This is a genomic window from Bradyrhizobium sp. 215_C5_N1_1 (assembly GCF_052075935.1).
GTDB lineage: Bacteria > Pseudomonadota > Alphaproteobacteria > Rhizobiales > Xanthobacteraceae > Bradyrhizobium > Bradyrhizobium barranii.
This window is the reverse complement of record NZ_CP197228.1, coordinates 7667068-7778944: the sequence shown is the minus strand read 5'-3', so window position 1 is coordinate 7778944 and position 111877 is coordinate 7667068. Positions and strand designations below refer to the sequence as shown.

The window sequence follows — 111877 nt, the reverse complement described above, 5'->3', positions numbered from 1 at the left end:
GGCCGCGCCCTGGTCGATGCGGACCTGGTGCAGCGCGTCCGGACTTGACGCAAGGCGGATGAAGCTCAGCACGGGACCAAATTTCTGTGCAAAGCCGGTGAAATCCAGCACGGAGACGCCACGCCGCTCCAGATGCGCGGCCATGCCGATCAGCGCGCCGACCGTGATCACGCCGGTGCCGCCGACGCCGGTCACGAGCAAATCGTAGGGACGATCGAGCGTGGCGGGAGCGGGCAGGGGAAGCGTAGCCGCGCGACCGACTACGTCGATCTCGCTCGCACTCTTCTTCCGGCGCGTCGCGCCTTCGACGGTGACGAAGCTCGGGCAGAAGCCGTTGAGGCAGGAAAAATCCTTGTTGCAGGACGAGAGATTGATCTGGCGCTTGCGACCGAACGGCGTCTCCCTCGGCTCGACACTGAGGCAGTTGGATTCGACCGAGCAGTCGCCGCAGCCTTCGCAGACGAGATCGTTGATATAGGCAAAGCGCCTTGGGTCGGCCATCTGTCCGCGTTTGCGCCGGCGACGCTTCTCGGTGGCGCAGGTCTGTTGATAGATCAGGACAGAGACGCCGGAAATGTCTCGCAGCTCGCGCTGCACGGCGTCCATTTCCTCGCGAGGATGGATGGTCACGCCGATCGGCAGGTCTGCCGGCAAGAACTGCGCGGGATCGTCCGACACCAGCGCGATGCGCCCCACGCCTTCGGCGCGAACGCTGTGGGCGATAGCATGCACGCTGATGGGACCGTCGACCGGCTGGCCGCCGGTCATCGCCACGGCATCGTTGAACAGGATCTTGTAGGTGATGTTGGCCCTGGCGGCGATCGCCTGCCGGATCGCCATCGAGCCGGAGTGGTAGTAGGTGCCTTCGCCGAGATTCTGGAACACGTGCTTGTGGTCGGTGAAGCGAGACGACGCCGCCCAGTTGACGCCTTCGCCGCCCATCTGGATCAGCGAGGAGGTCTCGCGGTCCATCCAGCTCGCCATGAAATGGCAGCCGATGCCGGCCAGTGCCTTTGAGCCTTCCGGCACCTTCGTCGACGTGTTGTGCGGACATCCGGAGCAGAAATACGGCGTGCGCGTCGCACCGCTGACGTTGATCGCGCGCGCGGCCTCGGGCATCAAGCCGGCCGCGCGTGCGGCGAGATTGAGGCCTGGGAACATCGGATCGAGCCGGCGTGCGAGCACGCCAGCAAGCGCACGCGGCGACAATTCGCCGATCCAGGAGATCAGCCGCGCCCCTCGCTCGTCGTGCTTGCCGACCATGCGCTCGGGCTTTGAGCCTGGATAGTCGTAAAAATATTCCTTGAACTGGCTCTCGATGATGCCGCGCTTTTCCTCGACCACGAGGATCTCGCGCTTGCCCTTCACGAAGTCCATCGCGTCATGCAGCGCCAGCGGCCAGACCATGCCGACCTTGTAGACGTCGATCCCGATGTTGCGGCAGGCCGCTTCATCGAGGCCCATCAGCCGCAGGGCCTCCATCAGGTCGAGATGCGCCTTGCCCGTCGTGACGATGCCGTATGTGGCGTTGGGAATATCGTAGATGTGGCGATCGATCGGATTGGCTTTTGCAAAGGCGTAAACCGCGTGCTTCTTCGCCTCCAGCCGCTCCTCGATCTGGGGGCCCGGCAGGTCGGGCCAGCGATAGTGCAGGCCACCCGGCGGCGGAGTGAAATCGGGCGTGTTGAAGACGCGTGGCGGGCGCAGCGCGACGGATGCGCCTGACTCCACGATTTCCGAAATCGCCTTGAAGCCGACCCACATGCCGGAGAAGCGGCTCAGCGCGTAACCATATTCGCCGAATTCGAGATATTCGCTGACGCTTGCGGGGTGCAGCGTCGGCATGAACCAGCTCATGAAGGCGACATCGGACTGGTGCGGCATCGAGGAGGAGACGCAGCCATGGTCGTCGCCGGCGACGACCAGCACGCCGCCACGCGGCGAGGAGCCATAGGCGTTGCCGTGCTTGAGGGCGTCGCCGGAGCGATCGACGCCGGGGCCCTTGCCGTACCAGAGCCCGAACACGCCATCGACTTCGCGATCTGCCTGCGTCTCGACCTGCTGCGAGCCGAGCACTGCCGTTGCCGCGAGGTCCTCGTTCACCGCAGGGAGAAATTCGATGCGATCCCGCTTGAGCCGCTCCTGGATGCGCCAGAGCTCGAGATCGACGCCGCCGAGCGGCGAGCCGCGATAGCCGGAGATGAAGCCGGCGGTGTTCAGCCCGGCGGCGCGGTCGCGCCGCGCCTGGTCGAGCGTGATGCGGACGATGGCCTGCGTGCCCGTGAGGAAGACGCGGCCCTCCTCGCGGTCGTAGCGGTCTGAGAGCTCGTAGCTGTCGAGTGATGGAACGGCGTCCATGGCGGACCTCGTGCGGCATCCTGCCTGATGACGGTAGGGTATGCCGGGGAGGCTGGTAGGTCTTGCCTATTCACCCTGTCTTGATCGATAATTCGGTAAAATTTTGCGGAAAATGGCATGATTCGGTAGAAGTTACCGAATCGGGGGCTTCCATGATTGAAGAGCAGGACGCGCGGATTCTCGCCCATCTCCAGACGGACGGCCGCGCCACTAACCAGCAGCTCGCCGACGAGGTCGGCATGTCCACCTCGGCGTGCTGGCGCCGGGTGCGTGCGCTGGAGGAGGCCGGCGTCATCCAGGGCTATGCCGCGCTGATCGCGCGCGAGCAGGCGGGCTTTGCGATGTCAGCCATCCTGCATGTCTCGCTGGAGCGGCACGATGCCAAATTCGTCGACGAGTTCGTCGCGCGGGTGACCACGCGGCGCGAAGTGCTGGAGTGTTTCGCGACCACGGGCGACGCCGACTATCATTTGCGCGTCGTCGTGCAGGACATGGCGGCCTACAACAGGTTCCTCGACGAGTTCATGTTCCGCATTCCCGGCATCCGCTACGTGCGCAGCAACGTGGTGCTGAAGGAGATCAAGACGAGTGTGGCGCTGCCGTTTTGATTGCGCGGGAAGTGCCGTAGGGTAGGCAAAGGCGCATAGCGCCGTGCCCACCATCTCGCCTCGATTTGCGAAGGTGGTGGGCACGCTTCGCTTTGCCCACCCTACGGCACCGTTGATCTCGCGGCGTATACAACTCTATCTCCTCACCCTGAGGAGGCCGCGCAGCGGCCGTCTCGAAGGGCGAGGCCGAGAGCCGGGCCTTCATCCTTCGAGACGCTTGCTTCGCAAGCTCCTCAGGATGAGGACTACCGTTGCTCCCGCACAAACCTGTTCCGCAACGTCCCCACGCCCGTGATGTCGATCTCCACCACGTCGCCGTGCCCGATGTCAGGCGAGGCGCCGTCCGTGCCCATCCAGATCACGTCGCCGGGCCACAGCGTGAAGTACTTGGTCAGCTCGACCAGGAACGGCACGGCGCCGAAGATCATGTCGTTGGTGTAGAAGCGGTTGGTCTCCTTGCCGTTGACCCGGACGACGGTTTCCATTTTCGCCAGATTGGCCTCGGTTTCGATCCACGGGCCCATCGGCTTGAACGTGTCGGCATTCTTCGAGCGCCACAGGCTGCGGTCGGCCTTCTGCCAGCTGCGTTCGCTGACGTCGTTGCCGATGGTGTAGCCGAACACGCAATCCATCGCATTCTGCTTGGTGAGATGCTTCACCTTCTTGCCGATCACGACGACGAGCTCGCCTTCATAGTGGATCTTGTCCGTCGCAAAGGACGGGATCACGACGTCCTCGTCATGCGCGATCAGCGCGTTCTGGGCGCGGTAGCCGATCTCGGGTCTATCAGGGACGGCCGGCACCTCGCCGCGCTTGTCGGCGGCTTCCTTCAGGTGCTTCAGATAGTTCAAGCCCACGCAATAGAAGGTGCGCGGGATCAGCGGCAGCTCGATCCGAACCTGCGCCAGCGGATGCGTGCGCGAGGTGCGCTGCCATTCGCCAAAGGGATCGCCGTCGACCGCGATCACCTGGTCGCCCTCGGCAATTCCCCAGGAGGTCTTGTCCGAGGCAGTGAATTTCAGCCAGCGCATGTCGGATCCTCCAGTTATTCCGCGGCATCGCGCGGCTGTACCTTCCAGGCGCCGGCCACGGGCCGCTTCAGCCCGAGATTTTCCCGCAGCGTTTTGCCGCGATAGTCCTTCTGGAACAGGCCGCGGCGCTGCAATTCCGGTACGATATGTTGCACGAAATCGGCGTAGGAACCGGGCACATAGGTCGCGGCGATGACGAACCCATCACAGCCACGCTCGACGAACATCTCTTCCAGCCTGTCTGCGATCTCCTTGGGACCGCCGACCATGGCGTCGTGGACCTGGCCGCGGCCGGAGAAGGTGACGAAGTCGCGCGCGCTCGGATTGCTCTTGCCGGAATTCTTCAGCACACCGTCGCGGAGGCCCAGAATGCCCTGCATGCTCTTCAGATCGTCCGTCGTCAAAGGCTCGTCGAGGTCCTTGGAGGCGAAATCGTAGTTGAGCGCTTCGGCCAGCAGCGACAGCGCGTCGATCTCGAGCGGCAGTTTGTTGATCAGCGCCATCTTGTCCTCAGCCTCGGCCCTGGTCGCGGCGCAGACCGGCGTCGTCAAATTGCAAAGGCGCATCTGATCGGGATCGCGGCCAGCCTTGGCTGCCTCGTTTCGAACGGCGGCATAACCTTCCTTGGCACCAGCGAGATTGCGCGCAGCCGTGAAGATCACCTCACCCCAATGGCCGGCAAAGCGTTGGCCGCGGCCGGATGCGCCGGCCTGGATGATGACGGGATGGCCCTGGTCCGAGCGCGGCACGGTGAAGGGTCCGCGGGACTTGAAGGCCGCCCCCTTGTGATCGAGCCGCTTCACCTTGGCCGGATCGGCAAAACGGCCGCTCTTTTTGTCCATGATGAGCGCGCCGTCTTCCCAAGTGTCCCAATGCCCGAGCACGACTTCCATGAATTCGTCGGCGCGGTCGTAGCGCGAATCATGTTCGGGATGGGAATCGCGACCCATGTTGAGGGCCTCGCCGTCATTGAGCGAGGTGACGACGTTCCAGCCCGCGCGCCCGCCGGACATCAAATCGAGGGTCGCGAAGCGGCGGGCGACGTCGAAGGGCTCGTAATAGGTGGTCGAGCAAGTGGCGCCGAGGCCGAGCTTGTCGGTGACCATGCCCATCGTGGTCAGCACGATCAGCGGATCCATCTTCACGCAGCGGATGCCGTATTCGACGGTGTGGGCATGATCGTTGCCGTAGCGGTCCGGCATCGCCAGCCGATCGTCGAAGAACGCCATGTGGAACTTGCCGGCTTCGAGGATTTTCGCGATCTCTTGATAATAGTCCGCCGACATCGAATCGTCGCGCGAGTCCGGATGCCGCCACGAGCTCGGCAAATTCGTGCAGTTCTGCGCCTGGAGGAAGCCGACCAGTACCATCTGCCGCGTCATGCTGTTCTCCCAAATTCCGTCAGGCCAGATCAAGGACGGTGTCGAGCCGGTACTCGCCCGCCAGCGCGCGCAGCTTTTCCCAGGTCGCATCCTCGATCTCGATGCCGTCGCGCAGGCGTTGCTGCTCGCGCAACCCCTCGATCTCGCCGGGATAGTACACGCCCTTGCTCCCTTCGGAGGGTGGCGTCGATTTCAGATAGCGCGCGAATTCGGCGACCTCGCGCTTGAAATCCTTCAGCGGACGGAACGCGGCGACGTTGAACACGGCCATGAAGCAGCCGTCATTGTGACGTCCGGTCGGTTCGACGCCGAAGCCGAGGCCGGTGAGCAGGCCGCACAGCACCTCGACCATCGCGGCGAGACCGCTGCCCTTGTAGCCCTCGGTGCCGCCGAGCGGCAGCAGCGCGCCGCCCTTGCGATATTGCGTGGGGTCGGTGGTGTGCCGTCCCTCGGCATCGATGATCCAGCCCGTCGGAATCTCCTCGCCGCGGGCGACCGCGAGCTGGATCTTGCCGGCCGCAACCGCCGAGGTTGCCATGTCGAGATAGAACGGCGCGTCGAGATCGGACGGCACCGCGATCGAGATCGGGTTGGTGCCGAGCCGCGCCTCCTTGCCGCCGAACGGCGCCACGTGCTTCGGCGAGCGGCCGGAATCCGCCGTCGCAATCCCGATCATGCCTTCGCGCATCGCCATCAACGGATAGGCGGCGAGGCGGCCGACATGGCTTTGCCGGAACACGGTGCAGGCGGCGACGTTCGCCGTCTTCGCCTTCTCGATCGTCAGCGCCATCGCCTTGGCGTTGACGTGGAAGCCGAACCCCCACTGGCCGTCGATCACGGTCGTGGTCGGCGATTCCTGGACGATGGTCCATTTGGCGCCGGGCACGATGTGGCCGGCCTTGATGCGATCGATGTAGGTCGGAACCGCGATCACGCCGTGAGAGTCGTGACCGGCGAGGTTGGCGTTGACGCAGCCTGTGGCCACCGCATCGGCCTCTTCGTCGGAAGCTCCGGCGGCGCGGAGCAGCGCGGCGCTGATGAGCGTGAGGCGGTCGGTCTTGACGACGGGCATGGCGTTCCCTCGGCATTGTGCCCTTAACGGGCTGCTTGTTGGGAGCCATCGTCTCAAAGCGTGGGAGCGATATCAATCTCCCGTAAACCAATACAGGGCTGCAAAATCGTAAAGAGAGCGCGCCTTTCGTCGAAGAATCCTCCCGTGCGGCGGCATTCCCGACAGTTTGGCGCCGGCCGTTCGCAGCTCGTTCACTTTGATCGAGGGTTTGCAGCGCGCAATAACGACCACTTAGGCCGTCGCCGTTCATAAAGCACCCGGGAGAATTAGGCAGAAATGCCCGGGAGCTGAGACCGTGCAGACGACCCTCGCGCGCACCTTTGCAGCGTTGAGCGCCATCAACGAAGCGATCCTTTACGCGAAATCGCCGGACGAGCTGTACCAGAAGGTCTGCGACGCCGGGTTTTCGAGCGGAAACTTTTTGGCCGTTGCGGTTTTCCTGGTGGGGCCGGATGGCCGGCGGCTGTGCTTTGCGGCCGGTTGCGGCGATGACGTTGCGCGGCTGCGTTCGCTCGAGATCACGACCGACTCCGTCACGCCCGAGGGAGCGGGTGTCGGCGGCGAAGCCTTTCGCAATCAGAAGCTGAGCATCAGCAACGATTACCTGAATGATCCTCGCTCGCTGGCGTGGCGCGAGGGCGCAGCCAAGGCCCACATCGGCGCGGCGGCTGCGCTGCCGCTGCTCTGCAGCGGTAAGAGCGTCGGCGTGCTGTATGTGACCCGCAGGGAAGCCGGCTCGCTGAACGAGCAGATGGTGTCGCTGTTCGAGCGGATGTCGGCCAACATCTCCTATGCGCTCGACAATTTCGCGCGCGAGACCGCGCGGCAGACCAGCGAGCTCGCGACGCGGCGGCTCAACCGCATGTTTGGCGCGCTCAGCGCTACCAACGAAGCCATCCTGCGTGCGAAGACCGAGCGGGAATTGTATCAGCTCGTGTGCGACGCCTCGGTGCACGGCGGCAAGTCGCTGGCGACCTTCGTTCTGCTGAAGGAGCAGGACTCGCATTGGCTGAAGCCTGTCGCCGGCACCGGCGAGAATCTGGAGATCGTGGCCCGGACCCACTACTCCGTCGACCCCGAGAATCCCTATGGTCGCGGCATTTCCGGCGAGGTGTTTCGAACCCAGAAGCCCCATGTCGAACGCGATCTCGCGCGTCGCACCAGGGGAACGCCGTGGGAGCAGGCCAATCTCAACACGGGTGTTGCCGCCTGCATCGCGGCCCCCCTGATCCGGAACGGCGAGAGCATCGGCGTCATCCTGTCCTTCCTCAGCAAGTCCTGGGCGAAGGACGAGGGGGTCGTCGCACTCATGCTGCGCATCGCCGAGAACGTCTGCTTCGCGATCGACAATTTCGACCGTGAGGCCGAGAAGGCGCGGATCGCCGAGGAGGAAGACCGCCTGGCGCGCATGTACGCGGCGCTGAGCGCGACCAATGAGGCGATCCTGCGCGCACGCTCGCGGGCCGAGCTGTTCGACCTCGTTTGCGAAGCGACGGCGAAAGGCGCCAAGTTCACCTCGGCCAACATCGCGCTCGTCGATCACGATGCCGAGCTGCTTCGCGTCGTTGCTTGCTACGGGCCGAACGCGGATATGGTCCGAAATTTCAAATTCTCCACGTCCGACCAGGTGCCTGAAGGCCGAGGGCTGACGGGAACCGCTTTCCGCACGCGCCAGCCTTGCATCAGCAATGATGTGCAGTCCGACGACCGGATCGCGCCCTGGGCGGCCAACGCTCGTCGGAACGGCATCGGCTCCTCCGCGGCGCTGCCGCTGTTCAATGGCGACAGCGTCGAAGGCGTCTTCCTCTTCAACTCGCCGGAACGCGGCACGTTCACGCCCGAATTCGTCGAGCTGCTGCAACGGCTCCAGGCCAATGTCGCCTTCGCGCTCGAGAACTTCGATCGCGCCGACGAGAAGGCGAAGGCCGAAATGCAGCGCAACCGTCTTCGGGGCATGTTGGAGGCGCTGAGCGCGACCAACGAAGCGATCATGCGCGTGAAGTCCCGCGCCGAGTTGTTCGAAGCCGTGTGCGAGGCCGCCGTGCTCGGCGGCACGTTCACGTCTGCCACCATCGCCATGGTCGATCCGACGGGGCGCTATCTCGACATCGTCGTCACCAAGGGCGAGTGTCGCAGTCACGTCGAGAACTGGCGTTTCGGAACGTCTGCCGACGAGCCCGAAGGACGCGGGCTCGCCGGCACCGCATTTCGCACCAAGGCCCCTTGCGTCGCGAACGAGCTCCTCACGGACGTTCGTGCGACGCACTGGCGTCGCATCGCGCGGGATCAAGGGACGAAATCCGGCGGCTGCTTCCCGCTGCTGAAGAACGGCACCGATGCCGTCGGCGTCCTTCTGTTCCTTTCGCCGGACGAAGGCACATTCACGCCCGACCTCATCCAGTTGCTGGGGCGCCTCGCGGAGAACGTCTCTTTTGCGCTCGACAATTTCGCCCGGGCCGAGGAGCGGTCACGGGCCGAGGCGCAGAAGGAGCGCCTGACGCGCATGTTCGCCGCGCTGAGCGCCACCAATGAGGCGATCGTGCGGGCCAAGTCGCGCACCGAGCTGTTCGAGCTGGTGTGTCAGGCCGCGTCCACCGGCGGCAAGTTCACCTCGACGACCATTGCGCTCGCCAAGGCCGACAGCGACCAGCTCGCGATCGTCGCGGCCGCAGGGCCGTCCGCCGAGACCACGAGGAACGTTCGTCTCTCCATCGACGCCGACCGGCCCGAGGGGCGCGGCATGAGCGGCACCGCGTTCCGCACCCGGCAGCCCTGTGTCAGCAACGACTATGTCAACGACAGCCGTGTGAGCGCCTTCCACGCCGTCCTGCAAGGCGACGGCGCGCGCTCCGGCGCGGCGTTCCCGTTGATCACGCACGATCAGCCCGTCGGCGTCATGATCTACATGTCGACCGAGCAGGAGACTTTCACGGCCGAGTTCGTCGAGCTGTTGCAGCGCCTCGCCGACAACGTCTCCTTCGCGATGGAGAATTTCGATCGCGCCGACGAGAAGAACGAGGCCGACGAGCGGATCGAATACCTCGCCTCGCATGACAGCCTGACCGACCTGCCGAACCGCGAGACCTTCAACGGGCTGTTGCGGGAGGCGATCGACGAAGCTCAGCGCCACGATCACCGCTTCGCGGTGTTGTTCATCGATCTCGACCGCTTCAAGGTCATCAACGATTCGCTCGGCCATGAGGCCGGCGATCTGCTCCTGCTCGAAGTGGGGAGCCGGCTGCGCGGCGCGCTGCGGGAAACCGACGTTGTCGCACGCCTCGGCGGCGACGAGTTCGTGGTGATCCTCGACCAGTGCGGTGAGATCGACGACGTCCAGCGCATCGCGACCGGACTGCTCGTGGCGCTCGCCGAGCCCATGGAGCTGGCCGGCCACGAGTGCCACACCACGGCCTCGATCGGCATCGCGATGTATCCGGCCAACGGCTCCGACGTTCAGACGCTGACCAAGAACGCCGACATGGCGATGTATCTCGCCAAGGAAGACGGCAAGAACGGCTATCGCTTCTTCTCCAAGGAGGTGAAGACGCAGTCGATCGAGCGGCTGTCGCTCGAGAGCGCGTTGCGCCGGGCGCTGGAGCGCGAGCAGTTCTCGCTGAACTACCAGCCCAAGGTGGACATGGAGACCGGCCAGATCACCGGCGTGGAAGCGCTGCTGCGCTGGACGCACCCGGATCTCGGCAGCATCTCGCCGGCGCAATTCATTCCGCTTGCGGAAGAGACCGGGTTGATCGTTCCGATCGGCCGCTGGGTCGTGAAAGAGGCTTGCGCGCAGGCCATGGCCTGGCAGCGCCGCGGTCTGTTGCCGGTGTCGATGGCGGTCAACCTGTCGCCGCGACAGTTTGTCGACGAACATCTGTTGCAGGACGTCGACGAGGCGCTGGCGGCCTCCGGCATGTCGCCGGTGCTGCTCCAGCTCGAGGTCACCGAGAGCATGATGATGCGCAATGTCGGTCGCGCGCTGAAGGTGCTCGACGCCATCCAGAGCCGCGGCATCCGCCTCGCCATCGACGATTTCGGCACCGGCTATTCGTCGATGTCGCTGATGAAGCATTTTCCGATCGACACCATCAAGATCGACCGCTCCTTCGTGCGCGACCTGCCGCAGGATTCGGAGGACCAGGCGATCGCGCAGGCGATCATCAGCATGGGCAAGGCGCTCGGCATGACCGTGGTCGCCGAAGGTGTCGAGAACGCCGAGCAGGAGGCGTTCCTGCGCGCCCATGGCTGCGACGAGATGCAGGGCTTCCTCATCTCCAAACCGGTGCCGGCGCGGCAGATGGCCGAGCTGCTGCGGCCGATGGAGCTGCCTGTCGCGCCGCCGCTCCAGCCGGAGCCTGACCTCGCTGCGACCGAAGCCGCGGCGTTACGGCTGAAACGCGCTGTCATCTGACGGCTGCGGGTGCAGCTCGCGGACGTTGTCTTGCTTGATGTCCGCTTTGCGCGGAAAATCATCCGGCCAGGGCTGCGAGGTTTGCTCGGCGAACAGCTCGAGGAGGGCATGCGCACCTTCGGCAAAGCTCGAGCCGTCGCCGAGGCCCAGCTCACAACACCACACCTGTCGCATCGGCTCGTGCGCGTCGACCACCGCCATCGCCGGTCCCCACCACCAGGCCGGTGCGGGCGAGCGTTCGTCCTCCGGCACGGCGTGCCATAGGACGAGCTCGTCCATCACGCGCTCGAATTGCAGGCTTGCGGCCTGATGCATTCGCTCCGTGCTCCCTGGGCCGCGCCTGAAAGCAGGCCGATGCCCGGACTCGATCGTGGCCTTCGCTGTGAAGAACAGGCTCGCGCTATTGGCGGAGCCTCACATGCCGCTTCCATTGGCGGCCATAAGAGCAACATGCGGCGGTCGGGACATGCGCCGCCGCCGGCTGTGATCATCTCTTTAGCCGCTCGGGGGCCCGACCGGCAAGCCGTAATACGGGTGTCTAGCGCGTCCTGAGCGGATGCGCTGTCTGGTGCCAGGCCCAGGCAGTCCGGATCACCGTCTTTAGATCGGAATGGCGCGGCACGAAGTTCAGCACTTTTCGCGCGGCGGAGGCATCGGCGACCAGATAAGTGGGATCGCCGGCGCGACGCGGCTTCATGGTGTGCGGCACCTCGCGGCCGGTCTCCTGCCTGATGGCGTTCAGGATCTCGCGGACCGAAAAGCCGGAACCGGTGCCGAGATTGAAGCTGCCGCCGGCATGTCCCGTTTCCAGGAGCTTCAGTGCTGCGACATGCGCCGCAGCGAGGTCGGTGACGTGGATGTAGTCGCGGATCGCGGTGCCGTCGGGCGTGTCGTAATCGTCGCCGAACACGGCGAAGTCGACATGGCCCTGGAGCGCCATCATGGCGCGCGGAATGAGATGCGTTTCGTTGTCACGCAACTCGCCGATGCCGCCGGCCTGGTCGGCGCCGCTGGCGTTGAAATAGCGCAGGCAGAACGCGCCGAAGCCATAGGCTGCGCGATAATCGGCGAGCATGCGCTCGATCATCCATTTCGACGCGCCGTAGGGATTGATCGGTGCGCAGGGGAAGTCCTCCGGCAGCTCCTTGGAATCGGCGTTGCCGTAGACGGCGCCGGTCGAGGAGAACACGATGCGCTGGCAGCCTGCGTTGCGCATCGCCTGCAGCAGCGACAGCGTGCCCTGGACGTTGTTGATGTAGTATTTCTGCGGGTCGGTCATGGACTCGCCGACGAGGCTTGCCGCCGCGAAATGCATCACCGCCGTGACCTTGTGGTCGGCGAAGGCGCGCGCCAGCGCGGCGCCGTCGAGCAGGTCGCCCGTCACCAGCGGACCCGCGACGAAGCTGCGATGACCTGTCGAGAGATTGTCATAAACGACGGGCTGATAGCCGGCGGCAGACAGTGCGCGGCAGGCATGCGAGCCAATATAGCCCGCGCCCCCGGTGACGAGGACGGTCGGTCGGTCGGTCATGTCGTCTTCTACTCTTCTCTCAGCGATTGGAAGGCCGTTTGCGGCTGAAGAGAAGATAGAGCGCGCGAGGGTTGGTGGTCAAATAGCGCCAGAGCAGGCGGCGTGGCTCGAGCATTGTGCGCCAGGCCCATTCGAGCCCGATCTTCTGCATCCATTGCGGCGCGCGGGACCGGCTGCCCGATAAAAAGTTGAACAAGCCGCCGGATGTCTTGATAACGCCAACATTGGTCAGCAGCGGCGTGTATTGCTCGACGAATGCCTGCTCGTTGGGCACGCCGAGCGCGACCCAGAGGTAATCCGGCGCGAGCGCGTTGATCTCCTCGACTTTCGCGCGCAGGGCGTCGCCGCGCAGATAGCCGTGGCTGTACCCGACGATCTTGAGGTTTGGATACAGCTGCTGGACATTCGCGACCGCCGCGGCGTTCTCTTCCTCGCTGGCACCGAACATGTAGAAAGTGCGGCCGACGGCTTCGGCCTTGCGCGCGACCACGTGGAACAAATCGGTGGTGGCGACGCGCTCCGGCAGCGGAAACCAGGATTGCAGCTTTGACGCCGCGACCAGGGGCTGGCCATCGGCGTTGATGAGGTCGGCGCCGCGGAACAGGCGTTCGGTCTCCGGTTCGGTCGAGCAGCGCGCCAACACCTCGCCATTGGCCGAGGTCAGGTGCAGCGGACGGCCGATGCGATTGTCAGGATCGGTCGCCTCGATCATGAAATCGGCAGTTGCTTCCAGGTCGAGCGCGGCCATGCGAAGGCCGCCGATAGTGATCCGCGGCACGTCGGCGGTTGCGGCCCGGCCGTCCAGATTGACGCGGCGCTCAAGCATATTGTCTGCCTCGCTGGCGCGCTTGAGTTGCGGGGGTGAGCTCGTCGAGCACGACGCCGACGAGCTTGCGCTCGGCGCGGCCGAGCGTGTTCAGGATTTCTTCCAGGCCGTCGTTGATGTCGAGGCTGGTCGGCAGCACCGCCACCAGCGCGTCGGCGTCGTCGAGCAGCTTGCGGCTGGCCGCACCAAGCGGCGTCACGGGGCCGTCGAGGATCACGAGATCGTAGCCGCCGGCGGCGCGCGCCTGCTCGATGGCCTTGCGCATGGCTTCAGTCGCCTTGCCGGCATCGCCGTCGGCGGCCGGCAGCACCGAGATGCCGTTGACCGTCTTGATCTCGCGCGAGGCCTTGCTGCCGATCGAGAGCCAGCCGAGTCGGCTCGGCTCGCTCTTGCCGGGGCGGCTCACCTTGTTGGAGAGCGAGTGTGCCTGATGGTCGGCATCGATCATCAGCACGCGGGCGCCGTCGCGCGCGGCCGCGAGTGCGAAATTCAGCGCGGTCACGCTGCGCCCGGTGGTCTCGCCCGCGCCGACGAGCGCGATGACCGGCATGGCCTTGCCGCCGGCACGCCGGGCCACAGCAGTGCGCATGTCGCGCCAGGCGTTGAGCAGCGTCGTCAGCGGAAAGCCGGGGCGCAGCGTCGGCCAGCCAAGTCGGGTCAGATCGACACCGCCGCCGGTGGCGAGGATGGCGCCGAGCGTGTGAATGACGTCGGCCTCCTGGAGGCGCGCGATCAGCGGCTTTCCGATCAGCGTATTTTCGTCCATCTCCGGCTGCAGCGATGGCGCGGCGAGCTCCGGTAGAGATTGCGCAATTTCCGGAGCTCGCGGAGCCGGCTGCGGCTGGGCTACCTCCGGTGTCCGTGAAACCTCCGGCGCGCGCGGAGGCCGCGGTGCCGGCGTGCGCTCACGACGGGCCGGTGTGGGCGCTGCCGGCGCGGTCGCACCGGCGGACAGCAGCTCGGCCGCGACGAACCAGCTTGCAGCAGCGAGCGCGCCGAAGATGAAGCCGATCATGGCGAACATGCTCATCGCCGGCGGGAACGAGCGCCGCTGCGGCACGGTGGCTTCGCCGATGACGCGGGCCGCCGAGGTGTTCAGGGTCTCCTGCTCCTCGGTCTCGCGCGAGCGCTTGAGGAAGGATTGATAGACGTCGCGGCTGGCATCGGCCTCGCGTTCGAGCTCGCGCAGGCGCACGGCGGCCTGGCTCAGCTGGACGCTCTGCCGCTTCTGCGCTTCCAGCGCCCGGTTGAGCGAGGCTTCAAAGTCGCGGGCGCGCGTCAGATCGTTCTTGGCGGACTGCGCGAAGCGATCGATCTCTTCGTTGATGGTGCGCTTGAGATCCTCGACCTGCTTCTCGGTCTGGCGCAGCGCCGGATGCCGCGGGCCGAGCTCGCCGGCCTGCTCCGCATACTTCTTGCGCGCGTCGGCATATTGCGCGCGCAGGTTCGCGATGGTCGGCGATTGCAGCGCTTCCGAATTCGCGCCGGCATCGGCAGCGGTGCGCCGGCTCGCCTCGATCTGGTCGAGCCGCGCCTGTGCGTCCATCGTCGCCGCGCGGGCCGCGGAAAGCCGCTGGTTGCTGGCGGAGAGCTGCTGGTCGCTGATCAGCGCGTCCTGGGTGCCGACGAAATTGTTCTGGGCCTTGTAGGTGGCGAGCGCGGTCTCGGCACTGCGCAGCCGCTCGCGCAACTCCTTGAGGCGGCCGGAGAGATCGTTGGTGGCGCGCCGCGCGGCCGAAGCCTGCGAGTTGCGGGATTCGGCGAGGTAGGCATTTGTCAGCGTGTTGGCGAGCATCGCCGCTTTCGCCGGATCGGTCGACCAGACCTCGATGTCGACGATGAAGCTCTTCTCGGTCTTGCGGACCGTGATGTGCCTGTTCAGCGCGTCGAGCGCCGCGAGCTGCACTTCCTTCGTCTCCGCGGCGGAGGGCGCGCGGGGCTGAAGGCCGATCAGGCCGAGCAGCGACGACAGCAGGCTCCTGGCATCACCGCCGCCGCCGAATTCGGGATCCTTGTCCAGATTGGCCTGCTGGATCACCTGGAGCAGCACGCTGTTCGAGGTAATCAGGCGCGCCTGGCTCTCCACCACCATGGCCATGCCGGAGACGTCCTGGGCACGCGGCGTGAGCTCGCGATCGACGAGCTGAAGCTCGCGCGGGTCGACATAGAGCTGGGCGGTGGCGGTGTAGCGGGGCGTCACGCTCTTGCCCGCGGTGACGGCAAGCGTCGCGCCGAGGAGCGCGGCAGCGGCAATCGCGATCTTCCGCCGCCAGAGCAGATTGACGAGCTCCAGCACGTTGAAGCCGGCTTGAGACCTCTGCTGCGGGGCCTCCGGTCCGGCCCGATCTATCGGCTGGTTGTAGTCAAGCATAGTCCCCAGCTTTCATTCCAACGACCGCGGGCTGAGGGGTTACTCTTCGCTTTACGCCACGCACCCGGGATATAGGTGCCCAATCAACGCAACAGGGAAAATTAACCATACTCATTGAGGGACTATTCACCGAAATGGCAAACAAAGCGTTTAAGCGCATGCCACTCTTCGACGCGTCGCGGTGACGCTGAGGTCCCCAAGGAATTAACGGTTCGTTACCGCGCGCAGCGAGGCCGCCAGGCTTCGCTCGTCCTGCGATGGACCGCGCGCGTGTCATGATTGTCAGCGCTTCCGTAGGATGACGTGGTAATCGCCGCGGCGAACGTCGATCCTGTCCGGCAGCACGGCGTTCATCACGGCGGCGCCGGCATCGACCAGAGCGGCGAACAGCGGCTTGCGCCGGCGCATCTCGGGATAGCGCGGACTCTCGACCTCGCGGCGGTAGATCGTCTCGAGGCCGTTGGCCGCGGCGAATGCTTCGAGCCGCGGCAGCGTCACCAGCGGATGGAAGAAGGTCGGGAACGGCGGCTCGCCGGGCAGGCCGGCATCCTTGATGCCGCGGATATTCCGGTAGAACCAGACATGAAACCAGTGCGGCGAGTATTTGGTGACGACGCCCGACAGCGAGCGCGGATTGGGTGCGCCGATCAGGATCATTCCGCCGGGCTTGAGCGCGTCGCGGAAATTCAGGAGCGCGGCATCGACATGGGGCAGATGCTCGATCACGTTGTAGCAGATCACCAGATCGAAGGTTTCGCGTCCAAAGCTGTAAGTCTGCACGTCGCCGAGGATCGCCTCGTCCGCGTAGGTGTTGTTGCGGACCTGGTCCTCGTCGATGTCGACGACGGTGACCTTGCTGCGGTTGAGCAGTTCCGGTGGCAGGACGCTGCACGAGCCGCCGCCGGCCTCGTAGGTGGCGAGCTGGCCCTGCGGCAGCTCGCGGCGTAGCACGTCGTGGACGGCGAGCAGGCTGTCGCGGGCTTCGCCGGGGACCAGATCGTGCAGCGCCTGGGTGCGTGCACCGGCCGCTGGGATTTGAATCGCCGTGGCTGTCGCGAAATCGATCGAGGCTGGCTTGTTCATTTTTTCTGACCGCGCTTGTTCGACTCAAATTTACAGGAAAAATCTCGCATGCCCGAAGAGCAAATCCGATGCCGCGCCGCTTCACCGGTCGCGGTGCTTACGGTCGGGTTAATGCGGGCAGGCGTTAACTACGGCATTGTCCATGTTGCGCTGTCGTGCGCGTGATGGACTGCGAATTGCACTATCACGTATGCGGGGACTTGCAGGAGAAACGCGCAAAAGCGGTTAAGCGTATGAAGGGCGGGAGATCCGCGGCGTTGCGCCGTCGCGAGCCTCGGGCCCGCCGTTCATTTTGGGACTGATCTGTCCCGCGGCGATGTGCCGTCGCAGGACAGCGCCGATTACTGCGTGATTGACGCAGGGCTTTTTCAATACATATCGGACATCTAGGATGCCATGACGCTGATCCCGACAGACCTTTCCGCCAGCCGGATCTCGGATGCCGTGCGCGATCCCAACCGGGAGATCGCGGCGAGCTCCCGCGTCATCGACCTGTCGGTCGGCATCGTCGTCTGCATTCCCTGCTTCCGCCGCCCGCACCATCTGCGGCTGACACTGGACTCGCTCGTGAGCCAGCGCACCCCGCGCTCCTTCGCGGTGGTCATGGTCGAGAACGACGCGGCGGGGCGCGAAAGCGCGCCGGTTGCCGCGGAGTATCTGGCCGACGGCCGGCTCCAGGGCGTTTGCCTGGTCGAGAAGCGGCAGGGCAATTGCCAGGCGATCAACGCCGCCTTCGAGACGGCGCAGGCGCTGTTTCCCGCCGCGACCCGCTTCCTGATGATCGACGACGACGAGATCGCTTCGCCCGACTGGCTCGAGCTGATGGTTCGCACCGCGGAGGCGACCGGCGCCGACGTGGTCGGCGGGCCGGTGCTGCCGGTCTTCGACGACGACAGCAAGCCCTGGCTCGCACATCATCCCGCCTTCTGCCCCGCCTATGATTACAGCGGCGCGGTGCCGCTGATCTATGGCTGTGGCAACTGCCTGATCACGCGTGCGGCGTTCGAGCGGTTCGATCGTCCCGCGTTCGACCTGCGCTTCAATTTCCTCGGCGGCGGCGATTGCGATTTCTTCGTGCGGTGCCGCGATGCCGGCATGATCTTCCACTGGACGGCTGAGGCGGTCATCACCGAGACCGTGCCGCAAAGCCGCACCAGCCTCGGCTGGATCGCCAAGCGCGGCCTGCGTATTGGCGCTATCAATTATCGCGTGCAGTACAAGGCCGCACAGGGCGCGGGCGCGCGGGCGCGAGTGTTCGCGCAGATGCTCGGACGGCTGCCGCTGTCGCTGGCGCGTTCCGCTCGTCTTCTCGCGACATCGAAGGCCGTCGTCGCCATGCATCCCGCGCTGGTCGCGCTTGGCTCCATGCTCGCAGCATTCGGCTTCGCACCGAAGCCCTACGAAGCGTCGAAAATCGTATCTTGACGCGGGTTAGATGCCCAAACGGGCGAGGGCGACCCTGACCGCGGCGCGGGGCAGCGATTTGAGCGAGCGCCGGCCGACCATCCCGAGATAAGCCAAGGCGTCGCGATATCTGCCGAAGCGGACGGCCTGCATCGCCGAATAGGTGACGAGATGGACCTCGGCGGCCTGGCGCAGCCCGGCCGCCGTACCCTCGGGCAGTCTCGCCAGGATCAGCCCATCGTCGAACACCCGCGCGATCGCAGGGAAGAAGTCCTTCGGCGTCCGCACGGCCGCATTCATGGTGTTGGCGGTGTGCAGGCGATAGTCGAGCAGAAGCTTTGGTGCGAACTCGAACTCGCCGATGGCGGCGAGGCGGCACCAGCAATGCCAGTCCTCGCAATATCTGAGGGAAGGGTCGAAGCCGCCGATGGCGCGGAAGGCCTCCGCACGTGCGAGCGCGATGCCGCCATTGACGATGAAATTGCCGGCCGCGAGCCGCGCCAGCACGTCGCCGGACGGCTTGCGGCGTCCCTTCAGCAGGCCCCGCCGGCCGATCTGCCGTCCCTCGCTGTCGATCGTGTTGTAGTCGCCGTAGACGAGAACCGCGCGCGGAGCATTGCGGGCCGCCGCCAGCAGCGCCGCGACCGCACCGGGGCGCAGGCGGTCGTCGGCATCGAGGAAGAGCAGCCATTCGCCGCTCGCATATCGTGCGCCGAGATTGCGCGCGGCGGATACGCCGGCGGATTCGTTGGTCATCAGGCGCAGCCGCGGGTCACGAATGGCGCGGACGATGGCCGTGGTGGTGTCGCTCGAGCCGTCGTCGACGACGATCACTTCGGTGATCTCGCCTTGCGCCAGCGCGCTGGTGAGGGTTTCGCCGATATAGGCCGCAACGTTCTTGGCGGGAATGACGACGGACACCGATGTGGTTGAGCCGGCCGGCAGCGGGAGACGCGGCGCCGGAACGACGCGCGAGGTAGCCGGTAAATCGAGAACATCTTCGGCGGTGATCAGAGCCACGGCTCGCCTTTAGGGGTCTGTTAACCAGGGCGCATCTGCCGACTGGCATTGCGATCAATCGCAACATTGGCCCGCCGCGAATGATACTCGCATTACGGCCAAATCGTTGTCGCGAAGGCCTGCGTGTTTCTGGTTTCGTAGATTAGCGTTAAGCCGCGGGCATTAAGCCTGTCGCAAATTTGGAAGAGTGCGACAGCCGGTCCCATGCGAGAATGCCGACCTGTTTGCCGCGGATGGATCTAGTGCCCGCAAAGACGTTCGAACACGACCCCGATGCCATCGTCCTCAACCTCTTCTACGAGGACAAGGACGATCGCTGGTTTCCCGGCGACCGGCATCTGCGGCGCATGGCGCGCCGGATGCTGCTCGGTGAGCCGCGCATGAGCGGGCAGCTTCGCGTGTTCCTCAATCTCTGCGCAGGGCTCGACCGGCTCGGTATCCGCTACCGCGTCAACGATTACGGTTACATCGCGCAGCATCCCGACGAACTCGCCTGCATCATCGGCCGCACCTTCCTGCTCGACAAGTTCGCGTGGAAGAATCCGATCCTGCTCGGCGTTGCCGCCCACAATCATCCGCTGGACGATCCTGATCTGTTCAAGCGGCTGCCGGTGAAGAAGGTCGTGGTGCCCGGCCCTTGGTACGTCGACATGTACCGGCCGTACTGGCCCGACACGGAGGCCTGGCCGATCGGCATCGACACGGATCTCTGGGCGCCATCGGCGCCGTCGCAAAAGACCGTCGACGTCCTGATCTACGACAAGGTCCATTGGGACCGCGAGCGCTACGCGCCGGAGCTGATCGAGCCCGTCCGCGCCCGCCTCCTCAAGGAGGGCCGCTCGTTCACGGAATTGCGCTACGGCAGCTACAAGGAAGAAGACTATCAGGCCGCGCTGGCGCGCTCGCGCGCGATGATCTTCCTGTGCCAGAACGAGAGCCAGGGCATCGCCTATCAGCAGGCTCTGTCCTGCGGCGTGCCGGTGTTCGCCTGGGACCCCGGCGGCCCGTGGCGCGACCCGGATTATTATCCGCACCGCGTCCAGTTCGCGCCGGTGTCGTCGGTGCCGTATTGGGATGACCGCTGCGGCGCCAAGTTCATCGACATCGCGGGGTTCGAGGCGGGCTGGGATTGTTTCTGGGCCGGGTGCACCGCTGATGCGTTCGATCCGCGCGGCTTCGTGCTCGACAATCTCACGCTGGAGCAGCGGGCGCTGCAATATTACGAGATCGCGCGCAGCATCGTGGGGCCGCAGACGGCGTCGCGGGCCTCGGGCGTGCTGGTTGACGGATGCTTAACAGGGACGGGCTAACACTTCGAGTTTCCCCGGCTTCACCATTTGCCTCGAGCCATGGATCGCAGCGTCGCTGACATGACCGACGTGGAGACCCGAACGCTGGGCCACGTCCTGCACGATGGGCTCGCGGGGCTGAATGCCGCGCAGGCGGCGCGCTGTCTCGTCGCGGTTGCGGCGCTGCTGCTGGTGCTGATCACGCTCGATCCGTTTCCTGACCTTCGCAACGAGGATGTGACCACGGTCGTCGGCGGGCGCATGGCGCTCACCTATATCTCCTGGGGTCTGCTGGCTGCGGTCGCGATGCTGTTCGTCGCCGGCACCGATGCGCCTGCGCTGAAGAGCCTGGTGACGCCACTGCATCTTTGCCTGGTCGGCTGGCTGTTGATCAACATCGTCTTCTCCGAGAGTCGCGGCGTTTCGATCCAGCGCTTCGTGCTGGCGGTCAGCGTGACGTCGCTCGCCATGCTGTTGCCATTGCTGCCGCCGACACAGCGGACTTTCAACCTGTGCCTAGGCGGCGCCGCGCTCGTGCTGCTGGTGCTGTGCTATCTCGGCGTCTTCCTCGCGCCGCAATATTCGATGCACACCGCGCTCGATCTCACCGAGCCGCAGCTTGCCGGCGACTGGCGCGGCAGCTTCGGCCACAAGAACATCGCTTCGCCGGTGATGACCATCCTGGTCTATGTCGGTATTTATCTCTGCGGCGTCGGCTCGTTCGTGATGGGGCCCGCGATCGCCGCGCTTGCCGGCATCTTCCTGATCTTCACCGGCGGCAAGACATCGACGGTGCTGTGCCTTGCGATCTACGCGCTCGCCTCGCTGGTCTATGTCACGCCAGGCCTGTGGCTGAAGCGGCTCATCTGCTTCGTGCCGCTGATCGTGATGAACCTGCTGACGGTCGGCAGCGTCTTGAGCCCGGCACTCGGGGCGCTGACGCGGCTGCTTCCGCTCGATCCCACCTTCACCGGCCGTTCCGCGATCTGGGAATTCGCGCTCGCGGCCGTCGCCGAGAAGCCGATCATCGGTCACGGCTATGCGGCGTTCTGGGACGACGTGACCGCGCGGCAGACTGCCCAGGGGTCCGAATGGGCGACGTCCGCCGCGCACAGCCACAACAGCTATCTCGACCTCGCGGTCACCATCGGCTTGCCGGGGCTGTTGCTGGTGATTCTCGTCTTCGTGCTCGCACCGCTCGGCAATTTCCAGTCGGCCCAGGCTCACAACCATAGTCGCGCGCTGGCAAAATTGTTCCTCACCGTATGGCTGTTTGGCCTGTATTACGGCGCCACCGAGACCTTCCTGCTCGAACGGCAGAATCCGATCTGGTTCATGTTCGCGCTTGCAGTGGCTGGCCTGCATTTCCTCGCCAGGTTCCAATGCGTTGAACAGACGGAACCGGAGCGCTGACAGCTTGTCGCAGCCGAAGCGATAGTGATGTTGGCTTAACGATAAGCCGTTACGTCACTTGTGGTCTGCGACAAACATAATCTATCTGGAAACATTCAGTAATCGCATGTCCCGCGGATGACGTTTCTCAGCGTCGAGCAATCAGATGGTCTTGCGTCCAGCACGTCGGGAATCGCTGTCGATTTCGTGCGTGACTGGCGGCAGGCCGCATCGCGCCTGAGCGCGGGGCAGCGCACCGCATTCCAGCACGGTTACTGGCTCGGCGCATGGTACGAGGCGTTTCACGACTTTGCACCGCTGATCGCATTGATCTCCGATGCCGCGACCGGCAAGGACATCGCGGTGGTGCCGATGATCAGCCACATCAGGCGCGGCATCCGCATCGTCGAATTCGCCGATCTCGGCGTCTCCGACAACAACGCGCCGATCCTGGCGCTCGATGCCGCGTTGGACGCTGCGGCGACGGATGCGATCGGCAAGGCGCTGATCGACGCGGTGCGCGCCTTGCCCGACCGCTTCGATCTGCTGCGGCTGAAGAAGATGCCGGCCCATGTCGGTGGCAAGCCGAACCCACTGGTGTCGCTCGGACGGATCGGATCCTGCTCGCTCAACGGCAATCTCGTGCTGACGGGCGACGACTATGAGGCCTACCGGGCCTCGATCAAGCGCATGCAGATGCCGCGCTGCTGGCGGGTCTTCAGCCGTCATGCCGGCGCGCGGCTCGAGATCGCGGCGGATGTCGCGCGTGCGCGCGAGCTGCTGGACGTGATGGATGTCCAGCAGCAGGCCCGCATGCGAAAGCTCGGCTCGCGCTTCGTCCTCAACGACGACGCTCATGCCCGATTCTATCGCGAGGTCGCCCGTCAGGGTATCGCGGAGGGCTATGCCGTCATCTCGGCGCTGGTCTGCGACGAGGCCGTCGTCGCCACCACGTTCGGCGTCAGGTCTGGTGCGAGCTATTTCCTCCTGCGCATCAGCCACGCCGGCGATTCATGGTCGAACTGCTCGCCGGGGCTGCTCGTCACCGAACGGACCATGGCGGCGCTGCATGCAGAGGGCGTGCGCCGTTTCGATCTCAGCATCGGCAACCAGGACTACAAGCGCCGCTTCGGCGCCGCGAAGGTCGCATTGACCGATGTCAGCATCGCACTGTCCTGGCGCGGCGCTCCCTATGCATGGCGCGACCATACCGCGCAGAACCTGCGTCGCTATCCCAGGCTCGCCGCCTTCGCCAGCCGGGCGATACGCAAGATGCGGTGACGGAGGCCGCCCGCACCCGCGTCATCTCGAAAGGCCGGCACTGAAGGCGTCCAGCAGCGCGCGACCCTGCGGCCAGTCGCCGAGCCCGCTCGACGCATTGATGTGGCCAAGGGCGCCCAGCACGATCAGACCGGACTTCCAGGCACGCGCCCGCTGCTGCGTCTTATCGAGCCTGCCAAAGGGATCGTCGGTGCTGGCGATGATGAGCGAGGGGAAGCGCAGCGTACGGTCCGGTACCGGCTTGAACGCAGCCGCCTCCGCGGGAAAATTGGCGCCATCGGGATCGGGCACCGCGACCAGAAAAGCACCCGCGATCGTGGATGGGAAGCGCGTGGCCCAGTGCGCCACCAGCAGGCAAGCGAGGCTGTGTGCGACCAGCACCGGCGGCTTCGCGCAGCGCCCGACCACCTGTTCCAGGGATTGCTCCCAATCGGCGAGCTCCGGCCGGTCCCAGCTCGCCGGCTGAAACCGCGTGAAACGTGTATCGTTGCGCTCCCGGAGTGTCTGCCAATGAGTCTCTGCGGAGCCGCCGAGGCCGGGCAAGGTGATGATGTCGTGCATGATCGTCCCGTGATATCTGAGATGCACGTGCAGTGTGGCCGGTCTTGGTGCTGCGTCACATGGCAAGTCATCGGCGAAGGAGATCATCTGCCGATGATCTCAAGGTGGAATGGAGAATTGTCTTGGATCGCTTCGGAAGCATTGACACCAAGGATCTGAAGATCCTGGAGGCATTGCAGGCCAATGCGCGCGTGCCGCTGTCCGAGCTCGGCCGTTCCGTCGGGCTGTCTCAGCCGGCCATCTCCGAGCGCGTGAAGCGGCTCGAGGAAGCCGGGATTATCGAAGGCTACGGCGCCCGCATCAATCCGCGCGCGCTAGGGCTCGGCCTGATGGCGCTGGTCCGCCTGCGCACCTCGCATGAGCACATCAAGACCTGCCTCAAACGGTTCAGCGAGATTCCGCACATCGTCGAAGTCCATCGCGTGACCGGCGATGATTGCTTCGTGCTCAAGGTGCTGGTTCCGGCGCCGGAAGATCTGGAGACGATCGTGGATCGTATCGCCGGCTTCGGCGCTGTGACGACCTCGCTCGTGCTGCGGAGCGAGCCGGCGCGACCGATCGGTAAAGACCTCATCAGGAAGAAGACCGAACGCGGTTGAGGCGTGGCCCGCGCGATCGACATGTCACCGGGCTGTCACAAAGCCTTCGATTGCGCCGAGCTTCGATGATCGCGCGCTTTGTGCTATCGTCGCCTCCGCTTTCCGGAGGCGACATGGAAGATCGTTCGGCAAAATATCGCGCATTCTATGCGCAGTTGATCTGCGCCGCAGCCAAGACGACGGATCCCCGTATCGAACAGGCCTTTCGCACGGTCAGGCGCGAACCCTTCGTTGGGCCCGGACCGTGGTCGATCTCCGTCGGTGGTCATCCCTATGTCGTGACGCCCGACGATGACCCCGCCTTCCTCTATCAAAACACGCTTCTGGCGCTGGATCCGGCGCGCGGCCTCAATATCGGGATGCCGGGCGCGCACGCCTATTGGCTCAGCGGCTGCGGCGTGCGGGAAGGCGAGACGGTGATCCAGATCGGTGCCGGCAGCGGCTACTACACGGCCATTCTGGCCGAGCTCACGGGACCTTCGGGCCGTGTCCATGCCTATGAGATCGACGAACGCCTGGCGGCACTCGCGCGCGAAAATCTGAAGCACATCCCGCATGTCGAGCTGGAAGATCGCTCGGGCATCGCGTCCGATTTACCGGGAGCGGATGTGATCTACGTCTGTGCGGGCGCGGCGCAGCCGGCCACGGAATGGCTCGATGCGCTGCGGCCCGGCGGCCGGCTGGTGTTTCCGTTGGCGCCGGAGGGCATGCTCGGTGGCATGTTGATGATCACGCGCCCGGACGAGGGCGCGGTCTGGCCGGCGAAATTCCTGAGTCGAGCCCAGTTCATCGGCTGCGCGGGACTGCAGGACGCAGATGCCGGCCGGCGATTGGCCGAGGCGTTCGCCAAAGGATGGGAGAGCGTGCAGTCGCTGCGCAGAGAGGGCGCTCCGGACGAGATGTGCTGGTTTGCCGGTGAGGGCTGGTGGCTTTCGACGGCTGCGGCACCCGTCCAGACGAATTCAATCAAGCCGCACGCCGACCTCACGCAGGCGTGACTGATCGCTCGCGCCTTACGATTTCGCGCACCCGGCGCAATGCAGCCGGCCGCGCGAGGCGCGGAACAGGCTGCGGCAATACCAGCGCCGCGCCAATGCTTGCGCAGGCCTGCGGATCATCTGCGCGATCAACAAGAGTTCGAAAGCCATTCGTATCGCTTTTGGTCAAATATCCCGACCACGTAGATGGGGCGGCATTCCCGAATGAGAACGCCGCCCCCGTCGCATCAGCCATGCGGTCGTTCGCCAAGCCTAACTGCGAGGCTCAGCCGTGAAGTTTCCTGGCGGTCTCCGCGATCTGGCGGCCCTGATAGCGCGCGCCGGCGAGCTCGTTGGCGCTGGGCTGGCGGCTGCCGTCGCCGCCGGTGATCGTGGTGGCGCCGTAGGGGGCGCCACCGGTGACCTCGTCGAGCTTCATCTGGCCGGCGAAGCCGTAGTTCAGACCGACCACGACCATGCCGAAATGCAGCAAATTGGTGATGATCGAGAACAGCGTCGTCTCCTGGCCGCCATGCTGGGTCGCGCTCGCGGTGAAGGCGCCGCCGACCTTGCCGTGCAGCGCGCCCTTGGCCCAGAGCCCGCCGGCCTGGTCCAAAAAGTTCGCCATCTGCGAGGCCATGCGGCCGAAGCGGGTGCCGGTGCCGACGATGATTGCGTCGTAATTGACGAGGTCCTCAATCTTGGCGACGGGTGCTGCCTGATCGACCTTGTAATAGGACGCCTTGGCGACTTCGGCCGGCACCAGCTCGGGCACGCGCTTGATGTCGACGGTGGCGCCGGCCTCGCGCGCGCCTTCGGCAACAGCGTTGGCCATCGCTTCGATGTGGCCATAGGCGGAATAATAGAGGACGAGAACTTTGGTCATGGTGGTCTCCGTTGGGATCGATGTTGACTGTTTGTGGGGGACGTCATGCCCGGGCAGAAGCGCGAAGCGCGTCTTCGCGCTAGATGTCCCGGGCATCCACGTTCTTGTGCGCCCATGGTGGGGCGTGGATGGCCGGGACAAGCCCGGCCATGACGAAGCGCGTTGTTAAGCCGCGTCGACGAGCACGAGCTCGGAGTCTTCGAGCGCCGTGATCTTCAGCTTGTCCTCGTCGCGGATCGCGGCGCCGTCGCGGGCGTTGACGCGCACGCCGTTGATTTCGACCGCGCCTGCCGCCGGCACGAGATAGAGATGCCGCGACCTCTCGGGCTCATACTCCGCGCTCTCGCCGGCCTTCAGCGTGGTGGCGAGCACCCGTGCATCGGCGCGGATCGGCAGCGCATCGGTGTCACCTTCGATCCCGCTGGCGATGGTGACGAGCTTGCCGGTGCGGTCCGCCTTCGGAAACGGCTTCGAGCCCCAGGTCGGCTGGCCGCCACGCGCGGTCGGTTCGATCCAGATCTGGAAGATCCGGGTCTTGGTCGGCTCGAGATTGTATTCGGAGTGGCGAACACCGCTGCCGGCGCTCATCACCTGCACGTCGCCCGCTTCGGTGCGGCCCTCGTTGCCGAGGCTGTCCTGATGGGTGATCGCGCCCTCGCGCACATAGGTGATGATTTCCATGTTGGCGTGAGGATGGGCGGGAAAGCCGGTGTTCGGCGCGATCTCGTCGTCGTTCCACACCCGCAAGGCGCCGTGGCCCATGTTGTTCGGATCGTAGTGGCTGGCGAAGGAGAAATGGTGCTTGGCCTTGAGCCAGCCGTGATCGGCGCCGCCGAGCTTTGCGAAAGGTCTGAGTTCGATCATCTGCGTAATTCCTTTGTGTGATCCTTTGGGTTGAACGGCTGCCGCCTTGATCAGGCGCCGAACCCGCCGTCGACGTTGAGCACCGTGCCGGTGACGAAGGAGGCTTCCGGGCTTGCGAGGAACACGACGCCGGCGGCGACTTCCTCGGGGCGGCCGAAGCGCTGCAGCGCGTGCTGCTTGCGCTGCGTCTCGGCGAACTCGCCGCCGTCCTTCGGGTTCATGTCGGTGTCGATCGAGCCGGGCTGCACCACGTTGACGGTGATGCCGCGCGGGCCGAGGTCGCGTGCCGCGCCCTTGGTGTAGCCGACGACGGCCGCCTTGGTGGCGACGTAGTCGGCAAGCCCCGGGAACGAGGCGCGGTCGGCGAGCATGGAGCCGACGGTGACGATGCGGCCGCCTTCGCCCATCAATTGCGAAGCAGCGCGGATCGCCGCGATCACGCCGTGTACGTTGATGGAATCCTGCCGTTCAAGCGCGGCCGTGTCAGCCTTCGCATCGTCGATCGCGCCGCCGGCGGCAACGCCGGCATTGTTGACGAGGATGTCGAGATGGCCGAATTCCCTGGCGACGTCATTGACGAGCTGCGTCACGTCCTTGGCCGAGGCCTGATCGGCCTTGAAAGCGCGGGCCTTGACGCCGCGGGCCTTGAGCTCGGTAACGACCGCCTCGGCCTTTTCGGGCGAGGCGACATAGCTGATGGCGACATCCGCACCTTCATCGGCGAGAGCGCGGGCCGAGGCCGCGCCGATGCCGCGCGAGCCGCCGGTGACGAGGGCAACCTTGCCTGAGAGCTTCTTGGTCATTGGATTTCTCCATTTCCTGAATGTCTGATGCCCCTTGGATAAGCCTCCGCCTGTGGTATAGAAATAGAAACTGTTGAAACGCATTGTTTCCCAGAATACCCCAATTGGACCGGCGCACATGGCAAAACTTCCCGATTTCGAGGCGCTCGCGATTTTCGCAAAAGTCGTGGAATTACGGTCGTTTGCAGGGGCCGCGAGCGAGCTCGCGATGTCCAAGGCAACGGTGTCCAAGGCGGTCACGCGACTGGAGGAACGGCTCGGTGCCCGGCTGTTCAACCGCACCTCGCGGCGGCTGGCGCTGACCGATGCCGGGCACAAGCTCGCCGAACGCGCCACGCGTCTGCTCGTCGACGGCGAGGCGGCCGAGAACGAGGCGCTGGCGCAATCGGTGGCGCCGCGCGGCCTGGTCCGGCTCGCCGTGCCCATGACGTTCGGGATCAAGGCGGTGGCGCCGCTGCTGCCGGAGTTCTTCGAAACCTATCCGGAGGTCTCGGTCGATCTGCATCTGAGCGATGCGACCATCGATCTGATCGGCGAGGGTTTTGACATGGCGGTGCGGATCGCGCGGCTGCCGGACTCCTCGCTGATCGCGCGGCGGCTTTTCACCATGCCGCGCTTCACGGTGGCCGCGCCGTCCTATCTGAAGCGCCATGGACGGCCCACGCATCCGATGCATCTCGCCGAACACAAATGCTTCAGCTACGCCTATCTCTCGACGCCCAATGTCTGGAACTACACCAATTCGGCAGGCGAGCAGGCGAGCGTCCGTCCGGGCGGACAGCTTCGCGTCAACAACGGTGAAGCCGTGATGCCGGCGCTGATCGCCGGTCTCGGCATCGCCGAGCTGCCCGAGTTCATCGTCGGCGAGGCGATTTCGTCCGGCGAGGTTGAGGTGATCCTGAAAGACTGGAAGCAGGCCGAAGGCGCCGTGCATCTGGTGACGCCACCCGGCGGCCCGCGCCCCGCACGCGTCGAGGCGCTCGGCGATTTTCTCGCGGCGAAGCTGCCAGGCACGTGCAAGCGGCGGCCGAAGAAGGGTGTCAACAAAGCGGGGTAGATCCCTTGGTGGGCACGGCGCGTTGCGCCTTTGCCCACCCTACGTGATCTCGCTAGTCTATCCTGCAAACGGCTATCGTAGGGTGGGCAAAGCGAAGCGTGCCCACGCCTTTGCCTGATGGGATCGCAGATGTCTCGATATCGGCGCACACAAGGCAGCACATTCTTCTTTACGGTCGTGCTCGCCGATCGTTCAAGCACTCTGCTCGCGGATCATGTTGATCGCCTAAGACGAATTTACCAAACCGTTCAGCAGCGCCGACCGTTCGAGACCGTCGCGATCTGTATCCTGCCCGACCATCTCCATGCCATTTGGTCGCTCCCGGAGAATGATTCCGACTTTTCGTCGCGTTGGAATTTGATCAAGGGCGGTTTCTCGCGAGGATTGGAAGCGCAGGAGCGCTCGGCAAGCAAGTCACTCAAGCGCGAGAAGGGAATTTGGCAGCGCCGCTACTGGGAGCACGCGATTCGAGACGACGCGGACTTGGAGCGCCACGTCGATTACATCCACTTCAATCCAGTGAAGCATGGCCTCGTCACGCGTGTGCGCGATTGGTCGCTCAGCAGCTTCCATCGCTACGTCGACCAAGGCACTCTCCCCGTGGATTGGGGAGGGGATATGCGGGATATCGCGGGGCAGTTCGGAGAATGATGGTGGGCACGGCGCGCGAAGAGCGCGCCTTTGCCCACCCTACGAGATCTCGCTCGTCGATCCTCCGCACAACTATCGTAGGGTGGGCAAAGCGAAGCGTGCCCACCATTTCAGATTACGACTTCCGATCACGACACCTTCACGCCGTCGATTGCGACAATGCGCAAGGCTGGCTTCAGCGTCCCTTCCAGCTGCGTCTTCAATTCGTGCACACGTGGGTCGTTCGAGCGTGCCGCGCAGGCGGCGTATTGATGGACCGATTGCGCCAGCGCGCGCCGCGCTTCCGGCGTTCGCGTCAATTCGGGCTTTGAAAGCCGCAAGACGATCGCTGCGAGATTCACCAGCATCTCGTCCAGGGCGACGTCGATGGTCGCAAGATTCCGCATCACCCACTCCCTCAAGAGGGCAACAGCGGGTTCAGGGAAGCGTTCCGGGCCGGGCCGAACATGGTCAATACTTCGTAAACGCCTTGTTCTTGCCGCTCGGCCGGTTAGGCTGCCAGCGAAACAAAGAAAATCGGGGGCGAGGGGACTATGATGGATCGACGCGATCTCTTGCGCGCGGCTGCGGCATTGCCGTTGTTGCGGGCTGCTTTACCTGACAAGGCCTTCGCGCAAGCCTATCCGGTGCGCAACATCATCATGATCGTGCCGTTTCCGGCGGGCGGTCAGGCCGATCTTGCCGCGCGTCCGGTCGCGATGGCGCTGGAGCGGGTCCTCGGCAAGCCCGTCATTGTCGACAACCGCGCCGGTGGCGGCGGCGGATCGGTCGGCAATGCTGCGGCGGCGCGCGCGGAGCCCGACGGCTACACGCTGCTGATGACGCTGTCCTCGCTCGCGGTGCTCCCCGAGGCCGATCGCCTGTTCGACCGACCCGTTGCGTACGAAGTCTCGCAGTTCATGCCGATCGCGCGCGTCCTCGCCGATCCCACGCTGCTCGCGGTGCCGGCCTCGGCGCCGTGGAAGACGGCGCAGGATTTTGTCGAGGATGCGAAGAAGCGGCCGGGCCAAATCACTTACGGCTCGTCCGGTCCTTACGGGACGCTGCATGTCGCGATGGAGATGTTCGCGAGCAGCGCCGAGATCAAGTTGCTGCATGTTCCGTTCCGCGGCGCGGGCCCGGCGCTGACCGCGCTGCTCAGCGGCACCGTGCAGGCGATAGCAGCCGCGCCCGGCACCCTGAAGCCGCAGGTCGACGACGGCAAGCTGCGCGTGCTCGGCAATTGCGGCGCACAGCGCATCGCGAGCTTCCCCGACGTTCCGACCTTTCAGGAGCTCGGCTACAAGGACGTCGAGATGTACATCTGGGCCGGGCTCTTTGCACAGAGCGCTCTTCCTGCGCCGGTCGCGAGCCGCCTGCGCGAAGCGATGGCGAAGGTGATGACGAGTCCGGATGTGCTCAGGAGCTTCGAGGCCTCGGGCAGTCTGGCCGCCTATCAGGACGCGCCGGCATTCTCGCAATTCGTGGCGACGGACAGCGCGCGGCTGATCGCGGCGGTGAAGAAGATCGGCAAGGTGGAATAGGTTCCCGCCGCATTTTCACATTTTTTTGTTGGTTCAGAACCTGACCGCGTCTCATTGATTGAAGACAAATCAAGGAAAGCGAGAAGGATCGGGACATGCGAACAGAGCGAATTGCGATGGGTCTGGCGCTTGCAGTCAGCGGCATCGTCGCGCAGGGCGCGGCATCAGCCCAGGACTATCGCGGCACAATGGAACAGCAGATGGCGTGCACGCCGGATGTCTGGCGCCTGTGCAGCGACCAGATTCCGGACACGAACCGCATTGTGACCTGCCTGCAGCAGAACACGCCGCAGCTTTCGAGCGCATGCCGGGCGGTGTTCCAGTCGAACAACCAGGCCCAGCCGCAGCAGCCGGTCCCGCGCGGCCGGGCTGTGCCGCCGCCGCGCTACAACAATGCGCCGCCGCCTGTCGCCGCGCCACCACGTCCCTATGATGATGACAACGACTAGAGCATGATCCGGAAAAGTGTGATGCGATTTTCCGAAAAGGTCATGCTCAAGTCATGACCTGAAGCGACCGCCTCACTCCCGACTCGTTTAGCGATCCCGCTTGCTGTTCGGCTCGGGTCGCTGCCGGAGTGCTGTCCGCAAGAGGGCACCGAAGAGCAATGCTGCGACCGGCCAATGGAACCAGATCTTGTGCATGCCGGTGAAAACGTTGATCAGAATCAGAAAGCCCGAAACCGTGAGGGCCACTGCAACCGGGCGGGGCAGCTTCGCCAGCCAATCCGAGACGAAGCCCATCCAGGTGGATGGCTCGTGCCTGCTGTCAATCCATCGCGCGCCAGTTTCCGAATCTGCAACAGCCCGCCCCTGGGGAGGGAGGCTTTCGTCAACCGGGAAGCTCCGTCGCCCAGCGCTTTGGCCGCTCATGGCCACGCGATAGCTGGTCATGGGAGCAACGTTCTTCATTGGTCGCTGGCCGAGACAGTCGAAGCCAACGGACAATTTGTTGTGCACCTGATCGTAGACGGAGCTTGAGATCACAACGCCGCCGGGTTCGGCGAGCTCTTGCAGCCGCGACGCGATATTGACTCCGTCGCCATAGATGTCGGACCCGTCCACCATCACATCGCCGAGGTTAATGCCGATGCGAAACCGCATCGGGTTCGCGTGAGGTGGGTCCGAATCCTGGTTGGAAATTTCCTGCTGAATTTCGACCGCACATTGCACGGCCTCGACGACGCTGGCGAACTCGGCGATCACAGCATCGCCCCAGGTATTCACGATCCGGCCGTCATGACGCTCCACCAGTCCCGCAAAGGCAGTGCGGTAGCGGCGCAGCGTCTCCAACGTTCCGGTCTCGTCTGCCTCCATGAGGCGAGAATAGCCCTGCACGTCAGCGCACAGGACGGTGGTCAATCGTCGTTTCACCTTGTCGTCGGTCATGGTCCATATGGTAGCCTCCCTGACCGGCAATTGCATCAGGCATCGCATCTGGCCCCATCGCGGCTCAACGACCGGTCGTCCAGTCCCGAAACCGTCATACTCGTGCAACGAATGCAGCCAGCCAGGTGCCAAAACCGACCTGGCGTGAGGTCGCCCTCCGCGCCGTGGTTCACGAGGACAGGCCGGAGCCGCCTTAAGGCCTGTGCTCGCAGACGTCGACCCATTCGGCCGCGGTGAGCTCCGCCATCCGCTCGGGCGTGATGCGCACGGCGCTGTGGGTCGAGCCTGCGGCCGGCACCACCACGTCGAACGCCTTCAGCGACACATCGCAATAAATCGGCAGCGGTGACTTCAGTCCGAACGGGCAGACGCCGCCGACCTCGTGGCCGGTGATCTCGGCAACCTCCTCCAGCCCCAGCATCTTCGGCTTGCCGCCGAACGCAGCCTTGACCTTCTTGTTGTCCATGCGCGAGGTGCCGGCGGCAACGATCAGGATCACACGCTCGCCGATGCGCAACGACAGGGTCTTGGCGATCCGGCCGGGCTCGACGCCATAGGCTTCGGCGGCCAGCGGCACCGTGGCCGAGCTGATCGGGGATTCGATGACGGAGATGTCGGGGGCTTTCTCGGCGAAGAAGGCGCGAACGGATTGAAGGCTCATTCCAAACAGCTCATTCCAGACTCATGGGCGGGCGGCGATGCTTAGGCGACCGTTGGCAGTTCCGAGAGCGCGCGGACACGATGATCCGGCGCGAACCCTAGCTCGTCCATCTGGGTCCGGATCGCCTTATACATCGTCAGCGGTGCCACGAGTTCGTTCTCGACGCAAGCCAGCGCCATCGCCTCGGGCGTCACACGTTCGATCCAGGCGACGTTCAGTCCGAACGACTTCGCGCCCGCGACATCCCAGGGATTGGACGAGACGAACAGAACCTCATCCGGCCTGGTGCCGAACACCTCGCCGATCAGCGTGTAGGCCTCTGGAGACGGCTTGAAGACCTTCTTCGCATCCACGCTGATGGTGGCATCGAGCAGACGGTCGAGCCCGGAATTGCGCACGAGCGCATTCAGCATGTCCGGACTGCCATTCGAGAGGATGGCGAGTTTTCGCGGCTTCAGCGCCGCAAGCGCGGCGGCTGCATCCGGATAGAGATCGAGATCCAGATATTTCTCGATCACCCGCTCGAACGCTTCGCCTTCATAGGCGAGGCCGAGCAGGCGCAGCGTATAGGCGAGCGAGTCGCGCGTGACGGCGGCAAAATCCTGGTAGCGCCGCATCAGCGAGCGCAACCAGGTGTATTCGAGCTGCTTGATCCGCCAGACCTGCGTGATGATCTCGCCATAGCCCGGAAAAGCATCCTCGGTGATCTCTGCGACGGACTGGATGTCGTAGAGCGTTCCGTAAGCGTCGAAGACGACGGCCTTGATGCTCATGGCTCGCTCCTTTGGGACTTTGCGGTGGCGCACGGACAATACCGAAACGGCCCGGTACTCGACAAGGTCGGAACCTTCTTCAAACAATCGTCACCCCGTCGACCTCGCGCAGCAGATTGACACTGCCGCCGGCAGGCGTTTAATTCAGGGTACGGGGATTTGCGATCTCCCCGCGAGGCGACATGCCCAAGTATCGCGTCCTGGTCACCAAGGACGCCGCATGTCTTCTTTCATCTCGATCTCATCAGAGAAATTGTCCCGTCAATTGGTGCCGCCAGCGCGCCGACCCTCGTCGATGTCCGTATCGACAAGGACCGCGCGGTCTATTTGCGCACTCGACAAGACGGCGAGCACCAAGAGCTAGCGAGCACACGGGGCAAGTCGGGGACGACGATGACGTGGAGGGCTCCATGACGACGAATACCGACCGCCGAGACTTCATCAGGTGCGTGGGGGCCGCCGCGGCATCGACCGCAATACTCGCGGGGACGCAAGCCCTTGCGCAAGCCAATCAGCCAACAGGAGCCAGGCCAATGACATACCAGCCCAAGCCGATGCCGTTCGATCCGAAATCCATTGCCGGCATCTCGGAGAAGGTGCTCGTCAGCCACTACGAGAACAACTATGTCGGTGCCGTAAAGCGACTCAACGCGATCGGAACGCAACTCGCCGAGCTCGACTTCGCGAAAGCTCCGAACTTCGTCATCAACGGCCTGAAGCGCGAGGAACTCGTCGCGTCAAACTCGATGATCCTCCACGAAATCTATTTCGACGGGCTCGGCGGTGCCGGCAAGCCGAGCACACCACTTGCCGACGCGATCGCGCGCGATTTCGGCAGCATGGAGCGGTGGCGCGCGGAGTTCTCCGCCATGGGCAAGGCCGAAGGCGGCGGCTCCGGCTGGGTGATTCTTTCTTACTCGCCGCGCGACAAGCGGCTGGTCAATCAGTGGGCCGCCGACCACACGACGACGCTGGCCGGCGGACGCCCAGTACTGGTGCTCGACATGTATGAGCACGCTTATCACATGGATTATGGCGCGGCGGCCGCGAAGTATGTCGACATCTACATGGAAGCGATCAAATGGGACAACGCTGCAACACTGTACGATCAATACAGGCGGGAAGCTTAGACGTCGTGCAAAAAACGAGCGTAGCGCTCTTAGGGGCGGCGTTGTTCCTATTGTTGGTTGAAGGAAACGCGATGGCAGAAACTGTAAATTTTGACAACGCAGCAACCGGCGCAGCGCCCGAAGGCTGGACGCTGACGATGACGGGTCGTGGCCAGCCCAAATGGACGGTCGAGGTGGAGTCGACGGCGCCAAGCAAGCCGAACGTCCTGAAACAATCCGGTCAGGCGACGTTTCCAGTGGCGCTCAGGAGCGGCACCAGCATCCTGGACGGGTTCGTCGAGGTCAAGTTCAAGGCGATCGCAGGCTCCGAGGATCGTGCGGCCGGTATTGTCTGGCGCGCAAAGGATGCCGACAATTACTATGTCGTGCGGGCCAACGCGCTTGAAGACAATGTTGTGCTCTACAAGACGATCAAGGGTGTTCGCAGCGCGCTCGATATTGTCGGCCGGAAAGGCGGCTATGGCGTCAAGGTATCGGTGCCGTCAGGTCAATGGCATTCCCTACGTTGCGAATTCGCGGGAAAGCTATTCAAGGTGACGTATGACGGCAAGCCGATGTTCGAGGTCGAGGACGAATCGATCAGGGACGCCGGCATGATCGGCTTGTGGACCAAGGCCGACAGTGTCACCGTATTCGACGACCTGACATACGGTGCGCTGAACTAGGTTAACATCGGCGTCGACCCTCTCACGTCGGAGAAACCATGCTCGCTCGAACCCTGCTTGCGGCCACCGTCCTGTTGATGCTCGCGCACCCGGCAATGGCGCAGGAGCCGCTCGCGACCTACAAATCCCTGAGTCCCGAGCTGGCGCTTGATCTGGCCCGGGCATCGCTTGGTGATTGCCGATCACGCGGGTACCAGGTCGCCGTCGCGGTCGTCGATCGCTTCGGGGGGACACAGGTGATCCTTCGTGACAGGTTCGCAGGTGCTCACACCGTTTCAACGGCCTCGGGCAAGGCGTGGACCGCAGCAACATTCCGTACCAGCACCACCGAACTGAATGCCGTCAGCCAACCTGGCATGCTGCAGGCCGGTATCCGCAATCTCCCCGGCACGGTCATTATAGGTGGCGGATTGATTGTCGAAGCGGGCGGTTCACTGGTCGGAGCCGTCGGTGTGTCTGGGGCGCCCGGCGGTGATGCTGACGAAGCCTGCGCCAGGGCCGGAATCGACGCTATACGCGACAAGCTGGAGTTTTAGGGCCGCCTTGCCCGCCTCAGCGAGGCCTTGAGCGCCTGAGCGTGAGGGCTTCGGCAACCGGTCGAAGCCCTCAATGCGCCGTGGCGATGAGTACGCGGCTAGATCCCCAGCAGCCTGCGCGCGTTGGCCTTCAGTACCTTCGGCCGGATCTCGTCGCGGATCTCGATCTTGGCGAAGTCCGACAGCCAGCGGTCCGGCGTGATCACCGGCCAGTCCGAGCCGAACAGCATCTTGTCCTGAAGGATCGAGTTGATGTAGCGCACCAGGATCGGCGGGAAATACTTTGGCGACCAGCCCGAGAGGTCGATGTAGACGTTCGGCTTGTGGGTCGCGACCGACAGCGCTTCCTCCTGCCAGGGGAAGGAGGGATGGGCGAGGATGATCTTGAGGTCGGGGAAATCTGCCGCGACGTCGTCCATGTACATCGGGTTCGAATATTTCAGCCGCATGCCCATCCCGCCGGGCATGCCCGAGCCGACGCCGGTCTGGCCGGTGTGGAATAGCGCGATCGCGCCGCCATTGTTGATCTCTTCGTAGAGCGGATAGGCCATGCGGTCGTTGGCGTAGAAGCCCTGCATGGTCGGATGGAATTTGAAGCCGCGCACGCCGTATTCCTCGATCAGCTTGCGCGCCTCGCGCACACCGAGCTTGCCCTTGTGCGGGTCGATCGAGACGAAGGGAATGAGGACGTCGAGATGGTCGGAGGCGATCTCCAGCATCTCCTCATTTTTGTAGCGGCGGAAGCCGGTCTCGCGCTCGGCATCGACCGGAAAGATCACCGCGGCGATGTTCTTGGAGCGGTAGTAGGCCGCGGTCTCCGGCACGGTCGGCGGATGCTTGTGCGGCGACTTGAAGTAGTCCGCCATCTGCGCCTGGAAATCGTCATAGCCGTCGTCGGGATGGGTGCCGCAGGGCTCCTCGGCGTGGGTGTGGATGTCGATGGCGACGACATCGTCGATGTTGGGCAGCTTCAGCTTCGGCATTGGTTTCCTCCCGACGGGTTGACGAATTGATTATATGATATAACGAATTTGGCAAGGCACGTCGTCGAAGCGAAGCCCCAAGTCGACAAATGCGTAGATCGGGCCGATCCGGCCGTTTCTACTTTGCTTTCTACTTTGCATGGGGTTGTTTTCCAGAATTTGCTGGCCCGGAACCGGGCAGTTAACATTGACATCCGGTCCTCCCATGCCTTAAGAACCGCCCCGTCCCGGGCGGTCGGTCCGCCAGCGGGAAAGATCTCATTTTGCCACATTCGCGCGTGCCGAAACGGTAGTGCCGAACACGGCCTTTCGAACGTTCAGGATTCTGCCATGAAGGTCCGTAACTCGCTGAAATCGCTGCGCGGTCGCCATCGCGCCAACCGCCTGGTCCGCCGCAAGGGCCGAGTCTATGTGATCAACAAGGTGCAGCGCCGCTTCAAGGCTCGCCAGGGCTGATATTGCCCTCGCGGTCGCCTCCGCGCGCCCCGCAAGACCACGGCTCACACGAGTTTGACGCCGCCTTTGCTTTGCAAGGGCGGCTTTGCGCGTTTAGACTTTGCGCATGGCAGTGAGATTCCTGGCAGTGAGCTTCCCTTTCGCACGCACCCTGTGTCTGGCCCTTGTGCTGGGCGCCACTGGCCTTACGCCAGCCCTGGCGCAGAAAGAGCTGCCTGCCCCTCCCGGCAAGGAACAGAAGAAGCTGCCGGAGGCGCCGGCCAAGCTGCCCAAGGTCGACCGCAGCAAGAATCTCGATTTCCTGTTCGGCGCGCTCAAGGCCGCGCCCGACGAGGCCAGCGCCAAGCATGTCGAGGCGCGGATCTGGGCGATCTGGATCCAGACCCCGAGCGACACCGCATCGCTGTTGATGGCGCGGGCCAAGACCGCGGTCGACGCGCAGAAGATCGACATCGCGATCAAGCTGCTGGATTCGGTCATCAAGCTCAGGCCCGACTACATCGAGGCCTGGAACCGGCGCGCCACGCTCTACTACATGCAGAATGACTACGGCCGCTCGCTTGCCGACATCCGCGAGGTGTTGATCCGGGAGCCTCGCCATTTCGGCGCACTCGCAGGCCTCGGCATGATCATGCAGGAGGTCGGTGACGAGAAACGTGCGCTCGAGGCCTACCGCAAGGCGCTGGCCGTCAATCCGCACCTCGAGAAGATCCCCGAGCAGGTCAAGGCGCTGACCGAGAAGGTCGAAGGCCGCGACATCTAGCGGACAAGTTGATCATTTCCCGAGTGATTGCAGCGTGCGCGGATTAACCACGATCACACGTGCGGCGTTCTCAGGGGTATTGTTGAAGCGCGCGCAGGCCTACCTGCATGGCAGGAGCACGGCCATGAAGCGTTTGATCTTTGCAGGTGTATTGCTGCTCGCGTCGGGCTCGGTGAGCCTCGCCGACGGCTTGTTCTGGGTGGTCGGCAATCGCGCCACCGGCAAATGCAACATCGTAACCAGCAATCCCGTGATCATCGGCGACATCTGGTTCGGCGACGGTCCCTACAAATCCAGGGCCGATGCCAAGCTTGCCCGTTCGACGATCCGCGCCTGCCCTGCGGTCACACCCGACGAGGAAAAGGACGAGGACGGAACGAACTAGCCTGCACTTAGTGCAGGACGCTACCGGCGCGCTCGACAAGGCCGTGATCGGCGGCCGCGGCGTAAGCCTTTGCAAGCTCCGTCTCGAGATGCTCGTTGATCAGAAGCAGTGCCCGCACTGCACCGCGCAGGTCACCGTTGCAGCTCGCCACGATCTCGTCGATCGCAGTGTCTTTGGATCTGAAGCTCATCGACATTCTCCGGTTCAAATCAGGACAAATCCTGCCGGCCTTTCCCGCATCCCCTTGGAGTTTGCGAGGAGGATCGGCGCCCACCCGCGCCTAGATGGCGGAACCGACCGTGGCGATTATATGGAAGCCGCGATGACGACTGCATGAAGCTGGCCCGAGGCTTGCGCGCTGCGAGGAATTCCATTGATTTTATTGCGTTTTTTCCTGCTGGAATTATGCACATATCCACAGCCCCGGCATTTCAAGTGGAGCGCGGGATCTCACGGCGCGAAACTGCCGCCCGCTAGTCTCGTAACTGCCAGGTGCCCTGGATCGCCCGGATTCTCCCCATGATTGTGATGTCAGTCGTGACCGCGCTGGTTCTGCTGGCGCTGGCCACGCAGGCCGGCGTCCTCGCCGTGCAACGCGCCTTTCCGCCCCAGGGCCGGATGGTCGAGGTCGACGGCGCTGTGCTTCACGTCGTCGATATCGGTCCGCGCGGTTCAGGCATGCCGATCGTGATGCTGCACGGCGCGAGCTCCAATCTCGAAGCGATGCGGCGTCCGCTCGGCGACCTCCTTGCCAAAGACCATCGCGTCATCCTGATCGACCGTCCCGGTCACGGCTGGAGCACGCGGATGCGGCGGCAGGATTCGACGCCAGAGATCCAGGCCCGGATGATTGACGAGGCGCTTCGTAAGCTCGGGATCGATCGCGCGGTCTTCGTCGTGCATTCCTGGAGCGGTGCGCTCGGCGCGCGGATCGCGCTCGATCATCCCGGCCGCGTCGCCGGTCTCGTCATGCTGGCGCCGGTGACCCATCCCTGGCGCGGCGGCGTCGGCCGCTACAACGAGATCATCGCAACGCCGGTGATCGGCCGGCTGCTCGCCTATACCATCACGCTGCCGATGGGGTATTTCGTTGCCGAGGCCGGCGCGCGCAGCGTCTTCCTGCCGCAGACCATGCCGGATGGTTTCGTGCAGGACTCCGCGACGCCGCTGCTGCTGCGCCCGCGCGAGTTCATCGCCAATGCCTATGATTTGGTGACGCTGAAGGAAGCGGTGACGGCGCAGGCTGCGCGTTATGGCGAGATCAAGGCGCCGGTCACGATCATCGCCGGCGAGCCCGACAAGACGGTGAAGACCGCCATCCACGCGCGTCCCTTCGCCGCGATGGTGCCGGGTGCAAAGCTGATCGTGCTGCCCGATCTCGGCCACATGGTGCAGAACGCTGTGCCGGATCTGGTGAAGACGGAAATCGAGACGATGATCGGGAAAATCGTCCCTGCGCAGGCGGCCGCCGATTAAGGCGTTTTCGAGCGAAGTGGATACCGGTTCGCGTGAAGAAAACGCGTCGAAACAAGAAGCCCGAGCTTCGGTTCTGACTCAATCAGAACCGAAGCTCGGGCGGCCGCCGTTCACGCGCTTACTGCTTGATTTTCCCGTCCTTGTCGAACTGCGCGACGAAGGCCCAGAGATTGTTGATCTCGTTCTCGTTCTTGATGCCCGCGAACGCCATCTTGGTGCCGGGGATCTTGGCCTTGGGGTCCTTGATGTATTCCTTGAACGTGGCTTCATCCCAGGTGATGCCGGAATTCTTGTTCGCATCCGAATAATTGTAGTCCGGTGCGGTGCCTGACTTGCGGCCGTTGAGGCCGTTGAGCTCGGGGCCGACCTTGTTCTTGGCGCCTTCGCCGATGGCGTGGCAGGCCAGGCATTTGTTGAACGACGATTTGCCGGCCGCAACATCCTGCGCCATCGCGGCGGGTGCGGTGGCAGTCACGGTGAGGATCATCAGTGCGCCAAAAGTCAGTTTTGTCATCGGGTGCTCTTCGTCTCTTCCCTGGTGGGTCTAGGCTGGTCGGTCTTGCCTGGTCGGCAAACGACGGACCCGCCGGTTTTGGCAGGCCCGCCCGGCTTGGACAAGCCGCGAAACCATGACAGGTTTCATGCTGCCCTACTTGTCCCAGAGCGAACTCGCCGAAGATGGCCGCTCCGACTTTCGGATGGCCTACCCAAACAGGCGCGGACGTGGTTGATTTGCCGCGATAATTTGATCGTGGGCTACGAGTCGGAAGGATATGTTATGGCCATCATGATGCCCGCGAGCGACCAGGCCGTGCTGGCGCGCCGCGCTGAGATCGTGGCTGCATTGCGCGCAATCGTGCCCGGCGAGGGCGTGATCGACAGCGCCTCCGAGATGCGGGCCTACGAATCCGACGGGCTGACGGCCTATCGGCAGCCGCCGATGGTCGTGGTGCTGCCCGACACCACCGAGCAGGTCTCGCTCGTCCTGAAATATTGTGCCGGGCAGGGGATCAAGGTGGTTCCGCGCGGCTCCGGCACTTCGCTGTCCGGGGGCGCGCTGCCGCTGGAAGATGGCGTGCTGCTCGGGCTCGGCAAGTTCAAGCGGATCCGCGAGATCGATTTCGACAACCGCGTCGTCGTCACCGAGCCCGGCGTCACCAATCTCGCCATCAGCCAGGCGGTCGCGCATGCCGGCTTCTACTACGCCCCCGATCCGTCCTCGCAGATCGCCTGCTCGATCGGCGGCAATGTCGCGGAGAATTCCGGCGGCGTGCACTGCCTGAAATACGGCATGACCACCAACAACGTGCTCGGTTGCGAGATTGTCCTGATGAGCGGCGAGATCCTGCGCATCGGCGGCAAGTCGGCGGAGAACACCGGCTACGACCTGATGGGCGTCATCACCGGCTCGGAAGGTCTGCTCGGGGTCATCACCGAGATCACGGTGCGCATCCTGCAAAAGCCGGAGACGGCGCGGGCGCTGATGGTCGGCTTCGCGCAGGTTGAGGCGGCCGGCGAATGCGTGGCGCGCATCATCGGCGCCGGCATCATTCCCGGCGGCATGGAGATGATGGACAAGCCGGCGATCCACGCCGCCGAGGCCTTCGTTCATGCCGGCTATCCGCTCGACGTCGAAGCGCTGCTCATCATCGAGCTCGACGGTCCCAAGATCGAGGTCGACGAGCTGATCACGCGCGTCGAGACCATTGCGAATGCTTGCGGCTCGACCACCTGCCAGATCTCGACCTCCGAGGCCGAGCGCAATTTGTTCTGGGCCGGCCGCAAAGCGGCGTTTCCGGCCGTTGGCCGCATCTCGCCCGATTATCTCTGCATGGACGGCACGATCCCGCGCGGCGCGCTGCCGAAGGCGCTCGCCCGCATCCGCGAACTGTCGGAAAAGTACCAGCTCGGCTGCGCCAATGTGTTCCACGCCGGCGACGGCAATCTGCATCCGCTGATCCTCTACGATGCCAACAAGCCCGGCGAGATCGAGCGCGCCGAGGCCTTCGGCGCCGACATCCTGCGCGCCTGCGTCGAGTTCGGCGGCGTGCTCACCGGCGAGCACGGCGTCGGCATCGAGAAGCGCGACCTGATGCCGGAGATGTTCACCGAGATCGACCTCAACCAGCAGCAGCGCCTGAAATGCGCTTTTGACGCGCAGGGCCTGCTCAATCCCGGAAAGGTGTTTCCGACCCTGCATCGCTGCGCCGAGCTCGGCCGCATGCATGTGCACGCCGGGAAGGTGGCGTTTCCGGACATTCCGCGGTTCTGACGGTCGATACCCGGCATGGCGGCGACATGGCGGACGTTCGGATCAGTGTGACGAAAGAAGCGCCGGGCAGGCCGCTGGCGAAGTCGCGCCTGCTGTTCATCGACAACATCCGCTGGTCGATGATCATTCTCGTGCTGAGCATGCACGCAGCCGACACCTACAGTCCGTTCGGCAATTGGTACTATGTCGACCGGCGGGAGACCGGCTTCGGCACGGCCCTCTTCTTCGGCATCTATCAGAGCTTCCTCCAGGCCTTCTTCATGGCCGCGCTGTTCTTCATCGCCGGCTATTTCGCCGTCGGCGCCTTCGATCGGAAAGGACTTTCGAAATTTGCGCGTGATCGGCTGATCAGGCTCGGCTTGCCGACTTTGCTCTACATGTTGGTGATCGGCCCGCTGACGCAGTATTTTCTGTCATGGACTTGGGGCAAGGGCGGTTTCGGCCATCAATGGCTGACCCATCTGATGGACGGCGAATGGCTTTCCGAGACGGGACCGATGTGGTTTTGCGCGGTGCTGCTGCTGGTCTCGCTCCTCTATGGCCTGATCCGCCAGACCGGATGGCGGGAGCCCGAGGTTGCGCTGTGCGGCACGGGGATTGTTCTGTTCGTTGCGGCCATGGCGGCGTTCACCTTCGCCGTTCGCATCGCCATCCACGCCGATACCTCCGTGCTCAACGTTCACCCCGGCGATCTCCCGCAATACGCTCTCATGTTCGCAGCCGGCGCCGTCGGCTATCGCAGCAATTGGATGGTTGGGCTTGCCGAGCGCTCCTGTATCCGCTGGGGACTGCTCGCGCTGTCGCTCTCTGTGCCGCTGTTTGCAGCGCTCGTGCTGTTCGGGGGAGGCCTGCAGGGGGACACCGCGCTCTATGCAGGCGGCTTCAACGTCGTCAGTGCCGGGAAGTGCCTGTGGGAGGCGCTGGTCTGCGTCGGCATGGGTCTCTTGATGCTGGCCGTCTACCGCCGCTATTTCGACGCGCAAGGGCCGGTCGCCAAATGGCTCTCGGACAACGCCTTCGGCGTCTACCTGATCCATCCGCCGATCCTGGTCGGCTTTGCCCTGCTTCTGCACGCACTGCCGCTCTTCGCACTCACGAAGGCGCTCCTGCTGACCATGTTGGCCGCGATCGGCAGCTTGGCCGTCTCGGCACTGATCCTGCGCAGATCGCCGCTGCGCGCGATCATATAGTCGTATGCCGCGGTCCAGATCGAACCGCGGCATACGAGCTGGTGTTTACATGAGTGCGTATTGAGCCCGTTCGCGCTTCGCCAGCAGCGGCAGGGCTTCGCCGGCGATGCAGGTCTTGAAATGCGCGCTCTCCTGGTGCGCTTTGAACGCGGCCTCGTCGCGGAACAGCTCGTAGAACAGGAACTGGGCCGGATTGTCCCTGGCGCGCGAGATCAGGAACAGCTTGACGCCCTCCTCGCGCTGCGCCTCCGGCAGGAAGCGGTCGAGGATCGCGGCGACCTTGTCGGCCTCGCCGGGCTTGGCCTCCCATTGCGCGACGACGAGCAGGCCGCCGCCGTCGACGGCGTCGCTGAGGGATTTCTGCGTGGCATAGTGGTTCATGGTCCTTGCTCCTTGCTGCTGGGCTTGAGATGACGCCGCCGCCCATGGCGAGAGATAGATCGCCAGGACGGCTCCGAAGGCCCGGATCACCGACCTGCGGCTGAACGCTTCGTGGACGCGCGGCACCAGCCGCTGATGTGTCGATCGCATGCTTGTCTCCATCGGTTGGCCTCGATCGCGATCGGCGCAAGCTTGTAGCGAGGGCCTGCCGGCTTTGGTTCGCCGCTGGTCGAAGTGTCGATGTCGTGAACGCTTCGATCATGATCGAAGCGTCGTGGTCGCCCGTGCCGGATCCCCGACTGCACCGGCGCTGATCGCCGGCGTCACGCCGCATTTGATTTTGGCGGCGAATTTCGCTACCGCCTTTTCCCGTGGATACGCTCAGGGTCAGAGACGCCAAAGACGTCGAAGAGGTGGTGCGCGCGGCGATTGCCAACGAGCAGCCGCTCGAGATCATCGGTCATGGCAGCAAGCGCAGCATTGGCCACACAATGGCGACCAACGCCGTGCTCGACCTCTCCGCGCTGAATGCCGTCACCTCCTACGAACCCAACGAGCTGATCGTCACGCTCCAGGCCGGCGCCCCGCTGGCCGACGTGCTGTCGCTGATCGACGCCAAGAACCAGCAATTCGCCTTCGAGCCGATGAACACCGCGCCGCTGCTCGGCACGCCCGCGTTGGGTACCATCGGCGGCATGATCGCGGCCGGTCTCGCCGGTCCGCGGCGGATCAAGGCGGGCGGGGCGCGCGATCACCTGCTCGGGGCGCACGCCGTCTCCGGTTTCGGCGACAGCTTCAAGACCGGCGGCAAGGTGGTGAAGAACGTCACCGGCTACGACCTCTGCAAGCTGCTGGCGGGGTCCTGGGGCACGCTGTCGGTAATGACCGAGGTGACGCTCAAGGTGATGCCGAAGCCCGAAGCGGAGCGGACGCTGCTGCTGCGCGGGCTCGACGATGCCGTCGCCAACAAGGCGATGACCGCGGCGCTCGGCTCGCCCTTCGACGTCTCCGCCGCCGCGCATCTGCCGAAATCGGCCTTCCGGGCGAAGACCGACGGGCTGGGCGACATCGCCAGCCAGGGCGAAGCGCTAACCGTGCTGCGGCTCGAGGGCATCACGGCGTCCGCCGCGCACCGCGCCGGCTCGCTGCGCGAATTGCTGGCGCCGTTCGGAACCGCGACGCTGGTCGAGGATGTGGCCTCCGCCGCATTGTGGGCCACGATCCGCGACGTCCTGCCGTTCGCGGCCGGCGGTGCAGTTGGGGCCTGGCCGGTGTGGCGGATCGTTTGTCCGCCGGCTTCCGGCGCGGTGCTCGGGACCCAGCTGGCGCGCGAGACCGGCGGCGACATCATCTACGATTGGGGCGGCGGCCTGATCTGGGCCGCGCTGCCGCCGAAGGCTGACGCGCATGCCCCGGCCGTGCGCCAGCGTGCGGATGCTGTGGGCGGGCACGCCACGCTGATCCGGGCGGCCGAGGACGTCAGGCGCGGTGTCGACGTATTCCATCCGCAGGCGCCCGGCATTGCCGCGCTGAGCGATCGGGTCCGCGCCAGTTTCGATCCGAAAACCATTCTCAACCGGGGGCGGCTGACGCGGGGCGCTGCGGCATGAAGACCGAATTCTCACTGGCGCAGCTCGCCGACCCCGACATCGCGGAAGCCGACAAGATCCTGCGCGCCTGCGTCCATTGCGGCTTCTGCACTGCAACCTGTCCGACCTATGTGCTGCTCGGCGACGAGCTCGATAGCCCGCGCGGCCGCATCTACCTGATCAAGGAGATGCTGGAGAAGGACCAGACCCCGACGGCCGAGGTGGTCAAGCATGTCGACCGCTGCCTGTCGTGTCTGTCCTGCATGACGACCTGCCCCTCGGGGGTGAACTACATGCACCTCGTCGACCAGGCCCGGGTCAGGATCGAGCAGCGCTATCAGCGGCCGCTGACCGAGCGGCTGTTGCGCCAGGTGCTGGCCTTTGTCCTGCCGAATCCGCAGCTCTTCCGCACCAGCATGTGGCTGGCGCGCCTCGCCCGTCCGCTTGCCGTATTCCTGCCGACGCCGCGGCCGTCGGCGACGCCCGGCCTGATCCAGCGCCTCAAGGCGATGCTGGCGCTGGCGCCGAACCGTCTGCCGTCGCCCGGCCCGCTCCCCGGCAGCGTATTCGCGGCACTCGGCAAGAAGCGCGGCCGGGTCGCGCTGCTGCAAGGCTGTGCCCAGCAGGTGCTGGCGCCGCGCATCAACCAGGCCGCCATCAGCCTCCTCACCCGCCACGGCATCGAGGTTGTCCTGGTCCGGGACGAGCAGTGCTGCGGCGCGCTGACCCACCATCTGGGCAACGACCAGGATGCGTTGGCGCGGGCCCGCGCCAACGTCGCGGCGTGGCGAAAGGAAGCGGCCGGCGAGGGGCTCGACGCCATCCTGGTGACGGCCTCCGGCTGCGGCACGGTGATCAAGGACTACGGCTATCTCCTGCGCGAGGACACGGCGTTTGCCGCCGATGCAGCGCAGGTGTCCACGCTCGCCAAGGACATCACCGAATTCGTTGCCGGCCTCGAGCTCGCGACCACTACGCGACAGGACAATATCGTCGTCGCCTATCACTCCGCGTGTTCGTTGCAGCACGGGCAGAAAATCACGGGCCTTCCGAAAGAATTGCTTTCCAAGAATGGATTCGTGGTGAAAGATGTGCCGGAGAGCCATTTGTGTTGCGGCTCGGCGGGGACCTACAACATTCTCCAGCCCGAGCTTGCGGGCCGGTTGCGCGACCGCAAGGTCGCCAACATCGCAAGCGTCAAGCCGGACATGATTGCCGCGGGCAATATCGGCTGCATGGTGCAGATTGCCAGTGGCACGTCAGTTCCGGTCGTACACACGATTGAGCTTCTCGATTGGGCTACGGGCGGGTCGCGGCCGGCATTGAATGCCTCGAGCTAGCCTTCGTCCGGAGGTGACGGCTGAAGACGCCCGATCGACCATTGTTCGGCGGCAACAGGAGGACCACGATGGCGAAAGCGAAGAAGAAAAAAAGCAAGAAGGCCAAAAAGGCCAAGAAGGCCAAGAAGGCTGTAGCGGCGAAGAAGACCGCGAAGAGGGCAGCCAAGAAGTCCGCGAAAAAGTCTGCCAAGAAGTCTGCGAAGAAATCTGCCAGGAAGGCCGCCCCGAAGAAGGCCGCCAAGAAGGCTGCGAAGAAGTCGGCCAAGAAGGCTGCCAAGCCGGCTGCACCGAAGAAGGCCGCAAAGAAAGCGGCGCCGAAGAAGGCGAAGGCAGCTCCTGCGCCGAAGCCCTCAGCGCCGGTGGCGGCTCCGGCTCCGGAGCCCGCCGCCGAGACAAGCTGGGCGATGCCTTCGTCTTCTGCGGAGCCGACGCCGGCCGAAGGGCAGGGTTAGGCCCCGAGGGGCTCCCACGGTTAGGGTCCAAGTCAGGTCCAAGGTGAGGGCCAAGGCTGGGTCCATCCCGACGACAACGACCGACAACAGGAAGGCCGCGGCGGTGATGCTGCGGCCTTTTTGCATCGGCACAATGGTCGCCGCCCGGTTGTCGTTTCTCGCGTCAGTCCGATTCGTGGCACAGGCACCACTGCACCGGCGGCTCCCGTATTAATCCGGGCGGCTCTGTGCACTTTGGAATGAAAATAATGTGATCGAGAAGCAACACAGGCGGACAACCTTCTGTAGAATCGTCAGAACGCCTAAAAAGTCGGCAGATGCTCGTGATTTTTGCTTCACGGTTCGCATCCTCCCATCCAGATTGTCGCGGTAACGAAATTTTGCAGACACGTCGTACGCCCGGGGGGCTTCCGGGAAACCGACTGGGTAGAACTGGTGATGGGGATCGAAATGAAAAAAGTGGCTTTGTTGGCAACGGCGCTGGCAATGGTGACGGGTTCGGCTTTCGCGGCAGACATGCCGGTCAAGGCTCTGAAGGCCCCGCCGCCGCCCGCCTTTGACCCCTGGGATGTCGCCTTCGGCGCCGGCATCATGAGCGATTACATCTTCCGCGGCGTTACTCAGTCGAACCACAACCCGTCGGTCGCCGCCTATTTCGAGCCGCGCTACAACGTCAACAAGGACCTCCAGCTCTACGTCGGTGCGTCCGCGGAGAGCATCTCGTTCCCGAACCGCGCCGCGGCTGAAGTCGACATCTACGGCGGTATCCGCCCGACCTTCGGCATGTTCGCCTTCGACTTCGGTATCTGGGGCTACCTCTATCCGGGCGGAAGCTGCTTCGGTTCGCAGGGCACCCTCGCCCAGGGCAATTGCGGCACCGGCCTCGACAATTCGCAGGGCGCGATCGGCCTTCCGATCAACGGCAACTTCGCCAAGAAGGACGCAAGCTTCTACGAAGTCTATGCCAAGCTGAATCTCAACATCAACGACCAGTGGGTCGTTGGCTTCAACGAGTACTATTCGCCGAACTTCCTGAACCTCGGCGCCTGGGGTAACTACGCCTCGATCACCGCCAAGTGGACCGCGCCGAGCACCACGTTCGGTGCCAGCGGCGTCGGCATGTATGTGTCGGGTGAATTCGGCCGTCAGTGGCTCGGCACCTCCGACATCTTCTACGGCATTGCCGGCGACCCGCTGTACTCCAACGGCATCAAGGAGCCGAGCTACAACACCTGGAACGTCGGCGTCGGCTTCACCTACAAGGTGTTCACGCTCGATCTGCGCTACTACGACACCGACCTCTCGAAGGGTAACTGCAACGCCTTCACCAGCGACTTCTCGGCCACCAACTCCAGCCCCGGTTTCGTGACGCCGATCAATGGCGGCGCGAACGCGGCCACGGCGTTCGGCTCCAACTGGTGCAGCGCGGCCGGCGTCGCCAAGCTCTCGGTCGACCTGACGGCGATGACCAACCTGAAGTAAGTTTCTTCCCGAGACGACCTAACGAGGGCGGCAGAGCAATCTGCCGCCCTTTTGCTTTGGGCTTGGGCTCGTCTGTGAGAGCGCTCGGCCTGCATGGTTCGACACGCGCCGCCAGGCGGCGCTCCTCGCCATGAGGGTCGAGGATCTTGCCGCGATTACAGACCTCATCCTGAAGAGCCCGCCGGAGGCGGCGTCTCGAAGGGTGGCTGCAACGAAGGTCCTACCGAGGCTAGCCTCAGGCTTGGTTGTGTCACCTCAGCTCGCCGCGGTCGGCTCCGCCTGGGCCGGCTCGCCGTCCTTGCCGAGAACGTGGATCTCGCCGTCCTTCACCAACGCCACCTTGCGGGTGTGGAAGGCGTCGAGCGTCGAGCGGTGGCCGATCGAGACGATGGTGGCCTGCGGCAGCTTCTCCGCCAGCAGCCGGTACAGCCGGGCTTCCGATGGTTCGTCCAGCGACGCCGTGGCCTCGTCGAGGAACAGATAATCCGGTACGTGCAGGAGGGCGCGCGCGAGCCCCAGGCGCTGCTGCTCGCCGAGCGAGAGCGTCCTGTTCCAATGACCGTCCTCGTCGAGTCGCTCGGCCAGCTTCGGCATGCCGACCGCAATGAGTGCGTCCCGGATTTTCTCCGGTGCGACGGCGCCATGTTCTGCCGGGTAGATGACCGCGTCGCCTAGCGGGCCGATCGGGAAGTAGGGGCGCTGCGGTAGCATCATCAGCTTCGATTTCCCGGGTATGGCGATGGTGCCGGTGCCGAACGGCCAGACGCCGGCGATGGCCCGGAAAAGCGTCGACTTGCCGGAGCCCGACGGCCCGGTCACCAAGACCCGCTCCGCCGGTTGGATCGTGAAGGCATCGGCTGCGACCAGAGGCGCACCGTTCGGTAGCTTCACGAGCAGCTGCTTGAGCGCGATCGCCGTCGTGCTGCCGGATGGTGCAAGGCCGATGGTCGGCTCATGCGTCGGCGGGTGTGCGGCCGAGGCCACCGACATCTCGAAGCCGTCGAGACGGGCGACGATCGCGCGCCATTCCGCCAGCGCCCGGTAGGCCACCACGAAGAACGACAGCGCACCCTGGACGCTCGAGAAGGCCGATGCCGTCTGCATCATGTCGCCGAGCTGGATCTTCTTGGCGAAGAAGGCTGGCGCCACCAGCACGTAGGGAAAGATCACGGCAGCCTGCTGATAGCTCGCCGTGAACGCGGTGAGGCGCTTGGTCCGGCTCATGATGGCGTACCAGTTGCCGATCACGAAGCCGAAGCGACGGAAGAGACCGCCGCGTTCGGCGCCCTCGCCCTTGAGCAGCGCGATCTGCTCGGAATTCTCGCGGACGCGGACGAGGTTGAAGCGAAAGTCGGCCTCATAGCGCTGTTGCTCGAAATTGAGATTGACCAGCGGCGCTCCGATCCAGTGCGTCAGCGCGGTGCCGAAGATCGCGTAGATCAACGCGCCCCAGCACAAATAGCCGGGGATCATGAGATCGGTGCCGAACAGGTGCAGCGGCGCGGCGTTGGACAGGCCCCAGAGGATGATCACGAAGGAGAACAGCGTCACGATCGCCGAGAGCAGGCCCAGTCCGATCGTCAGGGTCTGCTCGACGAAGTTCTTGACGTCGTCGGTGATGCGCTGGTCAGGGTTGTCGGCCGCATCGCCCTTGAGCTGCATGCGGTAATGCGTGGAGCCGTCGAGCCATTCGCGGAGATAGTGTTGGGTGAGCCACTGCCGCCAGCGGATCTGGAGCCACTGGTTCAGGTACAGCTTGTAGACCGCCAGCGCGATCGCGGTGAAGGCGAGGCCGATGAAGATCCAGATCTGCGTGACGAAGGCGTCCCAGTCGCTGTTCTGGAGCGCGCTGTAGAACCGGTTCTGCCACTGGTTCACCAGCACGTCGATCGCGACCAGCGCCAGCTCGATTGCGATCACGGCGGCGAGCAGGCCGCAGCCTGCCCACTTGTCCTCCGAGCGGAAATAGGGGACGGCGATTCGCCAGACGATCGCGAGCGTGGCGCTGATGTTCTTCACAGAGCTCTGTCTCCTGAGGGGATGTGCACAACGGCCATAGGCCAAATGGCTGTGGCAACGGCAGAAAGCGCTTAGACTAAAGTCGCAAGTTCATCAATTTGCGTTGGCTTGTCGCAGCTTGCAACCCTAGCATGGGTACAACGGCGCGGGGTGGGGGCCTCCGGGACTTCGCGGGCTTGTGAGCGGACGGGAACCGCCGCACTCGCGAGGAATTCGCGTCCAGCTCGGGGGTTATCGCTTCCAGCGTCAAGCAGGTTCGGCTGTCCACGCGGGCCGCCTGCCGCAACAGGCGTGGGGGAGGAAGACCATGTGGAATCAAGTCTATGACCCGCTGCACAGCCCGGTGCTGTCGACGATCGCGGCGGCAATACCCGTCGTCACGCTGCTGATCCTGATCGCGAGCGGTCGCGTCCAGGCCCATATTGCTGCAATCATCGCCGTGATCGTGGCCAACCTGATCACGATCTTCGTGTTCACCATGCCGGCGAACATGTCGATCCGCGCCTCGATCCTCGGCATCGTGACCGGCTTCTTCCCGATCGGCTGGATCGTTCTCAACGTCATCTTCCTCTACCAGGTGACGGTCACCACCGGGCGCTTCGAGCTGCTCAAGCGCGCGGTCGGCGGCGTCACCGAGGACCGGCGGCTGCAATTGCTGCTGATCGCGTTCTCCTTCGGCGCGTTCTTCGAGGGAGCCTCGGGCTTCGGCACGCCGGTCGCCATCACGGGCGCCGTGCTGATCGGGCTCGGCTTCTCGCCGCTCGCGGCCTCCGGCCTGTCGCTGATCGCCAATACCGCGCCGGTCGCTTTTGGCGCGCTGGGCACGCCGATCCAGGGTCTTGCCTCGGTCACCGGGCTTGATCCCTACATCCTCGGCGCGATGGTCGGACGGCAGTTGCCGATCTTCTCTCTGATCGTGCCGTTCTGGGTGGTGTGGGCGTTTGCGGGTTGGAAGGGCATGAAGGACGTCTGGCCGGCGATCCTCGTCACCGGCGTGTCGTTCGCGGTCCCGCAATTCGTGATCTCGAACTTCATCAATCCCTGGATCGTCGACATCGGGGCGTCGCTGATCTCGATGGGCGCGCTGATCCTGTTCCTGAAGGTGTGGCAACCCAGGCAGCTCTGGTTGTCGCCGGCGCTGCGCGGGAACGATGAATCGGCCTCCACCATGGCTGCGGCCAAGCCGCTCGACAAGACGCCGCTGACGCAGAGCGAGCTGTTCAGCGCGCTGCTGCCGTGGATCATCGTCTGCATCGTGATGCTGGTCTGGGGCAATGGCGGCTTCAAGACCTGGGCGAACTCGATCTTCACCTGGAACTATCCCGTTCCCGAGCTGCATCAGATGATCAACAAGATGCCGCCGGTCGCGCCAGGGCCGACCAAAGAGAGCGCGGTGTTCGGCTTCACCTACCTGTCCTTCACCGGCACGGGCATGCTGATTGCCGCGATCATCTCCGGCTTCCTGATGGGTGTCGGTCCCGGCAGGCTGCTGATCCAATACGGCCGCACCATCCGGCTCTGCGCGATCTCGCTGATCACGATCTCGGCGATGCTCGCGATCGGTACGCTCACGCGGCTCTCCGGCGTCGACGCAACGCTCGGCCTCGCCTTTGCCGCAACCGGCGTGCTCTATCCCTTCTTCGGCACGCTGCTCGGCTGGTTGGGCGTGGCGCTGACGGGATCGGACACCGCTTCCAACGTGCTGTTCGGCAATCTGCAGAAGATTACGTCCGAGCAGCTCGGCCTGTCGCCGATCCTGATGGCTGCGGCGAACTCGTCCGGCGGCGTGATGGGCAAGATGATCGACGCGCAATCGATCGTCGTCGCCTCCACTGCCACCAACTGGTACGGCCATGAGGGCACGATCCTGCGCTTCGTGTTCTGGCACTCGATCGTGCTGGCCTCCCTGGTCGGCCTGTTCGTGACGTTGCAGGCCTATGTCTGGCCGTTCACGGCGATGGTGCTGAAGTAGCAGGTCACGCCTCGCTTCAACGCAAATCCCCGCAGGGCTTCGCTGCCTTGCGGGGATTTTTGCATCTAAAGCATGATCCGGAAAAGTGCGAAGCGGTTTTCCGAAAAGATCACGCTCAAACAACAACCTGAAGCGCGATGACGATTCGTCCCAATCTCATCGCGCTTTAGCCTCCGCGAACCTTCTCAACAGCGCCGCCGTCTTATAGAACGTGCCGCAAATCAGGTCGGTCGAGAGGTCTCATGGTTTCGCTCAAGCAGATGGCGTGTTTGGCGGTTGCAATGCTCGCGATGTCCACGCTCGCGCGTGCCGAGGACGGTTTTCCGTTCGGTACCGAGATGACGCTGGAGGCCCTGCCGCAGCCGGGCTCGAAGCGGATTCCGAACATCGAGATCGGCGACAATGGCGAAGTCGTGCTGGAGCTCTGGTGCAAGGGTGGCAAGGGCCAGTTCTCGGTCGCCGGCAACACGGTGATCTTCGTCCCCGGCCAGATCCAGGACCGTTCCTGTCCGCCGGCCAGGGCGCAGGCCGACGACGAACTCGTCGCGTCGCTCAGCAGCGTCGAGACCTGGAAGCGTCAGGGCGACGTACTGACACTGATCGGTCCCAAGCCGCTGCGCTTTCGCACGACGGGGAATTGAGGCGCGATCGCTGTCGTGCCCCGGCTTGACCGGGGCACCCAGTACGCCGCGGCCTCTCGATTCAACCACAACTGTCTCGGAGTACTGGATCGCCCGGTCAAGCCGGGCGATGACGGCGAGAGTGGGTGTCTACGCCTACTTCCACACCGACTTGTCGGCGTCCCAGCGCTGGCCTTTCAGCTCTTTCGCGAGCGCTTCGATCGAGCCGTTGTCGTCGGGCTGATCGCCTTCCTCGTCGGCCGAAGCGTCGTCCGAGAGATTGAGCTTGGCGCCGCTGCTCTCATCGGCGGTCGTGGTCGAGGGGCTGCCGATCCAAAGCATCAGTTTGTCGGTCGTGCCGGGCTTGTCGGGCGAGATGAGGCCTGCAACCTCGATCGTGTCGGTGAGCTCGAGTGCCGGAAAATCCTGGTTCGGCCGCTTGAAGACGAGCTTGAGCTTGCCGGTGGCCGGGTTGAAGCTGTGCGAGACCTGCTTTGCCGCAAGCGTCCGGCTCATCACGCCGGCGACGGCTGAGGCGAGCTTGTCCCGGCTGATCTTGTCGCCGTCGCGCCAGTCGGCCGCGGGAAAGCGGATGGTGCGGTCCATCTCGGTCATGCCCGCGGTCCAGCCCGCCGCGGTGACGCCGGGCATCGCCTTGAACTTCGCCAGCAGCGCGCCGGCGCGTTCCGGATCGACCGACATGTTGATGGTCTGCTCGCCGGCACGCAGCGCGTCGCAGCCGACGGTCAGGCTCGCCAGCGTCACCTCGACGTCCTGGCCCTTCAGGCTCTTCAGGAACTCGGTCGCCGCATCCAGCTTGACCTTGACCGCGATCGCTTCCGGAGAGACGTCGGTGAAATCCTTCGGCTGCGGCGTGATGCCGTCGTCGGAGGTCTGGTTGTCCTGAAATTCCTTCTCGCTGAGATCGGAATTGTCGGGCGAGGTGACCTCGGTCACGGCCTGGCCGATCGCGATCTGGCCGCGGAACTCGAACGTGTCGCCGGACTGTTTGCGCAGCAGCTTGACGGTGACGGGCGCCTTCTCGCCGAGGCTCTGGGTCGTGCCCGTCAGGTTCTGGCCCGCGACCTGGAGATTGACGACGAAGCGGTCCTTGCGGTCGGAATTCTTTGCGACGGGATAGCAGACGTCGAGCACGGCCGCCGTCACCGTCTTGCCCTGCCGCGTCTCCTTCAGGATCACGTCGGCATTGCCGTCCATCAGGCCGTCAATCGAGGTGAAATAGCGGGTCTCCGTCCCGCCCGGCGCCGTGGCCTTCGGCGACAGCTTCATCTGGGCCGATGCGACATCGGGCGAGACGGCAAGCAGGGCCGCCAAAAGGGCTGTCGAACAAACCAGAAGCGCACGCATCGATGAATCCTCGCGCAATCGAATCGGCGCGCCACCGTAGTGGGTTTTGGCCGCCGGTTGAATTGGAAAGCAGAAGGGGCAGGGTCGGCAAAAAAGAAGGCCGCCCGGAGGCGGCCTTCGCAACATTGTAACGGAACGGAGGCTTAGAAGCCGCCCATGCCGCCGCCGCCCGGCATGGCGGGCGGAGCTTCCTTCTTCGGCGTTTCGGCGACCATGGCCTCGGTGGTCACCAGCAGGCCGGCCACGGACGAGGCGTCCTGCAGCGCGGTGCGGACCACCTTGGCGGGATCGATGATGCCCTTCTCGACCATGTCGACATAGTCCTCGTTCTGGGCGTCGAAGCCGAAGGTCTCGGACTTGTTCTCCAGGATCTTGCCGACCACGATCGAGCCTTCCACGCCCGCGTTCTCGGAGATCTGGCGGATCGGGGCTTCCAGCGCCTTCAGCACGATGTTGATGCCGGCCTGGACGTCGGCATTGGCGTTGGTGAGACGGCCCACCGCCTTCTTGGCCCGCAGCAGCGCGACGCCGCCGCCGGGGACGATGCCTTCCTGCACCGCGGCGCGGGTGGCGTTGAGCGCGTCCTCGACGCGGTCCTTCTTCTCCTTGACCTCGATCTCGGTCGCGCCGCCGACGCGGATCACCGCGACGCCGCCGGCGAGCTTGGCGAGACGCTCCTGGAGCTTCTCACGGTCGTAGTCCGAGGTGGTCTCCTCGATCTGGGCCTTGATCTGGCCGACGCGGGCCTCGATCTCCGGCTTCTTGCCGGCGCCCTTGACGATCGTGGTGTTCTCCTTGTCGATCACGACCTTGCCGGCACGACCGAGCATCTTCACCGTGACGTTCTCGAGCTTCATGCCGAGGTCCTCGGAGATGAGCTGGCCGCCGGTGAGGATCGCGAGGTCCTCGAGCATGGCCTTGCGGCGGTCGCCGAAGCCCGGCGCCTTGACGGCGGCGACCTTGAGGCCGCCACGGAGGCGGTTGACGACCAGGGTGGCCAGCGCCTCGCCCTCGACGTCCTCGGCGATGATGACGAGCGGCTTGCCCGACTGCACCACGGCTTCCAGCACCGGCAGCATGGCCTGCAGGCCGGACAGCTTCTTCTCGTGCAGGAGGATGTAGGCGTCCTCGAACTCGGCGGTCATCTTCTCGGGGTTGGTGACGAAGTAGGGCGACAGATAGCCGCGGTCGAACTTCATGCCCTCGACGATGTCGACCTCGGTGTCGAGCGACTTGTTCTCCTCGACGGTGATGACGCCCTCGTTGCCGACCTTCTGCATCGCCTGGGCGATCATCTTGCCGATGGCGGCATCGCCGTTGGCCGAGATGGTGCCGACCTGGGCGACCTCGGAGGAGGCGGCGACCGGCTTGGCGCGCTTCTCGATGTCCTTGATGACAGCCGTAACCGCGGTGTCGATGCCGCGCTTGAGGTCCATCGGGTTCATGCCGGCGGCAACAGCCTTGGCGCCTTCGCGCACGATGGCCTGGGCCAGCACGGTCGCGGTGGTGGTGCCGTCACCCGCGGTGTCGTTGGTTTTGGAGGCGACTTCGCGCAGCATCTGCGCGCCCATGTTCTCGAACTTGTCCTCGAGCTCGATCTCCTTGGCGACGGTGACGCCGTCCTTGGTGATGCGGGGTGCGCCGAAGCTCTTCTCGATGACGACGTTGCGGCCCTTCGGACCGAGCGTCACCTTGACGGCGTTGGCGAGAATGTCGACGCCGCGCAGCATGCGTTCGCGCGCGTCTCCGGAAAACTTGACGTCTTTGGCAGCCATTTCTTCAATCCCTCGTGTTTCGTGATGTGTCTGCCGCTTGCGGAATGACCGAATGCCCGGATCGCGCGATCCGGGCATGACATTCAGCGGCTGTTCAGGCTGGCGGCTTTAGGCCATGACGCCCATGATGTCCGACTCCTTCATGATCAGGAGCTCTTCGTTGTCGATCTTGACCTCGGTGCCCGACCACTTGCCGAACAGCACGCGGTCGCCGACCTTGAGGTCGATCGGGATCAGCTTGCCGGCCTCGTCGCGGCCGCCGGGGCCGACGGCGACGACCTCGCCCTGGGACGGCTTTTCCTTGGCGGTGTCCGGAATGATGATGCCGCCCTTGGTCTTTTCCTCGGCGTCGATACGTTTGACCACGACACGGTCATGCAGCGGACGAAATTTGGATTTAGCCATGACGTTTCCCTTTGGAGGCTCGCTTCGGAAGGAATGGAAGTGGGTAGGGGCGGCGTCCGTCCACCCTCTTGCCGAGGATCGAACGGCGCGCTTAGCAATCGGGCTTTCCGAGTGCTAATAGTGCGCCCGGAAATATGGCTTGGCCGCGATCCTGTCAAGCAAGGGTGGTTAAGCGATTGGTGAGGCGGATATAGGATCGTGTCTATAGAAACATATTGGTCGCGCTGGCGTATAAAGGACGTCATTGCTCCGACAGCGGTTTTGCGCTTGGCTGCAGGAGGGATGCGGTCGGGGTCTCATTTGGGGGACGGTTTGCTCGGGGGAATGTCATGATCAGGTCAGCTCACGCACGCACGGTTGCCAATCTGGCGGCCGCCTCCTGCCTGGCGCTGCTGCTTGGCGCCTGTGGCGGCGGTATGAGCCTGCCGTCGTTCTCGTCGTCTTCGCCGCCGCCCGAGGCCGAGCCCGGCACCGGCCCGGAAATGCCGGCGAGCATCCGCGCCGACGAGATCGTCGGCCGCTGGGGTCTCGCCTCGTTCCAGAACCCGGCCGACCGTGCCCGCACCGAGGCCGCGGCCCGGGCGCAGTGCAAGAATCCCTACGTGATCACCGCCGGTTCCTCCGGCGGCGTGATCATGCATCTCGCCGACCAGGCGACGCCGCAGGAGCTGCGGCTGAAGGGCTCGCCCAGCGGCAAGAACTACATCGGCCCGGCGGGGCCCACCCCCGGCGAGCAGGACCGCGAGATCGTCTCCTTCGACGGCCGCGTCCTGATCACCCGCTTCATCGACAAGGACGCCGCCACCCGCTACGGCAACATGGTCTACGTCCGCTGCGCGCCAAGGGCGTAGTCTCTCTACTTCGTCATGCCCCGCGAAGGCGGGGCATCCAGTACGCCGCGGCTTTTCGGTTCTAGCCTCGCAGTTTCTGGAATACTGGATCGCCCGGTCATGTCCCGGGCTGAACATCAAGCCGGGCGATGACAGTGGAGGGGATGCTCCAAAAACAAAAAACGCCGGCTCTCGCCGGCGTTTTGTTTTTCCGTAATGCCGCGCCCGATCAGTCGAACAGCGCGTCGATGTCGTCCTGCGAGGCGTGGCCGACGTCGCCGGCGAGCTTGGGGCCGTTGAGGAGCTTTTCGTCCTCGCTGCGGGTGTCGGCCGGCGCGGGCACATGGGCCTTGATCGCGTCGACGCCGCCCCAGATCTCCATCATCGCATTGATGTGCTGCTCGATGAACTTCATCGTGGTCATGACCTTGCTGATGCGCTGGCCGGTCAGGTCCTGGAAGTTGCAGGCTTCGAAGATCGAGATGACGCGTTCCTGGATGTCGTCGGCGAGCCGCTTCTGCTGATCGGCCGATTGCACCTTGGACATCGCGCTGGCCGCCTGGTCGATCGATTCGGCGGCTTCGAGGATCTGCTGGGTCGCCTGCTCGGTGCCGCCGACGACCGCGCCGAGCTCGCCATTGACCTTGGCCATTTCGCCGCCGTCGAAGCTCTTGCCGTGCAGCGTCGCGATCTCGCGCTTGGTGCGATCGATGGCGTCGTGGATGAGGTCGAGCTCGACCTTCAGCTTCTCGCACTGCTCGATCTGCGCCCGGTAGGTATCGAGCATGGTACGAGCTTCAGAGAGCTCGTGGGCGGTGGAGGCGTCGATCGCCGCCATGGCCGCGCTGCCGGACAAGGGCACGGTGCCCTTCGCCATCTGTGCGCGGATCGCACGCAGCTCCGCCATGATCTCGTTATGCATCGGCGCAGCCTCCTCAATCATTTCGGGGCTGGGCATCTCGCCGACAATAGCCTCCTCGACACGAAAACGTTTGCGGTGAATAGCCATCAGGAACTCCCCCCACCTCACTCACGCGTCTTTGTAGACAGAAGCAATTTAACACGAGGTTCACAGCGGGAACTGTTGCGCGGCCGCACGCGACGGCGCGAAAGGAAGCGATTAACCATGGGCCTGCGGCGTTCATCGAAAATAAACGCTGATCGCCAAATTGCACCCTCGCTCGCGACGTGGTGAATCGAAACGGCTGATACGTTTACCAAACAAAACGGCTTTTGCTCTTTATTGACCACGTCGCGGTCGCCGGTCAGCCATCGGCTCTGCACGACGCATGGGATCTAGACGAAACAGTACAGAGTACGTCGATGTTCAAGAAAATGTCTGTCGCGCTGCTCGGCAGCGCTTGCACCTTCATTGCCGGCGCGAACAGCGCCAGCGCCTTCGACAATAGTGTGCCGAACGATCCGCCCGCGGTGCTCTACCAGCCGCAGGTGCAGCCGGCGCCGGTGCGTGTCGCCTCCAATGCGAATATGGGCGGCGGCTTCATCGAGTTCCTGTTCGGTGACGGTCCCGGCCGCGGCCCGGCCTACGCGCCGCAACAGCCGGTCTATCAGCAGCAGCCCGGCTATTACGACCAGCGCCGCCTGCCACCGATGGGCGAGCCGCAGATGCAGGGTGGATATCAGCAAGGCGCAGGTCTCCAGCAGGAGGCGGTCGATCCGCGCCAGCGTCCGTTCGATCCGAGATTCGAGAAGCAATCCGTCGACTATAGCGGCAAGGAAACTGCCGGCACCATCGTGGTCGATACGCCGAACAAGTTCCTCTATCTGGTCGAGGGCAACGGCCGGGCGATGCGCTACGGAATCGGCGTCGGCCGTCCCGGCTTCACCTGGTCCGGCGTGAAGTCGATCACGGCCAAGCGCGAATGGCCGGACTGGACGCCGCCGGCGGAAATGATCGCGCGCCGGCCCGACCTGCCGCGGCACATGGAAGGCGGCCCGGAAAATCCGCTCGGCGCGCGCGCGATGTATCTGGGCTCGACGCTCTATCGTATCCACGGCTCCAACGAGCCCTGGACCATCGGCACCAACGTCTCCTCAGGCTGCATCCGCATGCGTAACGAGGACGTCATCGACCTCTACGGCCGCGTCAATGTCGGCACCAAGGTCGTGGTGATGTGAGCGTCTGACGCTCGACATGAAAACGGCCGCCTCCCGGGCGGCCGTTTTTGTTTGTCGCGCTGATCGGGCAGCCTCACGCGTAGTCGCTGCCGCCATCGTCTCCGCCGCCGAAATCGCTGTCGTCGTCGGCTATGTCCATATTGCCGTTGTCGTGGTCGTTGTCGTCGTAGTTCTGATCGTTGTTGTTGTCCCGGTCGTTCGACGCCTGGTCGGTGAGGCCCTGGCGGGAACCGTCGTCGCGGTCGCGGTTGGAGCCAATGTCGTTGAGACCGGCATCGCGCGAGAGCGAGCCGCCGGACTGGTCGCTGCCGCCCCAGGGACTTCCACCAGCGCTGCGGTCGCCGAGCGCGTTGGTGTCGCCGAAGGCCTGCTGGTGCGATCCGCCCATCATGCCGCGGATGCTGGAGAGCAGCAGCGAACCGCCGACGACGCCGGCCGCGGCCGCCGCCGCCGTGCCGAGGAACGAGCCGCCGCCACCGCCCATCGGCGGAGCGCCATAGCCCTGACCCGGAGCTTGACCTGGACCTTGGCCGTAGGCCTGTCCATAAGGAGGCGGCGCGCCGTAACCGGGCTGTGCCTGCGGCATCGCCTGACCGGTGTTCCAGACCGGCCGCGCGTCACGCGGCGGCACGTTCGGAACCGAGCCGCGCGAGGGGCCTCCGCCGAACAGCGAGTCGCGCATGGTATCGAGGAAGCCGCCGGACTGCGCCTGCTCGGGCGCATGGGCCGCTTCCAGCTCCTGGATGCGGTTATGAGCACGCTTCAGCGCTTCGTCCTGCAATAGCGTGGTCTGCACCAGTGCGTAGACCGCGCCGGGGGCCTTGCGCAGCCCGTCGGAGATCGCGGCGATCGCGTCGGGATCCCGCGGTGCATTTTCCAGTTTCGAAAGCCGGTCGAAAAGCTCGTCGACGAGCTGGCGTTCCTGCGGCGTCATGATCAGTCTCCCTCGCTCAAACCAAGCGCGAGGCAGATGTAGGGTTCCATTGTGGCCCCAACAGTGCCGGCCGGATTAAATTTCGGTATGCGACAAGCTGCCCAGCGGCTTGCTTTCCGCCGGTTTCACCCCAGCGTGACGCCGCTGTCGGCCAGCAGGCGCGCAAACCCATCGCCTGAAAGATAAGCATGCTCGCGTTCGCGGACGTCGGTCATCGGATCGAGGCCGGTGAGGACATCGTCGACGAAGCCGGGGTGGCACATCACGAGGCCGCCATCGGGGAGGCCTTCCAGAAACTGCCGCATCAGCGCGCCGAAATCGGCCTCGCGCGCAAAATCATAGGCGCCGGCAAAGCCGGGATTGAAGCTGAGGCCGGCGCTGGCGGCGCGGCGGCGGAATTGCGCGCTCAGGATATCGAGCACCATGGCTTTTGGTGAGGCCAGCCGCTGCACGAGCGGCAGGTCGCGCCCGCCCTGGCGGACCCAGGCTTTCGGCGCGGCTTCGCTGACCGCATCGACAAAGCCGTCGCGCACCTGCGGATAGAGCTGCACATGCTGATGGCCGTCGACGAAGTCAGGCGCGCGCCCGAACGCTTCCGCGAACGCCGCCAGCTGCGCCCTGACCTCATTGCGAAAGAATTCGCGGTCGAGCCGGCGTGCAAGGCCGGCGCGCAGCAGTTTCGGGAACGGCATGAACATGTCGCCGTCCAGCGGTCGGAAATGCATGGTGAGCGGCCGGAACGGCGCCGACAAGGTCACGTGCAAGCCGATCGCGCAGCGCGGGCTCGCTTTCGCCGCCGTCTGGAGCGCCTCGATCTCGCCGCGCTCGATCGCCGGTCCCACCATCATCACCGAGGTGGCATTGAGACGGCCGCGTTCGATCAGGTCGCGGATGGCGCGATTGACGCCCGGGCTGATGCCGTAATCGTCGGCGCAGAGCCAGATCCGCCGCAGGCCCGCGGCCGCGCTCATTCGGCGGCCGTCCTCTTCGAGGCGTCGTCGGCCTTCCCGGTCTCGAAATGCTTTTCGCTGTGCTCGGCGACGAAGTAGATCGGGCGCGCCTTCAGCTCGGACAGGATCTTGCCGATATATTCGCCGACGATGCCGATCATGATGAGCTGCACGCCGCCGATGGTCATCAGGCCGATCACGAGCGAGGGATAGCCGGGCACCTGCTTGCCCGTGGTCCAGACTTCCCAGAGGATCGAGAGGCCGAACAGGAAGGCGCCGCCGGCGAGGATGACGCCGAGCAGGCTGGCGAAGCGCAGCGGTGCCACCGAGAACGAGGTCACCCCTTCGATCGAAAGACCGAGCAGGCGCGCGGCGCTGAAGGTCGTCACACCATGGGTGCGCGGCGCGGGCTCGTAATCGACGCGGATTTGGCGGAAGCCGATCCAGCTCGCGAGGCCTTTGAAGAAGCGGTTACGCTCCGGCAGCTGCCTGAGCGCTGCGACCGCGCGCGGCGACAGCAGGCGGAAGTCGCCGGCGTCTTCAGGAATCTTTTGGCGCGCGCCCCAATTGATCAGCGAATAGAACCCGCGCACGGCGACGCGGCGCAGGAAGGGCTCGTTGTCGCGATGCGCCTTGGCGGTATAGACGACGTCATAGCCGTCCTCGATCCAGTGCCGCACCAGCTGCTCGACCAGGGCCGGCGGATGCTGGCCGTCGCCGTCCATGAACATCACGGCGCCGAGCCGGGCATGGTCGAGGCCGGCCATCAGCGCGGCTTCCTTGCCGAAATTGCGCGACAGCGACACCACCTGAACGTCGACCGCGTCGGCCGGCAGCGACCGGGCGATCGAGAGCGTCGCGTCCGCGCTGCCGTCGTCGACATAGACGACTTCGCAACGCAAGCGATAGCGCTGCTGCAAGGTCTTGGCGAGATCGCAGATGCGCTGGTGCAGGGCGGCGAGGCCCGCCGCCTCGTTGTAGACGGGGACGACAATCGACAACCCCTTCGCGGCGGCACTGGCCGCGGTGGTCGTCATGCCGGAAACGTCAGAGCCCAGCGTCATTGATCAAGGTTCCAGAGGCGTCCATGGTTCTCAACAGCATATGGTAGCTGCCGTTTGCTGTCGCTACGCTGAACGGACCTGAGGCTCACTGCCGCAGGAATGCCTCGAGCTTGGCGAACAGCGGGTTCTCCCGGTCGAACACATAGTCGAGCGAAACCACCGAGACGGTCTCGGCGCCATGCTCGCGCAGGAAGCTCGCCAGCGCATAGAGCTGACCCGGCGGACAGTGCAGCGTCAGCATGCCCGACGAGGTCGGCCCTCCGAACGGGGCCTCGACGCCGAAGCGCTCGTGGGCTTCGCCGAGCAGGGCGGCGTCGCATTGCTGGAAGCGGGTGCGGACCTCGCGGTATTTGTTGGCCCGCGCCCTTGCTGCGATGTGATCGAGGATGACGCGCGCGGTCTCCCGCGCCTGCGGCGACCAGTCGGCATCCCTAGAGGCGACCAGATTGGCCTGGCTGCGCAGGATCACGCCGTCGTCGAGCACCCGCAAGCCGTTGGCGGCGAGCGTCGCACCGGTCGTGGTGATGTCGACGATCAGCTCGGCGCTGCCGGCCGCGGGCGCGCCTTCGGTCGCGCCCGCGCTTTCGACGATGCGGTAGTCGGTGATGCCGTGGCTCTGGAAGAAGGTGCGGGTGAGGTTGATGAACTTGGTCGCGACCCGCATCCGCATGTGATGCTGCTCGCGGAAGCCGGTGGTGACGTCGTCGAGGTCGGCCATGGTGCGGACGTCGATCCACGCCTGCGGCACCGCGACGACGACGTCGGCATAGCCGAAGCCGAGCCCGTCGATCAGGGACACGCGCTTGTCGGCATCCGCGATGTTCTCGCGCACCAGGTCTTCGCCGGTGACGCCGAGATGCGCAAAGCCGCGCGACAGTTGCGAAGCAATCTCGCTCGCCGAGAGATAGGCGACCTCGACATTGTCGAGGCCTGCGAGCGTGCCGCGATAGTCGCGCGCACCGCCGGCCTTCGACAGCTTGAGCCCGGCGCGGGCGAAGAACGCCTCGGTGTTTTCCTGCAGGCGGCCCTTGGAGGGAACGGCCAGGACGAATGGCGCGCTCATGACTTAAGCTCCCACCTTGCGGCCGATCCGGGTCAGCGCGTCGACCCAGACCGAGAAGCCGACCGCGGGGATCGGCTCGGCCGATCCGAGCTGGGTCATCAGCCCGTCATAGCGGCCGCCGGCCACCAGCGGCTCGGCGCCGTTGCCCCTGTGATGCAGCTCGAATTCGAAGCCGGTGTAATAGTCGAGGCCGCGTCCGAACGCGGTCGAAAAGCGCGTCTGCTTCACGTCGATGCCGCGCGCGGCCATGAAGCCGACCCGGCTTTCGAACTGGTCGACGGCAGCGCTGAGGTCGAGCTTCGCGTCCGTGGTGAGCGCGCGGAGTTCGGCGACGGCATCGTCGGGATTGCCCGCGATCGACAGGAAGCGCTTGAGCACGGCGATCGCCTCGCGCGGCAGCGCGCCGCCCTTCAGCGTCGACTGCTCCAGGAAACGGTCGGCGATCTCGGCCGTGGTGCGGCCCCCGACATTGGTGGTGCCGGCGATCGACATCAGATCGGTGACGAAGGCGAGCGCAGCCTTGCGGTCGGAGCCGGCGAGCGCGGCCAGCACACCCTCATATTCGCTGCGGGTCGCGGTGGTCGCGGCCGCCAGCTTCTCCAGATCTTTTTCCAGGCTGATCTTGCGGTTGAAATCCTTGACCAGGCGGCGGCGCCACACCGGATAGAGGTCGAGCGCATCGAGCAGGGCGTTGAACAGCGCCACGTCGCCGGTGCGAATCTCGACATCGCGGACACCGAAGGCCGCGGTCGCTTCCAGCGCCAGCGCCAGCATCTCGGCATCGGCCGCAGCGCGGTCCTGGCGGCCGAACGATTCGATGCCGGCCTGAAGAAACTCGCTGGCCTGGCCGCTGCGGTAGCGGAACACCGGGCCGAGATAGCTGAACCCGGCCGGCTGGCCGGCGCGGCTCGAGGTGAGGTAGTCGCGGGCGACGGGAATGGTCAGGTCCGGGCGCAGGCAAAGCTCCTCGCCGGACAGGTCCGTCGTCAGGTACAGGCTCTTGCGGATGTCCTCGCCGGAGAGGTCCAGGAACGGCTCGGCCGGTTGCAGAATCGCGGGCTCGGCCCTGACATAGCCGGCCTGCGCGAACGACAAGAGCAGCGTATCCGCCCAGGCGGCGGAGCCGGCAGCATTTGAGGTGGCAGTCGCGGTCATAACAGGGGTCCATCGTCCCGGTGGAACCGGGCAGGGCGAAAGAAGGGAGGCGAATTGGCGCAGGCCTTAGCATGGCGCGAAAGCGGTTTCGACCTCCAAAGGATCAATCGCTTAACGGCTTTGGAGGCGGGACGCAGCGATCTGTCAGAAGGTATTTTGGGTATTTTAATACCTAGGGCGGGAAGGGCTTGGTTTTCACTCAGTCTGGCCAGGGAGATCTCTGGGCGCATCGCCAAGCGATGCATCGGTCGAGGCGAAGGCAAGCCCTGCGGTTTCGGACGCGGCGTGATCTGCGAGCTCCTCGGCAAGCTCGAGAATTCTCTGCCTCCTGCTCGGGTCCCTTATGCCGAGAAATGCCTTGATGAGCCCGAGCTCCTCGCGTCGCCGCCTGTCCGATGCAACATCGTCGTCCATGGCCATGTCGTCCTGCGCGACAGCCTCATTGCCCGTCGCTGATTTTTGTCCGCGCATGCGACTCAATGCAGCAACCGCAAGCTCAACGTCACATTGAGAAATTGAGGAGGACAGGCAAGTCGTCGCATACTCATATTGGGTATGGCGGATGACCCGTTCGCTGCTGCCTTCGCTTACAATGTGAATGTTGGTTTCGATTCATGCGCAATGCATCAGACGCTATCCGGACGGTCTCGCGGCACACGCTGGCCTATATGCTGTTTTCGATCAGCGAGCTGTTCCGGCACTACGACGAATTCGATCCGCTGGACCTACTGATCGTTCATGCGATTCTCAACGCGAACGTCATCAATGTGATGAACGATCCGTCGCTGGACGAGAGATTCTCCAGCATTCACGCGGTCGAGCCGGATGCGATCAAGCAAGGGGTGTCCCGCGCGGCGCTCTCTCGCTTCCTCAGCCTGCCGCTCGAGACGGTTCGCCGTCGCGTGACGGGACTTAAGAGACGAAAGATTCTCGCCGAAACCAAGGCCGGGCTCATCGTGACCGAGCAGAACGCATTCAGGTTTGGAAACAATCACGAACTGCAGAAGACTAATATGCTGCTGCTCACAAAACTGCTTCGCGATCTCAAGCGCGCCGGCATCAACGGGCCGGATGATCTGCGTGCCCCCAAGGGCGCTGCATCGACAAGGAAGGCGAAGTAAGCGGCAGGATATGGATCAAAGCCTTCTCGATACTGCTCGCGATGGAACGCAAAGAACAGCATTAGACGGCTTGCTGTCGTTCCAGGGTCTCAAGCCATCCGCGGCTCTCGAGCTCCGATCGTACGACATCGATCATTTCGGAGAGAGTGAGAGATATGTCGGCGCATCCAGCATGCCGCTGTCGGCCGGGGCGACTGCAATCAAGCGTGCCCAGCTCAGCCTGCCGGTCCTGACGCTGTCTCTGGTGAAGACCTTCCCGCGGATCATCCGCGGTTATGATCTGGCGCACGCCATCGCGGTGGCGGTGCCGATGGACCATGTGACCTCCACCCGCATCAACGGGCAATCAATTGGCAGCTCCATACTCGTTCTCAAGGGGAGATCCGATTGCCTGGTCTATGAGCCGGCGGGGCGTTTGTGGGCTGTCGCCTATTTCAGCTCGCCCGAGCGCGAGCCCTGGTCTCAGCTGGATGACGGCTATCATTTGCTGAGTCCGGCATCGGAAGTACTTGCCTCCCTGCATGGCTCGATTTCCACGACGCTTGAAACCGCGGCACATGATCCAGACTTCCTGAACGAGCCGACGTCGCGAACGGCGGTCGAACAATCCCTGTTCGCCGCAATGGATGCTGCCATTCGGTCCAACGTGAAGCGCGGGCCCATGCACTCCACGACGGACAGCTATCAGCGGATCGTCGCAGAGATGGAACGATTGATCCGCCACGATCTCGCGATCTGGCACAAAACGACCGAACTGGCAGAGCGGGTGGGCGTGTCCGTTCGGACCCTCCAGAGTGCGACGCAGGCCATCTGCGGCATGAGCCCTCATCGCTACAGCCGGGTCTTGCGCCTCTGGTCGGTACGAAAGCAGCTGCGCACCGGCCCGGCTCGTCGCAGTGTGAAGGCCTGCGCAATCGGCCATGGCTTCTGGCATCTGAGCGAGTTCGCAGCGAGCTACAGGGCGGCTTTCGGAGAGCTGCCGTCCGAGACCCTGCATCGGTCGAAGCGAGAGGTCATCTGAAGCGCGAACCTGTAGAGCCGCCGCGCGCGAATCGACGTTAGGTTCGCTTGGTTAGGTGCCGTCCCAATCGCCCAGCACTGCCTGCACCAGCGCCAGCGCCGCCACCGCGGCCGTGTCGGCCCGCATGATCCGGGGTCCCAGCGCCAGCCGCAGGATTTTCGGCTGCCGCAGCAGCAGGGCGCGCTCTTCTTCGGCAAAGCCGCCTTCGGGGCCGATCAGCGCGTCGATGCCAATTCTGCCTTGGTCATGTCCGGCTTCGCGCGCGTCTTGCAGGCTCTGAATGGGGTTTTGGACCTCCGCCGCCTCATCGCAGAAGATGAGCAGCCGGTCGGCAGGGCGCTGACTGAGATACCGGTCCAGCGGCACCGGCTCGGCGACCGTGGCGATGCTGAGGATGCCGCATTGCTCGGCGGCCTCGACGACATTGGCGCGCATCCGCTCGGTGTTGACCCGCGAGGCCTGGGTGAAGCGGGTCAGGACCGGCTGAAGCGTGGCAGCGCCCATTTCGACGGCCTTCTGGACCATGTAGTCCAGCCGGGCATGCTTGAGCGGGGCAAAGACGTAGGTGAGGTCGGCGAGCCGGTCCTGCGGCCGGGCCTGCTGGAGGATGACGAGGCCGTCCGGCCGCTTGCGGCCTTCGATCGCGGCCTGCCACTCGCCGTCGCGGCCATTGAACGCCAAAACCTCGGCCCCGGCGGCCAGCCGCAGCACATTGCCGAGATAATTGCTCTGGTCGCGGTCGAGCGGAACCCTGGCGTCCTGGGCAAGGGGGACATCGACAAACAGGCGGGGGGCGCGAAAATCGTGGGAGGGCATCGTTCAAAGGTCCAATTTGCCGCCGTTATTAACCGAAAGCCGCCATTTCGGGGGTAAATATTGCCGAATCGGTGCGTCGGCGCGCCGCGCTCTTGCCCTATTCGACGGGTTGTTAAGGGCCGGCGGGAATCGTAAAATCGCGAGCACGCTGGTTGCGCTTCAATTGGGAAGACGCCAAGCCCCGTAAGCTCCTGCCGGAGAGACTGCCTTGATGATCCGTCATTTGATGGTTCCGATCACTGCCGCCATGGTCACCTTGGGCGCCGCGGGTGCCCACGCGCAGGGCTTCCCTGCGCCGCTGCCTGGCCAAGCCCCAACCAGTTCCGCGTTTCCGCCCGTGAACGGCTCGGCGCCGAGCGCTTCGGTCGGTGCAGCGCCCCAAGGATCGTTTCCCGTCAACGGCGCCGCGCCCGTCGGTGGCGCAGGTGCCTTCAGCGCCGCCCCGCCGACGCAAGGCGGTCCCGGCGAGGACTGCATGAAAACCTTCATGCCGCTGCGCGAGGAAGCCGAGAAGCGCGGCAAGCTGATCAAGGCCGCGAGTGATCGTCACGCCGCGCCGGAAGAAGCCTGCAAGCTGATCCGCAATTTCAGCCAGGCTGAGACCAAGATGATCAAGTACATCGAGGCCAACGCCTCGAAGTGCGGGATTCCGGCGCAGGTCAGCGCGCAGATGAAGGACGGCCACAAGAACACCGAGGCCATGGCGACGAAGGTCTGCAACGTCGCGCAGCAGATGCAGAACCAGCCGCGCGGTCCGGCCGGTCCGTCGCTGAGCGAGGTGTTGGGTTCTGGCTCGGCGCCTGAGGCCAATGCCGGCAAGAAGGGTGGCAGCACCTTCGACACGCTCAACGGCAACGTCCTCACCCGATGAGTGACACATCCGCCCGCGTTGCCGATTCCACCGGCAACTGGGTCGATACGCTCGCGCCGCAATGGGCGCGGCCTTATTTGCGCCTGTCGCGCTTCGATCGTCCGATCGGCTCCTGGCTCCTGTTGATGCCGTGCTGGTGGTCGGCGGCGCTCGCGGCGGGCATGGCGCATGATGTCCGCGGCCTGCCGCTCACCATCGTGCTGTTCTTCATCGGCGCCTTCGTCATGCGCGGAGCAGGCTGCACCTGGAACGACATCACCGACCGCGATCTCGACGACAAGGTCGAGCGCACCCGCTCGCGGCCGCTGCCGTCGGGCCAGGTGACCACGAAGCAGGCGCTGGCCTTCATGGTCGCGCAGGCACTGACCGGTCTCGTGGTGCTGCTGCAATTCAACCGCTTCGCGGTCCTAACCGGCATTGCCTCGCTTTTGATCGTCGCGATCTATCCCTTCATGAAGCGCATCACCTGGTGGCCGCAGATCGTGCTCGGCCTCGCCTTCTCCTGGGGCGCGCTGATGGGATTTGCCGTCACCTTTGGTCGCATCGAATTGACCGCGCTGGTGCTCTATGCGGGATCGATTTCGTGGGTGATCGGCTATGACACGATCTATGCGCACCAGGACGCCGAGGACGACGCGCTGATCGGCATCAAGTCCACCGCGCGGCTGTTCGGCGCGCACACGCACCAGGCGCTGATCCTGTTCTACGGGCTTGCGGTGATGCTGATCGGCGTCGCGCTGGCCTCAGGCGATGCGCGCTGGCCGGCCTGGCTCGGGCTTGCGGCGTTCGCCGTGCATCTGGCCTCGCAGATCGTGCGGCTGGATATCAGCGACCCCTTGCTCTGCAAGCGCCTGTTCTTCTCGAACAAGTATGCGGGCTTCCTGCTGTTTGCGGGATTGCTGGTCGACGCGGTGATGCGGGCGGCGTAGCCCGTAGGGTGGACAAAGGCGCTCTTGCGCCGTGCCCGCCATCTTCCCGGGATTGAGATAAAAAAGGTGGGCACGCTTTCGCTTTGCCCACCCTACGGCACTGTGCGTGCCGTTCAATTCCTTGCGATGATCTCGCGTTCGCCCTGATGAACCGACAGCTCGCGCGTCATGGCGGTGCGCCGGCGCATCAAAAATTTCGGACGGCGGGCGCGGATCGCGTTGGCGCGGCGACGGCGCGGCGTGGGCTTGCGGGCACCTTCGTCGAGCTGCGGAAGCGCGAATAGCTCGCTCCAGATCGCCCAGGCCTCGGCGAGTTCGTCGCCATCGGTGCTGACCAGCAGCGGAACGGACAGCGAGGGATCGCGATGCACGAGGACGAGGGTCTGCGCCTCGTCATTGCCGCGCAACGCAACGCCGATGAAGTCGCTGACGCGGACGTTGATCGCCATCTGCATGCCGCGGACGGCACGGCGCAGCACGACACGCTCGCGATGAAGCTCGATCTGTCTGGTGTATCCGTCGGCGCGCGGATCGTGCGCATCGAAGCGGACCGGAAGGGAAAGAGGGTCGAGCCGCAAGCTGCGGCCCGACCCGGCGGGAGCGATCCCGCTTGTTGCTGTTTGACGCCTCACGGCTTTAGTTCTCCCCGCCGGGATTATGTTCCCGGTCGATGCGAGGACCTTAGCGCGCGCCGTTCCGAAACCACTTAAAAAGGCTGGTTAATCCAGCGTCACCGCCGCTCATGATTGACAAGACCTTGGCACGCATGATTGACGAGACGTTGCGCCGGACTTGCGAATCTGAGCTTTTTGCGGGCTGAAAACGCTTGAAGTCCGTACCAATTGGGCACATCTGGTGTTCAGGGCCGGTATCGCCCCGAAACCTCCCGCCGCAACAGGATTTCGTTTGTGAACCCTTCACCAAGCTCGACGCTTTCGCCCCAGGATTCGTCCAAAGCCAATCGCGACCTGTTCGATCAGACCGCGCTCTCCGATCTCGCGCAGCGGCTAGTCGAGGCGGCCAAGCGCGCCGGTGCGGATGCGGCCGATGCGGTCGCCGTGCGCGGCGTCTCGCAGGGCGTCGAGGTGCGTGACGGGCGCGTCGAGGAATCGGAACGCTCCGAGGGTGACGATGTCGGCCTGCGCGTGCTGGTCGGCCAGCGCCAGGCGGTGGTCTCGACCAACGACGTCAGCGGCGATGCCGTGACCAAGCTTGCCGAGCGCGCGGTGGCGATGGCGCGCGTCGCGCCCGACGACAAATATGTCGGCCTCGCCGATCCGGCGCTGCTCGCGCGCGACTTCCCCGATCTCGATCTGCTCGATCCCGACGTGCCCGCGACCTCCGAGCTCGAGCGCCGCGCGCTCGAAGCCGAGGCTGCCGCGCTCGCCGTGAAGGGGGTGACCAAGTCCGGCGGCGCCTCCGCCTCCGCCGGCATGGGCGGCATGGTGCTCGTCACCAGCACCGGCTTCCATGGTTCTTATTTGCGTTCCAGCCAGGGCATTTCGGCGACCGCGATATCGGGCGAAGGCACCGGCATGGAGCGTGACTACGACTTCACCTCGGCGCCGCACGGCGCCGATCTCCTGTCGCCGGAAGTCGTCGGCCGTTCCGCCGGCGAGCGTACCGTGGCGCGTTCCAATCCGCGCAAGGTCGAGACCTGCAAGGTGCCGGTCGTGTTCGATCCGCGCGTTGCGGGCTCGCTGGTCGGCCACGTCGTCGGTGCCATCAACGGCGCCTCGATCGCACGGAAGACCAGCTTCCTGAAGGACAAGCTCGGCCAGCAGCTGTTCGCAAAAAACATCCGCATCATCGACGATCCCCTGCGCAAGCGCGGCCTGCGCTCGCAGACGTTTGACGCCGAAGGCGTCGCGGTGAAGAAGATCGCGCTGATCGACGAGGGCGTGCTGACGACCTGGCTGCTCGACTGCGCGACCGCGCGCGAGCTCGGCCTCACTACCACCGGCCACGCCCATCGCGGCGTCTCGTCCTCGCCGTCGCCGGGACCGTACAATCTGCATCTCGAACCGGGCACGCCGACGCCGGCCGAACTGATCGCCGACATCAAGCAGGGCTTCTACGTCACCGACCTGATCGGCTCCGGCGTCAACGGCGTCACCGGCGATTACAGCCGCGGCGCCTCCGGCTTCTGGATCGAGAATGGCGAGCTGACCTATCCCGTCAGCGAGGTGACGATCGCGGGCCATCTGTTCGAGATCTTCAAATCGATGCAGCCGGCGAACAATCTCGAGTTCCGCTACGGCATCAATGCGCCGACGGTGCGCATCGAGGGTTTGACGCTTGGCGGACGCTGACGCGCATGCAACGGACGAAACCATCCTGACGCGCGACGCGGCGCTGCTGCAGGACGCGGTGCGGGAGGCAGGCAGCCTCGCGCAGTCGATGTTCCGCACCGAATTGAGGAAGTGGACCAAGGGCGCGTCCTCGCCGGTGTCGGAAGCCGACATTGCCGTCAACGATTTGCTCGAAGCGCGCCTGCGCTCGGCGACGCCCGATTATGGCTGGCTGTCCGAGGAGAGCGCCGACGACGAGGTGCGGCTGTCGCGGCGGCGGACCTGGGTGGTCGATCCCATCGACGGCACCCGCAATTATCTCGGCGGCCATGAAGAATGGTGCGTCAGCGTCGCGCTGGTCGAGGATGCCTCGCCGGTGCTGGCTGCGGTGTTCGCGCCCGCGACCGACGAGTTCTTCTTCGCGGCCCGCGGGCAGGGCACGACGCTCAACGGCAAAGCCGTGCGGGCGGCGTCCGGATCCGCGCTCGACTTCTCCCGCGTCGCCGGGCCGAAGCCGATGGTCGAGCGGCTCAATACGGCCGGCGGCGACATCAAGCTGCATCCGCGAATCGGTTCGCTCGCGCTGCGCCTGTGCCGGGTCGCCGATGGCGTGCTGGATGCGGCTTTTGCCGGGGGCAACAGCCATGATTGGGACCTTGCGGCGGCCGATTTGATCGTGCAGGAAGCGGATGGTAGGATGAGCGACCTCTCCGGAGATCCCATCCTCTATAACCGCCGGGAAGTCACGCACGGGGTGCTGGTGGCAGCGGGTCGCGATCGTCATGCGGGCATCGTCGCGCATTTTCGAAATCGGCCCTTGCCCTGAGTGCGTCCGCCGTGCTTCTCGAACACTGCTTTGCCGGGCAGCCCGTTAGGAACAGAACCCATGCCAGATAGTGCCCCGCAACAATTGCTGCATCTCGTCATCGGCGGCGAATTGCTCGATCTCGAGCACAACACCTTCAAGAACCTCGACGACGTCGAGATCGTCGGCCTCTATCCGAACTACGCGTCCGCTCACGTCGCCTGGCGCGCCAAGGCGCAGAGCACGGTCGACAACGCGCAGATGCGCTACTTCATCGTCCATCTCCATCGGCTGCTCGACCCGAATCAAGAACCGGCACGTTGAAAAAACTGCTTCGCAATACGCTGCGAAGCAGCTGGCTTCAGCGTGCCGTCGGGGTTCTGGCGGCCGAATATCTGCGTCTGGTCTGGCGGACCAACAAATTCACGTTCGATCCGCCTGACGTCTATGACATCGTCGAGCCGCAGATCCCCGCGATCTTCGCCTTCTGGCACGGCCAGCATTTCCTCACGCCCTTCATCAGGAATAAGGACTCCTACCGGGCCAAGGTCCTGATCTCGCGGCATCGCGACGGCGAGTTCAACGCGATCGCCGTCGAGCGGCTCGGCATCGGCCTCATCCGTGGTTCCGGTGACCACGGCGGCGCCTTCCACCGCAAGGGCGGGGTGGGCGCGTTCAGGGAAATGGTGCACACGCTCCAGGACGGTTGTAATGTCGCGCTGACCGCCGATGTCCCCAAACGCTCGCGCGTGGCCGGGCTCGGCATCATCATGCTGGCACGGGAATCGGGGCGGCCGATCATGCCTTTCGCGATGGCGACCAGCCGCTTCATCCGGCTCAAGAACTGGGACCGCACCACCATCAACCTGCCGTTCGGGCGGGGCGCATTGGTCGGGATCAAGGAAATCCACGTGCCGCCGGATGCCGACGCCGCCACCATGGAAGCGCTGCGGCTGGAGCTGGAAGAGACCTTGAACGAGGCGACCCGCCGCGCCTATGCGCAACTCGGCCGTCCGGGGCCCCAAGATGGCTAATTCGCTGCCGATAACGCTGCGGATGTACCGGCGCCTGGCCTCGGGCCTGGTGCCGCTTGCGCCGGCGCTGATCAAGCGGCGGCTGAAGCAGGGCAAGGAGGATCCCGCGCGCGTCGGCGAGCGGCGGGGCCTGTCCCGGGACGTGCGTCCGCACGGCCCCCTGGTCTGGATTCACGGCGCCAGCGTCGGCGAGGTGCTCGCCGCAGCCGCGCTGATCGAGCGCCTGCGCGACCTCAATCTTCGCATCCTGCTCACCTCGGGCACCGTCACCTCCGCCGCCGTCGTCGCAAAGCGGTTTCCGCCCGACGTCATCCATCAATACGTGCCGTATGATTCCCCGCGCTATGTCGCGCGCTTCCTCGATCACTGGAAGCCCTCGCTGGCGCTGTTCATCGAATCCGATTTGTGGCCGAACCTGATCCTGGCGGGCGCCGCACGCCGCCTGCCGATGGTGCTGATCAACGGGCGGATGTCGCCGCGCTCCTTCCCGCGCTGGCGGCGGATGTACGGCACCATCTCGGCGCTGCTGTCGCGGTTCGACATTTGCCTGGCGCAATCGAAGACCGATGCGGAGCGCTTCTCCGCGCTCGGCGGCCGCGACGTGGTCACCACGGGCAATCTCAAGCTCGACGTGGCCGCGCCGCCGGCCGATCCCGCCAAGCTCGAGCGGCTGATGGCGATGACGCGCGGCCGCCCGATCATCGTCGCGGCCTCGACCCATCCGGGCGAGGACGAGATGCTGGTCGCGGCGCATCGCAGCCTCGTCGGTTTCTTCCCGCAGCTTCTGACCGTGATCGTGCCACGGCATCCGGATCGCGGCACCTCGATTGCCGGCTTGATCACGGCGTCGGGCCTGAAGCCGGCGTTGCGCTCGCGCGAGGAATTGCCGACGGCCGCGACCGACGTCTATGTCGCCGACACCATGGGCGAGCTCGGCCTGTTCTACCGCCTCTCGCCGGTCGTGTTCATGGGCGGATCGCTGATCCGCCATGGCGGCCAGAATCCGATCGAGGCGATCAAGCTCGGCGCTGCGATCGTCCATGGTCCGCACGTCTTCAACTTCGCCGATGTCTACGAGGCGCTTGATAGCAGCGGCGGCGCGCGCCAGGCCGACACGCAGGAGACGCTGGTCAAGCAGCTCGGCCAGCTGCTGGCCGATCCCACGGTGCGCGACGGGATGCAGCGCGCAGGCTCAGGCGTGGTCGAGGATCTCGGCGGCGCGCTCAATCGCACGATGACGGCGCTCGAGCCTTATCTCCTGCAGCTCACCATCGAGATGGGGGCCGCCAATGCGTGAGCCGGCCTTCTGGTACCGGCCGCGTTCCTTCAAGTCTCATGCGTTACGGCCGTTGGGCTTGCTCTATGGCGCGATCACCGAACGGCGCATGCTGCGCCAGGGCTTTGACGCCGGCATCCCCGTGATCTGCGTCGGCAACTACCATGTCGGCGGCGCCGGCAAGACGCCGACCGTGCTCGCATTGACGAAGCTGTTGCGCGAGCTCGGCGAGACGCCGGTGGTGCTCAGCCGCGGTTATGGCGGGCGCCTCAAGGGTCCGGTCATGGTCGACCGCGAGCGCCACACCGCTTCCGACATCGGCGACGAGCCGTTGATGATGGTGCGCGACGTTCCTGTCGTGGTCGCGCACGACCGTCTCGAAGGCGTTGCGCTCGCGAAGTCGCGGGGCGCGACCGTGATCCTGATGGACGACGGTTTCCAGAACCCGCGCCTGCTGAAGGACGCCTCCCTGATCGTGATCGACAGCGAGCGCGGCCTCGGCAACGGCAAGGTGTTTCCGGCCGGTCCCTTGCGCGCGCCGCTGAAGGCGCAGCTCGCGCGCACCGATGCGCTGGTGCTGATCGGCAATGGCCATGCCGCCAACGATGTCGCGGCGGAGCTTGCGAAGCGCAACAAGCCGGAGCTGCGCGCGCGCCTGAAGCCGGATGCGGCCTCGGTCGCGCAACTCCTCGGCAAACGAGTCTTTGCGTTCGCCGGCATCGGCGATCCCGCGCGTTTCTTCCGCAGCTTGCGCGCCTGCGGCATCGAGGTCGCGCGCACGCGCCCCTTCGCCGATCACCACATGTTTTCGCAGAACGAGATCGCGGCGCTCGCAGCGGAGGCGCAGCGCGAGCAACTCACGCTGGTGACGACGGAAAAGGATCTTGCGCGCCTCCGCGGCCGCGAAGGCGTCCCCGACGGCATCGTGCCGTTCGCGGTGCAGCTCGAATTCGATGATCCGGCAGCGCTCCGGCAATTGATCAGCGATCATCTCTACAAGGCGCGCGAGCGGCGGTTCGGCAGGCGATGATTTCTTGATGATTTCTTGATGATTTCTTGGCGTGGGCAAAGCGCTCCGCCGTAGCCCAACACCGCGCGCCTTGCGATATGCGACATGTCGCGGCGGATGAATTGTCTTCCGCACGTTCGGGAGTTGATGTAGCCTCGCATGAGAGCCGTCACCGGGACGTGCCGAACTCCCGGCAATCATCGGCGGCGTTTATGCCCACGGCGGGCAACGTACCATCATCATTTCAGATGCGAGACCGTTACGATCAGTTCGGAACGGCCGGAGAGTTATTGCCAAAAGCTCAGAGGAGAACATGCCATGCATTTTTGCCTCACTGGACAATATACACCACGCGCTCTCAACGCCATTTTGGAAAACCCCACGATCAATCGCCAGGAGGCGGCGACAAAACTCATTGAAGCGGCCGGCGGCAAGCTGATTTCGATGTACAGCGTTGCTGCCGACGGTCCGGGCGTTTTGGTGATTTTCGATGTGCCTGATCCGAGCACGGCTCCGGCCATCTCCGGTCTGACCGTCACGGTGGGCACCCTGCAGAACGTGAAATTGACCCGGCTGTTCACGCAGGACGAGATCAAGCAGGTCCGCCAGAACGCGGCGAAGCTGCGTTCTTCGTATAGTCCGCCCGGAGGCTGACATCCGGATCTCAAGCGATGCCGCCGCAATCGTATCAGGCGGCGGCAACGCTTACCTCACAGCAAAAAGCAGGTCTGCGCGCTGAGGCGAGGCGAAGGCCTTCCGGCGTCCATCGACGGACGATGCGGGAGGGCGCGTGCTGTGTCCGGCGCCACAGGTCCGACTGAACGTGCTTGCCAGCGGACCCGTTCAGGGCGTGCAATCCCGGCTCAGCCCTCAGTCCCCTCACCAGGCTCCAACAGCCATCATTCCGATGATGGTCAGGCACGAGACGCAGGCCACCATGACAGTATAGCATTCGGGTGTATTCATCGCTTGCTCCCAAACTGCCGCCAATTGCTTGGTCACTGCTACGCGGGAGAGTTCGCCGGTCTCGGGCCGCTTCAATGCGGCACGCCGCGACCGGTCTTGCGTTGTGCGTCCGTCCTCTCATCGTCACCCTGATCCGCAAGATGATGATGCGCTTCGGAAGCTTCAGAGCGTTGAGCTATGATCAGAAGCTGTTTCCGCATTTCAGCGAGGCGGGCGCGGCAATATTCACGATAGAGCATGTCTAGTATGGTGGGCATGATCACCCCCATCGTTGACTTTCGATTTACAAAGTATCCACCGCGAATTTTCGAGGTGATCGTAGCCCGTCAGATGGCTCTTCCGATGTGAGCCCGTTCACAGACTGCGCCAATTCCAAAGCTCAATGGTCGTTTGGTTGACTTGATGGTCTGTGCGACAAAGCAGCAGGGCTAATTACCTAACACGCACTCTAGCAGCGCTCTGTTTCACCAGAACTTCGTCAAACAACTTAAGGGCGCCGAACCGCAGCGAAAAATCCAACCACAGCGCGAAGTGACTTACCACGGAGTGCAAGCGCAATTCGTTGCAACGCGGATCGGCGCGACGGAGATCATTTCGGCGGCGAGGCGCGCAGTTCAGGTGCGCGCGAACATCGTCTCCATCCTCCTGCTGCGCGATAAGCTGTGCCGCTCATGCGGCGCCGGCAGGACAGCTACCCTTTGCTCACCCTGTAGCGGCCCGCCATTCAGGCGACATTCTTCGCCAGACGCCTATCGGTTCCAGACGATCAGGAGAATCCGATGAAACTGCCATCTGCAGCCGTCGCTGCCAGTCTTCTGTGTCTGATCATGGCGCCCGTGTTTGCGCAGACGCCGCCGACGACGGCTCCCGCTGCTCCAACCAGCACGGTGCCAGTCCCCGCGACCAAGCGCGTCACGTGCCTTGCGACGACGCAAAGCCTGAAGGGCCAGGACAAGCGCGATCAGATGCAGCTCTGCATGGCGCAGGCACGGGTCGATTGTCTGAAGCAGGCGATCGATCAGAAAGTGGTCGGTGAGACCAGGAAGACTTTCATCAAGACCTGTGTGGGCGCGGATGGTCCCGAGCCGCAATAGCCGCGCGATGCCACGAACTCGGTATCGTTGGGTGGGCAAGGCGAATTGTCCGCCGAAGCTGAGCGAGCGAAGGCGGAAGCGTGCCTACATTGTTCGTTGCGGTCGTGAAGAGATGGCGGGCACGGCGCGAGGCGCCTTTGCCCACCCTACGGCTGCGGCTTCAGCGCGCCGGGGAAATGCCGCTGCAGCACGGCGGCGGGCGTGGCGTAGGCCTCTTGCAGATCCACGCTCCAGTACTTCAATTCGTCGAGCGGAATCCGCGTGTCGGTGATCGCGCAACGGACGAAGGTCCCCGGCGAGATCACGCGGAAATCGCCGTCGAGATATTGCACCTGCGCTTCGCCATGGCCCGAGGGGCCGAACTTGTTCAGCACGGTCGAAAGTCTCCGTGGAAGGCCTCTCCGTGGAAAACCCTGGAGGGCACGATGTGTTGCACCGAATTTAGCATAGATAGGGTGGCTTGTCCGCCCGGTAAACCCACCGGTTTGTGATGTTTTGCCGCCGTTTCCGCATGATAGTGCTTCGCGCGAGGGATGGCCGGTTCCGGCATCTTCCACGGCAGAATCCGATGCGCCTTCGACTGACCGCCCTGTTCATGATGCTGCTGATGTCGGCCGCGCACGCCGCGCCGGCGCCGCAGCAGGTCGACATTCCGCTGTCGTCCGGAATCCTGCATGGGCAGCTCTACAAGCCCGATGGCGAGGGGCCGTTTCCGACCGTGATCGCGCTGCATGGCTGCGGCGGCCTCGGCAATCATTCAGAATCGGTGCTGCCGCGCTATCGCGACTGGGCGCTGCAACTGCTGAAGGCCGGCAACGCCGTTCTGCTGCCCGACAGCTACGGCTCGCGCGAGCTCGGGCCGCAATGCCGCGTCAAGGAGATGCACGTCAAGGCGCGGCGCGAGCGCGTCGCCGACATCGCGGCCTCGCGCGCCTGGCTGGTGAAGCAGAGTTGGGTCGCGCGCGACCGCGTCAGCCTGATCGGCTGGGCCAATGGTGCCAGCGCGCTGCTCTGGGCCGTGCGTCCGCAGAGCGCCGCGCGCGAAGCCGGGCCGGATTTTCGCGCGGCGATCGCGTTCTATCCGGATTGCCGGATCTCCGCCGGCCTCGGCTGGAGCGCGCGGGTGCCGACCCTGGTGCTGATCGGCGCCAATGACGACGTCTCGTCGCCGCCGGCCTGCCGCCAGATGGTCGACGGCGCGCGCGGCCGCAGCGCGCTCACGCGCATCGTGGTCTATCCCGGCGCCTATCACGATTTCGACCGCGCCAATACGCCGCTGCACGCAGCTGCCGGCACCACCGACGCCGCCGCGCCCGAGCACGGCCATCTCGGCACGGACGCAGAGGCGCGCGCGGAGTCGCAGAAGGAAGTCGCGGAGTGGCTGGCGCGGTGAGGGCGGTCCTGTAGCCCGGATGGAGCGGGCTTGTCCCGCCGTAGCTCGATAGAGCGAAGGCGGAAGCGGGGCCGCCCGAGGAACAACGTTAGGCGGACAGCCCCGCATCGACCACCGCCCTGCACGGAGTATGGCCGACCGTGAATCTACGTATCGCGTGTCGCGGCGGTTTCAGCAGGTGACGGCGCCTTAGTTCGACCACGATGTCGATTAAACGCAGTCCTCATGCGCAACCGCTTCGTCCTGTTCTCATCCGCACTGATCGTCTTCACCGTCGCGATCTTCCTGTTCGAAGCCCACGCCGGCGCGCCGATGATCGCGCCGGAACATTGCGGCTTCTGGACCACGATCGACGCGGGATTGTCCTGCCGGTAGGCGGGCTGCGCTCGCAATGACGAGGTTGTGGCGACACGCGTCCCACACTGGCTGTCATCGCCCGGCTTGACCGGGCGATCCAGTACTCCGAGACGTTAGTGATTGAGCCGAGAAGCCGCGGCGTACTGGATTCCCCGCATTCGCGGGGAATGACACTGAGGGCGGAACGCCGCCGTAGCGCTCAGAACAACGTGCCCTGATCCACCGGCTTGCCCGCGCGCTTCGGCGCAGGTTTTGCGTCTTGCGCGGCCGGCTTTGCTTGCGCCGGCGCACGCTTTGCCGTCGGCGCCGGGCGATCCGCATCCGCCGTCGCGCCGACACGGCCGTCCGCAAACTCGATCTCGAGGCGTGCGCCGGGACCAATCGCGTCGGCCGAATGCAAGGGATGGCCGGCCTCGTCCCGTACCAGAGCAAAGCCGCGCGCGAGCACGCCGCGATACGACAAGGCCGAGAGCAGCTTGCCGCTGTTCTCGATGCGGGCATCCAGCCGCTGTAACAGCGTGACAAGCGCGCGGTTGGCGCGCTCGGCCAGACGATGCGTGCGCTCGCGCTGGCGGGCAATTGCGTTGCGCTGCGCCTGCGCATTCGAAAGTTTCGAGGCGCGCAAGCGCACCTCCAGCCCGGCAAAACGGTCGCGCCGTTGCCGCAGCAGCGAGCGCGCGGACAGGCCGAGCCGCTCGCCGCACACGGTGAGGCGGTGATCGGCCTGCGAAATCTGCCCGTGCAGCACCCGCAGCGTCAGCTTTGCGCTCGCCGCGGTAAACCGGCGGAAATGCGCGTGCGTGTTGGCCTTGAGGCCGCGGGGTAGCGACGCGCCCGCTGAATCCAGCCGTTGCCGCGGGATCGCGAGCAGATCGCCCGCCGCGGGCAGGGCGCGCGCGGCGGCGCGCAGCTCGCTGCGGCGGCTCTCATGGGCACGCTGCCAATAGGCGCGGGTGCGCCGCGCGAGATCGGCGACCTCGACGAACAGATCGCTGCGCACCGGCACCGCCATCTCGGCCGCTGCCGTCGGCGTCGGCGCGCGCTTGTCGGCGACGAAGTCGATCAGCGTGATGTCGGTCTCGTGCCCGACCGCCGAGATCAGCGGGATCATGCTCTCGGCTGCCGCCCGCACCACGATCTCCTCGTTGAACGACCAGAGGTCCTCCAGCGAGCCGCCGCCGCGTGCCACGATCAGCACATCGGGCCGCGGAATCTTGCCGCCCTCGGGCAGCGCGTTGAAGCCGCGGATCGCGGCTGCGACCTGCTCGGCCGAGCCTTCACCCTGCACCTTGACCGGCCACACCAGTACGTGGCGGGGAAAGCGGTCCTCGAGCCGATGCAGGATGTCACGGATGACGGCGCCGGTCGGCGAGGTCACCACGCCGATCACCTCCGGCAGCCAGGGCAGCAACTGCTTGCGCGCCTCGTCGAACAGGCCCTCGGCGGCGAGCTTCTTCTTGCGCTCCTCCATCAGCGCCATCAGCGCGCCGATGCCGGCCGGCTCCAGCGCCTCGATCACGATCTGGTACTTCGAGGAGCCCGGATAAGTGGTGAGCTTGCCGGTGGCGATGACCTCGAGCCCTTCCTGGGGCTTGAAGCGCATCCGGCCGTGCACGCCCTTCCAGATCACCGCCTCGATCTTGGCGCTCTCGTCCTTGAGCGCGAAATAGCAGTGGCCGGAGGAGTGGGCGCCGCGGAAGCCGGAGATCTCGCCACGGACCCGGACATGGCCAAAGGCGTCCTCGACCGTCCGCTTCAGGGACTGCGAGAGCTCGGAGACGGTGAATTCGGGGGCGTTGAGCAGTGGTTCCGCAGGCGGCATCGGCAAACGATTCGGCATTTTGGGGTCAGACCCGACGTTAAGGATTTTCGCCGCGCGGCGCCAATCCTGGGATTGATATGGAGAGTACTCTGTAATATAGAGTTCTCTATAAATGATCAGTTCGAGGGAGTTTGCGATGGCGATGCGGCTGCTGCGGGGTTCTCTAAGCCTGTTGAAATGGGGCCTGTGCGCGGTTGGCGCAGTCGCGCTGCTGCTCACCGCCCTGATCGCGACGCCGCTGGAGCGGCCTGCGGAGATGCGCTCGGTCTCGGACTCCGCCAAGGGGATCGACTGGTCTACGCTGCCACCGCTCGAGCGCTTTCAGGCCCGCGATGGCACCTGGCTTGGCTTCCGGCACTACGCGCCGAAGGGGACGGCCACCGACCGCGGCGCCATCTTCATCCATGGATCGTCCGGTTCCTCCGGCACCGTGAACCATGCCCTGACGGCAGCATTCGCCGCGCACGGCGTCGAGACCTGGGCACTCGATACGCGCGGCCACGGCGCCTCCGGCACGCGCGGTGATATCGGCTATGTCGGCCAGCTCGAGGACGATCTGGTCGACTTCGTCGCCCATGTCCGCAAGAGCGCGCCCGATTTGCCACTGACCTTGATCGGTCATTCCGCCGGCGCCGGCTTCTCGTTGCGTGTTGCCGCGACGCCGATCATGCAGGACCTGTTCGTCCGCACTGTCCTGATCGCGCCCTATCTCGGCTACGACGCGCCGACCAACAAACCGCACGCCGGCGGTTGGGCCAATGCTGACCTTCCGCGCTACTTCGGGCTGGCGGCGCTGCGCAAGCTCGGCATCGACTGTTGTTCGCAGCTTCCAGTGCTGGCCTTCGCCGTGCCGGCGAATTCGGCCAAGTACCTCACCTCTACCTATTCCGACCGCCTGATGCGCAACTTTGCGACACGCGGTTATCGCCTCGATCTGCCCGGGGTGACACACCCGATGACGATTTTCGGCGGCGCCGACGATGAGATGATGATCTCGGACAAATATGCCGAGACCGTGCGGGCGGTGAAGCCGTCGATCGACGTCAAGATGATCGACGGCGTCAATCACATGGGCATGGTCACCAACCCGAAGGCGGTCAATGCAATCGCCGAGGACGTGGCAACGCGCGGAGCAGGCCAGTCATGATCGACAGCAAGGAGGCGTCTGCAGCGCTGGCCGACATCGACGACATCGTCCAGCGCGTGAAGCAATCGCAGCTCTACGAGCTCGCAAGCCTCGCCGCAGTCTGGTGGGGAGTCCTGGTATTCGCAGGCAATCTCGTGACCTGGCTCTGGCCGGTCTACGCGGTCCACGCCTGGGTTGCCGTGGACGTTCTGGGCGTCGGTGGTCTGGTCGGAATCCGGTTGCTCAATCCATCGCCCCGTCCGCATGGTGCCGCCTTCGATGTCAGGCTCGTTCTGGTCTTCGTGCTGTTCTTCGCCTTCGGCTATCTCTGCACCAACGTCGTCGGCCATTTCGGCCCACGCCAGCTCGGCGCGTTCTGGCCGCTCTACTTCATGCTGTTCTATACGCTGGCGGGTCTCTGGTTCGGCTACGCCTTCGTCGCGATCGGTCTTGGCATCGCTGCACTGACGTTGTTCGGCTTCTTCTACATCGGCGAGGCGTTCCCGCTCTGGATGGCCTTTGTCAACGGTGGCGGACTGATCCTCGGCGGCCTCTGGATGCGGCGGATCTAGCCAATGGCCGAGCTCGACGACATCATCCATCAGCCGTTGCGCCTCAAGATCATGGCGGCGCTGAACGCGCTGCCGGTCTCCGCTGGCCTGGAGTTCTCGCGATTGAAAAAGCTCACCGGCGCCACCGACGGCAATCTCGGCGCACATATCGAGACGCTGGCGAAGGCGGGCTACGTCTCGGTAGACAAGGCCTTCGTCGGCAAGAAGCCGCAGACCACAGTAACCGCCACCGCCGTCGGCCGCGGCGCCTTCGCGCGGCATGTGGCGACGTTGCAGGAGATCATTGCGGGGAGGCAGGTTTAGCGGCGATTGTCGTCCTCGGGCGTTCCCCTCTCTCCGCCGTCATTCCGGGGCGCGCCCCCTTGGGCGCGAGCCCGGAATCCATACTCACGATGGTGGTTATGGATTCCGGGCTCGCGGCTTCGCCACGCCCCCGGAATGACGGGGAGTGTGGGCGTTTCCCCTTGAGACCCGCCGCGATTCGTGCGACCTCCGCCCCAGCAAAACCCCTCATTTCGAGCCTTCGATGCACATTCTCCTGCTCGGTTCCGGCGGCCGCGAACATGCCCTGGCGTGGAAAATCGCAGCCTCCCCCCTGGTGACCAAATTCTGGTGCGCGCCCGGCAATGCCGGCATCGCGCGGGAGGCGGAATGCGTGGCGCTCGATGTCGCCGACCATGCCGCGGTGATCGATTTCTGCAAGACGAATGCGGTCGAGCTCGTGGTGGTCGGCCCGGAGACGCCGCTGGCCGCCGGCATCGTCGACGACCTCACCGCCGCCGGCATCAAGGCGTTCGGGCCGAGCGGGGTGGCGGCGCAGCTCGAGAGCTCCAAGGGCTTCACCAAGGCGCTGTGCACCGAATTCGGCATTCCGACCGGCGCCTACAAGCGCTTCACCAACGCCAATGATGCGCGTGCTTACGTCCAGAGCCAGGGTGCGCCGATCGTGGTCAAGGCCGACGGCCTTGCCGCCGGCAAGGGCGTCGTGGTCGCCAAGACCGTGCGCGAGGCCGAGGACGCCATCGCCATGATGTTCGAGGGCGCCTTTGGCGATGCCGGCGCCGAGGTCGTGATCGAGGAATTTCTGCCGGGCCGCGAGATCAGCTTCTTCGCGCTGTGCGACGGCGAGACCGCCATCCCTCTCGCTTCCGCGCAGGACCACAAGCGGGTGTTCGACCACGATCTCGGCCCGAACACCGGCGGCATGGGCGCCTATTCGCCGACGCCTTTGGTCACGCCCGCGATCCACGACGCGATCATGGCCAAGATCATCCTGCCGACGGTTGCCGGCATGAAGCAGCGCGGCACGCCGTTCCGCGGCATCCTCTATGCCGGGATCATGCTGACGACGCAGGGCCCAAAGCTGTTCGAGTTCAACGTCCGCTTCGGCGATCCCGAGTGCCAGGTGCTGATGCTGCGCATGATGTCCGACATCGTGCCGGCGTTCATCGCCGCCTGCGACGGGGAGCTTAAGCACTTCGATCTGCGCTGGTATCCGGAATCCGCGCTCACGGTGGTGATGGCGGCCAAGGGCTATCCCGGCGACTACCAGAAGGGCACGCGCATCGAGGGGCTCGATGACGCAGCCAAGGTCGACACCGCCGAGATCTTCCATGCGGGCACGGTCGAGAAGGACGGCGCGATCCTCGCCAATGGCGGCCGCGTGCTCAATGTCTGCGCGCTCGGCAAGACCGTGACGGAAGCGCAGGCGCGTGCCTATCAGGCCGTCGACCGCATCAACTGGCCGGAAGGCTTCTGCCGCCGCGACATCGGCTGGCAGGCGGTGGAAGCCGAGAAGGCCCGGGGCTGACAGGCTTTTTTCCGGACTGCGCGCACGCCGGCATCAAGATTGCCGCGTGCCACCGCTCCGCCACATCGACATTCCAAAATTGCGCAATCGCCTGTTGGGGTTAGCAACCCTCACAGGTGACCATCGTGCTACTGTGCATGGGGTTGTTTTCGACATTTTTGTTCGAGGCGGCCCGGGACTGACCAGACAGGACTGACCCGATAAGGATGCCGAAGATGTCCGATCTCGCCGACCTCTACCCCGGCTTCGCCTCCGAATGGATCAACACCTCCTTGGGCCGCATCTTCGCCCGCGTCGGCGGCAAGGGGCCGCCGCTGCTGTTGCTGCACGGCTTCTCCGAGACCAACGTGATGTGGCACCGCGTGGCGCCGCAGCTCGCCGACAAGTTCACGCTGATCATCGCCGATCTGCCGGGCTATGGCTGGTCCGACATGCCCGAGAGCGATGCACAGCACATCCCCTACAGCAAGCGCGCGATGGCCAAGGCGATGGTGGAAGCGATGGAGCAGCTCGGCCACGTCCACTTCGCGCTCGCCGGCCACGACCGCGGCGGCCGGGTGTCGTATCGGCTTGCGCTCGACCATCCCGGCCGGCTGTCGAAGCTCGCCGTGCTCGATATCCTGCCGACCTATAATTACTGGGAGCGGATGAACCGCGCCTACGCGCTGAAGATCTATCACTGGACCTTCCTCGCCCAGCCGGCGCCGCTGCCGGAGACGCTGATCTCGGGCAATGGCGAGTTCTTCCTGCGCTTCAAGATGGCGAGCCAGACCAAGTCGAAGACGCTGGACGCCATCGACGAGCGTGCACTCGAACATTACATCGCCCCGTTCCGCGATCCCGCCCGCGTGCATGCGATGTGCGAGGACTACCGCGCCGGCGCCTATTTCGATTACGACCTCGACAAGGCCGATTTCGAAGCCGGCAAGAAGATCACGATTCCCATGCTGGCCTTGTGGGGTGGCGCAGGCATCGCCCAGGCCGCCGCCACGCCGCTCGATACGTGGAAGCAATGGGCGACCAACGTCGACGGCATGCCGGTGGACTCCGGCCATTTCCTCACCGAGGAGAACCCGGACGTCACCGCAAAGGCGCTGCGCGAGTTCTTCGCAGGCTGAACTAAGCTGTCGCGACACACACAACTGTCATCGCCCGGCTTGACCGGGCGATCCAGTACTCCGAGACGGTGGTGGTTGATCGATAGGCCGCGGCGTACTGGATGCCCCGCCTTCGTGTTTAGCCCGGACAGATCACTGACGGGTGTTCGGAGACATAGCTGACACATCAACATTGGCTGGATTGGTCCGATTCGGGAGGCCGTCCATGCCTTGGAGCGAGGTGTCAGTGATGGATCAGCGCCACGAGTTTGTGCGGCTGGCTTTGCAGGAGGGCGCCAACCGGCGCGAACTGTGCCGTCGGTTCAACATCAGTCCTGACGTCGGCTACAAGTGGCTGGCGCGCTGGCAGGCCGGCGATCGGGAGCTGGCCGACTGTTCCCGGCGCCCGCATGCGATGCCCAAGCGGAGTGAGGCTGCGGTCGAGGCAGAAGTCCTGGCTGTACGCGACAAGCATCCGGCTTGGGGAGCACGGAAGATTGCCCATTGCCTGAAGCGGGGCGGGCAGACGGTGCCTGTGCCATCAACGGTGCACCAGATCCTGTGTCGGAACGACCGGATCAAACCGAGTGAGAATGCGCCGCCCAATCCGGGCCACCGGTTCGAGAAGGAAGCTCCCAACCTGCTGTGGCAGATGGACTTCAAGGGTCACCTGCCGCTCGCCAATGGGACGCGGTGCCATCCGCTAACGATCGTCGACGATCACTCGCGCTACGTGCTGTGCCTGAAGGCATGTGCCGACGAGCAGCGCCTCACCGTGCAGAATCACCTGTCGACGACGTTCCGCTGCTATGGCCTGCCGGAGGCCTTCTACACCGACAATGGCTCACCCTGGGGCGATACGTCCGGCATTCGTTGGACCGGACTGAAGGTGTGGCTGCTCAAGCTTGGCGTCAGGGTGGTGCACGCAAGGCCATGCCACCCACAGGCCCGCGGCAAGAACGAACGCTTCCATCGCACCCTGAAGGCCGAGGTGTTTGCAATGCGCCGCTTCCGAACTCTCCCGGAAGTCCAGCGCGCCTTCGACGCCTGGCGGCCGGTCTACAATCTGGAGCGGCCTCACCAAGGCCTCGATATGCAGGTCCCTGCCGATCGCTTCCGGCCAAGTGCTCGCCCCATGCCGGCCCGCGTTCCGAACGTCGAATACGACAGCGGCGAGATCGTGCGCAGGGTCTCATCGACAAGACCCTACATCTCCTTCAAGGGACACTTCTGGAAAGTTCCCCAGGCCTTCGCCCGCGAACGCCTTGCCATCCGGCCGCTGGATCGTGACGGCCACTACGGAATCTTCTTCGCCAGCTGGCAGGTCGCATCGATCGACTTGACCAATGGCCAACCTGTCAGTGATGTGTCCGAACAGGTGTCAGCCATGTCTCCGGGCTAAACACTTCGCGGGGCATGACGGCGGAATATGTGAATCTACCGCCGCTCGCGAAAAAAGTCCTTGAGCAGCCGCGCCGCCTCGCTCTCGCCGACCCCGGAATAGACATCCGGCGCATGATGGCAGGTTGGGGATGCAAAGAACCGCACGCCTGATTCCACCGCGCCGCCCTTGGGATCGGCGGCGCCGTAATAGAGCCGCCTGACCCTTGCAAAGGAGATCGCGCCCGCACACATGGTGCAGGGCTCCAGCGTCACGTAGAGGTCGCAGTCGACCAGGCGCTCGCTGCCGATCTTTTTGGCGGCCTCGCGCAGCGCAATGATCTCGGCATGGGCGGTCGGGTCGTAATCAGTCAGCGTCCGGTTCGCCGCGGTCGCGATGACCTCGTAATTGCGGACCACGACGCATCCGATCGGAACTTCGCCCGCCTTTCCGGCATTTTCGGCCGTTTTGAGCGCCAAATCCATGAAAGAGGGGGCTTTCAAGCCTCGTATCATCGCCAGAAACCTGCTAGTAGCTCCGCCTTCAGCAAGAGTGAATACCGGATTTGCCTGAGCATGCGGCTCGAAACGAGCGCGCACAATGCTTTCTGGCCACCCCCTAAGTGAGTTTATTCATGCCTCGCGACAGCGACAAAGACAACGATTCCCGCGGCCGGCGTGATCGAGGCCCGGGCAGGGGTGGCCCGCCCAAGGGCCGGTCCGGCAAGCCGCGTGGCCCTGAGAAGAAATTCGCCAAGCGCGGCCCTGAGGGCAGGAGCGACGCCCGCCCGCCCCGTGGCGACCGCGACAGCCGTCCGCCTCGCGCCGACCGCGGGGATCGTCCGTTCCGCCGCCGCGAGGAGGGCGATGCCCCGCGCCGCGATTTCAGCGACCGTCCGAAGTTCAAGCGCGACGACCGTGGTGGTGAGGAGCGCGGCGAGCGCAGCTTCAAGCCGCGTGGCGACCGCCCGTTCTCGGATCGCGGCGCGCGCGATGGCGAGAAGCGGCCGTTCAAACCGCGCGGTGATCGCCCGTCCTATGGCCGTGACGACCGTCCGCCGCGCAGCCGGGATCGCGACGATTCCCGTCCCGCCGGCCGGTTCGGCGACAAGAAGTTCGGCGACAAGCGGCCCTACGCGCCGCGTGGCGACCGCCCGGAACGCAAGTTCGACGGCGAGCGGAAGTTTTCGCGTGGTGCGCCGGATCGCGAGCGCGACCGTGGGGATCGCAGCGATCGCCCGCGTGACTTCGGTGACCGCCCGCGCGATCGTGGCGAGCGCAGCGATTCAAAGCCGTGGCAGAAGCGCGACGCGGGTCCGCGTGGCGATCGTCCGCCGCGTAAGGACTTCAGCAAGGGTCCGCGCAAGGATTTCGGCGGCCGTGACCGCAGCGAAGACAAGCCCTGGCAGAAGCGCGACGATCGGCAGGGTGGCGGCGATGACCGTCCGCGTTTCTCGCGCTCGCGCGACGATCGCGCGTCCGGCGATCGTCCGTTCCGCGAGCGGCCCAAGTTCGATCGGCCCAAGTTCGATCGTCCGCGCGACGACCGTCCGAAATTCGATCGGCCTCGTCGTGACAGCGATGGCGAACGCGGCGGTGACCGTCCCAAATTCAATCGTCCGCGCGAGCGCTCCGAGGGCCGCTCCGACTGGCACGAGCATCCGCGCAGCGAAGGCCGCTCCGGCGACCGTCCGCGCCGTGAAAACGAGGATGAGAGCAGGATCTTCGAGAAGCGCCCCGCCTTCGGTGGCCGCGGCGCCTATCGTGACCGTGATCGGGATTTCGAGGGCCGTCCGCGCCGTGACGAAGCACCGAAGCCGAAAAAGGCCGGCGAGCGTATCGCAAAAGTGCTGTCGCGTGCGGGCCTCGCCTCGCGCCGCGACGCCGAGGAGATGGTCACGCAGGGGCGCGTCGCCGTCAACGGTCGCGTCATCAATTCGCCGGCGCTCGACATCACCTCGAACGATGTCGTCACTGTCGACGGCAAGCCGTTGCCGGAGCGTGAGCGTACGCGGCTGTTCCTCTACCACAAGCCGCGCGGGCTGATGACGACGCATGACGACCCCGAGGGCCGTCCGACCGTGTTTGACAATCTGCCCGAAGGCCTGCCGCGGCTGATCTCGATCGGCCGGCTCGACTTCAACACCGAAGGCCTGCTGCTGCTCACCAACGACGGCGGGCTCGCGCGTACGCTCGAGTTGCCGGACACCGGCTGGCTGCGCCGCTACCGCGTCCGCGCCCATGGCGACGTCACCCAGGCGCAGCTCGACGAATTGAAGAACGGCATCGAGGTCGAGGGCGTCAAATACGGTCCGATCGAGGCGACGCTGGAGCGCGACCAGGGCGCCAATGTCTGGCTGGTGTTCGCGATCCGCGAAGGCAAGAACCGCGAGGTGCGCAACGTCTGCGCCCATCTCGGGCTCGAGGTGAACCGGCTGATCCGCGTGTCCTATGGACCGTTCCAGCTCGGCGAGGTCCCCGAAGGCCAGGTCGAGGAGATCAAGTCACGCGTGCTGCGCGATCAGCTCGGCGACAAGGTCATCGAGAAGTCGGGCGCGCAGTTCGACGTGCCGAAGAAATCTTCTTCACCCGACGGCGAAGCGCCACGCGAGAAGAAGCCTGCCAGCAAGCGTGACGTGATCAACGATCGCAAGGGCCGCCGCGTGCTGGTACAGCGCACCGGCAGCGAGGAGGCGCGCGAGCGCAACGAGGCCGAGGCCAACGGCTACGGCCCGCCGCGCCGGCCCAAGCGCGGCTATCACGGCAAGCGCGATCTGACGCCGCGGGAGGACTGATTGCGCGTCGTCGGCGGTCGTTTGAAGGGGCGCAATCTCGCCTCACCGTCCTCGCGCGACATCCGCCCCACGGCGGACCGGCTGCGCGAGTCCGTGTTCAACATCCTCGTGCACGCCTATGACGATCCGATCGAGGATGCGCGCGTGCTCGATCTCTTCGCCGGCACCGGTGCGCTCGGCATCGAGGCGTCCTCGCGCGGCGCGAAGTTCACGCTGTTCGTCGACAACGGCGCCGAGGCCCGCGCGCTGCTGCGCAACAATGTCGAGACGCTCGGCCTTGGCGGCGTGACCAAGGTCTATCGCCGCGATGCGACGGATCTTGGCCCTGCGCATCCCGTCGAGCCGTTCTCGCTGGTGTTCCTCGATCCGCCCTATGGCCAAGGATTTGCGGAGAAGGCGCTCGCGAGCTTGCGCGACGGCGGCTGGCTCATGCCGGGCGCGCTGCTCGTGGTGGAAGAGGCGAAGGCTGCGCAGTTCGTGACGCCTGAGGGCTTCGAGGAATTGGAGCGGCGGGCTTATGACGACACGGAGTTCGTGTTTTTGAAGAGGCCGTAGTCTCGCTGCCGTAGGGTGGGCAAAGGCGCAACGCGCCGTGCCCACCAACTTTCTGCGATCGCGGTAGGTGGTGGGCACGCTTCGCTTTGCCCACCCTACGAAGATCATCTCCGCCCGAACAGCTTCTCCACATCGCTCAGCTTCAGCTCGACATAGGTCGGGCGGCCGTGATTGCACTGGCCGGAGTTCGGGGTGTCCTCCATCTCGCGGAGCAGGGCGTTCATCTCCTCCGGCCGCAGCCGGCGGCCGGCGCGCACCGAGCCGTGGCAGGCCATGGTCGCGGCGACGTGCATCAGGCGGCGCTCCAGCGGCAGCGCCTCGTCCCATTCGGCCATGTGCTCGGAGAGATCGCGCAGCAGCCCGCCTGCATTGGTCTTGCCGAGCAGCGACGGCGTCTCGCGCACCGCGACCGCGCCGGGGCCGAAGGACTCGATGGCGAGGCCAAACGATGCGAGCTCTTCGCTGCGCTCCAGCAGGCGCTCCACCGTGGCCTCGTCCATCTCGACGATCTCGGGGATCAGGAGGATCTGCCGTTGCACGCCGTTGGCGGCGAGCGAGGCCTTCAGCCGCTCGTAGACGATGCGCTCATGCGCGGCATGCTGGTCGACGATGATAAGGCCGTCGCGAGTCTGCGAGACGATGTAGGTCTCGTGGATCTGGGTGCGCGCCGCGCCGAGCGGGCGGTCGACGAGGTCGCTGACGGGTTGGGTCTCGATCCGCACGTCCGCACTGGGCGCGCCGACATCGAATGCCGCCTGTGCGCGCTCGGCGAAGACGGGCGCAGCCGATCCGTCGAACGACGGCATCGGTGCGACCGGGGCGGATGGCGAGGCGCGCCAGTCCCAGCTCGCAGGCCGCGGCGTGAAGGCCGGCCGGAACGAGGACAACGCGCTCTCGCCACTGTTGGCGGCCGTGCGCCGGCCCTCGCGCGCGAGCGCGTCCTTCAATCCGTGCACGATCAGCGCGCGCACGAGGCCGGCATTGCGGAAGCGCACCTCGGTCTTGGCCGGATGCACGTTGGCATCGACCTCGCGCGGATCGAGCGTGACGAACAACGCCAGCACCGGATGGCGGTCGCGCGGCAGATAGTCGGCGTAGGCCCCGCGCACGGCGCCGAGGATCAGCTTGTCGCGCACGGGACGGCCGTTGACGAAGAGATATTGCCCGAGCGCGTTCGCCTTGGTCAGCGCCGGCGCCGCGGCATAGCCGGCGACCACGACGCCCTCGCGCTCGGCATGGACCTCGATGGCGTGGCTGCGGAATTCTGCGCCGAGGATATCGCCGAGCCGCGTCAGCCGTCCGGCGGCGCCAGGCAGCGCCGCGGTCCAGGTCACCGGCGCGCGCTCCTCGCCGGCCAGCGTGAAGGCGACGTCGGGCCGCGCCATGGCAAGGCGCCTGACCACCTCACGGATCGCCTCCGCCTCGGTGCGATCGGTCTTTAGGAATTTCAGCCGCGCGGGCGTTGCATAGAAGAGGTCGTTGACCTCGACGCGCGTGCCGTGGGCCAGCGCCGCCGGCATGATCTCGGACTTGTCGCCGCCCTCGACTGACAGCGCCCAGGCATGTGGTTCGCTCGCGTGCCGCGTCGTGATGGAGAGACGCGCGACGGAGCCGATCGAGGGCAGCGCCTCGCCGCGGAACCCGAGCGTGCGGATCTGGAGCAAATCCTCGTCGTCGAGCTTGGAGGTGGCATGGCGTTCGACCGCGAGCGCCAGGTCCTTCGCGGTCATGCCGCCACCGTCATCGGTGATGCCGATCCGCCGCCGCCCGCCGCCATCGGTGAAGACGTCGATCCGGCTGGCGCCGGCATCGATGGCGTTCTCGACCAGTTCCTTGACCACGCTTGCCGGACGTTCGACCACCTCGCCGGCGGCGATGCGGTTGACGATTTGCTCTGGCAGTTGGCGGACGGGCATGGGGCTTTCGATCTGGATTCGCTGACGGCGCTATTCTAGGCCGTGTTGCGTCAAAAGCATGTGTTGGGCAACAGCCGTGTGGCGGCCTGGGGAAGAGGGATGCCTATCACATTGAAGGGATTGGACGTTCGAGAAAATTGCGCAACCGGGACGGAGCGATCGTCCTGCTGCCGTCCTGATTGTGGGGGGCCGGGCAGCGGTGTAGCATCGTGAAAAAATGGCAACAGGACGGGAGGACGCCATGTGCAATTTCTTCGCGCACCAGCCCCAACGCAACTACGAATCCCAGACCCGCTCGTTGCGGATCGGCGGGCACTGCACCTCGATCCGGCTGGAAATGGCGTTCTGGGACACGCTGGAGGAGATCGCGGCCAAGGAGAGCATGAGCGTCGGCAAGTTCCTGACCACGCTCTACAACGAGGTGCTCGACCATCACGGCGAGGTCAATAATTTCGCCTCGCTGCTACGCTGCTCCTGCCTGATCTACCGCTCCCGGAGCGTGACGCAGGTGCAGGATTTCAAGGCAACCGTCGCGCCGATCCTTGATGCGGCCGAGTAGCTTTCCCGACAAAAGTGCGTAGCCCGGATGAAGCGAAGCGCAATCCGGGATTCAGCTCACCCGCGAGCACCCCGGATTATGCTTCGCTCCGTCCGGGCTACGATATTCTCTCCGCCGTCATTGCGAGGAGCCCGCGACAAAATTGCGTAGCAATTTTGCGCTAGTGCGACGAAGCAATCCAGACCGTCACCGCGGCGGGATTCTGGATTGCTTCGCTTCGCTCGCAATGACGGGAGCAGGAAACGGTTTCCTTTGAACCTTCAAATCTCCTTTTTCTGCATCGCCCCCGCAATGTAATCCGCCTGCCGGATCGCGAGTGCGACGATGGTCAGCGTTGGATTGCAGGCCGCCCCGCTGGTGAACTGACTGCCATCCGAGACGAACAGATTCTTGACGTCGTGGCTCTGCCCGAACTTGTTGACCACGCCATCCCGCGGCTTCTCGCTCATCCTGTTGGTGCCGAGATTGTGCGTGCTCGGATAGGGCGGCGTCGGATAGGTCACGGTGGCGCCGACGGCGTCATAGACCGCAGCACCCTGCTTGTAGGCATGTGCGCGCATCGCGAGATCGTTGGGATGGTCGTCGAAATGCACGCTCGCGACCGCTTGCCCGAACTTGTCCTTCACGCTCGGGTCGAGCGTGATGCGGTTGGTTTCCTGCGGCATGTCCTCGCCGACCAGCCACATGCCGGCCATCCTGGGATAGCCGTCGAGCGCTGCGGTGAACGGACGGCCCCAGGCGCCGGGATTGAGGAAGGCCGCCATGAACGGCAAGCCGATCGACAGCGTCTCCATCTCGTAGCCGCCGACGAAGCCGCGCTTCGGATTGTTGGCGGATTCATCACGGATAATGCCGGCCATAGTGGTGCCGCGATACATGTGCACCGACTTCTCGAACACGGCGTAGACGCTGCCGGTCATGTGCCGCATGTAGTTGCGCCCGACCTGGCCCGATGAATTGCCGAGGCCATCGGGGAACATGGTCGAGGCACTGTTCAACAGCAACCGCGGGCTTTCAATCGAGTTGCCGGCCACCGCGACGACGCGCGCCTTCTGGCGCTGCATCGCGCCACTCTCGTCGGCATAGACAACGCCGGTCACCTTGCCGGAGGCGTCGTGCTCGATCTTGACCGCCATGCTGCTCGGCCGCACTTCGAGATTGCCGGTCGCCTCGCCCTTGGGGATCTCGGTGTAGAGCGTCGACCATTTCGCGCCGGATTTGCAGCCCTGGAAGCAGAAGCCGATCTGCTGGCAGGCGCCGCGGCCGTCACGCGGCTGGCTGTTGATGGCCATATTGCCGGTATGCACGGTCTTGTAGCCGAGCTTCTTCGCACCGGCCTCCAGCACCTTGAAATTATTGTTGCCGGGAAGTCCGGGAATGCCGTTGGTGCGGGTCACGCCCATCTTGTTCTCGGCCTTGGCGTACCATGGCTCGATCTCGGCGAGCGTCACCGGCCAGTCCAGCAGGTTCGCGCCGGGCAGGCCGCCGTAGGTGCTCTTCACCTTGAACTCATGCTCGTCGAAGCGCAGCGACGCGCCGGCCCAATGCGTGGTCGAGCCGCCGACCGCCTTGACGATCCAGGCGGGAAGGCCCGAAAAATCCTTGGCGACGCGCCATGTCCCCGACGTGGTGCGGGCATCGGTCCAGGCGAGCTGGGAAAAGCTCTCCCACTCGTCGTTGACGAAATCCTGGTTCTCGATGCGTGGGCCGGCTTCAAGGATGACCACCTTGACGCCCTTCTGCGCGAGCTCGTTGCCCAGCGTGCCGCCGCCGGCACCGGAGCCGACGATCACCACAACGCTGGAGTCGTTCAGATCGAATTTTGCCATATGCGTTCTCCTGAACCGTTGGGTGAGCCTTAAGCCTTCGGCAGCCAGTCGATGTCGGCAAAGCCGCGGTTGATGTAGCCGCCGTGCTCGGCGGAGGAGCCTTCGTAGCCGAACCGCGGCCAGACCTCTTTCTGGTTGTAGAGCGACACGACGAGGTCGCCGCGCACCTTCTGGAAGAAGTCGCTCTGCTCGATCTCCGTCAGCAGCACCACGCGGTCGGCTTCCCATGGCACTTCGGCGTAAGCCACCTTGTGGCGATCCCGCGCGTTCTGATCGAGCCGCGTGATGCCGTCGCTGATCAGAGACTTGACGGCGGGGTCCTTGGCCGCCTTGCCGTCCCACGGCTTGATCGCGGTGATGTAGTAGCTGTCGCCGAGGACGTCGTGCGGATAGATGTCGCGCGCGACCTTCAGCAGCGTCTTCATCGTTGCGGGCGAGAGCGTGCTGGCATCATCCGCCCAGGCATCCTCGATGCTGACGGCGACGCTGGTCGCGACAGCGACGACCGGAACGGCGGTCGCCGCGCCCTTGAGAAAGACGCGGCGGCTGTGCTTGCTTCGACGATCGACTTCTCTCATGGCATTCCTCCGTAGATTTTGTGATTTGGATTTTTGTGATTTTGATCAGCCGAAACGACCCCCTCGCTGGATCACCTCGATCTTGTAGCCATCGGGATCGCTGACGAAGAAGAAGCGCGCCAGCGTCTTGCCGTCGTGCTTGAAGTCGCGCAGCGGTCCCGGTGCGAGCTTCTCGCGCTCGAAGCGGGCATGTTCGGTATCGAGATCGTCGACCACCACGGCAATATGTCCGTAGCCGTCGCCGAGCTGGTACGGCTCCTTGCGATCGAAATTCACCGTCAGCTCCACCTCGAAAGGTGAGGAGGGGTGACGCAGGTAGATCAGGGCAAAGTCCGAAAATTTCAGATGGTCGGCGACCTCCAAGCCGAAGGCGCGCTTGTAGAAGTCGAGCGAGCGGGCCTCGTCGAGCACGCGGATCATGGAATGAACGGGCTTTGCCATTCAGTTCAGCTCCTTCAGGTAGGTGATGATGGCGGCGCGCGTCTCCGGCTTCGCCTGCCGGTAGACCATGGTCACGCCGGGAATGACGGCTTGCGGATTGCTCAGCCAGGCGTCGAGCCTGGTCTCGTCCCAGGCGAAGTCCGCTTTCGACAGCGCCTCTGAGTACTTAAAACCTTCGGTCTTTCCGGCGGGACGGCCAACGACCTTCACCAGTGCGGGGCCTTGCCGCGCCGGTTCTGACAGGTTTGTCGTGTGGCACACCGCGCATTGCTGCTTGAACAGCGTCGCGCCATCCGGCGGCTTGCCGGCCGGCAAGGGCATTTGCGCATCGGCAACCCGCGTCACCAGCACCATCGCGGTGCACAATCCAAGCACGACTGCGCGCATCGCCAAGAATCCGCCCATCCACATCAACGTGCGCAAACTCTAGGCGGCGTCAAAGGTGCGGTGGTAGTAGCGGGCTGTTTCGATGCCGCGGAGACACTGGTGACCGCGTGTGTTCCGCAATGCCTTATATGCGGAGCACAATTCCGCGAAACTGCCGTCAAATCCCTAAACGATCACCACACCATGCGCATTGCATGACGATTGCGCCGCTTAAACTCCCTACGCGATGCGATGACCCGGTGCAGGTGAGCGGCGCAGGATGCAGCCGAGCCATTCGTCGCGGAAGAATCCAGGAGAAATGGATGAAGTTGGTGAAGACCTCGATGATCGCATGCGCTCTGTCGGCTCTCATTGCGACGCCGGTTCTCGCGCAAGGCGCGCCACCCGCCAAGACGGGCGGCACCGTGCAAAGCAAACCGATGCAAGGCAGCACAATGGGCAGCGGGGATGAGGAGATGAATGCTCAGCCGGGCGCTGCGGGCGAGAAGACGGGCATGAAGTCGACCAAAGGCACCAGGGGCACGGTCGGCACCACCGGTAGCGCTGCGCATAAGGGAACCGCCGACGATTCCGCGACGGGCGGTGCAGCCCCAGCCAAGCGCTACTAGTCCCGCCGGGGTGAAGCAAGCAGACTCCGGTCGCCCTGCGGCCGGAGTTTTTTTGACTGGGTCTGCTTTGTTAGTCGTCGAAGCGGCCGCCGCCGCGCCCTGCCTTGATGTCGCTGCGGCGCTTCTTGCCGTCGAGCCGGCGCTGCTTGGAGCCAAAGGTCGGCCGCGTGGCGCGGCGCGGCTTCGGCCGTATCATCGCTTCGGTCAGGATCTCGGTGAGCCGGTCGATGGCGTCCTGACGGTTGCGCTCCTGGGTGCGGAAGCGCTGGGCGTGGATCACGATCACGCCGTCCTTGGTCATGCGCTGGCCGGCGATGCGGGCGAGCCGGATCACCGCATCCTCCGGCAGGGTCAGCTTGCGCGTGTCGAAGCGCAGCTGGGCCGAGGTCGAGACCTTGTTGACGTTCTGCCCGCCCGGGCCGGAGGCGCGGACGAAGCCGATCTCGATATCGTCCTCGTCGATGACGAGATCGCGGGATATCCGCAGCATGATGGCACCATTCGTGATGTCCGGACATATCGCGGACGTCCACGTTCGGCAATGGCGCATCCTGGAAACGCAAATGGCCGGGCGAGCCCGGCCATTTCAGGAAATGTCAGGGGACGTCAGTTCGACTTCGTCGCCGGTGCCGCGGCCGGTTGCGCGGCGGCCTGTGGGGCGCGGCCGACGACCACGGTCAGGAGGCCCTGGCCCCAGAGGCGCTTGGCGGCCGCCTTGGCGTCGTCCAGTGTCACCGCATCGACGATGGCGTTTCGCTTCTCGATATAGTCGATCGGCAGCTTGTCCTGCTGGTATTGCAGCAGCGCCTGCGCGAGCTTCGAGGAGGTATCCAGCGCCAGCATCTGCGAGCCCTTGAGGTAGGACTTGGCTTCGTCGAGCTCCTTCTGCGTCGGGCCCTCCTCGGCGATGCGGCGCACTTCCTTGTCGATGGCGTCGATGGTGTCGCCGGCACGGTCGGCGCGGGTGCCGGTGTTGCCGATGAAGACCGCCGAATGCTCCATCCAGAGCAGCGATTCGAACACGGAATAAGCCAGCCCGCGCTTCTCGCGTACCTCGCGATAGAGCCGGGAGGACAATCCGCCGCCGCCCAGGATGTGGTTGACGACATAGGCGGCCATGAAGTTCGGATCGTTGCGCTTCACGCCGGGGCCGCCGAAGGTGATCACGGTCTGCGGCACGTCGAGCGGCACGAAGGCGCGCTGCGGCGGTTTTGCCGCCTCGACGTCGGCGACCGGCGTGAGATTGGCTTTTGCGGGCAGGCTACCAAAAGTGTGGTCGAGCAGCTTGCCGAGGGTGGCCGGATCGACGTCGCCGACCACCGCGATCTTCAGCCCGTCCTTCGCAATCACGCGGCCGACATAATCCTTCATGTCGGCGACCGTGATGGTCGGCACGCTGTCCAGCGTGCCATTGGTCTGCCGGCCATAGGGATGGTCGCCGAACGCGACCTCCAGGAATTTTCGGCTCGCCAGCGAGGACGGATTGGTGGTCTCGCGGCGCAGGCCCGAGATCACCTGTGAGCGGATGCGCTCGACGTCGGCGGTGTCGAAATGCGGCGAGGTCAGCGCGCTCCTGAGCAGGTCGAAGGCCTCGTCCTTGTTGTCGCGCAGCATCCGCAGGCTGCCGCGGAACGTATCGCGGGTGGCGCTGAAGGAGAGCTCGATGGCGCGGCGGTCGAGCCGCTCATGGAAGGTCTTGGAGTCGAGATCGCCGGAGCCTTCGTCGAGGAGATCACCGACCAGATTGGCGACGCCGGACTTGTCCTTGGGATCCTGCGCCGAGCCGCCGGCAAAGGAATATTCCATGGCGATCAGCGGCACCGTCGCATCCTGTACGAACCAGGCTTCGATGCCGCCCGGCGAAGTCAGGTGCTGGATCTTTGCGGCCGCCTGAGACGGCGACACCGTAGCCAGCGCGAGTGCCGCGCCGGTGGCAAGCGAGAATGCAACGCGTCGAAGGAAGGGATAGGTCACGAACGCTTCTCCTCACGCTTGGCGGCACTGGTGTCCTTGATCAGATAGCCCGTCACCGATCGCTTCTTCTCGAGCCATTTCTGCGCGACAGTGCGAACCTGCTCGGCGGTGACCGCGCGAATGCGGTCGGGCCAGCTCCTGATGTCCTCGATCGAAAGGCCCGTGGTCAGCGCGCCGCCATACCAGCGCGCCAGCACCGCCTGGTTGTCCTGGGCGTAGATCGCTTCCGCAATGAGCTGGGTCTTGACCCGCTCGAGGTCCTCGGCGCGGATCGGGTTCTGCGCGATGTCGGCGATGACGCCGTCGACCACTTGCTCGACATCGGCAAAGCTGACGCCCGGTTTCGGCGAGGCCGAGATCGCGAACTGGGTCGGGTCGAGCGAGATGCTCGAATAGCTGGCGCTGGCGGACACCGCGAGCGGCTTGTCGACCACGAGCGCGCGGTAGAGATAGGAATTGCTGCCGCTGCCCATCAGCTGCGCCAGCACGTCGAGGGCGGCGCTTTCACCGGCCGCGGCGGTGGTCGCCGACGGTACGAGATAATAGCGGCGCAGGCCCGGCTGCTCGACGCGCGGGTCGGCCAGCGTGACCGTGCGCGGCGCCGCCGGCTCCGGCTCCTGCGGACGGATGCGCCGCTCCGGGATCGCGGGCTGGGCCGGAATGGAGCCGAAATTCCGCTCGACCAGCGGGCGGATGTCGGCGGCTTCCACGTCGCCGGCGATCACGAGGATCGCGTTGTTCGGCGCGTAGAAGCGGCGGTAGAAGGCGAGCGCATCCTCGCGGTCGAGCTTCTCGATCTCCTGGTGCCAGCCGATCACCGGCCGGCCGTAGGGATGATTGAGATAGAGCGCGGCCATGATCTGCTCGTTGAGCCGCGCGTCCGGATTGTTGGCGACCCGCATGTTGTACTCTTCGAGCACGACGTCGCGCTCGGGCAGCACGTTCTCGTCCTTAAGGATCAGGCCGGTCATGCGATCGGCCTCGAACTCCATCATGGTCGGCAGCTGCTCTTTCGGCACGCGCTGGTAGTAGTTGGTGTAGTCGACCGAGGTCGAGGCGTTCTCGTTGCCGCCGACGCGGAGCACGGTCTGGGAGAATTCGCCGACCGGATGCTTCGAGGTGCCCTTGAACATCAGATGTTCGAGGAAGTGCGCGAGCCCGGACTTGCCCGGCGTCTCGTCGGCCGAGCCGACCTTGTACCAGATCATCTCCGTGACCACGGGCGTGCGGTGGTCCGGGATCACCACGACCTGCATGCCGTTGGCGAGCGTGAAGCTGGCGGGCGGGGCCGACGTCACCGTGGTCTGGGCGAGGGCGGCGCTGGCTGAGAGGACACTCGTCGAAAGCAGCGCGGCAAGGAGGCAGGCGGCCGATCGGTAAGAGGACATCATAATCCTTATGAAAAGGCCGAACCCGGATGTCCGGCTCGGAGGCACGGCATGCTACACCGTGCGGCTGAGGCTTCGCGTCACGAAGCAGAGAACTCAACGCGGTGGCAAGTTACTGATAAGCAATATGCAGACTGCGTCCGGCGTGCGTAAGCCGCCGGTGCCAGGATGCGCCTGTCAGGATGTCGCGGTGGGGCAGGAGCGCTATTATTCCTTTTCCTTGCCCGACATGATGTCGAAATAGGTCCGGCGCGACTTGTCCGGCCCTGCGCCATAGGCGTAGTTCGGCGAGGGGGTCTGGTAGCCCGGCGGCGGCTCGACCAGCGACGAACGCGGCGGCTCACTGGTGAATTTCTTCTCTTCGGAGCTGTTGCCGCCCTTCATCATGTTCCAGAGACCGCCGGCGTAGCCGAGTTCGGCGGGACTGAGCGACGGGTTGCCGTTGGTGCCCGGCTGGATCGGGTCATTGCTTGTACGGGGGGCTGCGGCGACCTCGCCGGCCTTCATCTCGGCGGGCGTCAGCGGTTGGGCCGCCTGCCAGTTCTCCGTCGCCTTGGTCGCCTTCTTGCGCGCTGCGATGGCTTCCTTGCGGCGCTTCTCTTCGGGGTCCTTCGGCCAGTTCGGAGCATTCTTGGCCTGGGTTGCCGGAGGCGGCAGGTCGAGCTTGGGCGGCACGACGAGCGGCGAGCGCTCGCGGTATTCGATGCCGGGCTTTTCCATGCTCTTGGCACCGATGCCGGACATCAGATTGTCGATGATCTTCTCTTCGAAGGTCATCCCGTCATCATCATCGTCGTCGTCACCGGCACGGACCGGGCCTGCCGTCATGACGAGGCCGATGCCGAGCGCGACAGCGGACAATTTCAACGCCCGCCAGAACCCCGCTTTGGGGTCTCGAACCATCGAACCGCTGGTCTCGGAGCTGCGCATCACTGTACCTGTTCCATATTGTGGCAGATTGCTGCACTTTGCCGCTCGCACGCGGCCAATCCTCGCAAAACGCAGGGTTCCACCTGCCGGTCCGTATCGGCCGGGATCAGGGCGCTTTTGCGGCGGGTACCCCCAGGAAGGAATCATACAATAGCGCCGCCACCCCGACAACGATGGCCACGTCCGCGAGGTTAAACACATACCAATTATAGGTATTTCCGCCGATCTCGATGTGGAACAGGGCGAAATCGACCACCGCGCCGTAGGCGAAGCGGTCGATGCCGTTGCCGATCGCGCCGCCGATGATCAGCCCGAGTGCGACCGTGGCGAGCAGGGTGTGCGAGCGGGCCATCCAGATGGCGAGGGCGACCACGGCGACGACCTTGACCGCCATCAGCGCGATCTGCGCCGACTGGCCGTCGTTCTGGAGCCAGCCGAAGCTGATGCCGATGTTCCAGGCCAGCACCAGGTCGAAGAACGGCGTCACCTTCACCACGCCACGGCGGGCGAGGTCGAACACGTTCAGGAGCCACAGCTTTGAGGCCTGATCGGCCACCAGCGTGACCACGGCCGCGAGGATGCCGGCGCGAAGCGGGGTCATGGCCGGGGATCAGACCCCCACCCCCAGCGCCTTCCATTCGCGCAGCGCCTGGGCGTCGCGCGGGGTGACGTCGGGGTATTCAGGGTCTTCACCGACCATAGGCGAGATCTTCCAGGAGCGGGCGCATTTGGTGCCCACGGCCTTCTCGACGACGACCGCGACGCCGGGCACGGCATCGAGACGGAACGCGCCCGCAGGCGCCTCGCCCTCACGCACCTCGTAGTTCGAGGTGATGCAGACCTCGGCGAGATCGGTGTCGAACAGCGTCGCCAGCATGTCGCGGTCGGCGACATAGATCACCGGTGAGGCCTCGAGCGACGAGCCGATGTTCTTGGCGGCACGTTCGAGCTCCAGCGCGCCGGTCACGACGCGGCGGACGTTGCGGATCGTCTCCCATTTCGCGGCGAGTTTGTCGTCGCGGAGCTTCTCGATGCCTTCGGGAAACAGGGTCAGATGGACGGAAGGCTCCGCGTTCGGCCGGAACATGCGCCAGGCTTCCTCGGTCGTGAAGCTCAGGATCGGCGCGAGCCATTTCAGGAGGGCATCGCACAACAGGTCGATCGTGGTGAGCGCGGCCTTGCGCGCCGGCGACGACGGCGGGTCGCAATAGAGCGTGTCCTTGCGGATATCGAAGTAGAACGCCGACAGCTCGGAGTTCATGAAGGCTGCCAAGCTCGCGACCACGGTCTTGTAGTCGAAGGCGGCATAGGCCTTGCGAACGGTTTCGGCATGGCCGGCCAGTTCGTGCAGCATCAGCCGCTCGAGCTCGGGCATCTCGGCATAGGCGACCTTCTCGCTCGCCTTGAAGTGATGCAGCGTACCGAGCATCCAGCGGATCGAGTTGCGCAGCTTGCGATAGGTCTCGATGGTGTTCTTCAGGATCTCCGGGCCGATGCGCTGGTCGTCGGCATAGTCGGTGGCGCAGACCCACAGGCGCAGGATGTCCGCGCCCGAATCCTTGATCACCTTCTGCGGCTCGACGGTGTTGCCGAGCGACTTCGACATCTTGCGGCCGTTCTCGTCGAGCGTGAAGCCGTGGGTGAGCACGATGTCGTAGGGCGCGCGGCCCCGCGTGCCTGCGCTTTCCAGCAGCGAGGAATGAAACCAGCCGCGATGCTGGTCGCTGCCTTCCAGATACATCACGGTGTCGTTGCCGCCGTCGATCTTGCGGACGATGTTGCCGAGCTGCGGGAAGTTCTGGCGATCCTCGAGCACGAAGGCGTGCGTGGAGCCCGAATCGAACCAGACGTCGCAGATGTCGTCGACCTTCTTCCAGTCCTCGCTCGCGCGGGACCCGAGGAAGCGCTCGCGGGCGCCGTCCATGTACCAGGCGTCGGCGCCTTCCTCCATGAAGGCTTCGGCGATGCGCTGGTTGACGATCTCGTCCTGCAGGATCTCTGCCGAGCCGTTGCTCTTCTCGCGCACGAACACGGCGATCGGCACGCCCCAGGCGCGCTGGCGCGAGATCACCCAGTCCGGACGATTGGCGATCATGCCGTTGATGCGGTTCTCGCCCGACGGCGGCACCCATTGCGTGACCGAGATCGCGTGCAGCGCGCGGGCGCGCAGCGTGTCGCCCTTCTTCGCATGGCCGTCATCGCTGATGTCCTTGTCCATCGCGATGAACCATTGCGGCGTGTTGCGGAAGATCACCGGCTTCTTCGAGCGCCAGGAGTGCGGATATTGATGCTTGAGGCGGCCGCGCGCGAGCAGCTTGCCGCCCTCGATCAGCGCCTTGATCACGGCCTCGTTGGCATCGCCCTTCTCGCCCTTGTCGTTGAGCACGCGCTTGCCGGTGAAGCCGGGGGCCTGCGCGGTGTAGGCGCCGTTCTCGTCGACGGTGTAGGGGATCGCGGTCGGGATGCCGCGCGCATCGAGCTCGCGGGTGTTGGCCGTCCAGACGTCGAAGTCCTCGCGGCCGTGGCTCGGCGCGGTGTGCACGAAGCCGGTGCCGGTGTCGTCGGTGACATGCTCGCCGGCGAGCAACGGCACGATGAACTCGTAACCGCCACCGAACCCGCGCAGGGGATGGGCGCATTCCACGGCGTCCAGCGTGTCGCCGGGAATGTCGCGCACCTTCTCATAGGACGTGACGCGCGCCTGCTTGAACACTTCTGCGGCGAGCGCATCGGCCAGGATCAGGAGATCGCCGGTCTTGGCCCAGTTGTCGGCGGGCGCATCCGTCACCTTGTAGAGTCCGTAGGCGATTTTCGGCGAGAACGAGATCGCGCGGTTGCCGGGCAGCGTCCAGGGCGTGGTGGTCCAGATCACGACCGAGGCACTGGCAAGTGCGCCATGCGCCGGTGACGTGACGGGAAACTTCACCCACACCATGTCGGAGGTGTAGTCCTCGTACTCGACCTCGGCTTCCGCAAGCGCGGTCTTCTCGACCACGCTCCACATCACCGGCTTGGAGCCGCGATACAGCGTGCCGTTGGCCGCGAACTTCATCAGCTCGCGGGCGATCTGCGCTTCGGCCGGATAGCTCATCGTCTGATAGGGATGATCCCAGTCGCCGATGATGCCGAGCCGCTTGAACTCCTCGCGCTGCACGTTGATCCAGTGCGTCGCATAGGCGCGGCATTCCTTGCGGAACGCCACCATCGCGGCGGAGTCGCGGAAGTCGGGCTTCTGCTTGCCCTTCTTGCGGTAGTTCTCCTCCTCGATCTTCCATTCGATCGGCAGGCCGTGGCAGTCCCAGCCCGGCACGTAATTGGAGTCGAAGCCGAGCATCTGCTGGCTCTTGGTCACGACGTCCTTGAGGATCTTGTTCAGCGCGTGCCCGATATGGATGTTGCCGTTGGCGTAGGGCGGGCCGTCATGCAGCACGAATTTGGCGCGGCCCTGGGCTTCCCGGCGCAGCTTGTCGTAGAGGCCGATGTCGTTCCAGTACTTCAGCAGTTCCGGCTCGCGCTGCGGCAGGCCGGCGCGCATCGGGAAATCCGTCTGCGGCAAATAAAGGGTCTTGGAATAGTCTTTGGCGTCGGACTTTTGCGGCTTTTCGGACATGGGGCTGACTGGCTCGGAAGGGCGCGGAAACGGATAGCGACTGGAATCGCGGGGTGAAACGACGAAATCCCGGTCTTGCGCCGAGCCTTCAGGCTCAGGCGGAAGCCGGGCCGCTAATCCCTATGATGCGCCGCGCAAACATGGGCTCTCCATAGCAGGGGCCCAAGGGAAGCGCAAAAGGTAGAAGCGCAAAAGGTTCGGCGGGCCGGATTTGGGCCTCAATCGATCACGCCAAGCCGCGGAAACGCGTCCGGGGCGGCGGCCAGCACGGCGCGGGCGCGGGCGGAATCGTCGTCCATCTGGCGGATCAGGGCCTCCAGGCTGTCGAATTTCAGCTCCTCGCGGATGAAGCCGACGAAGGCGCAGTCGAGCGCTTGTCCGTAGAGGTCGCCCTTGAAGTCGAACAGGAAGATTTCCAGCAGCGGCGCGCCATTATCAAAGGTCGGACGGCGGCCGAAGCTTGCCACCCCGTCCAGCCGCTCGGCGCCGCGGCCGACCCGCACCGCATAGATGCCGTGCTTGAGGCCGCAATTGGCATCGAGGCGGATGTTGGCGGTGGGATAGCCGAGGTCGCGGCCGCGCTTCTCGCCGTGGATCACCTCGCCGGTGATGAACCAGGGCGCGCCCAGCATGGTGGTGGCCTCGTCGATGAGGCCCTCGGCGAGCGCGATCCGGATGGCGCTGGAGGAGACCGGCCGCTCGTCGATGTCGACATGGGCCTGCACGTCAACCTCGATGCCGAGTCGAGGCGCCTCGTTGACCAGGAGGCTCGGCGAGCCGACGCGACCCTTGCCGAAATGGAAGTCGTAGCCGACCGCGATGCCGCTGACGCCGAGGCGTCCGATCAGGTCATGGTGAATGAAGTCTTGCGCGCTGGTCCCGGCCCTGGCCTTGTCGAAGGTCATGACCACGGCGCCGGCGAGCCCGGTGCCGGCTAAAAGCCGCAACTTGGCCGGCTCGTCCGTCAGGCGGAATTGCGGGGTGTTCGGGCTGAAAAACCGGCGCGGATGCGGCTCGAAGGTCAATGCCAGCGCAGGGCGGCCATGCGCCCGGCCCATCTCCAGGGCGGCTGCGATCACCGCACGATGGCCGAGATGAACGCCGTCGAAATTGCCCATGGCGACCACGGCGCCCCGCAAAACCGCGGAATCCGGCGTTGTGTCGCGGATAACGGTAAAATGCGGGACCATCAGGGGAATTCTCGAAGCGGCAGGACCGGCGGACCGTGGCTTGACCGACCGGACGAAGTCAAGCGGCAGGGGAGCGGCCGCATTGAACGTGATTTCAGTCCTTCGGAGGCGCTCCCAGTTAACGCGCTGTTTAACGCCTTGGTGCTAGTCCTTGAAATGTGGAACAGCGGGGCTCCGGCTCCGGTGGGTCCGATCGTAATATTTCCTGGGTTTGCGTTGGGGGAGTCGAGATGGCGGTTGATTTGTCGATGTCGGTTCTGGTGGTTGATGACTACAGCACCATGATCCGTATCATCAGGAATCTCCTGAAGCAGCTTGGCTTCGAGAATATCGATGATGCAAGCGACGGTTCGGCGGCGCTGAACAAGATGCGTGGCAAGAAGTACGGGCTCGTGATTTCCGATTGGAACATGGAGCCGATGACGGGTTACGACCTGCTGCGCGAAGTGCGCGCGGATCCGAACCTCGCCACCACGCCTTTCATCATGATCACTGCGGAATCGAAGACCGAGAACGTGATCGCGGCCAAGAAGGCCGGCGTGAACAACTACATCGTCAAGCCGTTCAACGCGGCGACGCTGAAGACCAAGATCGAAGCGGTCTTCCCGGACATGGCGAGCGCGTAAGCGCCGCCAGACCGCATAACAGCTCTCTATAGAGATCGTCATGCCCGGGCTTGTCCCGGGCATCCACGTTCTTGGATCCTGCAAATGAAGACGTGGATGGCCGGGGCGTAGGCGAGCGGAAGCGACGCCGTCCTTCGGACGGCTAAGCCCGGCCATGACGGCATTTGGGTCTAAGCAATTGGTCTAAGCCCGCAGCACCTGCGTGGGCTCCACCGTCACCACTTCAATTCGCGCATCAGCGCCTTCGGCGGGTGGCCGAACAACTCCATCACCGAATTCGGGTCGAGCTGGTCGAGGCCCTCGAACTCCTCGGCATGGATGCCGCGGGTGACGAACAGGCAGTCGATGCCGAATTCGCGCGCGCCGGTGAGGTCGGTGCGGACGGAATCGCCGATCGCCAGCACCTTTTTCCGGTCGATCATGTGGCCCTGGCGCTCGCCGGCGAGCATCATCGCGCGCTCGTAGATCGGGCGATGCGGCTTGCCGTAGAAGATCACCTCGCCGCCGAGTTCGCGATAGAGTTCCGCGATCGCGCCGGCGCAATAGATCAGCCGGTCGCCGCGCTCCACCACGATATCGGGGTTGGCACAGACCAGCGTCAGCTTGCGCTCGCGCGCCTTCAGCATCATGCCGCGATAGTCTTCCGCCGTCTCGGTCTCGTCGTCATAGAGGCCGGTGCAGACGATGTAGTCGGCTTCTTCCAGCGGCGCGGTCGTCGCATCGAGGCCGCGATAGATCGAGTTGTCGCGCTCGGGTCCGAGCCAGAACATCTTGCGGCCGGGATGCTCGGCGACATAGAGCCGCGTCAGGTCGCCCGACGAGACGATCGCGTCATAGGTCTCGTCCGCGACGCCGAGCTTGCGCAATTGCCGTTGGACGGAGTCGGCCGGGCGCGGGGCATTGGTGATCAGGATCACCGTACCGCCGCGGCTGCGATAGGTGTGCAGCGCCTCGCAGGCCTCGGGGAAGGATTCCAGGCCGTTGTGAACCACGCCCCAGATGTCGCTGAGCACAACGTCAACGCCGCCCACGAGCTCGCGCAGGCTTTCGGCGAAATGCAGCGTGGTCATGATGCGTGCGGCCGATCAGATCCGGCGCGCGAGCGCCGCGTTGCCGGTGATACGTTGGGCTGGAGGCGCTGAAGACGTGGCGCCTGGGCTGGGAGAAGCGGAGCCATTGGATCCCTGAATTTCCTGCGCCGGGTTCGGCGAGGCCCCGCCGGTAGCAGATGCCCCTTCAGGCCGCAATGGCCGGGGCGGCGCGAACAGGAACCCCTGACCGAACCGCACGTCAAAGTCGAGCAAATCGACCACTGCGCGCTCGCCCTCGATCCGTTCGGCGATCAGGTCGATGCCGAAGCGGCCGAGCAGGTCGGAGAGGTCGGAAGGGTGGATGTCCGAGGTCGAGGCCTGCCTGGGGTCGAGCAGGAGGGACGCCGGCACCTTGATGAAGCGCACGCCGCGATCGGCGAGCTCGCGCGGCTCGATCCTGAGGTCAGTGACATGGTCGATCGAGAAGCGGAAACCGCGCTGGGCGAGCGCCGCGAGGTTCTCGGTCTCGGCCGGGCCGAGATTGCGGAAGGTCGACTGCTTGAACTCCAGCACCAGCGAGGGCGCCAGCGCCCGGTTGGCTTCGAGGAAGTCGAGGCACTGCGCGAAGGTGGTGGAATTGCCGAGCGTGGAGGCCGCGACGTTGCAGAACACGCCGACATCCTTGTTGCGCACCATCAGGCGCCGCAGCACCTGCACACAGCGCAGCATCACCATGTTGTCGATGCGTCCGATCAGACCCGAGGCTTCGGCGATGCTGATGAATTCCTCGGCGGCGATCAGCTGGTCGCGCTCGTCGCGCAGGCGCGTCACGGCTTCGTAGAACCGCACCTTGCGCTGCGGCAGCGTCACCATCGGCTGGAGGAAGATGTCGATGCGGTTCTCGTCGATGGCGTTGCGCAGTGTCGCCAGTAACTGGGTCGGGTTGCGGCCATTGGCCGTCTGAACCGGAACGGCGGTGTGGGTCTGGATCGCCGGCGTTGGCCGCGGCGGCGGTGCGGGCAGCGGCGGAGGGGCGGCCGGCCGCTCCTCGAAGGCCGCAATCAGGTCGAGCGGCGCCTCCGGCTCTGGCCGGGCGACCGGAGCGGGGGCGGGGGTCGGCGCGGCCCCGGCCAAGAGGTCTTCATGGGCTGACACGGTGGTGGCGAGCTGCCTGACCAGCCCACCGAGCTCGTTGATCTCGCCGACCACTGACTGGATGCGGTCGGAGTTGGTCGAATTGGCCGAGGCGATGCGCCCCTCCATCGCCGCGAGCCGGCGGCCGAACTCGGCGACCTGGCGGGCGAGGTCGGCGGTGCCGCGCGAGAGGTCGGCGATCTGGCCGCCGACGTCACTGCGGTCGCGCAGCCGCATCGAGACCGCGTTGTAGAGGATCAGGAAGGTCAGCGCGGTCAGCGCCACGATGGCGGATTCGGTTCCGCTGATGCCGGCGACCGAGTAGAGGACAAGCCCGAGCGAGGCCGCGACCAGAACCATGCAGATGGCGATGAAGATCGTCGAAATGCGAATCATGCCGCGCGTTACGCCTCAAAGAGCTGACTGCCTCATCCGGGAAAACACGGGTCAGTGTGCGAACCCGTCACGCCTCATGCTCCCCCAAGCAAGGCGACCTTAACATCATTGTTGATTCGAGGGGATAGCGGCCTGTTCGCGGCGCCGGAGCATGATCCGGAAAAGTGTGTAGCGGTTTTCCCTCGCGACAAACGCGGAACGCGTTTGCGCGGAGATCATGCTCGGGCAGTCTAGGTCAGGCCGGCCCGGCGAAAGCCTTCGAGGTAGTGCTCGCGGTCGGCGGCGAGCTTGATCGGCATGAACTCGGCGATCCAGGCGAGCGAGACGTTGGGCTGGGCACGCTGGAGTTCCTTCAGCGCCGCGCGGGCGGTCTCGGTTTGCCCGGCCATCGCCGCGGCCGCGGTCAGCACCCGGTGCCCGCCGACGAAGTCACTGCGCTGGCGCAGGGCCTCCTGTGCGAGCCGGATCGCCTCCGCATAGTCCCTGCCGAGGAAACGGGCAAAGGCGGCGATGCCGAAATAGACGGGTGCATAGGGGTCGCGCGGGCTGAGGCGGATCGCCCGCCGCGCGGCCTCGTCGGCATCCCGCCAGCGGCCGCAATAGCTAAGCGTCAGGCCATAATAGCCCTGCGCCAGCGCAAAGTTCGGATTGAGCCGCAGCGCGGTCTCGAATTCGGCAAGTGAATCCTCGAACCGGCGTGCGAACAGATCGACATGGCCGAGCGCATTATGCGCCCAGGCATCCTGGTCGTCGGCGCGGATCGCGGCCCGTGCCGCGCGCTCGGCCACCGGCAGCGCCGCGGCCATCTCCATCCAGCCCATATGCGCCGTGAACATGTAGCTGGTGCCGAGCAGCCCGAGTGCCTTGCCGTAGTTCGGGTCGAGCGCGATGGCCTTTTCGAGCAGGGCTCGCGCCGCGACGTGGTCCTGCCGCGTCACGCGCCAGTAATGGGAGAGGGCGCGCATCAGAAGGTCCCAGGCGTCCAGGCTGTCGGGCGGCTTGCGCTCGGCGCGAAAATTCTCCGCGGCATAGAGCTGCGGCTCGATCGCTGCGACGATGCGTTCGGTGATCTCGTCCTGTACGGCGAAGACGTCGGCGAGCTCGCGGTCGTAGCGTTCGGCCCAGAGATGGCTGCCGGTGGCGACATCGTTGAGCTGCGCGGTGATGCGGACGCGATCGCCCTCCTTGCGGACGCTGCCCTCGACGACATAGCGCACGCCGAGCTCCTCGGCGACCTGCCGCAGGTGAACCGTGCGGCCCTTGTAGATGAAGGAGGAGTTGCGCGCGATCACGAAGAACCAGCGCAGCTTCGACAGCGCGGTGATGATGTCCTCGCTGATGCCGTCGGAGAAATAATCCTGCTCGGCCTCGCCGCTCATGTTGGTGAAGGGCAGGACGGCAATTGCGGGACGATCGGGCAGTGGCAATTCCGTCGGTATTGCGTCGGGCGGCTTGCCCGGCGCCGACGATGAGCCTGCTACGGAGCGTTCGGTCACTTCGCCGACGAACCGCACGCCCTTGCGCGCGACTGTGCGGATCAGCCGCTGATCTTCGCCATTGTCATTGACCGCGCGCCGCGCCGCGTTGATCCGGCTGGTCAGCGTCGATTCCGAGACGACGCGGCCGTTCCAGATCGCGTCGAGCAGATTGTCCCGCGTCACCACGCGCTCGCGGTTGCGGACCAGGTAAAGCAGGAGATCGAACACCTGGGGCTCGAGCGCGACGAGCGTCTCCGCCCGCCGCAATTCGCGGCGCGCGGGGTCGAGCACGAAATCTTCGAAATGAAATGTCACGCCGCCCTCGGCTCGCGCGGGGAAATCAAGGTGTTCTCAGCGTAAAATAACGCCACTCTCAAGGCCAGCGAGCCGCATGCGCCCTATCGTCCCGGCGTCTTCAACCGCAGGAGAATTGCCATGTCGACATCCGCCGCGCTCAAGCCGGCCC

Annotated in this window: 109 protein-coding genes (2 of these 109 running past the window's edge); 55 read left to right on the top strand and 54 right to left on the bottom strand. The window is 64.9% G+C overall.

The window, feature by feature from the left end:
• Nucleotides 1-2358: the 5' portion of an indolepyruvate ferredoxin oxidoreductase family protein gene (locus AB7G19_RS37275; RefSeq protein WP_441268770.1), read on the bottom strand. The gene continues 1092 nt to the left of window position 1, outside the view; 2358 of the gene's 3450 nt are visible here — the first part of the coding sequence; it begins with the start codon at nt 2356-2358; the stop codon falls past the left edge of the window.
• A gap of 152 nt (nt 2359-2510) precedes the next feature.
• On the opposite strand from AB7G19_RS37275, the gene AB7G19_RS37270 reads away from it, so the two are divergent.
• Nucleotides 2511-2966, top strand: coding sequence for an Lrp/AsnC family transcriptional regulator (locus tag AB7G19_RS37270; protein ID WP_014491864.1), 456 nt, complete (start codon nt 2511-2513; stop codon nt 2964-2966).
• A gap of 245 nt (nt 2967-3211) precedes the next feature.
• Here the strand turns inward: AB7G19_RS37270 and AB7G19_RS37265 are convergent, their stop codons facing one another.
• The 3 genes from AB7G19_RS37265 to AB7G19_RS37255 are packed head-to-tail and all read right to left on the bottom strand — an operon-like array spanning nt 3212 to nt 6451.
• Nucleotides 3212-3997 (bottom strand): fumarylacetoacetate hydrolase family protein, encoded by a 786-nt coding sequence (locus tag AB7G19_RS37265; RefSeq protein WP_441268769.1) that lies wholly within the window; start codon nt 3995-3997, stop codon nt 3212-3214.
• 14 nt (nt 3998-4011) lie between these two features.
• On the bottom strand, nt 4012-5379 hold the full coding sequence (locus AB7G19_RS37260; RefSeq protein ID WP_085403404.1) for an LLM class flavin-dependent oxidoreductase: 1368 nt from the start codon (nt 5377-5379) through the stop codon (nt 4012-4014).
• A gap of 19 nt (nt 5380-5398) precedes the next feature.
• Nucleotides 5399-6451: an Ldh family oxidoreductase gene (locus tag AB7G19_RS37255; RefSeq protein ID WP_085403403.1), complete on the bottom strand. Its 1053-nt coding sequence runs from the start codon at nt 6449-6451 to the stop codon at nt 5399-5401.
• Between the two features lie 295 nt (nt 6452-6746).
• On the opposite strand from AB7G19_RS37255, the gene AB7G19_RS37250 reads away from it, so the two are divergent.
• The gene (locus AB7G19_RS37250) at nt 6747-10862 is read left to right on the top strand and encodes a bifunctional diguanylate cyclase/phosphodiesterase (RefSeq protein WP_085403402.1); all 4116 of its coding nucleotides are present in this window, start codon (nt 6747-6749) and stop codon (nt 10860-10862) included.
• On the opposite strand, the gene AB7G19_RS37245 is transcribed toward AB7G19_RS37250, so the two are convergent.
• The 5 genes from AB7G19_RS37245 to AB7G19_RS37225 all read right to left on the bottom strand — a co-directional run bounded on the left by AB7G19_RS37245 (nt 10836) and on the right by AB7G19_RS37225 (nt 16673).
• A complete protein-coding gene (locus AB7G19_RS37245; protein ID WP_063985656.1) occupies nt 10836-11177 on the bottom strand; it encodes a hypothetical protein in 342 nt (113 codons plus the stop codon). The two genes, AB7G19_RS37250 and AB7G19_RS37245, sit on opposite strands and share 27 nt — an antisense overlap.
• 223 nt (nt 11178-11400) lie before the next feature.
• Nucleotides 11401-12393, bottom strand: coding sequence for a UDP-glucose 4-epimerase GalE (gene galE, locus AB7G19_RS37240; protein WP_085403401.1), 993 nt, complete (start codon nt 12391-12393; stop codon nt 11401-11403).
• Nucleotides 12394-12412: 19 nt separating this feature from the next.
• Nucleotides 12413-13219: a WecB/TagA/CpsF family glycosyltransferase gene (locus tag AB7G19_RS37235; RefSeq protein WP_085403400.1), complete on the bottom strand. Its 807-nt coding sequence runs from the start codon at nt 13217-13219 to the stop codon at nt 12413-12415.
• Entirely contained in the window at nt 13212-15590 is a 2379-nt protein-coding gene (locus tag AB7G19_RS37230; protein WP_085403399.1) for an exopolysaccharide transport family protein, read from the bottom strand. Before AB7G19_RS37230 ends, AB7G19_RS37235 begins: the two co-directional genes overlap by 8 nt.
• Before the next feature lie 282 nt (nt 15591-15872).
• A complete protein-coding gene (locus AB7G19_RS37225) occupies nt 15873-16673 on the bottom strand; it encodes a class I SAM-dependent methyltransferase (RefSeq protein ID WP_085403398.1) in 801 nt (266 codons plus the stop codon).
• 396 nt (nt 16674-17069) lie between these two features.
• Between AB7G19_RS37225 and AB7G19_RS37220 the strand changes: the two genes are divergently transcribed.
• Entirely contained in the window at nt 17070-18098 is a 1029-nt protein-coding gene (locus AB7G19_RS37220; RefSeq protein ID WP_085403397.1) for a glycosyltransferase family 2 protein, read from the top strand.
• Nucleotides 18099-18104: 6 nt separating this feature from the next.
• Here the strand turns inward: AB7G19_RS37220 and AB7G19_RS37215 are convergent, their stop codons facing one another.
• Nucleotides 18105-19091 (bottom strand): glycosyltransferase, encoded by a 987-nt coding sequence (locus AB7G19_RS37215; protein WP_085403441.1) that lies wholly within the window; start codon nt 19089-19091, stop codon nt 18105-18107.
• Between the two features lie 248 nt (nt 19092-19339).
• Between AB7G19_RS37215 and AB7G19_RS37210 the strand changes: the two genes are divergently transcribed.
• The 3 genes from AB7G19_RS37210 (at nt 19340) to AB7G19_RS37200 (ending at nt 23059) form a co-directional block, all read left to right on the top strand.
• Entirely contained in the window at nt 19340-20407 is a 1068-nt protein-coding gene (locus AB7G19_RS37210) for a glycosyltransferase (RefSeq protein ID WP_085403440.1), read from the top strand.
• 39 nt (nt 20408-20446) lie between these two features.
• Nucleotides 20447-21799 (top strand): O-antigen ligase family protein, encoded by a 1353-nt coding sequence (locus tag AB7G19_RS37205; protein WP_085403396.1) that lies wholly within the window; start codon nt 20447-20449, stop codon nt 21797-21799.
• Nucleotides 21800-21916: 117 nt separating this feature from the next.
• Nucleotides 21917-23059: a GNAT family N-acetyltransferase gene (locus tag AB7G19_RS37200; protein WP_085403395.1), complete on the top strand. Its 1143-nt coding sequence runs from the start codon at nt 21917-21919 to the stop codon at nt 23057-23059.
• 21 nt (nt 23060-23080) lie between these two features.
• Here the strand turns inward: AB7G19_RS37200 and AB7G19_RS37195 are convergent, their stop codons facing one another.
• Nucleotides 23081-23620 carry an RBBP9/YdeN family alpha/beta hydrolase gene (locus AB7G19_RS37195; protein ID WP_085403394.1) on the bottom strand — a complete coding sequence of 180 codons (540 nt, stop codon included), beginning with the start codon at nt 23618-23620 and terminating at the stop codon, nt 23081-23083.
• A 122-nt stretch (nt 23621-23742) separates the two neighbouring features.
• Between AB7G19_RS37195 and AB7G19_RS37190 the strand changes: the two genes are divergently transcribed.
• Nucleotides 23743-24219 carry an Lrp/AsnC family transcriptional regulator gene (locus AB7G19_RS37190; RefSeq protein WP_014491880.1) on the top strand — a complete coding sequence of 159 codons (477 nt, stop codon included), beginning with the start codon at nt 23743-23745 and terminating at the stop codon, nt 24217-24219.
• A 113-nt stretch (nt 24220-24332) separates the two neighbouring features.
• Nucleotides 24333-25217 carry a protein-L-isoaspartate O-methyltransferase family protein gene (locus tag AB7G19_RS37185; protein ID WP_085403439.1) on the top strand — a complete coding sequence of 295 codons (885 nt, stop codon included), beginning with the start codon at nt 24333-24335 and terminating at the stop codon, nt 25215-25217.
• Between the two features lie 265 nt (nt 25218-25482).
• On the opposite strand, the gene wrbA is transcribed toward AB7G19_RS37185, so the two are convergent.
• From wrbA to AB7G19_RS37170, 3 genes are all read right to left on the bottom strand, one after another.
• On the bottom strand, nt 25483-26082 hold the full coding sequence (gene wrbA / locus AB7G19_RS37180; RefSeq protein WP_071909485.1) for an NAD(P)H:quinone oxidoreductase: 600 nt from the start codon (nt 26080-26082) through the stop codon (nt 25483-25485).
• Nucleotides 26083-26247: 165 nt separating this feature from the next.
• On the bottom strand, nt 26248-26946 hold the full coding sequence (locus AB7G19_RS37175) for a pirin family protein (RefSeq protein WP_085403393.1): 699 nt from the start codon (nt 26944-26946) through the stop codon (nt 26248-26250).
• Nucleotides 26947-26996: 50 nt separating this feature from the next.
• Nucleotides 26997-27749, bottom strand: a complete 753-nt coding sequence (locus AB7G19_RS37170; protein WP_028147961.1) for an SDR family NAD(P)-dependent oxidoreductase — start codon at nt 27747-27749, stop codon at nt 26997-26999.
• Between the two features lie 118 nt (nt 27750-27867).
• Between AB7G19_RS37170 and AB7G19_RS37165 the strand changes: the two genes are divergently transcribed.
• Together AB7G19_RS37165 and AB7G19_RS37160 are read left to right on the top strand one after the other, a co-directional pair.
• Complete coding sequence (locus AB7G19_RS37165; protein WP_085403392.1) at nt 27868-28806, top strand: LysR family transcriptional regulator; 939 nt, start codon at nt 27868-27870, stop codon at nt 28804-28806.
• A 129-nt stretch (nt 28807-28935) separates the two neighbouring features.
• Complete coding sequence (locus AB7G19_RS37160) at nt 28936-29457, top strand: REP-associated tyrosine transposase (RefSeq protein ID WP_085403391.1); 522 nt, start codon at nt 28936-28938, stop codon at nt 29455-29457.
• A 128-nt stretch (nt 29458-29585) separates the two neighbouring features.
• Here the strand turns inward: AB7G19_RS37160 and AB7G19_RS37155 are convergent, their stop codons facing one another.
• A complete protein-coding gene (locus AB7G19_RS37155; RefSeq protein ID WP_085403390.1) occupies nt 29586-29843 on the bottom strand; it encodes a hypothetical protein in 258 nt (85 codons plus the stop codon).
• A 150-nt stretch (nt 29844-29993) separates the two neighbouring features.
• Here AB7G19_RS37155 and AB7G19_RS37150 point away from each other — a divergent pair, with 150 nt between their 5' ends.
• Entirely contained in the window at nt 29994-30980 is a 987-nt protein-coding gene (locus tag AB7G19_RS37150; protein WP_441268768.1) for a tripartite tricarboxylate transporter substrate binding protein, read from the top strand.
• A gap of 95 nt (nt 30981-31075) precedes the next feature.
• Nucleotides 31076-31429, top strand: coding sequence for a hypothetical protein (locus tag AB7G19_RS37145; RefSeq protein WP_085403389.1), 354 nt, complete (start codon nt 31076-31078; stop codon nt 31427-31429).
• Between the two features lie 87 nt (nt 31430-31516).
• On the opposite strand, the gene AB7G19_RS37140 is transcribed toward AB7G19_RS37145, so the two are convergent.
• The 3 genes from AB7G19_RS37140 to AB7G19_RS37130 all read right to left on the bottom strand — a co-directional run bounded on the left by AB7G19_RS37140 (nt 31517) and on the right by AB7G19_RS37130 (nt 33802).
• Nucleotides 31517-32368: an adenylate/guanylate cyclase domain-containing protein gene (locus AB7G19_RS37140; RefSeq protein WP_085403388.1), complete on the bottom strand. Its 852-nt coding sequence runs from the start codon at nt 32366-32368 to the stop codon at nt 31517-31519.
• A 193-nt stretch (nt 32369-32561) separates the two neighbouring features.
• On the bottom strand, nt 32562-33029 hold the full coding sequence (locus AB7G19_RS37135; protein WP_014491890.1) for a YbaK/EbsC family protein: 468 nt from the start codon (nt 33027-33029) through the stop codon (nt 32562-32564).
• 41 nt (nt 33030-33070) lie between these two features.
• Nucleotides 33071-33802 carry a haloacid dehalogenase type II gene (locus AB7G19_RS37130; RefSeq protein ID WP_085403387.1) on the bottom strand — a complete coding sequence of 244 codons (732 nt, stop codon included), beginning with the start codon at nt 33800-33802 and terminating at the stop codon, nt 33071-33073.
• Nucleotides 33803-34335: 533 nt separating this feature from the next.
• Here AB7G19_RS37130 and AB7G19_RS37125 point away from each other — a divergent pair.
• From AB7G19_RS37125 to AB7G19_RS37115, 3 genes are read left to right on the top strand one after another with little or no spacing between them, the layout of a single operon-like run.
• Nucleotides 34336-34932, top strand: coding sequence for a superoxide dismutase (locus tag AB7G19_RS37125; RefSeq protein WP_028147969.1), 597 nt, complete (start codon nt 34336-34338; stop codon nt 34930-34932).
• 5 nt (nt 34933-34937) lie between these two features.
• Nucleotides 34938-35597: a hypothetical protein gene (locus tag AB7G19_RS37120; protein WP_354113968.1), complete on the top strand. Its 660-nt coding sequence runs from the start codon at nt 34938-34940 to the stop codon at nt 35595-35597.
• 38 nt (nt 35598-35635) lie between these two features.
• Nucleotides 35636-36133, top strand: a complete 498-nt coding sequence (locus tag AB7G19_RS37115; protein ID WP_085403385.1) for a GlcG/HbpS family heme-binding protein — start codon at nt 35636-35638, stop codon at nt 36131-36133.
• Nucleotides 36134-36231: 98 nt separating this feature from the next.
• Here the strand turns inward: AB7G19_RS37115 and AB7G19_RS37110 are convergent, their stop codons facing one another.
• Entirely contained in the window at nt 36232-37116 is an 885-nt protein-coding gene (locus AB7G19_RS37110) for an amidohydrolase family protein (protein ID WP_028147972.1), read from the bottom strand.
• A gap of 330 nt (nt 37117-37446) precedes the next feature.
• Between AB7G19_RS37110 and ykgO the strand changes: the two genes are divergently transcribed.
• From ykgO to AB7G19_RS37095, 3 genes are all read left to right on the top strand, one after another.
• The gene (ykgO, locus tag AB7G19_RS37105; RefSeq protein ID WP_006611362.1) at nt 37447-37572 is read left to right on the top strand and encodes a type B 50S ribosomal protein L36; all 126 of its coding nucleotides are present in this window, start codon (nt 37447-37449) and stop codon (nt 37570-37572) included.
• A 106-nt stretch (nt 37573-37678) separates the two neighbouring features.
• The gene (locus AB7G19_RS37100) at nt 37679-38335 is read left to right on the top strand and encodes a tetratricopeptide repeat protein (RefSeq protein WP_094184308.1); all 657 of its coding nucleotides are present in this window, start codon (nt 37679-37681) and stop codon (nt 38333-38335) included.
• 124 nt (nt 38336-38459) lie between these two features.
• A complete protein-coding gene (locus tag AB7G19_RS37095) occupies nt 38460-38720 on the top strand; it encodes a hypothetical protein (RefSeq protein WP_028147974.1) in 261 nt (86 codons plus the stop codon).
• Nucleotides 38721-38727: 7 nt separating this feature from the next.
• Here AB7G19_RS37095 and AB7G19_RS37090 read toward each other — a convergent pair whose 3' ends face one another.
• On the bottom strand, nt 38728-38910 hold the full coding sequence (locus AB7G19_RS37090) for a hypothetical protein (protein WP_063986707.1): 183 nt from the start codon (nt 38908-38910) through the stop codon (nt 38728-38730).
• 329 nt (nt 38911-39239) lie between these two features.
• Between AB7G19_RS37090 and AB7G19_RS37085 the strand changes: the two genes are divergently transcribed.
• Nucleotides 39240-40196: an alpha/beta fold hydrolase gene (locus AB7G19_RS37085; protein WP_085403384.1), complete on the top strand. Its 957-nt coding sequence runs from the start codon at nt 39240-39242 to the stop codon at nt 40194-40196.
• Nucleotides 40197-40314: 118 nt separating this feature from the next.
• On the opposite strand, the gene cycA is transcribed toward AB7G19_RS37085, so the two are convergent.
• Nucleotides 40315-40710 (bottom strand): cytochrome c-550 CycA, encoded by a 396-nt coding sequence (cycA, locus tag AB7G19_RS37080; RefSeq protein ID WP_014491900.1) that lies wholly within the window; start codon nt 40708-40710, stop codon nt 40315-40317.
• A 264-nt stretch (nt 40711-40974) separates the two neighbouring features.
• Here cycA and AB7G19_RS37075 point away from each other — a divergent pair, with 264 nt between their 5' ends.
• Nucleotides 40975-42468, top strand: coding sequence for an FAD-linked oxidase C-terminal domain-containing protein (locus AB7G19_RS37075; RefSeq protein WP_085403383.1), 1494 nt, complete (start codon nt 40975-40977; stop codon nt 42466-42468).
• Nucleotides 42469-42494: 26 nt separating this feature from the next.
• Nucleotides 42495-43658: an acyltransferase family protein gene (locus tag AB7G19_RS37070; protein ID WP_085403382.1), complete on the top strand. Its 1164-nt coding sequence runs from the start codon at nt 42495-42497 to the stop codon at nt 43656-43658.
• A gap of 45 nt (nt 43659-43703) precedes the next feature.
• On the opposite strand, the gene AB7G19_RS37065 is transcribed toward AB7G19_RS37070, so the two are convergent.
• Entirely contained in the window at nt 43704-44189 is a 486-nt protein-coding gene (locus AB7G19_RS37065) for a putative quinol monooxygenase (RefSeq protein WP_094184315.1), read from the bottom strand.
• A 221-nt stretch (nt 44190-44410) separates the two neighbouring features.
• Here AB7G19_RS37065 and AB7G19_RS37060 point away from each other — a divergent pair, with 221 nt between their 5' ends.
• From AB7G19_RS37060 to AB7G19_RS37045, 4 genes are all read left to right on the top strand, one after another.
• Complete coding sequence (locus AB7G19_RS37060; RefSeq protein WP_085403381.1) at nt 44411-45649, top strand: FAD-binding protein; 1239 nt, start codon at nt 44411-44413, stop codon at nt 45647-45649.
• A complete protein-coding gene (glcF, locus tag AB7G19_RS37055; protein ID WP_085403380.1) occupies nt 45646-46968 on the top strand; it encodes a glycolate oxidase subunit GlcF in 1323 nt (440 codons plus the stop codon). Before AB7G19_RS37060 ends, glcF begins: the two co-directional genes overlap by 4 nt.
• Before the next feature lie 68 nt (nt 46969-47036).
• A complete protein-coding gene (locus AB7G19_RS37050) occupies nt 47037-47420 on the top strand; it encodes a histone (RefSeq protein WP_441268767.1) in 384 nt (127 codons plus the stop codon).
• 450 nt (nt 47421-47870) lie between these two features.
• Nucleotides 47871-48902, top strand: coding sequence for a TorF family putative porin (locus AB7G19_RS37045; protein WP_071909500.1), 1032 nt, complete (start codon nt 47871-47873; stop codon nt 48900-48902).
• Nucleotides 48903-49157: 255 nt separating this feature from the next.
• Here AB7G19_RS37045 and AB7G19_RS37040 read toward each other — a convergent pair whose 3' ends face one another.
• On the bottom strand, nt 49158-50921 hold the full coding sequence (locus AB7G19_RS37040; protein ID WP_085403379.1) for an ABC transporter ATP-binding protein/permease: 1764 nt from the start codon (nt 50919-50921) through the stop codon (nt 49158-49160).
• 307 nt (nt 50922-51228) lie between these two features.
• Between AB7G19_RS37040 and AB7G19_RS37035 the strand changes: the two genes are divergently transcribed.
• Together AB7G19_RS37035 and AB7G19_RS37030 are read left to right on the top strand one after the other, a co-directional pair.
• Complete coding sequence (locus AB7G19_RS37035; RefSeq protein ID WP_135214805.1) at nt 51229-52893, top strand: L-lactate permease; 1665 nt, start codon at nt 51229-51231, stop codon at nt 52891-52893.
• A 242-nt stretch (nt 52894-53135) separates the two neighbouring features.
• A complete protein-coding gene (locus AB7G19_RS37030; RefSeq protein WP_063985629.1) occupies nt 53136-53534 on the top strand; it encodes an META domain-containing protein in 399 nt (132 codons plus the stop codon).
• A gap of 135 nt (nt 53535-53669) precedes the next feature.
• Here AB7G19_RS37030 and AB7G19_RS37025 read toward each other — a convergent pair whose 3' ends face one another.
• The 3 genes from AB7G19_RS37025 to AB7G19_RS37015 form a co-directional block, all read right to left on the bottom strand.
• Nucleotides 53670-54881 carry a hypothetical protein gene (locus AB7G19_RS37025; RefSeq protein ID WP_135214806.1) on the bottom strand — a complete coding sequence of 404 codons (1212 nt, stop codon included), beginning with the start codon at nt 54879-54881 and terminating at the stop codon, nt 53670-53672.
• A 143-nt stretch (nt 54882-55024) separates the two neighbouring features.
• On the bottom strand, nt 55025-56656 hold the full coding sequence (groL, locus tag AB7G19_RS37020; RefSeq protein ID WP_071909505.1) for a chaperonin GroEL: 1632 nt from the start codon (nt 56654-56656) through the stop codon (nt 55025-55027).
• A 108-nt stretch (nt 56657-56764) separates the two neighbouring features.
• Nucleotides 56765-57061 (bottom strand): co-chaperone GroES, encoded by a 297-nt coding sequence (locus AB7G19_RS37015; protein ID WP_014491914.1) that lies wholly within the window; start codon nt 57059-57061, stop codon nt 56765-56767.
• A 329-nt stretch (nt 57062-57390) separates the two neighbouring features.
• Between AB7G19_RS37015 and AB7G19_RS37010 the strand changes: the two genes are divergently transcribed.
• On the top strand, nt 57391-57912 hold the full coding sequence (locus AB7G19_RS37010) for a hypothetical protein (protein ID WP_063985626.1): 522 nt from the start codon (nt 57391-57393) through the stop codon (nt 57910-57912).
• Nucleotides 57913-58120: 208 nt separating this feature from the next.
• Here the strand turns inward: AB7G19_RS37010 and AB7G19_RS37005 are convergent, their stop codons facing one another.
• Entirely contained in the window at nt 58121-58900 is a 780-nt protein-coding gene (locus AB7G19_RS37005; RefSeq protein ID WP_028157918.1) for a protein phosphatase CheZ, read from the bottom strand.
• 314 nt (nt 58901-59214) lie between these two features.
• Here AB7G19_RS37005 and AB7G19_RS37000 point away from each other — a divergent pair, with 314 nt between their 5' ends.
• Nucleotides 59215-60030, top strand: coding sequence for a L,D-transpeptidase (locus AB7G19_RS37000; RefSeq protein WP_085403376.1), 816 nt, complete (start codon nt 59215-59217; stop codon nt 60028-60030).
• Between the two features lie 73 nt (nt 60031-60103).
• Here the strand turns inward: AB7G19_RS37000 and AB7G19_RS36995 are convergent, their stop codons facing one another.
• From AB7G19_RS36995 to AB7G19_RS36970, 6 genes are all read right to left on the bottom strand, one after another.
• Nucleotides 60104-60964: a DUF2076 domain-containing protein gene (locus AB7G19_RS36995; protein WP_085403375.1), complete on the bottom strand. Its 861-nt coding sequence runs from the start codon at nt 60962-60964 to the stop codon at nt 60104-60106.
• A gap of 125 nt (nt 60965-61089) precedes the next feature.
• Nucleotides 61090-61935, bottom strand: coding sequence for a ChbG/HpnK family deacetylase (locus AB7G19_RS36990; RefSeq protein WP_085403374.1), 846 nt, complete (start codon nt 61933-61935; stop codon nt 61090-61092).
• On the bottom strand, nt 61932-62978 hold the full coding sequence (locus AB7G19_RS36985; protein ID WP_063985621.1) for a glycosyltransferase family 2 protein: 1047 nt from the start codon (nt 62976-62978) through the stop codon (nt 61932-61934). Before AB7G19_RS36985 ends, AB7G19_RS36990 begins: the two co-directional genes overlap by 4 nt.
• A gap of 85 nt (nt 62979-63063) precedes the next feature.
• A complete protein-coding gene (hisG, locus tag AB7G19_RS36980) occupies nt 63064-64041 on the bottom strand; it encodes an ATP phosphoribosyltransferase (protein ID WP_028153072.1) in 978 nt (325 codons plus the stop codon).
• A gap of 3 nt (nt 64042-64044) precedes the next feature.
• Entirely contained in the window at nt 64045-65196 is a 1152-nt protein-coding gene (locus AB7G19_RS36975; protein WP_028157923.1) for an ATP phosphoribosyltransferase regulatory subunit, read from the bottom strand.
• Nucleotides 65197-65391: 195 nt separating this feature from the next.
• Nucleotides 65392-65610 carry a hypothetical protein gene (locus tag AB7G19_RS36970; RefSeq protein ID WP_225048619.1) on the bottom strand — a complete coding sequence of 73 codons (219 nt, stop codon included), beginning with the start codon at nt 65608-65610 and terminating at the stop codon, nt 65392-65394.
• A 254-nt stretch (nt 65611-65864) separates the two neighbouring features.
• Between AB7G19_RS36970 and AB7G19_RS36965 the strand changes: the two genes are divergently transcribed.
• Together AB7G19_RS36965 and AB7G19_RS36960 are read left to right on the top strand one after the other, a co-directional pair.
• On the top strand, nt 65865-66317 hold the full coding sequence (locus AB7G19_RS36965; protein WP_223153845.1) for a hypothetical protein: 453 nt from the start codon (nt 65865-65867) through the stop codon (nt 66315-66317).
• Nucleotides 66318-66327: 10 nt separating this feature from the next.
• A complete protein-coding gene (locus AB7G19_RS36960; RefSeq protein ID WP_441268766.1) occupies nt 66328-67338 on the top strand; it encodes a helix-turn-helix domain-containing protein in 1011 nt (336 codons plus the stop codon).
• A gap of 51 nt (nt 67339-67389) precedes the next feature.
• On the opposite strand, the gene AB7G19_RS36955 is transcribed toward AB7G19_RS36960, so the two are convergent.
• Nucleotides 67390-68154: a 16S rRNA (uracil(1498)-N(3))-methyltransferase gene (locus tag AB7G19_RS36955; protein ID WP_085403371.1), complete on the bottom strand. Its 765-nt coding sequence runs from the start codon at nt 68152-68154 to the stop codon at nt 67390-67392.
• Between the two features lie 211 nt (nt 68155-68365).
• On the opposite strand from AB7G19_RS36955, the gene AB7G19_RS36950 reads away from it, so the two are divergent.
• Nucleotides 68366-69025 (top strand): hypothetical protein, encoded by a 660-nt coding sequence (locus AB7G19_RS36950; protein ID WP_085403370.1) that lies wholly within the window; start codon nt 68366-68368, stop codon nt 69023-69025.
• Nucleotides 69022-69954, top strand: a complete 933-nt coding sequence (gene ubiA, locus AB7G19_RS36945) for a 4-hydroxybenzoate octaprenyltransferase (RefSeq protein WP_063985616.1) — start codon at nt 69022-69024, stop codon at nt 69952-69954. The genes AB7G19_RS36950 and ubiA overlap by 4 nt, the downstream gene beginning before the upstream one ends.
• 113 nt (nt 69955-70067) lie before the next feature.
• On the opposite strand, the gene AB7G19_RS36940 is transcribed toward ubiA, so the two are convergent.
• Nucleotides 70068-70586: a DUF6101 family protein gene (locus AB7G19_RS36940; protein ID WP_071909513.1), complete on the bottom strand. Its 519-nt coding sequence runs from the start codon at nt 70584-70586 to the stop codon at nt 70068-70070.
• Between the two features lie 276 nt (nt 70587-70862).
• Here AB7G19_RS36940 and AB7G19_RS36935 point away from each other — a divergent pair, with 276 nt between their 5' ends.
• The 7 genes from AB7G19_RS36935 to AB7G19_RS36905 all read left to right on the top strand — a co-directional run bounded on the left by AB7G19_RS36935 (nt 70863) and on the right by AB7G19_RS36905 (nt 77023).
• Nucleotides 70863-72266, top strand: coding sequence for a TldD/PmbA family protein (locus AB7G19_RS36935; protein WP_071909514.1), 1404 nt, complete (start codon nt 70863-70865; stop codon nt 72264-72266).
• A complete protein-coding gene (locus tag AB7G19_RS36930) occupies nt 72253-73071 on the top strand; it encodes a 3'(2'),5'-bisphosphate nucleotidase CysQ (RefSeq protein ID WP_085403368.1) in 819 nt (272 codons plus the stop codon). The genes AB7G19_RS36935 and AB7G19_RS36930 overlap by 14 nt, the downstream gene beginning before the upstream one ends.
• 60 nt (nt 73072-73131) lie before the next feature.
• Nucleotides 73132-73374 (top strand): DUF4170 domain-containing protein, encoded by a 243-nt coding sequence (locus tag AB7G19_RS36925; protein WP_014491932.1) that lies wholly within the window; start codon nt 73132-73134, stop codon nt 73372-73374.
• On the top strand, nt 73371-74084 hold the full coding sequence (locus AB7G19_RS36920) for a lysophospholipid acyltransferase family protein (RefSeq protein WP_085403367.1): 714 nt from the start codon (nt 73371-73373) through the stop codon (nt 74082-74084). The genes AB7G19_RS36925 and AB7G19_RS36920 overlap by 4 nt, the downstream gene beginning before the upstream one ends.
• Nucleotides 74047-75381, top strand: a complete 1335-nt coding sequence (locus AB7G19_RS36915; RefSeq protein WP_085403366.1) for a 3-deoxy-D-manno-octulosonic acid transferase — start codon at nt 74047-74049, stop codon at nt 75379-75381. The genes AB7G19_RS36920 and AB7G19_RS36915 overlap by 38 nt, the downstream gene beginning before the upstream one ends.
• Nucleotides 75374-76390 (top strand): tetraacyldisaccharide 4'-kinase, encoded by a 1017-nt coding sequence (gene lpxK / locus AB7G19_RS36910; RefSeq protein WP_071909517.1) that lies wholly within the window; start codon nt 75374-75376, stop codon nt 76388-76390. Before AB7G19_RS36915 ends, lpxK begins: the two co-directional genes overlap by 8 nt.
• Nucleotides 76391-76687: 297 nt before the next feature.
• Nucleotides 76688-77023: a GYD domain-containing protein gene (locus tag AB7G19_RS36905; protein WP_063985608.1), complete on the top strand. Its 336-nt coding sequence runs from the start codon at nt 76688-76690 to the stop codon at nt 77021-77023.
• A 383-nt stretch (nt 77024-77406) separates the two neighbouring features.
• Here AB7G19_RS36905 and AB7G19_RS36900 read toward each other — a convergent pair whose 3' ends face one another.
• The gene (locus tag AB7G19_RS36900; RefSeq protein ID WP_223153847.1) at nt 77407-77604 is read right to left on the bottom strand and encodes a hypothetical protein; all 198 of its coding nucleotides are present in this window, start codon (nt 77602-77604) and stop codon (nt 77407-77409) included.
• A gap of 510 nt (nt 77605-78114) precedes the next feature.
• Here AB7G19_RS36900 and AB7G19_RS36895 point away from each other — a divergent pair.
• Nucleotides 78115-78429: a hypothetical protein gene (locus tag AB7G19_RS36895; RefSeq protein ID WP_085403365.1), complete on the top strand. Its 315-nt coding sequence runs from the start codon at nt 78115-78117 to the stop codon at nt 78427-78429.
• 146 nt (nt 78430-78575) lie between these two features.
• Here the strand turns inward: AB7G19_RS36895 and AB7G19_RS36890 are convergent, their stop codons facing one another.
• Nucleotides 78576-78803: a DUF2093 domain-containing protein gene (locus tag AB7G19_RS36890; RefSeq protein ID WP_014491939.1), complete on the bottom strand. Its 228-nt coding sequence runs from the start codon at nt 78801-78803 to the stop codon at nt 78576-78578.
• A 194-nt stretch (nt 78804-78997) separates the two neighbouring features.
• On the opposite strand from AB7G19_RS36890, the gene AB7G19_RS36885 reads away from it, so the two are divergent.
• Both AB7G19_RS36885 and AB7G19_RS36880 read left to right on the top strand, forming a co-directional pair.
• Nucleotides 78998-79822, top strand: a complete 825-nt coding sequence (locus tag AB7G19_RS36885; protein ID WP_085403364.1) for a dienelactone hydrolase family protein — start codon at nt 78998-79000, stop codon at nt 79820-79822.
• A 225-nt stretch (nt 79823-80047) separates the two neighbouring features.
• Nucleotides 80048-80197, top strand: a complete 150-nt coding sequence (locus AB7G19_RS36880) for a hypothetical protein (RefSeq protein WP_008130160.1) — start codon at nt 80048-80050, stop codon at nt 80195-80197.
• A gap of 181 nt (nt 80198-80378) precedes the next feature.
• Here AB7G19_RS36880 and xseA read toward each other — a convergent pair whose 3' ends face one another.
• Nucleotides 80379-82001 carry an exodeoxyribonuclease VII large subunit gene (gene xseA / locus AB7G19_RS36875; protein WP_085403363.1) on the bottom strand — a complete coding sequence of 541 codons (1623 nt, stop codon included), beginning with the start codon at nt 81999-82001 and terminating at the stop codon, nt 80379-80381.
• A gap of 136 nt (nt 82002-82137) precedes the next feature.
• On the opposite strand from xseA, the gene AB7G19_RS36870 reads away from it, so the two are divergent.
• The 6 genes from AB7G19_RS36870 to AB7G19_RS36845 all read left to right on the top strand — a co-directional run bounded on the left by AB7G19_RS36870 (nt 82138) and on the right by AB7G19_RS36845 (nt 88008).
• Nucleotides 82138-83148, top strand: a complete 1011-nt coding sequence (locus AB7G19_RS36870) for an alpha/beta hydrolase (RefSeq protein WP_085403362.1) — start codon at nt 82138-82140, stop codon at nt 83146-83148.
• The gene (locus AB7G19_RS36865) at nt 83145-83699 is read left to right on the top strand and encodes a hypothetical protein (protein ID WP_135214809.1); all 555 of its coding nucleotides are present in this window, start codon (nt 83145-83147) and stop codon (nt 83697-83699) included. Before AB7G19_RS36870 ends, AB7G19_RS36865 begins: the two co-directional genes overlap by 4 nt.
• A gap of 3 nt (nt 83700-83702) precedes the next feature.
• On the top strand, nt 83703-84002 hold the full coding sequence (locus tag AB7G19_RS36860; protein ID WP_085403360.1) for a winged helix-turn-helix domain-containing protein: 300 nt from the start codon (nt 83703-83705) through the stop codon (nt 84000-84002).
• A gap of 223 nt (nt 84003-84225) precedes the next feature.
• On the top strand, nt 84226-85509 hold the full coding sequence (gene purD, locus AB7G19_RS36855) for a phosphoribosylamine--glycine ligase (RefSeq protein ID WP_085403359.1): 1284 nt from the start codon (nt 84226-84228) through the stop codon (nt 85507-85509).
• Between the two features lie 215 nt (nt 85510-85724).
• Nucleotides 85725-86627: an alpha/beta fold hydrolase gene (locus AB7G19_RS36850; protein ID WP_085403434.1), complete on the top strand. Its 903-nt coding sequence runs from the start codon at nt 85725-85727 to the stop codon at nt 86625-86627.
• A 205-nt stretch (nt 86628-86832) separates the two neighbouring features.
• On the top strand, nt 86833-88008 hold the full coding sequence (locus AB7G19_RS36845) for an IS481 family transposase (protein WP_085398134.1): 1176 nt from the start codon (nt 86833-86835) through the stop codon (nt 88006-88008).
• Nucleotides 88009-88043: 35 nt separating this feature from the next.
• On the opposite strand, the gene AB7G19_RS36840 is transcribed toward AB7G19_RS36845, so the two are convergent.
• A complete protein-coding gene (locus AB7G19_RS36840; protein ID WP_071909524.1) occupies nt 88044-88502 on the bottom strand; it encodes a nucleoside deaminase in 459 nt (152 codons plus the stop codon).
• 119 nt (nt 88503-88621) lie between these two features.
• Between AB7G19_RS36840 and AB7G19_RS36835 the strand changes: the two genes are divergently transcribed.
• Nucleotides 88622-90781 (top strand): pseudouridine synthase, encoded by a 2160-nt coding sequence (locus tag AB7G19_RS36835; protein WP_085403358.1) that lies wholly within the window; start codon nt 88622-88624, stop codon nt 90779-90781.
• On the top strand, nt 90782-91336 hold the full coding sequence (gene rsmD / locus AB7G19_RS36830) for a 16S rRNA (guanine(966)-N(2))-methyltransferase RsmD (RefSeq protein ID WP_085403357.1): 555 nt from the start codon (nt 90782-90784) through the stop codon (nt 91334-91336). It abuts the gene before it with no gap.
• A gap of 104 nt (nt 91337-91440) precedes the next feature.
• Here the strand turns inward: rsmD and mutL are convergent, their stop codons facing one another.
• Entirely contained in the window at nt 91441-93252 is a 1812-nt protein-coding gene (mutL, locus tag AB7G19_RS36825) for a DNA mismatch repair endonuclease MutL (protein ID WP_135214811.1), read from the bottom strand.
• 241 nt (nt 93253-93493) lie between these two features.
• On the opposite strand from mutL, the gene AB7G19_RS36820 reads away from it, so the two are divergent.
• The gene (locus tag AB7G19_RS36820) at nt 93494-93811 is read left to right on the top strand and encodes a ribbon-helix-helix domain-containing protein (protein ID WP_085403355.1); all 318 of its coding nucleotides are present in this window, start codon (nt 93494-93496) and stop codon (nt 93809-93811) included.
• 260 nt (nt 93812-94071) lie between these two features.
• On the opposite strand, the gene AB7G19_RS36815 is transcribed toward AB7G19_RS36820, so the two are convergent.
• The 4 genes from AB7G19_RS36815 to AB7G19_RS36800 are packed head-to-tail and all read right to left on the bottom strand — an operon-like array spanning nt 94072 to nt 97046.
• Nucleotides 94072-95640, bottom strand: a complete 1569-nt coding sequence (locus AB7G19_RS36815) for a GMC family oxidoreductase (RefSeq protein WP_085403354.1) — start codon at nt 95638-95640, stop codon at nt 94072-94074.
• Nucleotides 95641-95669: 29 nt separating this feature from the next.
• On the bottom strand, nt 95670-96218 hold the full coding sequence (locus tag AB7G19_RS36810; protein ID WP_063985596.1) for a hypothetical protein: 549 nt from the start codon (nt 96216-96218) through the stop codon (nt 95670-95672).
• Nucleotides 96219-96263: 45 nt separating this feature from the next.
• Nucleotides 96264-96659 (bottom strand): VOC family protein, encoded by a 396-nt coding sequence (locus tag AB7G19_RS36805; RefSeq protein ID WP_085403353.1) that lies wholly within the window; start codon nt 96657-96659, stop codon nt 96264-96266.
• Nucleotides 96660-97046, bottom strand: coding sequence for a c-type cytochrome (locus AB7G19_RS36800; RefSeq protein WP_085403433.1), 387 nt, complete (start codon nt 97044-97046; stop codon nt 96660-96662).
• Between the two features lie 302 nt (nt 97047-97348).
• On the opposite strand from AB7G19_RS36800, the gene AB7G19_RS36795 reads away from it, so the two are divergent.
• A complete protein-coding gene (locus AB7G19_RS36795) occupies nt 97349-97654 on the top strand; it encodes a hypothetical protein (protein ID WP_085403352.1) in 306 nt (101 codons plus the stop codon).
• A 70-nt stretch (nt 97655-97724) separates the two neighbouring features.
• Here the strand turns inward: AB7G19_RS36795 and arfB are convergent, their stop codons facing one another.
• The 7 genes from arfB to AB7G19_RS36760 all read right to left on the bottom strand — a co-directional run bounded on the left by arfB (nt 97725) and on the right by AB7G19_RS36760 (nt 106746).
• Nucleotides 97725-98144: an alternative ribosome rescue aminoacyl-tRNA hydrolase ArfB gene (arfB, locus tag AB7G19_RS36790; protein WP_063985592.1), complete on the bottom strand. Its 420-nt coding sequence runs from the start codon at nt 98142-98144 to the stop codon at nt 97725-97727.
• A 116-nt stretch (nt 98145-98260) separates the two neighbouring features.
• The gene (locus tag AB7G19_RS36785; protein WP_085403351.1) at nt 98261-99628 is read right to left on the bottom strand and encodes a M16 family metallopeptidase; all 1368 of its coding nucleotides are present in this window, start codon (nt 99626-99628) and stop codon (nt 98261-98263) included.
• Nucleotides 99625-101019: a M16 family metallopeptidase gene (locus tag AB7G19_RS36780; RefSeq protein WP_420480971.1), complete on the bottom strand. Its 1395-nt coding sequence runs from the start codon at nt 101017-101019 to the stop codon at nt 99625-99627. Before AB7G19_RS36780 ends, AB7G19_RS36785 begins: the two co-directional genes overlap by 4 nt.
• A 204-nt stretch (nt 101020-101223) precedes the next feature.
• A complete protein-coding gene (locus AB7G19_RS36775; RefSeq protein WP_085403350.1) occupies nt 101224-101946 on the bottom strand; it encodes a hypothetical protein in 723 nt (240 codons plus the stop codon).
• 106 nt (nt 101947-102052) lie between these two features.
• Nucleotides 102053-102547 (bottom strand): signal peptidase II, encoded by a 495-nt coding sequence (gene lspA, locus AB7G19_RS36770; RefSeq protein ID WP_085403349.1) that lies wholly within the window; start codon nt 102545-102547, stop codon nt 102053-102055.
• Between the two features lie 9 nt (nt 102548-102556).
• Nucleotides 102557-105556, bottom strand: a complete 3000-nt coding sequence (gene ileS / locus AB7G19_RS36765; protein ID WP_135214812.1) for an isoleucine--tRNA ligase — start codon at nt 105554-105556, stop codon at nt 102557-102559.
• 218 nt (nt 105557-105774) lie between these two features.
• The gene (locus AB7G19_RS36760; RefSeq protein WP_085403347.1) at nt 105775-106746 is read right to left on the bottom strand and encodes a bifunctional riboflavin kinase/FAD synthetase; all 972 of its coding nucleotides are present in this window, start codon (nt 106744-106746) and stop codon (nt 105775-105777) included.
• A 230-nt stretch (nt 106747-106976) separates the two neighbouring features.
• On the opposite strand from AB7G19_RS36760, the gene AB7G19_RS36755 reads away from it, so the two are divergent.
• The gene (locus AB7G19_RS36755; protein WP_007596883.1) at nt 106977-107372 is read left to right on the top strand and encodes a response regulator; all 396 of its coding nucleotides are present in this window, start codon (nt 106977-106979) and stop codon (nt 107370-107372) included.
• Between the two features lie 215 nt (nt 107373-107587).
• Here the strand turns inward: AB7G19_RS36755 and AB7G19_RS36750 are convergent, their stop codons facing one another.
• The 3 genes from AB7G19_RS36750 to AB7G19_RS36740 form a co-directional block, all read right to left on the bottom strand.
• On the bottom strand, nt 107588-108442 hold the full coding sequence (locus AB7G19_RS36750; protein ID WP_063985586.1) for a TIGR01459 family HAD-type hydrolase: 855 nt from the start codon (nt 108440-108442) through the stop codon (nt 107588-107590).
• Between the two features lie 15 nt (nt 108443-108457).
• Nucleotides 108458-109933 (bottom strand): EAL domain-containing protein, encoded by a 1476-nt coding sequence (locus tag AB7G19_RS36745; protein WP_063985585.1) that lies wholly within the window; start codon nt 109931-109933, stop codon nt 108458-108460.
• Between the two features lie 230 nt (nt 109934-110163).
• On the bottom strand, nt 110164-111726 hold the full coding sequence (locus tag AB7G19_RS36740) for a winged helix-turn-helix domain-containing tetratricopeptide repeat protein (RefSeq protein WP_085403346.1): 1563 nt from the start codon (nt 111724-111726) through the stop codon (nt 110164-110166).
• A gap of 120 nt (nt 111727-111846) precedes the next feature.
• Between AB7G19_RS36740 and AB7G19_RS36735 the strand changes: the two genes are divergently transcribed.
• Nucleotides 111847-111877, top strand: partial view of a class I SAM-dependent methyltransferase gene (locus AB7G19_RS36735; protein ID WP_063985583.1) — the start only. Its footprint extends 809 nt past the window's final position; 31 of the gene's 840 nt are visible here — the first part of the coding sequence; its start codon is at nt 111847-111849; its stop codon lies off the right edge, out of view.

Coding starts and splice junctions, on each gene's coding strand:
- AB7G19_RS36995 (WP_085403375.1), bottom strand. CDS start 60,964: ATGACGCCGCAGGAACGCCAGCTCGTCGACGAGCTTTTCGACCGGCTT.
- AB7G19_RS37100 (WP_094184308.1), top strand. CDS start 37,679: ATGGCAGTGAGATTCCTGGCAGTGAGCTTCCCTTTCGCACGCACCCTG.
- ubiA (WP_063985616.1), top strand. CDS start 69,022: ATGAGTGACACATCCGCCCGCGTTGCCGATTCCACCGGCAACTGGGTC.
- AB7G19_RS36885 (WP_085403364.1), top strand. CDS start 78,998: ATGCGCCTTCGACTGACCGCCCTGTTCATGATGCTGCTGATGTCGGCC.
- AB7G19_RS37050 (WP_441268767.1), top strand. CDS start 47,037: ATGGCGAAAGCGAAGAAGAAAAAAAGCAAGAAGGCCAAAAAGGCCAAG.
- AB7G19_RS36850 (WP_085403434.1), top strand. CDS start 85,725: ATGTCCGATCTCGCCGACCTCTACCCCGGCTTCGCCTCCGAATGGATC.
- AB7G19_RS37270 (WP_014491864.1), top strand. CDS start 2,511: ATGATTGAAGAGCAGGACGCGCGGATTCTCGCCCATCTCCAGACGGAC.
- AB7G19_RS36865 (WP_135214809.1), top strand. CDS start 83,145: ATGATCGACAGCAAGGAGGCGTCTGCAGCGCTGGCCGACATCGACGAC.
- AB7G19_RS37075 (WP_085403383.1), top strand. CDS start 40,975: ATGGCCATCATGATGCCCGCGAGCGACCAGGCCGTGCTGGCGCGCCGC.
- AB7G19_RS36975 (WP_028157923.1), bottom strand. CDS start 65,196: ATGACCGCGACTGCCACCTCAAATGCTGCCGGCTCCGCCGCCTGGGCG.
- AB7G19_RS36815 (WP_085403354.1), bottom strand. CDS start 95,640: ATGGCAAAATTCGATCTGAACGACTCCAGCGTTGTGGTGATCGTCGGC.
- AB7G19_RS36970 (WP_225048619.1), bottom strand. CDS start 65,610: ATGGACGACGATGTTGCATCGGACAGGCGGCGACGCGAGGAGCTCGGG.
- AB7G19_RS36960 (WP_441268766.1), top strand. CDS start 66,328: ATGGATCAAAGCCTTCTCGATACTGCTCGCGATGGAACGCAAAGAACA.
- AB7G19_RS36780 (WP_420480971.1), bottom strand. CDS start 101,019: ATGATGTCCTCTTACCGATCGGCCGCCTGCCTCCTTGCCGCGCTGCTT.
- AB7G19_RS36965 (WP_223153845.1), top strand. CDS start 65,865: ATGCTGTTTTCGATCAGCGAGCTGTTCCGGCACTACGACGAATTCGAT.
- AB7G19_RS36990 (WP_085403374.1), bottom strand. CDS start 61,935: ATGAGCGCGGCCGCGGGCCTGCGGCGGATCTGGCTCTGCGCCGACGAT.
- glcF (WP_085403380.1), top strand. CDS start 45,646: ATGAAGACCGAATTCTCACTGGCGCAGCTCGCCGACCCCGACATCGCG.
- AB7G19_RS37175 (WP_085403393.1), bottom strand. CDS start 26,946: ATGATCGAACTCAGACCTTTCGCAAAGCTCGGCGGCGCCGATCACGGC.
- AB7G19_RS37205 (WP_085403396.1), top strand. CDS start 20,447: ATGGATCGCAGCGTCGCTGACATGACCGACGTGGAGACCCGAACGCTG.
- AB7G19_RS37035 (WP_135214805.1), top strand. CDS start 51,229: ATGTGGAATCAAGTCTATGACCCGCTGCACAGCCCGGTGCTGTCGACG.
- AB7G19_RS37010 (WP_063985626.1), top strand. CDS start 57,391: ATGATCAGGTCAGCTCACGCACGCACGGTTGCCAATCTGGCGGCCGCC.
- AB7G19_RS36840 (WP_071909524.1), bottom strand. CDS start 88,502: ATGATACGAGGCTTGAAAGCCCCCTCTTTCATGGATTTGGCGCTCAAA.
- ykgO (WP_006611362.1), top strand. CDS start 37,447: ATGAAGGTCCGTAACTCGCTGAAATCGCTGCGCGGTCGCCATCGCGCC.
- AB7G19_RS36810 (WP_063985596.1), bottom strand. CDS start 96,218: ATGAGAGAAGTCGATCGTCGAAGCAAGCACAGCCGCCGCGTCTTTCTC.
- AB7G19_RS36925 (WP_014491932.1), top strand. CDS start 73,132: ATGCCAGATAGTGCCCCGCAACAATTGCTGCATCTCGTCATCGGCGGC.
- AB7G19_RS37145 (WP_085403389.1), top strand. CDS start 31,076: ATGCGAACAGAGCGAATTGCGATGGGTCTGGCGCTTGCAGTCAGCGGC.
- AB7G19_RS36795 (WP_085403352.1), top strand. CDS start 97,349: ATGAAGTTGGTGAAGACCTCGATGATCGCATGCGCTCTGTCGGCTCTC.
- AB7G19_RS37110 (WP_028147972.1), bottom strand. CDS start 37,116: ATGCCGAAGCTGAAGCTGCCCAACATCGACGATGTCGTCGCCATCGAC.
- AB7G19_RS37125 (WP_028147969.1), top strand. CDS start 34,336: ATGACATACCAGCCCAAGCCGATGCCGTTCGATCCGAAATCCATTGCC.
- AB7G19_RS36900 (WP_223153847.1), bottom strand. CDS start 77,604: ATGGGGGTGATCATGCCCACCATACTAGACATGCTCTATCGTGAATAT.
- AB7G19_RS37045 (WP_071909500.1), top strand. CDS start 47,871: ATGAAAAAAGTGGCTTTGTTGGCAACGGCGCTGGCAATGGTGACGGGT.
- AB7G19_RS36860 (WP_085403360.1), top strand. CDS start 83,703: ATGGCCGAGCTCGACGACATCATCCATCAGCCGTTGCGCCTCAAGATC.
- AB7G19_RS37150 (WP_441268768.1), top strand. CDS start 29,994: ATGGATCGACGCGATCTCTTGCGCGCGGCTGCGGCATTGCCGTTGTTG.
- AB7G19_RS37170 (WP_028147961.1), bottom strand. CDS start 27,749: ATGACCAAGAAGCTCTCAGGCAAGGTTGCCCTCGTCACCGGCGGCTCG.
- AB7G19_RS36905 (WP_063985608.1), top strand. CDS start 76,688: ATGCATTTTTGCCTCACTGGACAATATACACCACGCGCTCTCAACGCC.
- AB7G19_RS37000 (WP_085403376.1), top strand. CDS start 59,215: ATGTTCAAGAAAATGTCTGTCGCGCTGCTCGGCAGCGCTTGCACCTTC.
- AB7G19_RS37260 (WP_085403404.1), bottom strand. CDS start 5,379: ATGACGCGGCAGATGGTACTGGTCGGCTTCCTCCAGGCGCAGAACTGC.
- AB7G19_RS37070 (WP_085403382.1), top strand. CDS start 42,495: ATGGCGGACGTTCGGATCAGTGTGACGAAAGAAGCGCCGGGCAGGCCG.
- mutL (WP_135214811.1), bottom strand. CDS start 93,252: ATGCCCGTCCGCCAACTGCCAGAGCAAATCGTCAACCGCATCGCCGCC.
- AB7G19_RS36775 (WP_085403350.1), bottom strand. CDS start 101,946: ATGCGCAGCTCCGAGACCAGCGGTTCGATGGTTCGAGACCCCAAAGCG.
- AB7G19_RS36845 (WP_085398134.1), top strand. CDS start 86,833: ATGCCTTGGAGCGAGGTGTCAGTGATGGATCAGCGCCACGAGTTTGTG.
- xseA (WP_085403363.1), bottom strand. CDS start 82,001: ATGCCGCCTGCGGAACCACTGCTCAACGCCCCCGAATTCACCGTCTCC.
- AB7G19_RS37030 (WP_063985629.1), top strand. CDS start 53,136: ATGGTTTCGCTCAAGCAGATGGCGTGTTTGGCGGTTGCAATGCTCGCG.
- AB7G19_RS36915 (WP_085403366.1), top strand. CDS start 74,047: ATGCGCAACTCGGCCGTCCGGGGCCCCAAGATGGCTAATTCGCTGCCG.
- AB7G19_RS36820 (WP_085403355.1), top strand. CDS start 93,494: ATGTGCAATTTCTTCGCGCACCAGCCCCAACGCAACTACGAATCCCAG.
- AB7G19_RS37265 (WP_441268769.1), bottom strand. CDS start 3,997: ATGCGCTGGCTGAAATTCACTGCCTCGGACAAGACCTCCTGGGGAATT.
- wrbA (WP_071909485.1), bottom strand. CDS start 26,082: ATGACCAAAGTTCTCGTCCTCTATTATTCCGCCTATGGCCACATCGAA.
- cycA (WP_014491900.1), bottom strand. CDS start 40,710: ATGACAAAACTGACTTTTGGCGCACTGATGATCCTCACCGTGACTGCC.
- AB7G19_RS36745 (WP_063985585.1), bottom strand. CDS start 109,933: ATGATTCGCATTTCGACGATCTTCATCGCCATCTGCATGGTTCTGGTC.
- hisG (WP_028153072.1), bottom strand. CDS start 64,041: ATGAGCGCGCCATTCGTCCTGGCCGTTCCCTCCAAGGGCCGCCTGCAG.
- groL (WP_071909505.1), bottom strand. CDS start 56,656: ATGGCTGCCAAAGACGTCAAGTTTTCCGGAGACGCGCGCGAACGCATG.
- AB7G19_RS37130 (WP_085403387.1), bottom strand. CDS start 33,802: ATGAGCATCAAGGCCGTCGTCTTCGACGCTTACGGAACGCTCTACGAC.
- AB7G19_RS37085 (WP_085403384.1), top strand. CDS start 39,240: ATGATTGTGATGTCAGTCGTGACCGCGCTGGTTCTGCTGGCGCTGGCC.
- AB7G19_RS37200 (WP_085403395.1), top strand. CDS start 21,917: ATGACGTTTCTCAGCGTCGAGCAATCAGATGGTCTTGCGTCCAGCACG.
- AB7G19_RS37195 (WP_085403394.1), bottom strand. CDS start 23,620: ATGCACGACATCATCACCTTGCCCGGCCTCGGCGGCTCCGCAGAGACT.
- galE (WP_085403401.1), bottom strand. CDS start 12,393: ATGACCGACCGACCGACCGTCCTCGTCACCGGGGGCGCGGGCTATATT.
- AB7G19_RS37230 (WP_085403399.1), bottom strand. CDS start 15,590: ATGCTTGACTACAACCAGCCGATAGATCGGGCCGGACCGGAGGCCCCG.
- AB7G19_RS36895 (WP_085403365.1), top strand. CDS start 78,115: ATGAAACTGCCATCTGCAGCCGTCGCTGCCAGTCTTCTGTGTCTGATC.
- AB7G19_RS36805 (WP_085403353.1), bottom strand. CDS start 96,659: ATGGCAAAGCCCGTTCATTCCATGATCCGCGTGCTCGACGAGGCCCGC.
- AB7G19_RS36755 (WP_007596883.1), top strand. CDS start 106,977: ATGGCGGTTGATTTGTCGATGTCGGTTCTGGTGGTTGATGACTACAGC.
- AB7G19_RS37255 (WP_085403403.1), bottom strand. CDS start 6,451: ATGCCCGTCGTCAAGACCGACCGCCTCACGCTCATCAGCGCCGCGCTG.
- lspA (WP_085403349.1), bottom strand. CDS start 102,547: ATGACCCCGCTTCGCGCCGGCATCCTCGCGGCCGTGGTCACGCTGGTG.
- AB7G19_RS37095 (WP_028147974.1), top strand. CDS start 38,460: ATGAAGCGTTTGATCTTTGCAGGTGTATTGCTGCTCGCGTCGGGCTCG.
- AB7G19_RS37155 (WP_085403390.1), bottom strand. CDS start 29,843: ATGCGGAATCTTGCGACCATCGACGTCGCCCTGGACGAGATGCTGGTG.
- lpxK (WP_071909517.1), top strand. CDS start 75,374: ATGCGTGAGCCGGCCTTCTGGTACCGGCCGCGTTCCTTCAAGTCTCAT.
- AB7G19_RS37165 (WP_085403392.1), top strand. CDS start 27,868: ATGGCAAAACTTCCCGATTTCGAGGCGCTCGCGATTTTCGCAAAAGTC.
- AB7G19_RS36870 (WP_085403362.1), top strand. CDS start 82,138: ATGGCGATGCGGCTGCTGCGGGGTTCTCTAAGCCTGTTGAAATGGGGC.
- AB7G19_RS37135 (WP_014491890.1), bottom strand. CDS start 33,029: ATGAGCCTTCAATCCGTTCGCGCCTTCTTCGCCGAGAAAGCCCCCGAC.
- ileS (WP_135214812.1), bottom strand. CDS start 105,556: ATGTCCGAAAAGCCGCAAAAGTCCGACGCCAAAGACTATTCCAAGACC.
- AB7G19_RS37005 (WP_028157918.1), bottom strand. CDS start 58,900: ATGGCTATTCACCGCAAACGTTTTCGTGTCGAGGAGGCTATTGTCGGC.
- AB7G19_RS36750 (WP_063985586.1), bottom strand. CDS start 108,442: ATGACCACGCTGCATTTCGCCGAAAGCCTGCGCGAGCTCGTGGGCGGC.
- AB7G19_RS36985 (WP_063985621.1), bottom strand. CDS start 62,978: ATGACGCTGGGCTCTGACGTTTCCGGCATGACGACCACCGCGGCCAGT.
- AB7G19_RS36760 (WP_085403347.1), bottom strand. CDS start 106,746: ATGGTCCCGCATTTTACCGTTATCCGCGACACAACGCCGGATTCCGCG.
- AB7G19_RS36880 (WP_008130160.1), top strand. CDS start 80,048: ATGCGCAACCGCTTCGTCCTGTTCTCATCCGCACTGATCGTCTTCACC.
- AB7G19_RS37015 (WP_014491914.1), bottom strand. CDS start 57,061: ATGGCTAAATCCAAATTTCGTCCGCTGCATGACCGTGTCGTGGTCAAA.
- AB7G19_RS37090 (WP_063986707.1), bottom strand. CDS start 38,910: ATGAGCTTCAGATCCAAAGACACTGCGATCGACGAGATCGTGGCGAGC.
- AB7G19_RS36955 (WP_085403371.1), bottom strand. CDS start 68,154: ATGCCCTCCCACGATTTTCGCGCCCCCCGCCTGTTTGTCGATGTCCCC.
- arfB (WP_063985592.1), bottom strand. CDS start 98,144: ATGCTGCGGATATCCCGCGATCTCGTCATCGACGAGGACGATATCGAG.
- AB7G19_RS37185 (WP_085403439.1), top strand. CDS start 24,333: ATGGAAGATCGTTCGGCAAAATATCGCGCATTCTATGCGCAGTTGATC.
- purD (WP_085403359.1), top strand. CDS start 84,226: ATGCACATTCTCCTGCTCGGTTCCGGCGGCCGCGAACATGCCCTGGCG.
- AB7G19_RS37220 (WP_085403397.1), top strand. CDS start 17,070: ATGACGCTGATCCCGACAGACCTTTCCGCCAGCCGGATCTCGGATGCC.
- AB7G19_RS36800 (WP_085403433.1), bottom strand. CDS start 97,046: ATGCGCGCAGTCGTGCTTGGATTGTGCACCGCGATGGTGCTGGTGACG.
- AB7G19_RS37065 (WP_094184315.1), bottom strand. CDS start 44,189: ATGCGATCGACACATCAGCGGCTGGTGCCGCGCGTCCACGAAGCGTTC.
- AB7G19_RS37245 (WP_063985656.1), bottom strand. CDS start 11,177: ATGCATCAGGCCGCAAGCCTGCAATTCGAGCGCGTGATGGACGAGCTC.
- AB7G19_RS37025 (WP_135214806.1), bottom strand. CDS start 54,881: ATGCGTGCGCTTCTGGTTTGTTCGACAGCCCTTTTGGCGGCCCTGCTT.
- AB7G19_RS37115 (WP_085403385.1), top strand. CDS start 35,636: ATGCTCGCTCGAACCCTGCTTGCGGCCACCGTCCTGTTGATGCTCGCG.
- AB7G19_RS37225 (WP_085403398.1), bottom strand. CDS start 16,673: ATGAACAAGCCAGCCTCGATCGATTTCGCGACAGCCACGGCGATTCAA.
- AB7G19_RS37140 (WP_085403388.1), bottom strand. CDS start 32,368: ATGACCGACGACAAGGTGAAACGACGATTGACCACCGTCCTGTGCGCT.
- AB7G19_RS37235 (WP_085403400.1), bottom strand. CDS start 13,219: ATGCTTGAGCGCCGCGTCAATCTGGACGGCCGGGCCGCAACCGCCGAC.
- AB7G19_RS37160 (WP_085403391.1), top strand. CDS start 28,936: ATGTCTCGATATCGGCGCACACAAGGCAGCACATTCTTCTTTACGGTC.
- AB7G19_RS36835 (WP_085403358.1), top strand. CDS start 88,622: ATGCCTCGCGACAGCGACAAAGACAACGATTCCCGCGGCCGGCGTGAT.
- AB7G19_RS36950 (WP_085403370.1), top strand. CDS start 68,366: ATGATCCGTCATTTGATGGTTCCGATCACTGCCGCCATGGTCACCTTG.